Here is a 115,343-nt window from a genome sequence, read left to right on the forward strand (position 1 = left end):
GACCGGCAATCGAATCAGGAGTTTTTGACCGGGATTCAGGAAATTTTCGATTGGCAGCTTAAAATCAATCAAAATGAAGCGTTTAAGGCAGATTATTCTACCCACAAGAAGGTTTTTAGACGAACTGCCGTTGGCGGCAAGCTAAAAACAGATGACTGCAAAAGACAAACAGAAGGAATTTATTAAGACTTACCTCAAACCAAAATTAAAGGAATGGGCTATCAGACATCTGGACAAACTTGGTGGAAGGACAAAGGAGATTTTTTCAATGTGATTAATCTCCAGAACTACTCCTGGAACTCAAAAGACAGTGTGGACTTTCGATTCAACATCGGAATTGCAGTAAAAGCAACATTGAAGGACGAGAATAAGAAAAAAGCAACCTACAACGATTTGACGGTACCTCTTGATGAAGGAACATTTCTGCCAGACCGAAAGAAAAGAAAATTCGGTGACAATCGAGGTTACTCCATAACTAACAAAACGGACTTAGAAGAATTCAAAGACTCTTTAACTTTTGACTTTGAAGAGTTTATATTACCTGAGCTTGACAAGCCCAAAACAATTAACGACTGTCTTGAATTCTATGGAAACTTCACCTTTTGGGGTGACCACCTAAAAAGACAAATAAAGGAACTTGGATTAATTGAAAAAAAATAAAAAGAGCCTGCCTACAACATTTAGCCCACTAGCGAAAAGCCCCTCAAAAAAAGTCCTGATTGATGCATTAACCGGTCAGGGTTTTTTGCTGGTGGCCCGTTAGGGTCCAACAAGAGAACATGCTAGAATAAGGCCCATTCTCAAATTTTTAATAAATTTAGACGATGAAACATCCAACATTAAATATCCCGGACCATCTGGATGAGAGGGAGACAAAAAGGTTCTTCGCGGCAAAAAGGTATGAAACTGGAAAGTTGTCACTCGGACAGGCCTCTGAATTGGCCGGGTTATTAAAATTGACAATTGACCAAACCCAAACAGCATAATGAGAAAGCTAATTGCAGGAATCAATATGACCCTTGACGGATTTTGCGACCATACCGCAATCATCCCTGATGATGAAATACACGAGCATTACACTGACTTGTTACGCAACGCAGGCGCCATTCTATTTGGGAGGATAACCTACCAACTTATGGCGTATTGGCAGACTGTGGTCGATAATCCCACAGGTAATAAAGCGGAGGACGAATTTGCCGTGGTAATAGATAGCATTCCAAAAGTTGTTTTTTCCCACACGCTGAAAAATACAGCATGGGAAAGTGCAAAGTTGGCAAACCGGGCGATTGAAGAAGAAGTTTTGGATCTCAAACAACAACCGGGTAAAGACATTCTGGTTGGCAGCCGGAGTTTGATTATACAGTTGATGAAACGTAACTTTATAGATGAATACCAGATTTGTATTCACCCAGTTATAGCGGGAAAGGGTCTGCCGTTATTTGAAAACATACACGACAGAACCACCCTTAAATTGATAAAGACAAAAACCTTTGGAAGCGGTGCAGTGACGTTTTACTATGAACCCTAAAGTTTACAGGAAGCTATCTTTATTAGCATCCTCTTTTCATAATGAAATTATTAATTTAAATGATTTAATCATGGGAAACATAACCGGAATTGGTGGCATATTTTTTAGAGCCAGGAATCCAAAGGAATTAAGTAAATGGTATGAGGATAATTTGGGCGTGGCCATACCTCCCAAAACATATGATCATAAACCTTGGCACCAGGAAGCAGGCCCTACAATTTTTGCCCCAATGAATGCCGATTCCCCCCATTTTAAGGCTGATGCACAGTTGTCTATTAACTTTAGGGTTAATGATCTTCACTCTTTCTGCAAAAGCCTTGAGGATGCAGGTATAAAAGTAACGGTTGACCCTCAGGAATATCCAAATGGACGATTTGCTTCTCTGGAAGACCCTGAAGGCAATCAAATACAGTTATGGGAGCCTGTTTAGATCAAAAATTATACAAAATAGCCACGATTCTGAACGGATTCTTGTTTGGCGGAAAAATAAAATCATCATCAAACAGAAAAGCACATGACTAAAAAGCGGATTTTTTTTACGGGGGGATCGGGGAAGGCGGGAAAACACGTGATACCTTACCTTCTCAACCAGGGGCATAGGGTGGTGAACGCAGACCTGGTGCCTCTCGATTATCCAGGGGTGGATAATCTGGCAGCTGATATCACGGATTCCGGGCAAATGTTCAATGCCATGAGTTCGTATGCCGGGTTGGATGAGTTGGAACCAGGTGGTGGCGTGCCAAAATTTGATGCGGTGGTGCATTTTGCTGCCGTCCCCAGGATTCTGATCAAACCAGACAATGAGACTTTTCGGGTCAACACCATGGGTACATACCATGTCATTGAAGCGGCTGTTAAACTTGGAATCAAAAAGATCATCATTGCCTCTTCAGAGACCACCTATGGCATCTGTTTTTCAGACGGGAAAACCGACCCTAAAGTGCTGCCCTTGGAGGAGGACTATGAGGTGGATCCCATGGACAGCTATGGTTTATCCAAGGTGGTGAATGAGCACACGGCACGCAGCTTCCAACGGCGGTCGGGCTTTGACATTTATGCTCTCCGGATCGGGAACGTGGTCGAGCCCCACGAATATGCCGAACTGTTTCCGCATTATTTCAAAAACCCTGAAGTGCGCCGGAGGAACGCATTCTGTTACATTGATGCGCGCGACCTGGGCCAGATTGTGGATTTGTGTTTGGAAAAAGATGGCTTGGGCTATCAGGTTTTCAACGCCGGAAACGATCACAACGGTGCCGTTATCCCCAGCAAGGAACTGGCGGAACGGTTTTTTCCGGGTGTACCGGTGACCCGCGAACTGGGAGAACATGAAGCCTTGTTTTCAAACCGGAAAATCCGTGAGGTCCTGGGGTTCAAAGAACAACATAACTGGCGGAAATATGTGAAATGGGAACAATAAATCCAGAGAACCGAGTTTGCAATGAATAAGAGGAAGGGAAAGATTTGATGTTGTAAAAAGGAAGGTGGAAGAAAACTATGGTGAATTTCCACAACCCATTATTTTGGTACCTTTCCAGGCTTTCCGGTTATAGTCCATACCGGAAAACGGATCAATGATAAAATCCGTATCTTTGATCAAGATGGAAGAGCTAAAAAGACATATTGACCGGATAACGGAACTCTGTAGGTCCAACGAAGTGAAAAACCTTTTTGCGTTTGGTTCTGTAACGGGCGAAGATTTCAGGCCTGAAAGTGATATTGATCTGGTGGTGGATATCGAGGATAGTGATCCTTTATCCTATTCCGATAAGTATTTCAATCTAAAGTTTCAGTTGGAGCAATTGTTAAAAAGACAGGTTGATCTCCTGGAGCAAAAAGCGATAAAAAACCCATACCTAAAGCAACAGATTGAAAAAACAAAGGTCTTGGTGTATGGAAAATGAAATCAGGACATGGCTAGCCGATATCAAACAGGCTATCGAGGAGATAAATTTTTTCCTTTCTGACAAAAAAGATTTTTTTGAATTCCGGAATGACCTGAAAACCAAAAGAGCCATAGAACGGAATATTGAAATAATAGGTGAGGCAGTAAGTAGAATCCTGAAGTTGGATCCAAATATTAGGATCAAAAAATCCAGGAAGATCGTTGACACTAGGAACAGGATTATCCATGGTTACGACAGTGTATCCGAGGAAATAATCTGGTCCATAGTAGTCCGTGATATACCGAAACTGGAAAATGAAATTAATGGTTTATTGGAAGATGCTGGATAAAAGACGCTGGCTATAGCCAGCAGAAGTTTCTGAACTAAATGGGGTAGTTCGCATAAGGTCTTACCGCATCCGGAAGGTCGATGTAAATTCGAGCCAACCTGTCGATCTTAAAGAACTCCCGGAAATGAGGGAAAGAAACCAACTAACAGGAGCGATTTTCAAGAAAAAATTGACGATCTTTGATTAATGACCAAAACACATGATGATGAAACCGACATGACTAAAATAATCATTAGATATACAGGGTAATGCCCCGAAAGCTTTCGGGGTTAGTCATCATCCCGAAAGCTTTCGGGACCATGTGGCCATTGAAAACCAATAAAAATAAACACATGAAATCGAGCATGACGGAATCGTCACACGGAGGGATGATTATCTATCATGCGAGATTCTCCCGGATCAAGTCCGGGACAAGCTATATGACAATTAAGGAACAATTATAAACACATGAAAAAGCTTTTTATACCGGCGGTTTTTGCCTTGGCTTATTGTTTTCCGGCATTTTCGCAAACAGATGACGCTTTTCCCAAATCCCAATTCCAAATTAAACCTTGGAATGAATATTCCTTGAATGACAGCACCCTTACGTTCAGAATTGGGAAGCCTTACGGAGAGAAAAAATTGGTGCTGCCTGACAGGGCTGATATCCAATTTAAGTTTGGGCAAAAGTATGGCAGATCAAACATGGCTCCAGAGGTGATTGACAACATGCCCTGCGTGAAACCACAGGGCAATTACCCGGCCCTTCCTTACGAAGTGGATTCCACGGCCAACTATACGCTGCTGAAAAAGGATTTGGCAAAAGTGTGGTGATGAAATCGAGCATGACGGAATCGTCACAAACGGGGATGATTATCTATCATGCGAGATTCCATGCCTGCATGCTGAAGTGCATTACGGCACGCAAGCATGTGGCCTATTGAGAAAAAATTATAATCATATGAAAAGTTGTATGCAAGTAAATTTCAAATAGAAATAAAGCCTGCCTTTGCTTATAACCTCAGCACAAAGCCGGAAAAATGGAAAACGAGCTTTTTGAGTTCATTTCCCGATACATGCCGCTTTTGGACGAAGAAAAGCAGGCGCTGACTGACTTTGACATTTTCAGGACTTATAAAAAGGGTACCATCCTGCTCAAAGAGGGCCAGCTTTCCAAGGACGGGTATTTTGTGCTAAAAGGCTGCATAAGATGCTATGACGTGATAGACGGAGAAGAGAAAACCAGGTGGGAAGCACCTTTTTTATGCTGGGAAACTTTATACCCGACGATCCCAACCCTCCCGGTTTTGTACAGCTCAACTTTGGTTACCGGATCAGTCCCAAAGATGTCATTTCCCTGGAAGCCAAAACATGGAAATACGCATGGCCCTTGGGGATACCCTACGGGGCTTCATTCCAATCCCCGGAGGAAAAATATCCGGGATACATCAGGGAGCACGGCATCGCGTTCGTCTATCAGCGTTTTTTGTGGAAGGGGGTCTATGGAGCCGCCCACGCGATGAATGCCTTGCAAAAGTATGTGGATGAGGATGATGTCAGGATCCAGAATGGCTATCAGTTATTTATGACGTACCGTTTGGGATATCATTTTGAACTGTTTAAAAACCGGCTGTTTATAGAGCCATCCGTGGCCCTCACCCATTGGCCCATCAATACCCATGTTCCCGAATCCTTTGCCCAACTGGAAAGCAAATGGCCGAATTATTTTTTACTTGAGCCGGGCCTTCATTTTGGGGTTAAATTCTAAAAAAACCAGTCGATTAAAAGCTGTAAATATCCTTCTTCCCGCAGGAATCAGTCCCCTATACTAAATCTTACCAACCTGTACCTGAAATGATTTTCATCGAAATCGGGGTGGTTTTCATTGTTCATCGAAAGGTACAGGCCTTTTTCACCGACAAACATGGAGGCAGGAAGGATTTCAAACTTATCGAATAAATGCTCCCCGATGACATTTAGGCTGCTGTCCAATACCATTACACCCGAGTAGGGCCTTGACCAACCTAATGGCCTTAATTCTTCAAAACTCAATTCATCTTCCGGTTCATAGCCCGGGGTAAAGAACCTGTAAAACACATCCCTGTACCTGTCATAAATAATTGGACCGTACATGTCGTGGGAAAGCCTCATTTTTAAAGAAGTTTCCAAATCAACGATTTCATTTGCATACCGAAAGTTTTTTATATACTGCGACTCCACTTCTTTACGGTCTACAACTTCCATCGTATGGGTATCGAATATGATGACTTCATGGTCATAAACAGGCGCGATATAGATATTTTTCCCCCGTTGGTCCCAGGAATAGTCGGAAGGCTTCTTACCCCGGTCCCAATAATTCTTGTTATAAAACACATCATGCCAGGATATTTCCCCGCTATCAAAATTTAAGCTGAATACCAGACGCTGTTTCAATATATCACTTTTTGCCATCCCCAAATGGTCCATAAAAAAGGGCTGCGGGCCAAACAGGTTGTTTCCGATTTTCAGGACCGGTTTATAAGACGTGGTTATAAGTGTCGTCAGGTCAAAATATTCATCCGTGATTTCTTTCTTCCATATAATTTCCCCTTTAAAATTGATCAGCGCAATGGCAGGCGGAGCAAAGGTAATGCCAATGGAATCCCGTCCTATCAATGAAAACCCCATAGCTCCTCGGACACTATTTGGTCCATCGTAAGCCAAGGGAACCTTGGAAGCCACGCTTCCATCCGAAAAATCGATGAAATGAAGGTTTTTTTCCACGTGGTTGTAAGCAAAAAGATAATTGCCTGAATCGGATTCAATGAACCATGTATTGCTGGGGTTCACAATGGTGCAATCCCTCGCCTGTAGGACGATCTCGTCGATTCTTTCCATTTTGAGGGAATGACGCCCGTTTTTAGATCCGGATGTACAGGCAAAATGAAAACAAATGATAAAGTAAATTAGGTATTTCATGTCACTGGTGTCAGTTAAAAACAATTAACCGGGTTAGCCATTTTGTACACTAACCCGGTCTGGCTACTTTTGAGTTACCACACAAAAAGCAAGTATAGATAAAAGTAATAATTTTAGCGGACAGCCGCTATACAATCAGTTAATAAAGTTTTAGGCCAAGCTGGAGGTAGGGTGGCGCCCCAGCAGAAGAAACTTATTAAATAGGTGACAAGCGATTTTTTTTGCCTCATTATTCATTAACTTTACACTAAGTTGAGGTGCTTCTCCAATAAACAAAAAAGGCATTCAACTATACCACCGGAATAACCTTACCGTATAAATGAAACGAATGGATAAGAAGCATCTTCAACATATGACAGCATTGAAACTTTCTGAGAATTATGGCCTGCTGTTTTTGTATGTTGTTTTCAGGTTTCCGTTCCGGAGCTGAAACAGCATAAAAATACCAGCCGGCAGCCAAAATGACCATGGTTTTTTTTAAAAAAATATTTCTCAAGACCCGCCACATCATCCTCTATGGCTTGTTGCTGGCCATTTTGGTCTTTATTCTGAAATGGCTGCAATGGAAGTTTTTGATCGTTGATAATGCCCTGGACATTTATATTGGCCTTATCGCGGTGTTTTTTACTGTTTTGGGCGTTTGGGTAGCCACCCAGCTGGCCAGACCGAGGGTAGAGAAAGTGATTGTCGAAAAAGAAGTATTTATTCCTCAGCCTGAAGATTTCACCGTTAACGAAGCGGAACTGGAGAAATTAAACCTCACTCCCCGGGAATACGAAGTGTTACAGCTCATCACAAAGGGGTACAGTAATGCCGATATTGCAGACCGTTTGTTTCTTTCGGTTAGCACCGTCAAAACACATGTTTCCAATATTTTTGTAAAATTGGACGTAAAAAGCCGGACACAGACCATAGAAAAAGCGAAAAGACTGAAAATCATAGCGTAAGAAGTATCCTACTTTAGTAGGATATCCTTCCAAAAGCGGGGTTTTGGTACTAAAGTATGAGTTACGTTGCGGATAAGCACATTAGTTTTGTAGCCGGTAACTAAAACGGATAAAAATGAAAAAGAATGTACTGGTTTTTGGTTTGGTAATGGGAATGATACTGTGCATTCCCTGGCTGATCATGGTAAACATGCTGTACGCCAATCCTGAGTTCAAGAGCAATGACTTGCTCGGCTATGCCATACTGTTGGTGATATATTCGCTGATATTTGTTGGCATCAGGAATTACCGCAATAAAGAGCTTGGCGGCATCATATCCTTCGGTAAAGCCTTTAAAACCGGGGCTCTCATCACCCTCATAGCGGCAACCTTTTATGTAGTGGCCTGGCTTTTCTATTATTACCTGTTTATTCCGGATTTTATGGAAGTGTACACCGCGCACGTTTTGCACAATTGTACTACTGACACCGAATTGGCTGCCAAAACCAAAGAGATGGAGATTTTCAGCAGGATGTATGAAAACCCGGTTTTTGTAATACTCATTACTTACGCGGAGGTATTGCCCATAGGCTTGGTGGTGACATTGATAAGTGCCTTGATCCTAAAGAGCCCTAAAAAACAACCGCAATGACAACAAAACAAATCCTCGCCGAACTTAAAGCTTTGGGCAGCGAAAAAATGAAAGCCCATAATATCAGGCATGGAGCGTCTGAAAGCAACCAGTTTGGCGTCAAAATGGGTGATATTAGAAAGGTGGCCAAAAAAATTAAAACAGCCGACAAGGATCTTGCCTTGACGCTTTGGGATACCCAAATCATCGAAGCCCAATTGCTTGCTGTCCTGCTGATGAAACCCAGTGAATTATCAATTGAAGAATTGGAGAAGTTGGTGAAAACGACAAGTTTTGACTATGTAGCGGATTGGTTTAATACGTACATTTCCAATAAACACCCTGAAAAAGAACAGTTAAGACAAATGTGGATAACATCAGATAACAAATGGGCTTTGCGTTCAGCATGGAGTATATTGGCAAGCAAAATCACGAAAGACGCGGCGGATTTGGATTTGGGAAAACTGTTGGACCAAATAGAAAAAGAAATGCCCATGGCGCAGCCTGAAGTCCAATGGACAATGAATTTCGCATTGGCGCACATCGGGATTTATCACCCGGCACACAGACAAAGAGCCATAGACTTGGGAAACAAACTCGGTATCTACAAGGACTATCCGGTTTCCAAAGGCTGTACTTCGCCTTTCGCACCGATTTGGATCAATGAAATGGTAAAAAGGCAGACCGATTAAAAAAATCACATCCTCATCACTAGAAGCCACTTCGCAAGCATTGTGCGATCTCATTGATAGATCCTGACATATTCTATTTCATAAATATGCGGGAATAAACGATCATCCACACCCTTTTTGCCTCCCAATCCTCCTCCAATGGCCAAATTGAGAAGCAGGTGAAATTCAGTGTCGAAGGGCCAAACATCAGGCCCTTGGCCATTTTTTTCATATTTGAAATAGCGTACGCCGTTTACATAAGCTTTTATCTGTTCCTCATCCCAATACAATGCATAAACATTAAAGTCGGTAGTAGCTTCAGGCAATAGAAAATCTTCCCCAACCTGAGTACCTATGATATGGTTATGTGCTTTTGTATGTACGGTGGCAAATACAGTATCCGGTTTGAAACCCACATGTTCCATGATATCGATTTCCCCTCCTGAAGGCCAATCTTTACCAGGGGCACTGGGAAGCATCCATATGGCAGGCCAGGTACCGTTTCCTTTTGGTAGTTTAGCCTTAACCTCAAAGAAGCCGTATTTAAAATCCCCTTTTCCCAATGTCCTTAGCCTTGCAGAACTGTATTCTTTATTGCCTGTCTTTTCTTTCCTTGCGGTTATTTTCAGTGTGCCATCGGATACCACGGCGTTTTCCACCTTTGAATCTGTATACCATTGAAGTTCGTTATTACCCCAGTTCCATTCATTTCCTTGGATATCAAAGCTCCACTTTGTTGAATCCGGCAGGCCCTCATAATCAAATTCGTCAGACCAGACCAGTTCCATTTGCTTTTTGAATTCCAGTGTCTCATCGGACTGCGACAAAACTGCGATGGAAGCGATAAAGAAGTTGATCAACATTAAATGGATCCCCATGAATATGATATTTTTATGATGCGGAATTTTGTAGATTAAGAAGTAAACTTCCCAAAGTTATTAAAAAAATAGATCCCTGAAACCTAAGCCTTACGCCTTCGTTTTTGCCTGCCTTCCCGGGTCTCCTTCAACCCACTCTTATCAAATGGTCCAAAAAGCTTTCTGAAATAACATAAATTTCCTCCAATACCGCTATGGACAAAGGCTGGAACCGTTCGGTCAACAACATCACTTCCTGCAAGTCATAAACTGCCATAAATGCCGGAAATTCGTCCATTTTCATCAGCCGCGCCATCAGAGCAGCGGTGGTTGCCAAACCCCAGGCACCATACGTCTCTTCATCTTGCCGTTTTTGCTCAAATACCGTCCTGGCCAAGTGCATCAATTTTATCTTCTCGCAGGTGGTCAAGGCAGCCAGGTTGTTGTATTGGCTGAATACGATTTCCAGGTTGAATATCCGGAACTGGTATCTGCCTATCTCCAAAAGCTCCCATTCAGGGTTATAACCCAAAGGGTCCACCTGCTGGTAGGCCAGAAGCAAATCCGTGCCCCGGTCAGGTCTGTTCTCCAATTCCCGGGCTCCCCGGAATCGGGCCCGGATATAGGTGTCGTATCCATGCTGTGGACTGGAGGAACTGGCCATGATCAGGCCGATATGGGGATAATCAAGTATGGTATTTATCAAACCGCCTCCGGGAATACAGCCCGCCACTTCTTCTGGAAGGTCCCAATAGCTGGTGACCTCTTCCTGCGTCATCCCATGGTTTTCCGGAAGCTCGGGAAAAGCATAAACCCCATCCACCAAACCCTTACAGGCGGAAGGTGACGCATCGTCCCTGTCGCAAGCACAGAGGGCGGCCAATGAAAAAGCGATCAGTAGATTTTTTATCATAAGGGGAAATTTAGACTCTCCTTGAATATGTCTTCCTTTTTTAAGAACCTGACCCAAACAATTTCATATGAAATCGACATGACTAAAATAATCATTAGACACACAGGCCATCTGACCATTGAAAAACAATTATAAACAGATGAATATAATCATAACTATATCATAAGTCAATAATTTCAGTAAAAAATTGAAAGGGTTTTGTGAGGCGCGAGGTCAGGGAACGGTGTCGGTCTCAGTCGCATTTCCGATAAAATTCTTTCCGTGATATTATCCAACCGTTTTCGCCCTTGGCAAACTCACGCTGTTATCCTAGCTTTGTTCCATGCAAAACAGACCTTTTACTTATCTTTTTTGGATACAATACCTGGGACTTCGCTACCACGGTTGGCAGCGGCAGCCCGGCGTGAAGACCGTCCAGGGCATCTTGGAACGGAGCATCCGTTATGTACTGGGGCATGAGGATTTCACCGTGTTGGGAGCCAGCCGGACCGACAGTGGTGTTTCCTGTCTGAAAGGGGCCTTTGAACTGTTTCTGCCCTCTCCTTTGGATCCCGAGCAGTTTCTTAAAACACTCAATGAGAACCTGCCTTCCGATATCCGTATACTTCAGGGCCAAAAGGTGCCGTTGGATTTTAATGTGATCCATCATGTGGTCGAAAAGCAGTACGGTTATTATTTTGCGGTTGGAGAAAAACCCCACCCTTTTTGGGCGGGTAGCCTGGCATATGCGGGTAGAGCGCTGGATATCCCCTTGATGCAAAAAGGGGCTAGACTGTTCGTAGGAAAGCATGATTTCCGCCGGTTTTGCAGTCACGGCAAGCATACGGACGATTTTGTTAGGGAAGTCGTTCAAGCAGAAATTTCAAAGGCTGGAAGTGTTTGGGGGGGTGTCTTGGCAGACAATATGTATGTTTTCCGGGTAAGGGCCGGCGGGTTTTTGATGCACCAGGTGCGGCGCATGATGGCGGCCCTTATTCTTCTGGGAAAGCGGGAAATAAGCCTGGAAGACATTTCGCAGGCTTTAGTCAGCCTCGAAAAATCAGCTTTCCCGCCAAAAGCCCCTGCAAACGGATTGGTGTTGGAGGAGGTGGTTTTCAGCGAAGCCACCAAAACTCCGGGAAGCCCAACCTAAAAAAGCATCACACGTTTAAAAGTACATTGGCTTGCAGGGCTCATCTTAAAAAATGTTTTTGGCCCGGGTTTTGACAAGTCAGAAAAAACTTTAGGATAAATCAAAATGAAAAACAGCTTATTGATCGTAATGGTCCTGCTTTTTGGAGCATTTTCCGCAGCCGCGCAGGATAAATCCATGCCCACCATTGAAGTGGAGGGCCAGAGTGAACTCAAGGTGATGCCTGACGAAGCCCTCATACAGGTTAATCTTACGGAAAAAGCCATGAAAACGGCAGAAGTGACAGATGCCCTCAACAAAAAATCCAAAGCAGTCTCTGACGCCCTGAAAAAGTCCGGCGTGGATAACTACACCTTTACAGCGGATAATTATTATATAAACATCAACCGCATCTATACCAAAGGCAGCGCCAGGGACAGTGGCTACGTGGCCAGTCAAACCCTCAATATTGTGGTGCATGATACGGAAAAAGACCTGGTCAGGATAGTGGAAACGCTCCACCAAGCTACTGATATGGCTTTTCAATTGAATTTCAGGATATCGGAAGCCAAGCGGAAAAGCTATGAAAAAGAGTTGTTGGAACTTGCCCTTAAAGATGCGCGCAACAAAGCCGAAATCATAGCATCCACCATGGGAATCCAGGACATTAAGGTGCATAAAGTGGATTATACTTCAGGCCAATCCTTTCAGCCGGTAATGTACCGGGCGGAAGCCATGATGATGAAAACCGCTGATGACCGCACAGAGCCCACCTTTAACCCGGAGGAACAAACCATATCCGATAGGCTTAAGGTTGTTTTTAGCTTTGCAAAGTGATTTTCCATCCGCCGGACGATGGAAGTAAATAAGAAATAGTGTATGGGTGCAGGTGATCCGGAATAGGTTTTCTGCACCCATATTTTTTATATCTTTTGGCACATTTTTTTGAAACTCCCTGATATTCCATAACTTTGTTCTGTACTTTAGGGGTGTCCCGGATTGGGTATCGGGACTGAGATCATACCCTTGGAACCTGATGCAGTTCATACTGCCGAAGGAAAAAGTTATCGGTTTTCTATCCATTAAGGCCATTCCTAAAGTTTTTTGTCAATAATAACCCCAATAGGAATGGAAATCTTACTCAATGACAGACCTTTTACATTGCCGGAATGCGACCGCATTACCGCACAGCAGTTGGTGGAAATTCAATTTCCGGAAAACCAGCGGGGCATAGCCCTTGCCCTTGGCTCGGAGATTTTACCCAGGGAGGAATGGGGCTACCAGGTCATTCGGCCCAATGATAAAGTTTTCATCTTTAAAGCTACACAGGGAGGTTAATCATGAAAAAACAAGATATCAAACCCCAAGCAGCCGGCATTAGCTGTTCACCGTTCACCAGTTCCAGGAAAATTTATGTCCCCGGCAAACTACATGACATTCAAGTGGCGATGAGGGAAATTTCCCTGTCCCCCACAAAAATAAACAAGGACAATGAGGTCGAAAATATCCCCGTAACCGTCTATGATACCAGCGGACCCTATACCGATCCGGGATACCAAATAGATCTTCAAAAGGGGCTGCCCCGTTTGCGGGAACCCTGGATCAGGGATAGAAACGATGTGGAGCAATTGGCGGAAGTAAGTTCAACATATGGCGCCAGGAGACTATCCAATCCCGCATTGGACCACCTGCGGTTTGAGCATGCCAAAAAGCCTTTAAAGGCCAAAAACGGCCATAACGTCACGCAGCTTCACTATGCCCGGAAGGGTATCATCACCCCGGAAATGGAATACATCGCCATCAGGGAAAACCAAAGGATAGCTGAGTTGAAGCAAGCTGCGCAGGAAAACGATAAAGGCCTTTTTGAGCAGCATACCGGGTTCAGCCACGGGGCCCATATTCCTCCTTATATCACCCCTGAGTTTGTGCGGGACGAAGTGGCGGCGGGAAGGGCCATCATTCCCAGTAACATCAACCATCCGGAAAGCGAGCCTATGATCATCGGGCGGAATTTTCTGGTGAAGATCAATGCCAACATCGGCAACAGCGCAGTATCCTCCAGCATAGAGGAAGAGGTGGAAAAAGCCGTCTGGGCATGCCGCTGGGGAGCAGACACCATCATGGACCTGTCCACGGGCAGCAACATCCACGAGACCAGAGAATGGATCATCCGCAACTCCCCGGTGCCCATAGGCACCGTACCCATTTACCAAGCGCTCGAAAAAGTAAATGGAAAAGCGGAAGACCTTACCTGGGAGATCTTCAAAGACACCCTCATTGAACAGGCGGAGCAAGGTGTTTCTTACTTTACCATCCACGCAGGGGTCCGGCTGCGCTACGTGCCCCTGACGGCAAAAAGGGTAACAGGGATAGTATCCCGGGGTGGTTCCATCATGGCCAAATGGTGTTTGGCCCACCATAAGGAAAATTTCCTCTACACCCATTTCGAAGAAATTTGTGAGATCATGAAAGCCTATGATGTGGCTTTTTCCCTGGGTGATGGCTTGCGTCCGGGATCCATTGCCGATGCCAACGACGAGGCCCAGTTTGCCGAACTGGAGACCCTGGGTGAATTGACGAAAATTGCCTGGAGACATGATGTACAGGTGATGATAGAAGGGCCGGGCCATATCCCCATGCACATGATCAAGGAGAACATGGACAAGCAATTGAAGTCTTGTGGGGAAGCACCTTTCTATACCTTGGGCCCTCTCACCACAGACATAGCGCCCGGCTATGACCATATCACTTCGGGCATCGGGGCGGCCATGATAGGCTGGTATGGCTGTGCCATGTTGTGTTATGTCACGCCAAAAGAGCACCTTGGCCTTCCCAACAAAAAGGATGTGAAGGACGGGGTGATTACCTATAAGATCGCAGCCCATGCCGCGGACTTGGCCAAGGGCCATCCCGGAGCGCAGTTCAGGGACAATGCCCTGAGCAAGGCGCGTTTCGAGTTCCGGTGGGAGGATCAGTTCAACCTTTCTCTGGATCCGGATACGGCTAGGGAATTCCATGATGAAACCTTGCCCGCCGATGGTGCCAAAGTGGCCCACTTCTGTTCCATGTGCGGTCCCAAGTTCTGTTCCATGAAAATATCACAGGAAGTAAGGGAATACGCTGAAAAAGGGATGGAACAAAAGTCCGCTGAGTTTGCGGAAAAAGGGAAAGAAATATATCTCTGAGCCATGATCCAGATCGTTATTTCCAGTCCGGAGGCGGTGGATCGGGAGCTACAGCGCATTGTTGCCTTGTTTGAGGCAGGCATGGAGCTTTTCCATCTCAGAAAATCCAATGCCTCCGAGTTGGAATTAACGCAATTGCTAAAGGAAGTTCCCGAAGATTTCAGGGAAAAAATAGCCCTTCACCAACACCATCGGCTTGCCGCTCGTTTTGGTATAAAACGGCTGCATTTTCCTGAAAAGCTGCGGATGGCCACACCGGTGAGCCAACTGGAAAGCTTGAAAACGCAAGGTCATATCCTCAGTACGTCCATTCATAAACGGGAAAGGTTTCTGCAGCTCTCTTCCTGTTTCAGCTATGCGCTTTATGGCCCGGTTTTCCCAAGTATCAGCAAGCCGGGTTATCAACCTTCTACAGAAACCCCACTTCAAAAATTACCGGAGTCGGGTTGTAAAAAGGTGGCCATAGGGGGCATTGAAGAGAATAAAATCCCCTTGCTCCGGGAATGGGGATTTGACGGTTATGCCTTGCTTGGGGCAATATGGCAGGAGAATTCAAAAGACGGATTGAAGCATTTTCTGCAATGCAGGAAAACACACGAAATGATAGGTTAACGTCGAAGTATGAAGGTTTAAAAAAGCTGCCTATCGTCACTGCCTTTTAGGGGGATAGGTGGGCTGGAAAAAGGGTGCGGCAGTCTTCTTTCGTAAGGGGATTCCCAGTGAAAAGTTTCTGAACTCAGATTAATTTAAAACCGCTGAAATGTAATCATGGATAAACTTCAATATATATCGCAGGGGGCTGACCACCGCAGTCAGTTTGAAGCCATACAGAAAGCACTGGACGGGGGCTGTACCTGGATCCAGCTCAGATACAAAAACAGCACGCCGTTTGAATTTCACCATTTGGCCGGCCGGGTGAGGGTACTGACCTCCCATTATAAAGCTACCTTTATTGTCAATGACAATGTCTTGGTGGCCAAGGAAAATGGTGCCGATGGTGTACATCTGGGACTGGATGATATGTCAGTGCGTGATGCGCGAAGCATTTTAGGACCGGATAAAATCATAGGCGGTACAGCCAACACATGGGAAGATATCGCAAAAAGGATGGCGGAGAAATGTGATTATATCGGTTTAGGGCCCTACCGTTTTACCCAAACCAAGGAGAAACTAAGTCCCGTTCTTGGCCCGGAAGGTTATAGGAAGCTGCTGGGTAAACAGAAGGAAGCGGGTGACCGCACCCCCATTTATGCCATAGGCGGAATCAGGGAAGCCGACCTGGAAGGCCTGATGGCTACTGGCATATATGGGGTGGCTATTTCGGGAGAAATTACCCGAAGTGCTGACCCCAAAAACTTAATCCAACGAATATATGAAAAGCTTGAACCAACCATTGAAAATAGCCGATAGGGTTTTCCAGTCCCGCTTGTTGCTGGGAACCGGAAAATTCGGCAGTCCTGAGGATATGAAAGCTGCTATTATCCAATCCGGAACGGAAATGGTAACAGTGGCTTTGAAAAGGATCGATACGGAGACAGAGACGGATCTGATCTTAGGGCAAATAGACAGGGAAAAAGTACAGCTGCTTCCCAACACCTCGGGGGCAAGGAATGCCAAAGAGGCCGTCTTCGCCGCACAACTCGCCCGGGAGGCCCTGGAGACCAACTGGCTCAAGCTGGAAATCCACCCTGATCCTAAATATTTGATGCCTGATCCCATAGAGACGTTAAAGGCAGCGGAAGAGCTGGTTAAGATGGGTTTCGTGATCCTGCCTTATATCCATGCGGATCCTGTGCTGTGCAAACGGCTCGAAGAGGTGGGCACTGCGGCGGTGATGCCCCTTGGGTCCCCTATTGGTACCAACAAAGGCCTGAAAACAGACCTTTTTTTGGAAATCATTATTGAGCAGAGCAAGGTGCCGGTTATCGTTGATGCGGGGATCGGCAGCCCCTCGGATGCGGCCAAAGCCATGGAGATGGGTGCGGATGCGGTACTGGTGAATACGGCCATTGCCGTGGCGGGAAACCCCGAAAATATGGCCCGGGCATTCCAAATGGCGGTGGTTTCCGGAAGGATCGCCCATGAGTCGGGGTTGGGCAAACAACAGGATTACGCAGAGGCATCAAGCCCTTTGACCGGGTTCTTGAACGAGCGGGAAGATGAATAACAGTTTCAAAAACATATTTGAAAAACTGGATTGGAACGCCCTTAAAGAAGGGATTTACCGTAAAAAATCCACAGATGTCCTGAGGGCCTTAAACCGCAACAAAAGGAGCTTGGATGATTTCATGGCCCTGATTTCCCCAGCCGCGGAACCCTATCTGGAAAGGATGGCGCAGCTTAGCCATCAGGCCACACGGGAGCGTTTTGGGAAAACCATCCAGCTTTTTGCGCCCATGTACGTGAGCAACGAATGCCAGAATATCTGTACATATTGCGGTTTCAGTTTTCACAACAAAATTCCCCGGAAGACCCTGACGGAAGCGGAATTGCTGGAGGAGGTAAAAGCCATCAAAAAGATGGGTTTTCAGCACATTCTCCTTGTTTCCGGGGAGGCCAATTACACCGTCAACATCAGTTATTTTTCCAAGGCAGTGGCGCTTATCCGGGAGTGTTTCGCGAATATTTCCATAGAAGTCCAGCCTTTGGAGCAGGAAGAATATGAAGCCTTACGCCGGCTTGGGGTATATGCGGTGCTGGTATACCAGGAGACCTATCACCGGGAGGTTTATAGGGAATATCATCCCAAAGGCAAGAAATCGAATTTTGATTACAGGCTGGAGACGCCCGACAGGATCGGGCGGGCCGGCATTCATAAAATCGGCTTGGGGGTATTGTTGGGGCTGGAGGACTGGCGCACCGACAGCCTGATATGTGCTCATCACCTGGATTATCTGGAGAAGACCTATTGGCAGAGCAAGTACTCCATTTCCTTTCCCCGCATGCGTCCAGCGGAGGGCATCATCGAGCCCAATGTGGTGGTGAGTGACAAAAACCTGGTCCAACTGATCTGCGCTTACCGGCTTTGGAATCCCGATCTGGAAATTTCCCTGTCCACCAGGGAGTCTGAAAAATTCCGGGAAAATGTGCTTCCTTTGGGGGTGACCAGCATGAGTGCCGGATCCAGGACCAATCCCGGCGGCTATGCTGTGGCAGAGGAATCATTGGAGCAGTTTGAGATCTCCGATCACCGCAGCCCGGCGGAAGTACAGGAGATGATACGGAAGAAAGGGTATGATCCGGTGTGGAAGGATTGGCAGCCGATGGAAGTTTAGGGTGGAGAGGGGTTAAACCACAGATTTCACAGCCTATTAGCAGGAGGGTTGTTGGGGATTGATTTTTGGATAGACTTTTAACCAAATAATTCCAATCCTTCGTGCTAATTCGAGTAATCCCCCGAATCCCTTTGACCGGATCCGGGGCCAGACACTCCCGGAAACCAGCGCCCGCACAAACAAATAACCCGGAACAGTATTTTTTACATGGTCAAATATTTTTCCCCATGCCGATTAAAAAGTCTAGAACGACTTGCCTACTGAGAATCTGAACAACTGATTTTTTCCGGACTGGTCCGTATAGTTGGTGTCAATCACTCCAAACTCCGCGGTAGCCTGTAAATTGAGACCGAAAGGCAGTCCATGATAACCCAGCCCGAGAACGCCGGCCAGATCGTACCCCTTCACGGCTTCCTTGGACGTTTCTCTTTCACTGCCGTATCCTGAAGACCGGAATAAAAACAAAGAAGCCTGTGGCCCGGCGATCAGATCAAAATCTCCCGTTACATTGTATTTCAACAGGACTGGCACATCCAGGTATTTGAATCTGTCAGTGTGATAATGAGTAGTATAGTTAAGTTTATCTTTAATCCCTTTTTGGGAGTACATAATGGCAGGCTCAACCATCCACTTGTCCTTTATCTGATACTGATAATAGCCCCCAAAATGATACCCAACAAGGGTGTTCACGTCCAATTGGGGAATATTGGACAATTGGGTACCGGCCCTGACACCAAATCCAATGTGCTGAGCTTTCAGTTCCTGAGTCACTGTTCCCGCAAACAGGAACATCACAGCTATCCAAACTATCCTTATCATATTTCTTTTTTAAAATAAAAGCCTGTGGTCCAATAAAGACCGAAGATAATAAAATGGGTTTTTATATTCGGGTTTTTGGGCTGACTTTCTTTTGTTTTGATTGGCAAGTTCTCAATTTTCGCAGGAGCTGTTTTCCCGTGCCGGGTCAAAGACCTGGCTTGAGCCCTTCGCTTTCGCGACAAGTTTTTTTACACATATTCAATTTCAATAGCCATCTCCTCATCCACGAGGTCTATGGGAACGATAAAAAACAAATAGGTCCTGGCAATCGTTGGAAAATCCGTGACCCTTAATTCAATGCCCAGGATGTATTCATCTTCACAGGTATTGATCAGGCGTTGGCTTTCAATAACGTGATCATTGTTTGTCTCCACATCGCCCACGATCAGGAAATCGGTTTCAAAGTCAATGGAGGGAAAATTTTCCAGACAGTAATGAAAGGCTTCCATTTCTTCCGGTGAGGTTATTCTCAAATGGTCAGACTCTTCCAAAAGCGGACCAAGGGTTTCGTTGAGACAATCGGTTTCTCTGGCCCAATCGGCTTCAATAGGCACGTCAATGGGGGTACAGGCAGACTCTTCCTCGTCCCCGCAGGCCATAATAAAAAGGACCATAATAACTATCAGGAGGAATGAGTTGGTTTTCACGGCAGTTGGTTTAGAAATGTCATTTTTTAAAAAAGCATAGTCCCGATCAGAAGACCGGGACTTTGGGCTTGGTATCCCTTGCGCTTCATCAGTTGGGTATCATCCCATGGGGATCTATCACAAATTTTTTGGCCGCGCCACCATCAAAATCCTTATACCCCTGCACGGAATCCTGGAGTGAAATGATCTGTACATTGACGGCTTTGGCGATCTGTACCTTATCATATAAGATGGCATTCATCAATTGCCTGTGGTACTTCATTACGGGACATTGGCCGGTATGGAAACTATGGGACTTGGCCCAACCCAGGCCCAGCCGTATACTCAGACTTCCTTTTTTGGCAGCTTCGTCCACGGCACCGGGGTCTCCTGTCACATACAGGCCGGGAATGCCTATACCGCCTCCGGCCCTGGTGACATCCATAACCGAATTCAGGACGGTTGCCGGCATTTCCTTGTCTGCATTGGCTCCATGGCCCCTGGCTTCAAAGCCCACACAGTCTACCGCACAGTCTACCTCGGGTACCCCCACGATTTCCGCTATGGCATCGGGTAGCGGGGTATCATTTCTCAAATCTATGGTTTCACAGCCAAAACTCCTGGCTTGTTCCAGCCGCTCAGGAATCATGTCGCCCACGATGACCACGGCGGCGCCCAACAGGTGGCAGGATGCAGCACATGCCAATCCCACCGGGCCCGCACCTGCCACATACACGATGGCTCCGGGCCCTACCCCGGCGGTTACCGCACCGTGGTAGCCGGTAGGAAAAATATCGGATAACAGGGTGAGGTCCTTGATTTTCTCCATGGCCTGGTCCGGATCAGGAAATTTCAACAGGTTGAAATCCGCGTAAGGCACCATGACATACTCTGCCTGGCCGCCTACCCAGCCGCCCATGTCTACATAGCCGTAGGCAGCGCCAGGCCTTGCGGGGTTCACATTTAAACAGATGCCTGTTTTTCCTTCTTTACAGTTTCGGCACCTGCCGCAAGCGATATTAAAAGGCACAGATACGAGATCCCCCTCTTTGATGAATTCCACATCCCTTCCTGCTTCTATGACCACCCCTGTGATCTCATGCCCCAGAATAAGGCCCTCGGGTGCTGTGGTACGGCCCCGGACCATGTGTTGGTCACTGCCGCAGATATTGGTGGAGACAATTTTGATAATGACTCCGTGGTGGCATTGGCGGTCTCCAAGGGCAAGTTTGGGATAGTCGATTTCCCTTACTTCTACTTTTCCGGGTTTTACATAGGCTACGCCGTGGTTTTTACACATTTCTTTAAAATTTTGGTTGACAAATTGGGTTTATGGCTGGTCTAACCTGAGATGTAGGTCAAACCGGATATGATTTTTAAGTTAGGAAATTTTTCCTAATAATCCTGTAATCGGATTGAAATCAATTGGAAGTGAGGTGATGGAGGGGAGTGATCGGTGATTTAGTGATCGGGGGGATGGGTTTTTGGGAAATAAGATATCAGGAGAGAATGGGGGACCATTGCCGTGTCCCGATTGAGTAGCGAAAAAGGTTTTTTGAACTTGATTTTAACAAATTGGATAACAATGGTAGAGAAAGGCTTTGCAATTTCCGTTACTATTAGTTTAAATCCTTATATTTATTAAAGCACCTTTAAGAAAACGCGTATGACCCGTGATTTTTATTCTTCCGCTATCTTTTTTACGATAATGTACCTTTTGGTGGGGCTTTTCATGTCTATCATTTCTTTTGCGCTGGGAGAAAGGGTGTTGGGATTGCAATCACTTGCCAGTTCAGCCATTTTCCAGTTTCTGATGGTGTTGGTTTGGTTGTTGATTCTACTGAGATACTATCATTACAAACAATATTGGTTCCCTTTTTGGGCAGGGGTGGTTTTCCTGGCGCCACATGTTTTTCAATTTGTCCTGTTACTCGATTTCTTGGCTACCTATGAACTTTCAGTTTATTACTACCCGTCTGTTTACCTGGTTATAGGAATGAATACCCTTCACGGATTAAGTCTTATATTTTCGGCGGCGGGCAAAAGAAGGTGGTTAAAATTAGCCGGTATATTCATGGCCCTTTCCGGGCTCATCATGCTGTCTTTTTTTATCTGGGGGATGGGTTCCGTCGATATTCGGGCCAGTGGTTTCCTATCAGAAGTACAGTTGGGGGCATCTTTTATCAGCAGTATAGGCCTTGTTTTTTTTATTCTGAATTTCCGTAATGAAAGGCAAATGGCCGGGGAAGACAGTGCTTCCCGCCAACAGGCGCTGGTGGGCACCATGAATGCGGTAGGGTTTATTGCTATGGTGGCTGGGCTGTTCGTTGGCGTTAGAGTAGCCAATGAAAGCCATTGGATGTTAGGTCATCCGGAATATGTGCATGAAGCGCTGGCAGAAATCGTTGCGCCGTTTGAAGCCCGGACCTATGTGAACGGCCAGGGAGACGGCTTGCGGTACCGCTTGATGAAGCCTTTGGATTATGATTCCACCAAGCAATACCCCCTGGTGATATCCCTCCACGGAAGCGGAGGACGTGGAAGTGATAATGCAAGGCAAATTGTAACCACGATTTTACCCCAAATATTGGTCAAACCGGAGAATAGAATAAAATACCCTGCCTTTCTTTTTGTACCCCAATGTCCTCTTAACTCCTGGTGGGGTGGCCGTTCAAGTGACATGGAAGTCGACTTCCTGGTGTTGGAGTGTATTTTAGCCTTGGAGAAAGAGTTCCCGATTGATGGAAAAAGGCGCTATGTGACCGGTGTTTCTATGGGTGGATATGGCACCTGGCACCTGATCGGTACGCGGCCTGAGTTGTTTGCCGCGGCAGTTCCTATCGCCGGAGCGGGGAATCCCGCACTTGCTCCCAATATGGTGGATGTACCTGTGTGGGCGTTTCACGGAGCAAAAGATGGGTTCGTTGCGGTAAGTGGGTCCCGAAGTATGATTGAGGCGATCAAAAAAGCCGGAGGAAATCCCCATTATACAGAGTATCCCGATAAAGCGCACAATCTTACAGAGCCAATTACCAACACACCTGAATTGCTGGATTGGCTTTTTGCTCAGAAACGTGAATGAAAGTTTAACAGCGATTGCCGCAGAAACTTTCTATTCCCTATACCGCATTCACCATTGACAGGGCATTCAGGAAACGGGGAATCGGGAACAGGGAACAGTAAATCGTGCAGAAACCTTCCATTTACTTTACGGCATTCGCCACTCACAGACTATTCAGAAAACAGTAAAAAGGGAACCGGAAATCGAACGAAATCCCCCCATTAACTTTTCCCTATTCCCTTTTCATTGGGCATTCAGGAAACGGGGAATCGGGAAAAGGGAATAGTAAACACGGGCGAAACCTTTCCATTCACCTTTCCCCCTTCCTGCAATTTCATCACCAGATCCTCACCCTGTCCTCAGGTGCCACATACATATTGTTGCCTTCATTGACATCAAAGGCCTCATAAAAGGCATCAATGTTGACAAGGGGGCCGTTGGCGCGGTACTGGGCTGGGGAATGGGGATCGGTTTGGACCTGGGTTCTCAGGGCTTCGTCCCTGCTCTTGGTTCTCCATACGGTGGCCCAGGAGATAAAAAACCTTTGCTCAGGGGTGAACCCATCAATGTTTTCCGGACGTCCATGTTGATCCAGGTGTTTTTGCAGCCCGTCATAGGCTACCAGAACGCCTCCCAAATCACCGATATTTTCTCCCAAAGTCAGGTTTCCTTTTACAAAGACCCCTTCCAAGGGCTCATATTGGTCAAACTGGGCTACCAGCTGGTCGGTACGCTGCTTGAAGTTTTCCAGGTCTTCTTCCTGCCACCAGTTTTTGAGGTTGCCTTGGGCATCATAGCGGCTTCCCTGATCATCAAATCCATGGGAAATCTCATGGCCTATCACCGCTCCTATCCCGCCGTAATTGACGGCAGCGTCTGCCTTGTAGTTATAAAAAGGCGGCTGGAGAATGCCGGCGGGGAAAACGATCTCATTCCAGGTAGGATTGTAGTAGGCGTTTACCGTTTGGGGTGTCATGAACCACTCCGATCTGTCCACGGGTTTCCCCAGCTTGTCCAGGCTTTCCTGGAACCGGAAGTTGGCTGCATGCAGGACATTGCCAATATATGAGGCCGATTCCGGATCGCCATCCACTTCCAGATCACCGTAATCCTTCCATTCATCCGGAAAGCCTATCTTGACAGTGAAGGTGGAAAGTTTCTCCATGGCCTTTTCCTTGGTTTCATCGGTCATCCAGTCCAGCTTTTGGATCCTTTCACCCATGGCTTCCAGGATGTTGTCCACCATTTCCATGGCTTTGTCCTTGGCTTCCTGGGGGAAGTATTCTTCGGTGTAAAGTTTGCCTATGGCTTCTCCGGCGGCATATTCGGCGCTGGCAAGCACCCTTTTCCACCTTGCCCTCATTTCTTCGGTACCTTGGAGTTCCCGTCCATAAAAATCAAAATTGGCTTTTACAAAATCGTGACTCAGATAAGGGGCGGCCCTGTCGAGTACTTTCCAGGTAAGGTATTCTTTCCAGGTATTAACCGGCATGGTTCGAAGGATATTTTCCAGTTCCTCCATAAATTTCGGAGTAGAGATGATCAGTTCATCCGTATCGGCTTCTATGGCATCCAGATAAGCTTTCCAGTCGATGGAAGGCGTGAGCACATTCAGTTCGTCGGCCGTGAATTTATTATAACGGGCTTCTGCGTCACGCATCTCTATACGGGTCTTGCTGGCCTTCGCCAACCTGGTTTCCAACTCCAGAATATTCGAAGCCGCTTTTTTGGCATCCGCTTCTTCATATCCGATTTTCCGGAGCATTTCCGCAATATGCTGTTCGTACTTTGCCTTTATTTCTTTGAACTTTTCATTGGAGTCGTCCACATAATAATCACGGTCTGGCAAACCCAGGCCACCCTGGGATAAGTAAAGCGCGTTTTTTTCTGAATCTTTGGCGTCTGTGTTGACGCCCATGCTAAAAAATGCCCCCATGCCGTAGGGTTGCTGGCGGTGGAGGAACTCCTGCAGGTCTTTGTTGTCTTTGATCCTGTCAATATGATCAAACCATTGTAAAAGGGGGGCATACCCTTTCTTTTCAGCCAAGACCGAATCCATGCCAACGGTATAAAAGTCAATGGCTTTGCGTTGGTCACTGCCTTCCGGATAATCGGTGGGGTTATTTTTGGCCCTTTCCAAAACGGTCAATACCGCGTCATTGTTGAATTCGCGGAGTTCAAGGAAACTGCCCCATCTCCCTTGGTCTGCCGGGATTTCTGTTTGCGCTATCCATCTGCCATTGACGAACATAAAGAAATCGTCTTGGGGTCTCACAGTGGAATCCATATAGGCTAAATTGATGGCTTCTACCGCTTCCTCTTCTTCAAAATCCCGGGAACAGCCTGTGAACAAACCTGTTGTCCAAAGGATGACAATGATTATAAATGGCTTTTTCATAGTTGTCAGTAAATATAGTTGCTTATGGAAACCATGGGCCTAGATCCAGGTCCATGGTCCAAAGGAATTTGCTTTTTTTAATTTTATCCTTCGATCCACTTCTCCACTTCCTCTTTACTGGGATTGGGGGCATCGAGTTTTAGTTTTTTCCTTTTGCCACAGACATCATTGAAGAGTTTGTTGGGGTTTTGCGACTTGAGCTGTTCCAGGGTATGGATGTTCAGTTCCCTGATAGCAGGGATCAAGCCCGGATGGATACCCAATGCCTCAAAATCCCCGTCGCTGGCAATTTTAGCCTTTTTCTCCGGCTTCATCTGGGGGAAGAAAAGAACCTCCTGTATGGTACTTTTATTGGTGAGCAACATACATAGCCTGTCGATCCCGATACCCAGTCCTGCAGTGGGAGGCATGCCGTATTCCAAGGCACGGAGGAAATCCTCATCCATGGCCATGGCCTCGTCATCACCCCTTTCCGCCAATTTCAATTGGTCCTCAAAACGCTCGCGTTGGTCCAGTGGATCATTCAGCTCCGTATAAGCATTGGCGATTTCCTTGCCATTGACAAACAACTCAAAACGTTCCACAAGCCCTTCTTTTTCCCGGTGTTTCTTTGCCAGGGGGGTCATCTCTATAGGATAATCGGTGATAAAAGTAGGCTGGATCAGGTGATCCTCAACCTTTTCTCCGAAGATTTCGTCGATGAGTTTGCCCCTTCCCATGGAGTCGTCCACTTCGATGCCAAGGTCGTCGCATACTTTCCTGATCGCGCTTTCGCCCATTTGGCTCACATCCACGCCGGCATATTCTTGGATGGCTTCATACATGGACAACCTTCGGTAAGGTCCTGAAAATTCAATTTCATGTTCGCCTACCTTTGCGATAGTGGTGCCGAGTACCGCCCGGGCTGTTTTTTCCAAAAGGTCCTCTACCATTTCCATCATCCAGACATAGTCCTTATAAGCCACATAGATTTCCATGGCGGTAAATTCAGGATTATGGGTACGGTCCATACCTTCGTTTCTGAACATTTTACCGAACTCGTATACGCCTTCAAAACCGCCAACGATCAGCCTTTTAAGGTACAATTCGTTGGCAATCCTCAAATATAGGGGCATATCCAGCGCATTATGGTGGGTCTGGAAAGGTTTGGCGGCCGCGCCTCCGTGGATCTGCTGCAGGATAGGCGTTTCCACTTCCAGCCAGCCATGGTCATCGAAATATCTTCTCATGCTGGAGATGATCCTGGAGCGGGTGATAAAAGTCTCTTTCACTTCCGGATTGACCACCAAGTCCACATAACGCTGTCTGTAACGAAGTTCCGGATCCGTAAAACCGTCATAGACATTCCCGTCATCATCTCGTTTGACTATAGGCAGAGGTTTTACCGATTTGGAAAGTATGATCAATTCCTGCACGTGGAGAGATATCTCACCGGTCTGGGTAGTGAAGATATAGCCTTTCACACCGATAAAATCACCTATCCCTAAAAGTTTTTTGAAAACCGTGTTGTATAACGTCTTATCTTCCCCTGGACAGATATCATCCCTGCGTACATAGATCTGAAGACGGCCGGTACTGTCCTGGAGCTCTGCAAAGCTGGCGGACCCCATGATTCTCCTGCTCATGAGCCTTCCGGCTATGGAGATACCCTTGTAATCGTTTTTCCGGTTTTCGTAGTTTCTATGGATGTCCTCAGCCGAGGCATTTACCGGAAAGGAAATGGCCGGATAAGGGTTGATACCAAGGTTGATCAGGGCTTCCCTGTCTTTTCTTCTCTCTACTTCTTGTTCGTTGAGTAACTGCATGGATTGAATCGTTATGCTATTTTTGGAAGTTTCGGCAGGTGCTTTCGCCTGCGTATTTCTTGTTTTATCAGTTGGAGCTCACGGCTGCTTTGGCCTGATATGCCGGAATTTTCTTCAGCCCGGCGGGACAGATAGGGCAATACTTCTTCTACCGGCCCGTAAGGGAGGTACTTGACCACGTTATAGCCTGCTTTGGCAAGGTTAAAGGAAATATGATCGCTCATGCCATAAAGCTGGGCGAAGTACACCCTTTCATCGGAGCGCTTCATGCCATGGAGGTCTACGAGTTCTGAAAGTACCAGATTGCTGAGCTCATTGTGCGTGCCACTGATAAGGTGGACCCGCTGCTTGTTGTTGACACAAAACTGTAATGCCTTGTCATAATCCCGGTCCGTGTCGCGTTTCAGTTCATGGACAGGGCTTTTGTATCCCAGTTTTTCTGCACGCTCCCTTTCTTTTTCCAAATAAGCTCCCCTTACCAGTTTCACGCCCAGAAAATATCCTTTGGCTACGGCATCGTGGTGTGCGTCTTTTAACCTTCTGAGCATGTCGTGCCGGTACATCTGAAAGGTATTGAACACAATGGCTGTTTTTTGGTTAAACCTCTGCATGGCTTCGAATACCATCCCATCCACCACATCCTGAAACCAGCTCTCTTCCCCGTCCACCATGATCCGGACATCAGCATTGAAAGCTGTTTCACAAAGCCCCATTACTCGGGCCCTTGCCAGATCAAATCGCTTGCTTTCTGATTCGGACAAGGTTTTACCGGCTTGTTTTTTTGCCAGAATATCCGTGTCTGCTATGCCTGATATTTTAAAGACCGTGAACGGGAGGTTTTTTCTACCCTTAGAGGCCGCTATTGTTCTCAACAGTTCTTCTTTGGTGTTTTCAAAGCTGTCTTCATCTTTTTTCCCCTCCACGGAATAATCCAGGATGGCATCAACACCATACTTGGCGAGAAGTACGACAACCGGCTCACAGGCGTCAATGTTTTCCCCACCGCAAAACTGGCTGAACACCGTTTTTTTGATCGTATTTCTGATGGGCAATCCCAGCTTGAACCCAAGGCGGGCTATGCCTATGCCCAGTTTCACCAACAATGGATAATGCATCAATCCGAAGATATGGTACATTTTTTTCAGTTCCTTGTCGGTCTTGTGGGCAAAAGCCGCCTGCAGGTTTTCAAAAGAAACGTTGGGTTTGGTCTCCATGAGGTTGAAATCAAGGTGCAAATATATCAAAAAAACAGGTGTTTTCGTGGTTTTGTTCTTGGATTTAGATAGAGTTCATTTGATTTTGCAAGACGGGCGGAGGGGGATTTGAGTTATGATCCTTATTTTTACATGAAAATGGAATCATTATGGACAGTGTCTTCAAAAAATTAAACTACAAGGATCAGCCTGTCGTCCTGATTGTCAATTCTCCCGAGTCGTTCATTCCGAATATGAGAAGTATGGATGCCTTCACGGATATAAAAGGAAGTTGTCCCGCGCCCGGATGGCGCTCGGTTGTCGTGGTTGTCGGTCCCGCTGAGCGGGACTGTGGTCAAAGCGGTGTGCGTCTGCCCAACGGACCCTGACAACAATGACAACAGGGCCGGCTTGCCGGGCCCGTGACAACAGCTCTGCCCCGGCAGGGCGGACAACAATATGGAACGGAAACGTCACATAGGTCACACAGGCGCTCACCGGCACAATCAGTTTGGTTTACTCAAATCTTACAATCATGTACCTGAAGTGATCCTCATCAAAACAGATAATTACCCGAATCGGATTCTATCAAGCGGGTATAGGCAGGGTTTACCGAAATGAAATCATTGGCTTTGAAGCTGATTTCCTCGATGATTTTGGGCTTCAAATTATTGCTGTTTTTCATCTTGCCACAGCCTGTCAGAAGCAGTACCATGCATACGCAAAAATATTTTCCCATAACACAGGATCTTGGAAGTGTGATTAAAGATAAATAAAAAAACAATAAAACAAAAAAAGTTAGTTGATGGCTCAAATTCGTGCCCCCGGCTGTTCAAAGAAGGCGTTGCTGTATGTTTTTGTTTTGAAAAAGCAGCCGATCTCTCCCATTTCCAAATAAATTTAAAGAAAAACCAGTGAACTGTTTGATTTTTAAGATAGGTCATTTAAATTTGGGTCATGAAAAGAATCGCAGCTACATATTTTAGCTTTTTTTACTTTTATTTTCGTCCCCAAGGTCGAATCGGAGCTGCGTATTGTCTTGTGAAAAAATAAACTAAAAGATAAACATACCAAAGGGCCCGGTTCGACAAGAACCGGGCTTTTTTATTTAACTGTAAATTTAAAATGAAAGATCACTTACAAACGAAAGATTGGGGATTAGGCCTGGAAAAAGAGCACCTGATCATCGCGGGTCCCTGCAGTGCGGAGACTCCCGAACAAGTAGAGAAAGTGTGCCAGGACATGTTGGCCGCCAATGCCGTACCTGATATTTTCAGGGCAGGAATTTGGAAACCAAGGACCAGACCCGGCAGTTTCGAAGGTATTGGTGAAGATGGCCTCAAGTGGATGGAAATCGTGCGCCATCACCTGAATATCCCCATCACCACCGAAGTGGGGAACACTGCCCATGTGGAAATGGCGCTGAAACATGGCGTGGATGTGCTTTGGATCGGTGCCAGGACTACTGTAAACCCCTTCGCCGTGCAGGAGATTGCCGAGGCGCTGAGGGGAGTAGATATTCCTGTTATGGTGAAAAACCCGATGAACCCTGACCTGGAACTTTGGATAGGAGCGCTGGAAAGGATGCACGCCGTAGGTATCGAGAAGCTGGCAGCCATTCACAGAGGATTCAGCGATGCTTATGACAAGAAATTCAGAAACAAACCCAACTGGTCCATGCCCATCCACCTGAAGAGGATATGGAAAGGGATGCAGGTCATCAATGATCCCAGCCATATAGTCGGTAACAGGGCAGGTATTTTAGAAACTGCTCAGCGGGCCATCAATTTCGGTTTGGACGGACTGATGATCGAAACGCACCATGATCCTGACAACGCTTGGAGCGATGCCAAGCAGCAGGTGACACCCAAGCAGCTTAAGGACATCCTGGACAGTATCGATTTCAAGCACCCATTGCAGACCGAACACCCTTCAGAAAAACTGCAGGATCTCAGGAACGCGGTAGATCACCTGGATGATCAGCTTTTGGATCTTTTGTCCGAAAGGTTTTCCATTATCGACCAGATCGGTGCCCATAAGAGAGAGCACAACCTGACCGTTTTTCAAGCAGACCGATGGAAACAGGTGATGGATTCCAGAACACAAAAAGGCATAGCCAAAAACCTCAGCGAGAAATTCATGAAGGAGTTGCTTTATTGCATTCACGAAGAGTCGGTTAAAAGACAGGAGAAAAAGCTGAGGGAAGAAGTGCCCACGAAAAAGACGATTTAAAGCTTTAAATATTATCTTTACCAAAAAAACCAACTTTGGAGACGATTATATTTTCTGCCAACATCGGGCAAGACCTACAACGCTATCTGGCAACAAAGAAATACTCAAAGCTCGGGCTGATTATGGACAGCCATACCGCCAGGGATTGTTATCCTTTGGTCGCTGACCATCTTCCTGAGCACCTGGGTCATTCTTTTCCAGCGGGTGAAGTCCATAAAAACCTGAATACCTGTCAGGAGATCTGGCAGTGGATGACAGAAAGCGGATTTGACCGGAAAGCGTTGGTTATCAACTTAGGAGGGGGTGTGACCGGGGATATGGGTGGATTCTGCGCCAGCACTTATAAACGGGGCATCCGTTTCATCAATATCCCCACCACGCTTCTTTCCCAGGTGGATGCCAGTGTGGGCGGAAAACTTGGAGTTGACTTTAATGGCTTCAAAAACCACATTGGGGTATTCAATGAACCGGAAGGCGTGATCATCAGTGAAGCCTTTCTGAAAACACTTCCGGAGGCGGAACTGAGATCGGGGTATGCCGAGATCATTAAGCACGGCCTTATCCGTAACGAGAATTATTTCAACAGCCTGAAAACGGAAAACTGGCAGCAGCAACCCTGGAAAGACATTATAGAAGTCTCTGTGGGGATAAAAAGAGACGTGGTAGACAAGGATCCCAAGGAAGATGGCTTGCGGAAAATCCTGAATTTTGGCCACACGATAGGGCATGCCATCGAGTCTTATTTTCTGGATACCCCGTACCATCTATTGCATGGAGAGGCGATTGCCATCGGTATGGTGGCTGAAGCCTACTTATCACACCGCTTTCTGAGGATGCCCAAAACGGATTTGGACACCATCCAGCAAAAATTACTGGCTGTGTTTGGCAAGGTTTCTATTCCCGAAAAAGACTTTGGCCCCATTATCGAGCTTTGCTTTCAGGACAAGAAAAATGAAGGCAACGTGCTGAATTTTTCCCTGCTGAGAAGAATCGGGGAATGCGATTACAATATTGCTGTAGGAAGGGAGGAGATCATTCAGTCACTGAACTTTTATAATGGGATTGAAGTATAATAAACCCGCGGGATATTTGATCAGGCCTTTCTTTCCCGTCCGGTCTGAATCCAACCACGGTGGAGAGAACCCCCACAAATAATCCAGTAATCCAGAAGAAACCTTAATTTCGATGAAAACAATAGAATTGCCCCTAAAAGGTGGTTTTGGAAAGGTAACCATACCCCTGCCATCTTCAAAGAGCGAAAGCAACAGGGTTTTGATCATAGATGCCCTCACCAAGGGAGAAAACAAGCTTTCCAATTTGGCGGAGGCCAGGGACACGCAGACCATGATCAGGTTGTTGCGGGAAGACCCTGACACTTACGATGTGTTGGACGCGGGTACCACGATGAGGTTTTTGACGGCTTATGCGGCATTGACAGGGAAAACCAAAATACTTACGGGAACACCGCGCATGTGCGAACGCCCCATCGGGATCCTGGTAGATGCCCTGCGTGCAATAGGGGCAGAGGTAGCCTATTTGAAAAATGAAGGTTTTCCTCCTTTGCAAACCAGGGGTTTTGACAGACAGCTCACCCATAAGGTGAAAATCAGGGGTGATGTCAGCAGCCAATATATCTCCGCATTGCTGATGAATGCGCCTTTGCTGCCCCAGGGACTTAATCTGGAACTTACCGGAAAAGTGGGATCCAGAACCTATATAGAGATGACCCTGGAGCTGATGAAAACATTCGGGATTCATTATGAATTTGAGGAGAATGTCATCAAAATCGCCCCTCAGGAGTATATCCCGACGGAATTTGCCGTGGAGAGTGATTGGTCAGGGGCCAGTTATTGGTTCAGTCTGTTGGCCTGTGCCGGGACGGGTGAATTGTTCCTTAAGGGCTTAAAAGCAAACAGTTTGCAGGGGGACTCCAAGATCGTCGAGATCATGGACAAGTTGGGCGTGGATTCCAGTTTTGAAAATGACGGTATACGTCTGAGGAAAAAAGCTGTTTCCGGGCTGGAAGGCTTTGATTTTACCCATTGTCCGGACCTGGCACAGACGGTGGCTGTTACTTGCGCCCTATTGGGCCAATCCAGTGAATTTACCGGACTGGAAAGCCTGAGGATCAAGGAAACTGACAGAATATATGCCCTGCAGCAGGAATTGGCTAAGATAGGGGCGAAACTGGAAGAAGGCGAAAATGGGGTTTTCAGGCTGATCCCGGCCGCGGCTATTCCGGAAAAAGTACGGATCCACACTTATGATGACCATAGGATGGCCATGGCGTTTATGCCACTTATGACCAGGACAACCGTGGTGATCGAGGAACCTGAGGTGGTGAACAAATCTTACCCGAGTTTCTGGAAACATTGCGGGCTGCTGTCCACCTGAAACCTTGCCTGTATAGATATTATTGATTTAGCTTGTTATATAAGGGTTTATGAAAGGGCTGTATACCATTGTCCTGTTGATGTTTTCAAATGCCTTTATGACCATGGCTTGGTACGGACATTTGAAGTTCAAGGAATTGAAATGGTTTGAAAACCTGGGATTATTGGCCATTGTACTGATCAGTTGGGGGATCGCCTTGTTTGAATATTTTTTTCAGGTTCCTGCAAACCGGATCGGGTTTAAGGAAAACGGCGGGCCGTTTTCTCTGGTGGAACTGAAGGTGTTACAGGAAGTGATCACGTTGGTGGTTTTTATGCTGTTTACCTTTCTTTTCTTTAAAAATGAGTCGTTCAGATGGAACCACATGGTCGGCTTCATGTTTCTTGTGGGGGCGGTATATTTCATCTTTAAGAAGTAATTTTGTCATAAAACGAATTATTGACCATCCGAAATCATATACAACTTGGACAAGAATAACTTAAAAATAGCGATTCAGGGAGTGTTAGGGTCTTTTCATCACCAGGTGGCCCAACAGTATTTTGGCGAAGACATAGAAGTGGCAGGTTTCAACACCTTCGAGGAGGTGGCCAAAAGCGTGGAGTCGGGGAATGCGGATTTTGCGGTGATGGCGATCGAAAATTCCATTGCGGGGGCCATTTTGCCTAACTATGATATCATAGACCGGCACGATCTTTTTGTGAGGGATGAATGTTATTTACCCATTTCCCATAACCTGATGGCTTTGCCCGGCCAGAAACTGGAGGACATCAAAGAAGCCCGGTCACATCCTATGGCGCTTTTACAGTGCAAGGTGTTTTTTGCTGCCCTGCCAGCTATAAAGCTTGTGGATGATGTGGATACCGCTTATGTGGCAAAAGTTATTGCCGATAGCCAAAAAAAAGGAGTGGCAGCAGTGGCCAGCAAGAAGGCAGCCGAATTTTATGGTTTGGAAATATTGGCTTCGGATATACAGACTGTAAAAAACAATTTCACCAGATTCATCGTGCTGCAGCGTGAGAAGCCCAAACAGGACGTTATCCCTACCAAAGCAAGTATGAAGATTACCATACACAACCAAAAAGGAGCCTTGGCCAAACTCCTTACCATTATGAGCGAGCATGACCTGGACCTGACCAAAATCCAGTCCATACCTGTGATCAGCAAACCCTGGGAATATGCTTTTTTTATTGATACCTTAATAGGGGATTTTTCTGAGTTCAAAGAAGCCATAGGAAAAATCCGGCAATCTTATGGTGAGGTGAAAATATTCGGCGAATACCAAAACAGAAAAGAATGAAAGGTTTTTCACAAAGACTTGGCGAGGTTCAGGAATATTATTTTTCCAAAAAACTGAAAGAGGTCCAGCAGCTTCGGGAAGCCGGTAAGCCCATTATCAATATGGGAATAGGCAGTCCCGACTTGCCACCCCATTCTCTCGTGGTCACTGCTTTAAAAAATGCTTCCGATGATCCGGGAGCCCACGGATACCAGCCTTATCAGGGTAGCCAGCGGCTGAGGGAGGCCATGGCGGGATTTTACCGACGTCATTATGGCGTTTCCCTAGATCCCAATAAAGAAATCCTTCCACTAATGGGGTCCAAAGAGGGCATCATGCACATTTCTATGGCCTTTTTGGATGAGGGGGACGAGGTATTGATTCCCAATCCGGGCTACCCTACTTATACCTCGGTTACAAAATTACTCAACGCGAAGCCGGTATATTATGATCTGCTGGAAAATGACCAGTGGGAACCCGACTGGGAGGCGCTGGAAAACATGGACCTGGAGAAGGTAAAACTGATGTGGGTGAATTATCCCCATATGCCTACAGGCAGCAGGGGCAGTAGGGACCTCTTTATTAAATTAATCAGTTTTGCCAAAAGAAATGGCATTTTGCTGGTAAATGATAATCCTTATAGCTTCATTCTAAATCCGGAACCTATAAGCGTATTGTCTACAGACGGTGCTAAAGATCATGCATTGGAACTCAACTCATTAAGCAAGACATTTAACATTCCTGGCTGGAGAGTGGGGATGCTTATGGGACGGGAGGATTACCTGCAAGCGGTACTCAGGGTAAAAAGCAATATGGACTCGGGGATGTTTTTAGGCATTCAGGAAGGTGCGACGGCAGCGCTTGGTTTGGATGAAAGCTGGATAAAGGAGATAAATACCGTTTATGCCAGTAGGAGGGAGTTGGTGTTGGAACTGGCCGATGAACTGGGGTTAACCTATCAGAAGGATACCAGCGGGATGTTTGTCTGGACAAAGATCCCGGAGAAGGGAAACGCTTTGGAGATGGTAGATAAATTGCTTTATGAAAAGCATTTGTTTGTGACGCCGGGGGTGATTTTTGGTAGCAGGGGAGAGAATTATATCAGGTTTTCCCTTTGTGTAAAAGAAGCCCTTATATTGGAAGCCATACATCGAATAAAAGAAAAATAACTGGTATATGACAAAGATACATATTATCGGATTAGGATTGCTGGGCGGCTCATTTGCCCTGGCCATCCAACGGGCTAAGCCGGACTGGATTATTACTGGACACGATAACAATCCCGGCCATTTGCAGGAGGCCCTAGTGGCAGGAATGATTTCCGAGCACAAGGTCATCCCGGATAAGGATACAGATGTGGTGATTCTCTCTACTCCGGTGGATTCCCTGTATCCTTTGTTGACCCAAACGTTGGATCATGTGGGGACAAATACCTTGATTATGGATTTTGGTTCGACCAAGGCAAAGATCTGTCAGCAGATGGCTGATCATCCAAAGAGAGCGCAGTACCTGGCGGTACATCCCATAGCAGGCACTGAAAACTCAGGCCCCAAAGCTGCTGTGGAGGACCTTTTTGACGGCAAAGTATTGATCATTTGCGAAATGGAAAAAACCAATTTGCACCTGAAAGGACTGGCCTATGATATTTTTGAGGTTCTGAACATGAAATTAAGGTTTATGGAACCCCATGACCATGACCTGCATTTGGCTTTCGTTTCCCACCTTTCCCATATATCTTCTTTTGTATTGGGTAAAACGGTATTGGATAAAATGCAGGATGAGAAAAATATTTTCGATATGGCGGGGAGCGGCTTTGCTTCCACGGTAAGGCTGGCCAAAAGCTCACCGGAAATGTGGGCCCCGATTTTTCTCGAAAACAAAATCAATATGCTGGAGGCCTTGGATAGCTATATCCGGCACCTGACCGCTTTTAGGGATAAAATTGCCCAGGATGATGTCCAGGGGTTGTTTGGGGAAATGAGAGAGGCCAATAAGATCAGGGATATTTTGGATCTGGAAAAATAAGCAGGTAGGCTAAATAAAAGGGGAATAGAACGTGATGCAACCGGTCCAGCGGTATCTTACTGTCCCCTATGCTTTCAAACAAGGTAGCGGGCAAAGCAACGGCCATGACAGCAGGGAGAACCATCATTGTCCTATCTATTTACATTTTTTAGCTGCTTTATGATTTCACACCCACTTGGGCTTCATCAAAGACCATAATCTTTTAGCTAGTTTATTAGATTATTTTTATATTAATAAAAAATAGAGGATATGGATTTAAGGATAAATTCAGAGTATGGGACACTCAAATCTGTGATGGTGCACAGGCCCGGGAAAGAGATAGACCGGCTTACGCCCTACAATAAAAAACTGCTTTTATTTGAAGACGTCCCTTACCTGGAGGAGATGCAGCGCGAACACGATTTTTTTACCACGCTCATCAGACAGAGCACCGGTGCTGAGGTGTATTTGTTTCACGAATTGCTTATGGAAGTGTTGTCGGACAAAGCGCTTTTGTGCCAATTGATGTCTGAGGCACTGTCTGTCTCAAGGCTTGAAAACCTTACGGAAATCTTAATGGAGATGCTTTCCACCTCAGAATGCGCGACCGCTCTGGTAGCCGGAATCAAGGTCCACGAAGTAAAGCGGAAAGTCAAGGATATCCGGCTGGACAATCTGATGGATTTGGCATTTCTGATTCCTCCCAGCCCCAACCTGTATTTTCAGCGTGACACGGCGGCCATTACTCCTGGAGGCATATTTTTTTCCAGCATGAGGATGGAGGAACGGCAGCGGGAAGCCAACATGGTGAGGAAAATTTTTGAACACCATCCCAAATTTAAAGATAAGATAGTACAAAGGTATCCCATTGACGGGCATGGTAGCCCGGCATCTATAGAAGGAGGGGACATCATCATACTGTCCGAAAAAGCTGTCGCCATAGGTAACTCGGAGAGGACGGACGAAAAAGCGATCTACCATGCAGCAAAGAGCCTGATCGCTGAAGGAACGGTGGAAAGGGTTTATGAGGTACATCTCCCCAAAAAACGGAATTTTATGCACCTGGATACGGTCTTTACCATATTGGATGAAAACCTTATCCTGACTTATCCCGATGCATTCCAGGCTGTGCTAAAAACTTCATTGTATACCCTGAAGGAAGACAATGGAGACCAGGTGCATATCAAGAGGACGGTGCTGAAAGAATCCCTATTAGGGATCCTGCAAAAGGAAATCCCTCATTTAGAGATCATCCATACAGGTCACGGGAATCCTGACTATGCCTTGAGAGAACAATGGTATGATGGAGCGAATGTGTTTGGAATCGGGCCGAGAAGGGTCATTTCCTATAACAGAAACAAGTACACCAACAGGGCTTTAAGGGATGTAGGAGTGGAGGTGCTGGAAATACCGTCTTCTGAGTTGTCGAGGGGCTTGGGAGGGCCAAGGTGCATGACCATGCCCATCAGCCGGGCAAAGGTCTGAATCAGAAAGAATCAAAGAAAGATCTTCTTCTGGATACTTTCAAATCCCTTAATATGTTGGATTTTACCCTGATGTCCACATTGTAAGAAGTGAATCTTCCGAAGGGCACCCAGTTTACGTTCATCTGCCAGCAGTGGAGGTCCCGTGCTATCCCAACCATGGTCTGGGTAATCCTTGCAGCAGCCACATCATAGCCGGAATTGAAGTTGATCTTCCATTTGTCCGACAGACTGATGTCGCCTGAGACATTGATGGCCTGCGTGATGTTGGTGTTTCCTGAAGCCGCCTTGTTATAGCTCAGGTTGTAGCCAAAAGTCATGTTCCAGGGAATGGACCAATCAATGTATTGACTCGGATCGTTGGCTATCCGGTCTATCTCATTCTGCACAAACTCATTCATCTGACCTCCCTGGTTAAGGAAATCATTGGTCAGCTCGTCCCTCACTTCACCGGGAGATCTCTCAGACCGGCCGGGGTTCAGGCTCCCGTTAAGGTTCAAAGTGGCACTTCTAATGGCTCCAATTCCCTGCCCTCTTCTGAAAGCAAATTCGTTTATCCTTCTGGTGACTTCACGCTCCCCTTGTTGGAAAGTGGCCGTAGCATAGGGGTCCAGATTGGCGCTGAGGAATACAGAGATTTTGTTTTCCAACAAAGAGGTACGGGTGTTGAGATTCAAGGGGGCGAGGTTAAAGGAATCCACCGCAAAATTATAGTTGGTAGATACGTTCAGTGTCTGGAGCAAGGGTATTTTTTTGGTTTGGACCTCTGCTGTGTCGCTCTCGGTCCGGATTTTAGCTTCCACCACATTCCTGATGTTGATGCTTAAAGATTTTGCTTCCCCCATGGGCGCTCCTCCATAGATAAAACCCTGGTACCGGGACATTCTCTGCGTTCTCCCGTCGGCATGGGTCTGCACCTCCTGATAAAAACCGAAACGGGGATTTGAAAAGTCGGGTGTAGAGGTAAAGCCAAAAGTCGGTTGCATATGGTGTCGGATGGCTTCTATTTTTGACCCTTTTTTGAAAGTGTAGAAGCCATAAATATTGGTGGAGAGGTTAAAGGAAGCGTTGTAATAATTGATGCGGTTAAAACCGCTTTCAAGAATCCTATCCACCCGCTGTTCATCCGGATTGTAATAGTAATTGATTCTGTCCAGGTACCAGAGTTCTGTGAAATTCATGGCGGCAGTGCCTGTGAAAAAGCGGAATAAGGTGAAGTTCGACGAAACCGGCACCGTGTGTCTGAATCCGTTTTCCGCTTCCCGCAACAACTGGGGCAAATTGGCGAAGGTAAATGGCAGAATATCGGGAGCCCCGGGTCGGCCAAGCTCTTCAATTTGTGTTTGCTGGAGATTGGGGTCCACCCCAAATTCCGGCGTGATGCGGTTATTGATGGAGTTTTGGGCATTAAAATTCCAGGCGATGTTCAACGTTTTCAGAGGCTCGAAGCCGATGTTGCGAAAAGGGTTTTGCCGGTTCATGTTGATGGCGATATCAGGAAGGAGCAGGTTTACTTCATCCGTCACCTGGTTTTGAGAATGCCTAAGATTGGCAGACATGCTGAAGGGGGTTCCCACGAAAGTCTTGCTATAGGCAATGTTGGAAGAGAAGTCCGACTGCATGTTTTGCTGGAAATTTGCCTGGTTCAGGATGTTGTCGTTGTAGGACTTTGTGCCGAAGTTGGCGGAAGCCGAAAACCGGGAGTTGCCCCTGGACTCCGGTGTGTGGTTCCATCTGAACCAAAAGGCATCATATTCCAAAGGTACCTCAGCAGTCTCCGGACTTTGGAACCGCTGGTAATCCACATTAAAACCACCCTTGAACCGGTATCGTTTATTGTAAACCGAACCTGTTTTAAGTCCATATCCCCCTTTGGAATAGAGTTCGCCGGTGATTTTGGTATGTATATAATCGTTGAAGGCAAAATAGTATCCAAATTCGCGAAGGAAAAACCCCCTTATCTGCTCTTCACCATAAGAAGGGAAGATGATCCCGGACTCTTTTTCCTCCGGGGTATCCGGAATAATGCCAAAAGGTAACCCCAGCGGTGTGGGGATGTTATTGAAATAGAGGTTAAAAGGTCCTGAAATGACTTGTTTCCCGCGGATGGATTTGATTTTGGCAGAGGAAATGTGCCAGTGCGGTTCCACAAGGTCGCAGGTGGTATAAAAGCCTTTGTGAAGATATATGCTGCCATCTTGTCCCTTTTTCACTTTTTCACCCCTGAGCAAGCCCTCATCCTGTTGGGTTACCACATCGGAGATGATGGCTTTTTGGCTTTTAAAATTATAGCGCATCTCCTTTCTGATCTCGTAGACGCTGGCTCCCTCTTTAAACACAGGCGTACCCTGGACCACCCCAAGACTGTCCTTCAACCCCGATGCATACAGCTCACTCTTTTCCCAATCTATCACAATATAATCCGCATCCAGTCGTATATTACCATACTCGAACCATGCATCATTGTAAAGGAATACCTTATTGGCGGTAAAGTCAGAAACAATGCTGTCTTCGGCGAAATAATTGATCACCGTTTCGATGTCCCCCACTTGCTCGCTGGATTTTTCCAGGTCTTCTTGGGTGACTATCAGGATGCTGTCAGGAAGGACGGGCAAAAGCGTATCGCGCAGCACTTCAGGGTTTATCAGGGTGTCAGGAGCAATAAGTTCCCGTTCCGAGGGCCTGTTGCCTGTTTCCTGTCCAAATAGGCCTGTGAGTGCGAGGGCCGATAAGATTATGGATAGAAAAACGAGCTTAATATTCTGCACCGATTATTTCTGTTTACTTCAAAAATTTATAAATTTTGCGTAAAGTTAATGTTATTAACGTTTATGGAACGAACCAGAGCTAAAAATATTCTTCTAATTTCCCTGCTTACCAGCCTCCTTTTTTTCAGTGGGTTTATACCTACCGGAAAGCATACCGCTGAATTTAAACTAAGGCGTATTGTGATAGATGCGGGGCATGGCGGCAAGGATCCCGGTACCATCGGGAAGGTCTCCCGGGAAAAGGATGTGGCCTTGGCCTTGGCCCTTAAAGTAGGGCAATATGTCGAAGAGCTGTTGCCGGATGTGGAAGTGATTTATACCCGCAAAACGGATAATTTTCTGGAGTTGAAAGAAAGGGCGAACATTGCTAACCGCAACCGGGCTGACCTGTTTATTTCCATCCACTGTAATGCCACCGCCGCTACCACTGTCTACGGGACGGAGACTTTTGTGATGGGGAATAAGAACTTTAATGCCAACTTCGAAATTGTCAAGCGGGAGAATGCGGTGATCCTGCTGGAGGAGGATTATCAGGAAAATTACGAAGGTTTCGATCCCCAGTCACCGGAGTCTTACATGATGTTCAACCTGATGCAAAAAGCTTATTTTGCCAATAGCCTGTCCTTGGCAGAGAAGATAGAAAAGGATTTTTCCGGCCGTGTCAACCGGTATTCCAGAGGGGTCAAACAGGCGCCTTTCTATGTATTATGGACCACCAGTATGCCCAGTGTGCTTATTGAGACCGGATTTTTATCCAATGTCAATGAGGAGCGTTATCTCAACAGCAAGGATGGTCAGACTTACATTGCTTCCGGTATTTATAGAGCCATTAAGGCCTATAAAGAAGAAATAGAATCCCTTTAGTGAATTGATACCGGGGGATTCAACGAAAAAGCGGTAGCTGCACCTACCTGGGGCGGAAATTTCGTATATTCATTTTTATATAATCTTTCATGTATGGATGTGGCTTTTAACAAACTCGAAGACCAACACAGGCAGCTTATATACCGGCTCAAAAAAAAACTGGAGCTTGCAAAGAAGGGCGGAGGAGATAAGCGCATCCAAAAAGAACATGAGAAAGGCAAACTCACTGCCAGGGAAAGAATAAGCTATTTATTGGATGGGGAGAGTGAATACCTGGAAGTCGGGGCACTTGCCGCTGATGGCATGTACGAAGCAGAAGGGGGCTGTCCTTCTGCGGGGGTGGTTACTGTCATCGGGCGGATACGGGGAAGATTATGTGTGGTAGTGGCCAATGACGCCACTGTAAAAGCCGGTGCATGGTTTCCCATGACTGCGAAAAAAAACCTCAGAGCCCAGGAAATTGCCATGGAAAACCGCCTTCCGATCGTCTATTTGGTCGACAGTGCAGGAGTTTATTTGCCTATGCAGGATGAAATTTTTCCGGACAAGGAACATTTTGGCAGGCAGTTTCGGAACAATGCGAAAATGTCTGCCATGGGCATTGTCCAGATCGCTGCCATCATGGGAAGTTGCGTGGCCGGGGGAGCCTACCTGCCCATTATGTCGGATGAAGCGCTGATCGTGGATAAGACCGGGACGATCTTTTTGGCAGGATCTTACTTGGTGAAGGCCGCTATAGGAGAAGTGGTGGATAATGAAACCCTTGGCGGGGCCGCCACCCACTGTCAGATCTCAGGGGTGACGGACAATAAGTACGATTCCGACCGGGATTGTTTGGACGCCATCCGGCAGATCATGGATACGATAGGGGATCCGCAGAAGGCAGGTTTTAACAGAAACACCCCTACGCCTCCAGCAAAGAAAATGGAGGAAATATTAGGGCTTTTTCCTCTGGACAGATCCAAGCCCTATGACATGCTGCCCATTATTGAACGCTTGGTGGATGGATCTGAATTTCGGCAGTATAAAAAGGAATATGGGAAGACGCTGATATGCGGGACAGGACGGATAGAAGGCTGGGCAGTAGGCATCATCGCCAATCAGCGCCAGGTCGTGAAAAACGGAAAGGGAGAAATGCAGATGGGGGGTGTCATTTATTCCGATTCAGCCGATAAGGCCGCGCGTTTTATCATGAACTGCAACCAAAGAAAGATTCCTTTACTGTTTTTGCATGACGTCAGCGGATTTATGGTGGGAAGTAAGGCTGAGCATGGAGGCATCATTAAAGATGGCGCCAAAATGGTCAATGCGGTGGCCAATTCGGTGGTGCCCAAGTTTTCGGTAATAATCGGGAATTCTTATGGAGCGGGGAACTATGCCATGTGTGGCAAAGCTTATGATCCCAGATTGATTTGTTCCTGGCCGACAGGCCGGATGGCTGTGATGAGTGGGGAATCAGCGGCCAAGACCTTGCTGCAAATCAAGGTAGCAGGACTGAAAAAGTCAGGCAAGGTTATAAGCGAAGAGGATGAAAAAGAGCTGTTGGAAGAGATTACCCGAAAATACGAAAACACATTGAGTCCATACTATGCCGCCTCAAGGCTGTGGATAGACGCAGTGATTTCCCCATTGGAAACCAGACAATGGATCAGCATGGGCATAGCTGCTGCTGACCATGCCCCTATCGCGGAGAAGTTTAATCCAGGGGTTATTCAAACCTAATGGAGACTACAGCCGTAAATCATTACAGACACCCAAAGAAAAACCAATTACTTTTCCTTTGATAATGGGCCACAAACTGACGGAAAATGAACTGAATGCTTTGGTTTCCTTATTGGATGATTCGGATCAGGAGGTAAAAGAACATGTACGGGACAAAATCATTTCCTTGGGAAACGAAGTGATCCCATTTTTGGAAAGGAAATGGGAGAGCAGCTTCAACCCCGAATTGCAGAAAGAAATTGAGGAATTGGTGCACGAGCTCCAAATTAACCTCATGAAACAAAGGCTTCACCAGTGGCATGCCTCCAAAGACAGGGATTTGCTTACCGGGTTATGGATTATCAATACCTATTTGTATCCGGAATTGGAATTTGAGGATTTGAATGCCGCTATGCAGCAGATCTATTTCGAAGTATGGACTTCTTTTAACAGCGATTTGCCCGCATATGATAAGATAAGGATCATCAACAATGTGCTCTTCAATGACCTGAAATTTTCCGCCAATACGAAGAACTTCCATTCTCCGGGTAACAACATGATAAAAAACGTGTTGGAAACCAAAAGGGGCAATCCTATCAGCTTATGTGCGGTATATCTTCTTGTGGCCAACAAGCTGGGCTTGCCCATTTATGGGGTAAACTTGCCCAATCTCTTTGTGCTGACCTATAAATCCGAAAAACTTGGTTTTTATATCAATGCTTTTAACAAAGGTTTGATTTTTACGCGCCAGGACATCCACAATTATCTGGAGCATTTGAGGATAGCGCCCAAACCGGAGTACTTTGAGCCCTGCGAAACCATTCATATCATCAGAAGGACGTTGAGAAACCTGGCTTTTTCTTTTGAAAAGATCGGGGAAATGGACAAGGCCAAAGAAGTCCAGCTTTTATTGGAAATCGTGGAAGCTTAATGAAACCTGATATTGCAGCCTACTGCACGGGTGGTGGTGGGGCTTGGTCGTCTCCTGTTGAGAATATTTTGGATAGCAGCATCCAAATAGTGCACGGACGCGCTTTCGGCAGACTGGGCATTGTTGTCTATGGCTCCTTTATAGGCGACAGCGTAGCCGGTGGGCCCGGATGTGAGCACCACAGCTTCGGGGATTTTGGAAACGCCCATCATTTTTGTAACCGACTGGTCCGGGTCTGCAAGGAAGGGAAGGGTATAGCCTTTTTCTCTGGCCCTTTGCCCCATTTTTGTAGTGCTCTCATCTTCCCCCTGTCCGGTGTGGGGGTTAATGAAGGCGAAGGCAACGGATTCAGCCGAGAATTTTTTTTGCAGCTCCAATACCCTGTCTTCGTAAAGTTTGGAGAAGGGACAGCCCACGCTGGAAAAAACGATGACAATGGCCTTCGAATCCCTATGTTGTTCAAGGGAAAACCCCTTACCTGAAACCACATCCATCAGCTCAAAATCAGCTATTCGCTGGCCTAAAAGAGGGGCAGCCATCAGACACAGGGCAGTCATTAACACTAACTTGTTCATTGCAAACAGCGGTTTAGCAACAAAGATAATCAAAACCTTCACCAAATGGTGTACGTGAGAATCGTATCATTTTCCACCTCCACTTTCACCAGATAATGGTGATCGGCAAATCCCGAATCATAGACCTTGCCTTTGATGGTAGTGCTGTCCTTACGGAAAGGCTGAAGCAGGATGTTTTTCCTGAGGCTGATCCCCTTTCTTCCCTGACACTTGAAGATGGTTTCCTTAGCGGACCAAGCCATGGTATAAAGAAAAGGGTCATTTTCCAGAAATTCCATTTCTTCCATATCCAGGTATTTGGGGCCGAGCTTGACCGTTTTTTCCCTGATCTTTTCCAGGTCAATCCCCACAGGCATCTCTTTATGAAAAATGGCCGCAGCCATATTTCCCGTATGGGTAAGGGACACATGGCCATACCCGTCCATCGGATGGGATTTTCCATGATGGTCTTTATAAAACCCCGGATAAGGCAGCTGGATGGTTTCCAGAGCGGATTTAATGGCCATTCTCGCTCCTTTCCATTCCATTCTTTTTTGGGGATGACTGATATTAGCGAAAGACAATTTTTCCCGAAAACTTAAAAATTCCAACGATGCGCCGTTCTGCTCTTGAATATTGTTTACAGCAAACGCAGACAAAGGACTGATTTTTTCTATTTTTGTTCGCATATTTACCCAAAATAGTGAGCTTGGTGATAAAATACATATGCAATATATGTCAAAAATTCAAGTAAATAAACTTCATACCCTTACAGGCCACAATCATTCAATTTTCGCACTGACGGATGGGATTGCCCCTCACATGTTTTATACAGGATCCGGAGATGGTATGGTGGTGGAGTGGGATCTTTCTCAACCCGGGGATGGCAGGCTGCTTGCAAAACTACCGGCTTCTGTATATGCACTTTGTGTGGACAGAAAGCAGGGTATATTGTATATAGGCCAAAATTTCGAAGGGATCCATGCGATCGACTTGGAGAGCAAACAGGAAATCTGGTCTTTGAAAATCACTTCAAATGCCATTTTTGATCTAAAAATCGTCGGAAATCTGTTGTTGGCTGCCACCGGTGACGGTGTCTTGGTGGTTTTGGACCTAAAGGAACGCTCCCCTCTGAAACACATCAAAGTAAGCACAGAAAGTCTGAGGGTCTTGGCGATGGATCCTTCCCATTCGCAATTGGCAATAGGCTCCAGTGACCACACCGTAAAAGTTTTTTCGCTTAAAGACTGGGAGCCGGTGGCCCTTTTGGCCGGACACACCAATTCGGTTTTTGCCCTGGACTTTTCCCCTGACGGAAAGGTGCTTATAAGCGGAGGGAGAGATGCCCATTTGAAGATTTGGGATACAAACGGTTTTGGCGAGATCCAAGATATCGTGGCACATATGTATGCAATCAATTACCTGTCTTTTCGTGATGATGGCAGATATTTTGTAACTTGTAGCATGGACAAATCCATTAAGTTATGGGATGCCCGCGAGTTTAAACTATTAAAAGTCATTGATAAAGCCAGACATGCAGGTCATGGGACCTCAATTAACAAAGTGAAATGGACGGCTTACCATCAGCAAATCGTAGCGGTGAGCGATGACCATACCATTTCCGTCTGGGAAATAGAACTTTAACCCTATGAAGATAACACCTTTGGACATTCGTCAGAAGTCCTTTGAAAAAAAAATCAGAGGATATGATAAAGATGAAGTAAATGCCTTTTTGACTTTTCTGTCCCAAGAATGGGAGAAAATGATGGAAGAGCGAAACATGCTTCAGATGAAATTCGAGCAAGTGGAGCGGGAGGCTGCCAAATTGCGGGAAGTGGAGGAGTCGCTTTTCAAAACCCTTAAGACAGCGGAAGACACCGGCGCCAGTATTATTGAACAAGCCAACAAAACCGCCGAGTTGATCCTGAAGGAAGCGCAGATGAACGCGGATGCGCTGAGCGCGGAATCCAAAAACAAGGCCAAAAACACGGTGGAAGAGGCAGAATCACAGGCCAAAAACATCATAGAGGATCTTAAAGAGGATATTTCCGTGCTGGTGGAGAACTATGAAAGACTGATGACCCAGCGGGAAAATCTTCTGAAGAACCTGAAAACGCTGGCCACCGGTACCCTGGACAATGTCAAAAGTTCCCAGGAGATTTTTAATGACGTGGATATTTCCGTCCATTCCAAAGCTGTTAAGGAGCTGCAGCGCAAAGAAAAGGCTTATTCAAGTATGGGAAGAAAGCAACAGGCGGTCCAATTCGAGGAAAAGGATGAGATAACCGAGGAAGATAGGCGTGAAGACGACAGGAAGGCTGAATATGTAGAAGAGCAGCCTGAGAAAGAGGCGCCCGCGGAGGAAAAACCTTTTGATGCAGAGAACCGCCGGGACTCCCCCGAGATCCCGGAAGAAGAGCCGGAGGGAAAATATGCCGAAAATGAAGACAAAGAGGAACCTTTGGACAGTTCCACCGGCGAAGATAAGGACAAGAAAAGGAAGTCGGGATCTTTTTTTGACGAATTTGACTGATGGGTAGGGTTGCACTTGAAGGAATAGAGTTTCATGCCTATCATGGCGTTTTTTCCGAAGAAAAAAAACTGGGAAACCGGTTTACGGTAGATATCCAGGTGGATACGGATTTTCACCGGGCCATGATCGATGACGACTTGAAATATACGGTGGATTATTACAGACTTTACCAGATAGCCAAGTCCCACATGCAGGAACCGGTGAAATTACTGGAACACCTGGCGCATCTGATGGTCCAGGATATTTTGAAGATTTACCCGAATCTGATAAAGGTCCGGGTAGTGATCAAAAAACATAATCCTTCCCTGGGAGGCGTGGTGAATTATTCCGTGGTGGAAGTGAAGTATCCGGACGATTACCAATAGTTACTGTTTCCGGTAATGTATACAAAAAACCAGGTTAGCAAAACAAAACAGGCATTCTGGACGATTTTCGGCCAATATCTCAAGCCGGTGCCTTCAGCAGAGGGAGCCAAAGTCCAATGGCAGAACTATAAGACCGGAATCAAAAAGATATTTTTCAGAATGCGTGCCGAGAAAGATTTTGCTTCTATAAGCATAGAGATCACCCATCCCGATCCTGATGTCAGGGAGCTTTTTTTTGACCAGTTCGAGCAGTTCGGAAAATTGCTGGAGATGGAAACCGGGGAAAGCTGGGAATGGGAAAAGGAGGCGGTGGATGAATACGGCGGTGCCCTGAAGCGGATAGGAAAAAGGCTGGAAGGGGTAAATGTCATGAACGAAGAGGACTGGCCAGCCATTATTTCTTTTCTTAAACCAAGAATTATAGCACTGGACAGATTTTGGGCCAACGTCAAATACGGATTTGAAGGATTGGTTTAAAGATCATGCCTTTTGGGAATGCCGGCGTTGGTGAAGGTAAAGCCCCGTGCATCATTTCCTTCGTAAAAATCCACCTGCATACCCATCAGAAACATCACATGTTTTTTTTCTACGAGCACGGAAATGCCCTCGAAATCGAATATTTGGTCTCCTTCTTTGGCTTTGTCAAATCCCAATATATAAGACATGCCGCCACAACCACCCCCTTTAATTCCCAACCGCAGTGAATAGTCTTCCGGGATGTTTTTATGCGCCATGATGTTTTTGATCTCCTCAAGTGCCTTTTCAGTGATTTTTACAGGAATTAACATGTTGGATAAATGCTTTTTGCCGTTGAATGGTTCAAAAATAAAACATAAAATAGGTGGGCACATAGCATAACTCTACATAATTTTGGATATTGAACCCGAAATCTGAAAAGCATGGAATACATTATGGATCTTTTAAAAGTTATACTTCCTGCAGGATTGGCCATCTATGGCATGTATATCGTGGCAGTGTCATTTTTGAAAAAGGACAGGGAAATGAAGTGGATGGAACTGAAGACCAAAAATACGGAACTGGTGTTGCCCATTAGGTTGCAGGCCTGTGAAAGACTCTGCCTCCTTTTGGAAAGGATCATGCCCAATAATCTGGTAAGACGCGTGAATGACCCTACCTATACAGCCGGGGAACTCCATAGCAGGCTGGTTTCAGAAGTGAGGAATGAGTTTAACCATAACTTATCCCAACAGGTTTATTTTTCAGACGAAGCTTGGGAGGGGGTGCGGAATGCCGTGGAACAGGTGATCTCTATCATCAACCGGGCTTATCAGGAAGTGGATGCCAATGCGAAGAGCATAGAATTGGCCAAACATATCTTCCAAATTTCCCTGCAGCAGAAAAATGATTTTGTAGCGTTGGCCTTAAAGACAGTCAAGTCGGAAATAAGAGTTTATTTCTGATAAATTGCCGAGAAAACCGGGATCACTATGGAAATAATCCAGATAATTGGGAAGAGGAACGAAGAAAAAAAGTCGAACGTGGTGGAATTTGCTGCATGACGCATATTGAAAAGATTAAAATATGCCGTAACATTAGGTATAAGGAAGCGGGTGATTAGTTGTATTAGAACCAGTATAACTATCAAGTATACTTTAACCGCGGTAGATAGGAACTTGGATGCAAATGCTCACCTGCTTATACCCTGAAGTCATACCTCATCGTGAAATGTCAACCTCACAAACGAATGTTTGCGGACACCTATAAAAAATAGAGAAACTGAGAGTAAATGGCACGTTTAGTTTTTTTCTAATGCTACACCCTAATATAAAAAAGCAAAAAACCTATCCGGTTTTTCGGGGAGCCATTTCTTGTCAACGCTTGACAAAAAATGTATCTTGGTCGCTTTATTCAGCGAATATGCCCGAAACACAAAACATAGAATACAAAAGTGCTTGGCGGGACGAATACCTAAAATGGATATGCGGTTTTGCCAAAGCGAATGGGGGTACTATTTTTATCGGAAAAGACGACAAAGGCAAAGTGGTTGGCGTGGCCAATGCCAAAAAGTTGTTGGAAGAAATTCCAAATAAAGTGCGTGATGTTTTAGGAATTTTGGTTGAAGTAAATATACACGAAAGCAAACAGGGCGAATATCTTGAAATTGCTGTAGAACCTTATCCCAATGCAGTCAATTACAAGGGGCAATATCATTACCGAAGCGGAAGCACAAAACAAGAGCTAAAAGGTGCTGCATTGGACAAGTTCCTGTTACTGAAAAAAGGCAACCTTTGGGACGGTGTTCCCATCCCAAAGGTTTCTGTAAAAGACTTGAAACAGGAAGCGTTTGAGTTTTTTCGCAAACGGGGTTTTAAAAACAAACGCCTTTCGGAAGACAGTTTAACCGATAGCAATGATCATTTGCTTGAAAATCTGAAACTCATTGAAAACGGATATTTGAAACGAGCCGCCATTTTGCTTTTTCATCCCGATCCCGAAAAATTTGTGACAGGTGCGTACATCAAAATCGGGTATTTTGAAACGGACGCTGATTTACTTTTTCAAGATGAAGTTCACGGAAACTTGTTTGAACAGGTTGAAAAAACAATGGAAATTTTGTTTGCTAAGTATTTCAAAGCGTATATCAGCTATGAAGGAATACATCGTGTTGAAACATTTGAATATCCTGAAGATGCCGTCCGGGAAGCAATATTGAACGCTGTTGCCCACAAAGATTATTCGGGCTACACGCCTATTCAAATCAGCGTTTACAAAGACAAAATTATGATTTGGAACGAAGGACAGTTGCCGGAAAATTGGACAATGGAAAAATTGACGACAGGCAAGCACCCGTCAATTCCTTACAATCCTGACATTGCCAATGCTTTTTTCAGAAGTGGTTATATTGAAGCGTGGGGACGTGGATTTTTAAAAATGACCGCTCAATGCCTTACAGCAGGACTTCCCAAACCGCTTTATTATTACGAAATGTCGGGGTTTTGGGTAGTTTTCAGAAAAGATATTTACAATGCAGAATATTTAGAATCGCTTGGACTGAACGACAGACAAGTGAAAGCGGTTTTGTACACAAAAGAAAAAGGTAAAATCACAAACAGCGACTATCAAACATTGAACGACATTTCAAAAAGAACGGCCACAACAGAACTTACCGAATTGTCAGACAAGTTTAAGGTCCTTGTTAAAACAGGAACTTCGGGAGCGGGAATTTCCTACAAAGTAGTCGGGCAATAATGGGGCAAAAAGGGCAATAATGGGGCAAAAGTTGGGCAATAAAGGCAAGAAAGTTTTCGCATTTATCAATGCCTTATATCATTATTTGTGAATAATTCGTATTAAATAAACACATGAAATCGAGCATGAAGGAATCGTCACACGGAGGGAGATTATCTATCATGCGAGATTCTCCCGAATCAGTTCGGGACAAGCTATCCCGACCTGAGGTGCGGGACAAGTTATGACCATTGAAAAACAAAATATAGACAAATGAAATCAAGCATGACGGAACCGTCACAAACTGGGATGCCCCGATAGCCCCGATAGCTATCGGGGGGGGGAAACATGCGAGATTCCATGCCTGCATGCTGAAGTGCATTACGGCACGCAAGCATGTGGCCTATTAAGAACAAATTATAATCATATGAAAAGAAGAGAGGAATATCAACGCATCCTGGAGAAAGCCAAACTGCTCTATTTAGAGAAAGCGGCGAGGATTGCATCCTGTGATAAAAAAATCAGGAAACTGATTGAACGGGTTATGCTCAAGTGGCAGGAGCTGGCTGCGAGCCCATTGTTTATGGAAACCAGATTTCAAATCGAGGTTTTTATCAGAATGCTGCGGGCCCATCTGAATAAAAGTTATTCAGGCCTATCCAACAGATCGCTGGCCTTGCTGGTTTTGGGCCTTTTCTATTTCGCCCTTCCGCTGGACATGGTACCGGATTTTATCCCGTTTGTAGGTTATGTGGATGACCTGTCGGTATTGCTTGCCATCTATAAAAGCCTCCAGGCCGATATACTCTTGTTTTTGGAATGGGAAAAAGCCAAATCAACCGCTGAGCCACGATGAGCCAAATCGCTATCGTTACCGGAGCTTCCGGCCTGGTGGGCATGCAGTTGCTTCATCGCTTGTTTCGCGATGAAAAATACGATTGGGTCGTTGTGCTGGGGAGAAGGGAACTCACGCTAAAGCACCCGAAGTTGGTACAGCTAAAAATTGACTTCGAAAAATTGGACGGACTGGATCTTGTGGCGGCTATAAGGGAGAACGACAGGGGCGGGGATTACCAAAACCTGGTTCAGCATCTGGAAAAGGGAAATGGCACCATCCACGCCTATTCTTCTTTGGGGACGACCATAAAGGATGCAGGCTCCAAAGAGAATTTTTACCGCATAGACCATGATTATGTAGTGGGTTTTGCCCGCTGGGCTCACCGTTTGGGGGCAAAAAGGTTTCTGTATGTGAGCGCCATAGGCGCAAATCCCCGTGCAAAGGTTTTTTACAACAAGGTGAAAGGAGAGGTAGAACACGACCTCAAGTCTATTCCCTTTGAATACCTGGGATTGTTTCAGCCGTCATTATTATTAGGCAACAGAAGAGAATCGCGGTTGGGCGAAATTGTGGGAGGGGTTTTGCTAAAAGGTTTGAACCTGATCGGATTGTTTAGAAAATATAAACCCATTTATGGTCACCAAGTGGCCAGGGTCATGGTAGAGCGGGCCGGAGATGCGGATCGGCAGGGCGTGGAAACCATCTCTTCTACAGAAATGCATAAGTTAACTTAAATCATGATTGCAGTTTTACAGCGGGTAAGTGAATCTTCAGTAAGTATAGACGGAAACATTAAAAGCGCGATCAAAACCGGACTCATGGTGCTGTTGGGAATAGAAGAGGCGGACGAAATGGAGGATGTGGAATGGATATGCAAGAAGACGGCCCATATGCGAATTTTTCCGGACGAAAAGGGCGTGATGAACAAAAGTATATTGGAGGTCGGGGGGGATATGCTTGTGATCAGCCAGTTTACCCTGCATGCAAGCACCAAAAAAGGGAACAGGCCCTCCTACATCAAAGCCGCCAAACCGGAAAAAGCCATTCCGCTGTACGAATCCTGCCTCAGAAATATGGAAAAAGTATTGGGTAAGCCTGTGGCAAGCGGCGAATTCGGAGCCAATATGCAGGTTTCATTGATAAATGATGGACCGGTTACTATTATTTTGGATTCCAAAAACAAAGTATAGAAAAACCCCGAACCAAGACGGGTGGATTAAAGAAAGCAAAAAGAAACGTAACTGATGGGTGATACCGGTATTTTTTTGGCCATACACAACGGCACCGTTAAACATTTCGGAAAAACCATTTTTCAGCAACTGGATTTTCGGATGAAAAACGGCGAAAGTTGGGCCATATTGGCTGCTTCAGGAGCTGAAAAAACGGCTTTTTTAGAAACCCTCATGGGAAGGACCTCCCTGGTGGAGGGGCACCTCGAAATGCCTTTTGCCCGTAGCTATCAGGAAAAACGTGCAAAGGAAGGAAAGATCAACAGTTTCCGGGATTTGGTGGCTATGGTGTCACAGAAATATGCATTCAGGGATAAAACCAACCTTCAGAATTTTTATTATCAACAAAGATTCAACAGCAGTGAATCCGAAGAGGCCGACACCGTGGAGCGCTACCTCGGGAAGGTGGAGGCTGCAGAGACAGAGCCCTGGGACCTGCGGTCAGTAATGAGACTTTTCCGTCTGGAACTTTTGAAAGACAAGTCATTGATCAAACTCTCCAACGGTGAAACAAGAAGGCTGGCTTTGGCCGCGGGGCTGCTGAAAAATCCCAAGCTTTTTTTGATGGACATGCCCATGACGGGTTTGGATGTGGATACCCGGAGGGATTTTGGAAGAATCCTGGAGTGCATTATCCGGTCGGGAATTCAGGTGGTGATGACCACCACCGCCACCGAAATACCAATGGCCATCAATAAGCTAGGGCTGCTGAGGAATGGCCGGATCGAGGTGATCCAGGACAAAATATACCTTCTGCAATGGGAGCAGCAAAACAAAAGTAATAATCTGCAGAGCAATGGAAAGCTGAAGGAATTGCTTTCAGGTTATCCTCATTCCTCCTTCAGCAAGCTGGTAAAACTGAACAAGGTAACCATCAAATATGGAGATAAGATCCTATTGGATCGGGTATGCTGGGAAGTCCATCCGGCTGAGCGATGGCTCATTAAGGGGCATAATGGGGCAGGGAAATCCACCTTGATCAGTCTGATCCTGGGGGAAAATCCACAGGCCTATGCCAATGACATGGTGCTTTTTGATAGAAAGAGGGGAACGGGGGAAAGCATCTGGGATGTAAAAAGACCTACCGGCTTTGTCTCCCCGGAACTGTCCCGCTATTTTCCAGCCAACCAAACCTGTCTTAAGGTGGTTCTTTCAGGATTGTTTGACACGGTCGGCCTTTTCAAAAAGGTTTCTGCCGCGGAAGAGCAGCTGGCGGGGTCATGGCTGGAAGCTTTTGACCTTACCCATGTGGCCAGGTTAGGCCTTCATCAGGTAAGTCTGGAAGATCAACGCTTCTGTCTTTTGGCGAGGGCAATGATCAAAAAGCCACAACTGTTGGTGCTGGATGAGGCAGCTCAGGGTATGGATGAAGAACAGCGGGTGCGTTTCAGGAATACGGTGGATCTTTTTTGCAAAGAAACGGGACTGGCACTGATCTATGTGAGTCACTATGACGAAGACGTTCCCCAGACGGTGGATAAGAGGTTGGTATTGGAGGAGGGCAGGGTGGTATCATGACCGCACTCTGCCAAAATAGAATGTAATCATAAACGCAATAAATATGAGCATAGAAGAAGCCCAACAAAAAGTGGATGCATGGATCAAAACCACCGGGGTAAGGTATTTTAATGAGCTTACCAACATGGCGATTCTGACCGAGGAAGTAGGGGAGGTGGCGCGCATCATATCCAGAAAATACGGCGAGCAGTCATTTAAGGAGAGCGACAAGGAAAAAGACCTGGCGGATGAAATGGCTGATGTACTGTGGGTCCTGATCTGTCTGGCCAATCAGACGGGAGTGGATCTTACCAAGGCATTGGAGAAGAACTTCGAGAAAAAATCCGTTCGGGATGCGGATAGGCATAAGAAAAACAAAAAACTGAAGTAACCGAAAAAATGACGGTCAATGATTTCATCTGAGCCGCAAATGACGGAGGGTTTACTTGTTTTTAAATTTTTTAAGAAATAATTTTTCATAAAAAAAGCCCATTCAGTTGCGTTACATTTAATTTTTTAGTTACTTAAGAACCTGATGACAATCATACGCCTATGAACGTCCATTAGGCGCGTGTATTAAATACATAGTATAAACCATAGAGATAATTTAACTTTCGAGCCCATGAAGCTAACCGGTTATTTTTATTTTCTTCTTTCGCTGTCGATGATTTTTATGGCTTGTGAAGATGAAGAGCAGAAAAGCGAAGAAATTCCAATGGAATCCTTTAGGGAGGAAGTGCAGGCCACTACAGTGAAGGTGGGGCATTCCGAACAGAAATCTTTTGATTACCTGATCAATGCCACCGGAAAAATAGAGGCGGCCAGCCAGGTAATGACGGTCGTGGAGCGGTCAGGATATCTTGTAGAACTGCTCGTAACTGAAGGACAACGGGTCCAAGCTGGAGAGGTCATTGCGAGGTTGGACAATTCGGAGAGCAAATTCGAATGGGAAAAGGCGCAGGTCGAACTCCGGTCCCGGCTGGCCGAATATGAAAACCAGCGGATTGGTTACCCCTCTATATACAACCAGCAGGACACTTCTGTGATAAAAGCGTGGGATGATCGGTTAAAGGCTTCCAGTGGGGTTCTCACTGCAGAAATAGCCTTGCGGGAGGCCGAACTTAATTTGGAAAAGTCAGTCATCAAAGCCCCCATCTCCGGAACAGTGGCGGATGTCAAAATTAAGAAGGGGAGTTTGGTAAACAACGGGGATGAAATCTGTGAAATCCTGACTACGGGCGAATTGCAAATGCGGGTGAAGGTCCTGGAGTCTGATATCGGTTATATCAGGAAGGGGCAGCTGGCCGAAGTATACCCGGTTTCAGGCGGGGTGGAAGGACTGATGGGAACCGTTTCGAGCATCAATCCCAAAGTGGATGAAAACGGGCTGGTGCAGGTTACCCTTGCCTTAAAACACCAAGGCCCCTTACTGCCCGGTATGAATGCCAGGGCCGTGATCCGGGCACCCCAGAATAACAGTTTGGTGGTGCCGAAAGAGGCTGTGGTTTACCGATCCGGCAGACCCGTTGTTTTCACCATTGAAAACAACGAAGCTATCTGGAACTATGTGGAAGTGGGTAAAGACAATGGCAGGGAGATGGAAATTTTGGATGGGCTTACTTTCAATAAAGAAGTTATCGTCAGCAACAACGTGCAGTTGGCCCATCAGGCACCTGTACAGATCGTAAAAGATTAAATGTAATGGTCAGATTTTTACTAGCCAGACCCATAGCGGTAGGCATGACTTTTTTGGCGCTGATTGTATTCAGTGTCATTGTGTTCCGGACTTTGCCTATCTCGCTGCTCCCGCCAATCGACGTGCCGCAGATCGTCATCAAGGTCAGTTATCCCAATGCTTCTCCTGAATCCATAGAGCAGAACGTGTTGCGCCCTATACGGGAAAGCATGGTCACTTTAAACGGTCTGGAAAACATGGAAAGCAAGTCGGGCAGTGAGGTGGGAAATGTTCGGCTGAGCTTTGATTATCAGACCAAAATGGAACTGGCGTACATAGAGGTAAATGAAAAAATCGATCGTCTCACCAATGGCCTTCCCGTTGATCTGCCCCGTCCCCAGGTCGTCCGTATCAATACCAATGACATTCCTGTGGCAAGGCTGCAGATCATCCCCAAGGAAGGGACCGACTACGTACAGGTGTCCCTTCTTACAGAAAATGTGATCAAAAAAAGACTGGAACAACTGGATGGCGTGGCTTTGGTGGACATCAATGGCAGACAGGACCGTGTGATTACCGTCGAACCTTATAAATCTGTACTTGCGGGTCTTGGGGTGACAGAAGACGAGGTGATTGCAGCCATTGAAGCCGGTAACAGCGATTTGCCCGCCATCAGTGTGGAAGACGGACAGTTCAGGTACTATCTGAGGTTAGCCACAAGATTGGAAACACCGGAGGATGTTATGGCCCTGCCAGTAAGGACAGGTGACGGCCCAGCGGTACCCCTTTCCAAAGTAGCCCGTGTCCGCTATGAACTGGATAGACCCACCGGCTATCACCTGTTTCGTGACAGAGAAGGCCTGGTAGTGACCATACATAAGCAGTCAGCTGCCAAAATGAACGAATTGATGCCCCTGGTGTATGAAGCAGTGGAAAAATTCGAGACGGACTTCCCTCAAGTGGATTTTGAACTGACCCAGGATCAGTCTATGCTGCTGAATGCGGGAATAAGTAACCTGCAGACCAGTTTGCTATTCGGCGGCATTTTTGCATTTGGCGTGTTGTTTATCTTTATGGGAAATTACCGCACACCGATCATCATCGGTATAAGTCTGCCTTCTTCCCTGATTATCAGTTTTTTGGTTTTCTATTTTTTCGGACTTTCCGTCAATGTCATTTCTCTCAGCGGCTTGGCTTTGGGGCTGGGCATGTTGATCGATAACTCCATCATCGTATTGGACAATATAAGCAGGAAAAGAAGAGAGGGGCTTCCTTTGCTGGAGGCCTGTGTCACGGGGGTGAATGAGGTCATGTCGGCTTTGATAAGTTCCGTACTGACCACCCTGGCGGTATTTGTGCCTTTGGTGTTTTTGAGCGGTATTTCCGGAGCTTTGTTTTATGACCAGGCAGTATCGGTAGCAGCGATCCTGTCCGTCTCCTTGCTTGTGGCGTTTATCCTCCTGCCGCTGCTGTACAGGTTATTTTTTCAGTTCCGTGAACATGTAGTGGAAAAGGAGGACAGCAGGTTTTTCATGGTTTTACTAAAAGGCTATGAAAACGTGTACCAAAGCATATTCAGAAGGAGAAAACTTTCCCTCTTCCTGTTGTTTCTGCTTATTCCCTGCATGCTTTTGCTGAGCTTGTTGCTTCCCGTGGAAGGTCTGCCTCCTATTGAGAAACATGACCTGTTGATCACGCTTGATTGGAATGAGCCGGTAAATGCCTCCCAAAGTAAAGAAAGAATAATAGCCTTGTTGGAAAGTTTACAGGATGGCTATGTACAGGCTGAAAGTGATATCGGGCTGCGTCAGTTTTTGCTGTTTGAGGGTGAAAACTCCATACAGCAGGCCAGCCTTTATCTGCTGTTTGAGAACCAGGGACAAAAAGAAGCCCAAAGCAAATTTATTTCCTCGCATATCCGCAGCCGTTTCCCACAGGCCAGTCTCACGATCAAGGATGCGCCGAATGCTTTTGACCAGCTCTTCAGTTCCAACCTCCCCTACTATGAAGTGAGGTGGAAAGACCTTGCCACAAAAAGGCCTGTAGATGCGGCGAAGATGGATCCGTGGCTGGATGAATTGCCCATTACACATTGGGCAAGAGGCCCGGGTTTGCAGAAAGAGTCGGCGGTGATTTTCCGCGTGGACAGGGAAAAGCTTGCGTTGTATGGATTGGAAGTGGATAAGCTATTAAAGGAAATCCAGAAGCTTTTTGGGAATTATTTGATTACGGACATCAAACGTTTTGGGGAGATCACGCCGATTGTGCTGAGACCCAGTTCTGTGGATTTTCAGGGACTTCTTCGTGAAAGTTACCTCTACGGAGAGGAAAACACCCCCTATGCGCTAAGCAATTTTGTGAGGTTTTCCTACGATGACCATTATAAGTTTGTGACGGCTGACAGGGCGGGGATTTATCAGTCGGTAGTGGTGGAAACAGACCAGCCTTACGTCCATGACAGCCATTTCCGGCAATGGGGAAATGCCCGGGATTTGAGCATTGACTTTGCGGGCCAATATTTTCAGGATCGGGAAACTATACGACAGCTGATCGGCATATTGATGGTGGCGGTGCTGCTGTTATATTTTATTCTGGCCGCACAATTTGAGAGTTTTGTTCAGCCCCTAATTGTGATTTTCACCCTTCCTTTGGGTATAGGAGGTGCATTTTTGGTATTGTGGCTTACCGGTACTTCTCTAAACGTGATGTCAGCCATCGGTTTGGTGGTCATGTTGGGAATTATGGTAAATGACGCCATCCTTAAAATTGACACCATCAACCGGCTACGTGTACAATATAGTGCCGAAGGGGGGGGCAATAGGGTAAAAATTTTGGACAGGGCGTTGTTCCATGCCGGCGAGATCCGTTTAAAACCCATCGTGATGACTTCTGTCACCACCATCCTGGCTTTGCTGCCCGTTGTATTCAGTGCCGGTTTAGGAGCAGACCTTCAGCGTCCGTTGGTTTTTAGTGTGATTGGAGGGCTGACTATCGGTACATTTACTGCATTGTACTTTGTTCCGTTGGCATATTGGTTTCTGGCTCGAAAATGAATAACCCGGAAGAAGGGATAGGGTTAGGCCGTCAGAAAGTATTTTTGTTAACGTGAGTTTTTGTAAAAAAGCCGTCATCGGCAGGTGCGAGGGATGCAGTACCCGGTCGTCCGATTTACCTTGACGGTGTCAGCGCTGAAGCGATCTCTTTACAGCTGCATAGAGGACGAGACTGTTTTTCTCCGGCTTGGAAAAACGTCATTTCCGCCTTGCAGATTTCCGGCGTTAAGAAATTTAAGAAGCGGGGGCAAGGGGACAGGCATGTCTGAGGAGGTTTTTTGGCAGCAGGCACGGCAAATATGGTTGTGATGTTTTCCAAAAACCGACGAGTTTGCCTGTGTGCGGGCTGCCTTAAATTTTAGCCGGAAAGATGCACAGCGGCGGGGTTTTTTGGGTTACTTTTTTGACCTGCAGCAAAAAAAGTAACAAAATGAAATAAGCAAGAATTAAACACTTAATCTGACGACCGCATCAAGGAAGGGACTGCTTCCTCGTGCCTTCCTACCAATGACGGACTTCAGAAAGCCTTTCAGAATCGGTTTCTAGACCATTTTTAATTCATGGCTACAATTACCCGATACGCATGGCGGCCACGCTGTTCAGGATAAAGGTAACTTAACGCCGTCATTTCTCTGTTACAAATTCTAAATTTTTAAAACTCGCAGTGACGATAGACGGCTTTTTTAAATGTTCATACTCCAAACTCGCGTTTTGTGAGACAAAGGCGAGGGTACAACCGGTGATTTTATCCGAAAACACAGCGCAATTTAATTTTTGACCTGATAGTTAAATTTTTTCCTTATTTTTTTCTTTATTTAATCCATGGGATCATTTGTTTATTCTGATTACTGGCCTTTTGCGGTGCTTTTGTTGAGTGTAATCCTGGTGGTGACCTTGATTACCCGATGGCGTTTTCATCCTTTTATCGCATTAATGCTGTCCGCGATGTTTGTGGCATTGCTATCCCCGGCTTTACCAGAAGTGCCGGGACAAAACCCGGTCATCACGATAATAGAACTGCCTATGATGGAGTTTGGGATAATGGCGGGGAAGATAGCCTGGGTCATTGCCTTAGCCGCTGTAATAGGAACGGCTATGATGGAAAGCGGCGCCGCCGAACAGATCGTAAACTGGCTGTTGAAAACACTTGGTGAGAAACGGGCGGCGACTGCGCTGATGATAAGTGGTTTTATATTGTCCATACCGGTTTTTGTGGATACTGTCTTTTTCTTGTTGATTCCTTTGGGCATCACCCTGGCCCTTAAGACAGGCAGGGATTTTGTCCTGTATGTGGTCGCCATTGGCGGTGGCGGCGTCATCACCCACAGTATTGTTCCGCCAACGCCGGGGCCGTTGATTATGGCCGAAACGCTCAGTCTTGATTTGGGAATCGTCATATTCGCGGGTCTCGCGACTGGTCTTGTACCGGCCATTGCCGTAATTGTTGTAGGAAAATGGCTGAACAAGAGGCTAAATATTCCGGTGAGGGTAACCAATTCGCATGTCACATCCATTCCAAACCCGCCGTCTCTCATGTTATCGGTTTTGCCGATTGTTCTTCCAATTTTGATGATCAGCTTCGCCTCCACTGTAGAGGCCGTTACCGGGGAACTGCCGGACTGGATTGCATTCCAGGGGAACAAGAACATTGCCATGGGGGTGGGAACCTTTGTGGCACTTTTTCTTTGGGCCAGAGGGCAAAAGCTGGGATCAAATGCGCTCTGGCAGGGTATTGCAAAACCATTGGAGGTAGGAGGGGTCATCATATTGATCACCAGCGCGGGCGGGGCTTATGGTGCTATGATAGCCCACAGTGGTGTGGGCAAGGCCATCAGCCTTGCCACCGAAGGATTTCAAGTACATTATATCCTGCTGGCTTGGATCATTGCCGCCGTCTTGAAAATTGCCCAAGGTTCCGGAACCGTTGCCATGATTTCAGCTGCCGGTATTATGGCGGCGTTGGTGGGCCCCGAATACCACCTGCCCTACCATCCTATTTACATCCTGCTCGCTATGGGATTTGGATCCCTTTTTGTATCTTGGATGAACGATAGTGGTTTTTGGGTCGTGGTCCGTCTGAGTGGTTTCACCGAAAAGGAAGGACTGCAGACCTGGACATTCATCCTTGCCATCATTGCGGTGGTTGGACTTGTTCAGATTTTGTTTTTGTCCTGGATGTTTCCGTTAATCTGAAAGAAACGAATAATCAATAATTTTAAAACCTATTTAATATGAATGTACTTATTCTAGGTGGCGGGGGATTTTTAGGCAGACGGCTGGCCAAAGAATTGATAGAAAAAGGAGGGCTTGCCCTAGGTGATATTACCCATCTCAAAGCAGTGGACATCGCTTTTCCTACGGACATGTTTCAGCATGTAAAACTAGAGTGTATAGAAGCGGATTTCAGTGATGAGACAACCATTCGCAGCATCCTGCAGGACCGGCCGGACGTGATCTTTCACCTTGCGGCCGTTGTGAGCGGCGAGGCGGAAAAGAATTTTGACCTGGGCATGAGGGTGAACTTCCACGCATCCCTGCAATTGTTGGAACTATGCCGTAAACTGGACTACTCACCCAGAATCGTATTTTCCAGTTCCTGCGGTGTTTTTGGGGGAGATGTTGACAAAGTGATAACGGACGAAACAGGACCCAAGCCGCGGAGCTCTTATGGCACGCAAAAAGCCATGGTGGAGCTATTGATGAATGACTATAGCCGGCGGGGATTTGTGGATGCCCGCAGCGTAAGGCTTCCTACGATTTCTGTAAGACCCGGAAAGCCCAATGCGGCCACTTCTTCTTTTTTGAGCGGCATTATCCGGGAACCCCTAAACGGTCAAAAAGCTACCTATCCAGTACCTCCACAATCGGAATTTTGGCTCCTGTCGCCAAAAAGAGTGGTGCAGAATTTCATCCATGCGGCCAATATAGATGCGGATTCACTGGGTGATGACAGGGTAATCAATCTTCCGGGGTTGACCGCTTCGGTGCAGGAAATGATAGAAAGCCTTGAACGTGTCACCGGTCCCGGGATCACCAAACTGATATCCCATGAACCGGATGCGTTTTTGCAGAGCATCGTACTTACCTGGCCCCCTCATTTTGATACCACACGGGCCGAACAACTGGGCTTTGTCGGAGATGCATCGGTGGAAGAGATCATACGGTCGTATATGGAGGAGGAAGATATACAAATCTTTAAATGACAACAGCGAATGAGTCAACATCATAAAGTGGCCATCATCACCGGTGCCGGATCCGGTATAGGCAGGGCAGTGGCGGTAGCATTGTATCAGGATGGATGGACAGTGGTTTTGGCGGGAAGACGGGAACAGCCGTTAAAAGAAACAGCAAAGCTATGCGGAGGGGGAGAGACCCTGGTCATGCCAACCGATATCAGCCATGCGGACAGTGTCAAAAACCTTTTCCGGCAAACTATGGCAGCTTTTGGCCGTCTGGATTTGCTTTTTAACAATGCGGGGACAAATGTGCCCCCCAAACCGTTGGAAGAGCTGAGTATGGAGGAATGGCACCAAGTCATGAACATCAATGTTACCGGGGCTTTTTTATGCACCCAGGAGGCCTTCAGGATCATGAAGGGCCAAACGCCGCGCGGTGGCCGCATCATCAACAATGGCTCCATTTCTGCTCATGTGCCGCGTCCGCATGCCGCTCCTTACACGGCCAGCAAACACGCCATCACGGGTCTGACCAAAGCCAGCGCGCTGGAGGGTAGGGATTTTGATATCTCCTGTGGTCAAATAGACATTGGTAATGCCAGCAGTGCGATGACCCAAAAAATTGAAGAAGGGACGTTACAGGCAGATGGATCGCTGAAGGTCGAAGCCACCATGGATGTGCAGAATGTGGGCCGGGCAGTGGCCTATATGGCCAGTTTACCACCCGGTACCAATATTCCCTTTATGACCATCATGGCGGATAAAATGCCTTATATGGGCAGAGGTTGATACATGCGACGGGCTACACCTATATTGCCTAGCATTCTGAAGGCTTAACGCATTGTCTGTACAGAACTGGAAAAGGACTGCTTAAAGTTTATTGTTAGCAACACCACGCTATCCCTGGCTTGGCCGTCGATGTGGAGAGGTATCCATTCATCGGGAAGCAGGCTGATCACACGTAAGGCCTCCTCGTCCAGGGCTTTGTCCACAGGATCTGTAATCAGCGGTCTGGTCATCCTGCCATCCCGGGTAACGGTCACCCACACCCCCACAGTTCCCTGGGCTTTTCTTACCTTCGCGCCATAAGGATATTCCAGGTTGTGAACCAAATTGTAAAGTACCTTGGCATCCCCTCCCAACAGCACAGGCTTTTCTCCAGATGTTACCTCCACCAAATCCTCTCCCTCCAGTATAAACACCGCCTTTACGGCCCTAAAATCCTCCATCATCTCAAATTCATAAGTCGAAAAATTAAATTTTTGGATCAGCTTACCCTGGGCATTAAAGTACTCCCAAACACCAGCAGGTTGGTCGTGGTCATATTGCCCCATTTCTTTAAAAGACATGGTGCCCTTGAAAACCCTTTCATAAGGACCATGCTTGATGCCGGTACCTTTGATGATGTGGTAGACAGCTTTTGTTTTCGGGTCTTTGGTTTTGTGCGTGACTTTTTCCGTCTCCTGAGCCGGTAAGGAAAAAGGAAGGAACAAACAAAACAGCAACATGCCGGAGTAAAAAAGATTTTTCATGGGATATACCAGGGTAAATGTTCATCAACTAAAACTAATGCTTTCAAAAAACATATCCAATTTTAGTAGAGAAAAAATCTGTTATGGAAATGTATTCATCCCAAGCCGTAGTGTGAAATCAAGCATGAAATGTCGGATTTCAGTAACTCCCATTGGTTCTGGAGATGTCCACGCCTGACGGCAGTCAGGGATTGCACAGCCTGCCCCGGACCCGGTGAACGGGATTCGGGGAATCAGCACGAAGGAGGTTTTTGATTTAAAAGCCGTTCAATTAGATGGTTATTTCCATAACATTGGTGTCAAGCGTAGACCTGCCCCACTCTGCCCCGCATTGGTTTCAGGGAACTTGCTTAGGGATTAGTGGATAAAAAAACGTTTGGGATTTCCGTCAATTTACACTTGACACGACATTAGGATATGGTTTTTTATCCGGTAATGCTTACCTTCATGATATGTATTTTATCCTTACCTATGTCACCGTTGAAGATTATGTGACCAAAAGGGCGCCGTTTAGGTCAGCGCACTTGGCCCTGGCCATGGAATACCATGATAAGGGTTTCTTGAAGATGGGCGGGGCATTGGCGGACCCGGCTGACAAAGCGGTACTGGTTTTCCGATGTCAGGATAAATCCGTAATCGAAGATTTTGTCCGGCAGGACCCTTACGTACAAAACGGGCTTATCGTCTCATGGGAAGTGCGGGAGTGGACAGTGGTGATAGGTGGGGAATAAAGAGAAAAAGTATTTGTCATTAAATTATCGGGCTGATGAGCCCCATAAACCACACTATGTCCATAGTATCGGAAGAATCCATAAAAAAAGCCACGGGAAAAACCTGGTCCTACTGGTTTGATTATTTGGACAGGATAAATGCCGGGCAATTTTCGCATAAAGAGATAGCGGATAAACTCCATGAACTTGATGGTGTCACAGGATGGTGGGCGCAAACCATCACGGTGGAATATGAACGGAAAATCGGGAGGAGGGAAGTAGGTCAAACCTGCGAAGGAGATTTCCAGGCTTCCGCCAGCAAAACCCTTCCGGGAACCATGGATCATGTGTTTTTTCTTTGGCAGGAATTTGTCAGAGATATGGACCGGTTTAACCATGTGGCCTATGACAGTGTCCCTCAGCTGAGTGAGACACAAAAATGGCGTTACTGGCGTGTCAATCTGAAGGATGGCAGCCGGGTATCGATCATCATCAACCAGAAAAGTGAGGGAAAAGTGCTCCTGGCGGTCAATCAGGAAAAGCTGACCGATGCCAAAGCCGTAGAAGATTGGAAAGCCTATTGGAAGACGCAGTTACAGGAATTCCACAGGTGGATATGATGACACGGTGACCAGATCCTGACAGGGTTCAACATTCCTATGCAGGTTTTTAAGGGCGCGAGGGGATATAGGTTGGATGCATGCCGGGAAGCCGGGTAAGAGGGGAATGACTTGAAAAAGGAGCAGTCCGATGTGACAGCTCCTTTCCTTTTCGTTAACCAGGGTTTACATAAAATTACCTTTTTCGTCAATTCTCACTTTCATCCGCTTGTCGTCATTTTCCAGCAGCAGTTTGTACCTTTTATTTGTGCCCTTTGCGTCATTGTAAGTTACAAGGTAAACATCTTTTGAGATGGTCCAATTAGGAAATCTTTTCGCAACAGCTCGTTCTACTGCTTTTGGCAACTGGACATTACTGAATTTTTCAGCTGTCCGGAGAAGGTTTCCCTCTTTGTCGTAGGAAGCGAGGATTTTTCCTTCCGGGATAAAAAAGGAAATGTGGTAATAATCGTATTCATCTTCATAAAACGGTGACTCTTTCACATCATAGGCCGCCGCTTCGTACCTGATTGTGCGGACGGGTTCCGATACTTCCTCTTTTGTCGTAGAACTCAGGTATTTATAGTTAACGGCGGTAACTTCGATTTCAGGTAATTTCACCTGACCATTGGCGTTGAGGACGGATCCGAAAACGAATCCACCAATCAGAATGGTTAACATGGATTTTTTCATGGCGATAATCATTTAGTGACAAATGCAGGGATTTCACTTTAAATAATACCAAATTTAAATATTGTTGGGCGCCCTAATAGTGATGGAAATTTAAATAATGGGTGATTTTCATCACCCGGATATTGGCTTTGACAAAAAAATTACATAAGGCGGCGTCGCCGTTTTTAAGGTATTTCCCACGGACAGCAAAGCCTTTAGCCAAAAAATGCAGATGTATTGTAAGCAGGGTTAAATGACAAACGGATCAAGTATTCTCATATTTATCATGCCGGCGCCACCACTGGTAGGGCGGGGTTTGCGGCCAGCCTTGGGGGGAATCCTCCCATGATTCCTGCCGGCCATAAGGCGTGATGTCCAGATAGCTCCATGTATTGCCCAGGTATTCATCCCCGCGGCTGGTGGAGAAATACGTCCGGTAAACATCATTTCCATCCCGGAGGAAGACGCTGTGGCCGGGCAGTTCATCTTCTCCCTCTGTCACACCCATATCATAATTAAAGTCACTCCCGAAAGAAGAGTACCAAGGGACAGTCCATCCCATTCTTTTTTTGTAAGCCTCTATTTTGTGCAGCGGAGCGCGGGAGACAAGGACGAGGGAAGTATTCCGGGCATGTAAATGAGTGGGATTGCCCATGCCGTCCACCAGCATGGAGCAGCCCACACAGCCTTCATCCCATGTGGGTCCGAACATAAAATGATAAAGAATAAGCTGTTGACGACCATTAAAAAGATCCATCAGACTGGCTTGTCCGTCGGGACCTTCAAAGGTGTAGCTTTTTTCAATTTTGATCATCGGTAACCGGCGGCGCCGGGCATTGATTTTATCCCTTAAGCGGGTCAACTCCTTTTCCTGTTGAAGGAACTCCTCTCTGGCGGCTTTCCATTTTTCGGGAGAAACCACTTCAGGAAGTCTTTGAATATTTTCAGCCATGATAATTGAGGTTTTGGGTTATAAAGGACATGAAATGCCGGATATTGATTGTTTATTCAAAACTTACAGAACGTTTTTCTTGCTGACGGGAGCGTATTTCGTACAACTTTCCGCCATTTAACTTATTTCTACCCATTGGATTTTCGGTTAAAGATGAAAGGATTAATCATCCTATGTATGCGGCATGAAACCGTATCCTGAATGCTGTGGGTTTTGGCTTCCCTATGCGCGCTATAGACAATTACCGGCGAGGATTACGGTTTCGAAATTTCAATCTACCGATATATCAAAGTTAATCAGATGGAGATTCTCCTTTGCTATGTAAAAACGACATTTTAGAAGGTTGATTACGACATGCCTTGTTCTTTAATAAGCTTCATAGAATTTATTACATAAGAATTCGGGTGATATTTTTTGAACAGATAATCCTGACCGGACACAATTGCATGTACCCGATAATCTTGCTAAATTAAGACCATGAACCATAGCCCACTGTTGCTCTTGTTGTTTCTCTCTGTTTTCTGTTGCAAAGAACGGGAATCATCGACCGATGTGTATAGCGCCTTTACTGGAGGTACCATTGTTGATGGAAGCGGAGGAGTCCCTATCGAAAACGGTGTATTATTGATCAAGGAGGGTCGGGTGGTGGCTATTGGTGAAATGGGGGAAGTAGACGTGCCGGAGAATGCCTTTGTCAAAGATGTTACCGGGAAGACCATTATCCCCGGGTTGATCAATGCCCATGGGCATGTGGGTGATGTAAAAGGGATCGAAGGAGGACATTACTCCCGGGATAATGTTATTGAGAATTTATCTATATACGCACGGTATGGGGTTACTACTGTCGTAAGTCTCGGCGGGGATAAAGAAGAGGCCGTGTCACTCCGCCATGTAAATGACAATTTTCCCCAGCAAAGAGCCCGTCTTTACATCGCCGGGGAGGTGGTGACGGGGCAGACGCCGGAAGAGGCCGTGTCAATGGTGGATCAAAACCACAAAATGGGGGTTGACTTTATGAAGATCAGGGTGGATGACAATTTGGGCACAAGCACCAAGATGACCGAAGAAGTGTACAGGGCAGTGATCAACCGGTCCCACGGACTTGGCTATAAAATCCCCACCCATATGTATTATCTGGAGGATGCGAAAAAATTACTTGACGCTGGTTCTGACCTCTTGGCGCATAGTGTAAGGAACCAAGAGGTTGATGATTCCTTTATCGAGTTGATCAAAGAAAAGCAGATAGGCTATTGCCCCACCTTGACCCGCGAACTTTCTACTTATGTATACGGAGACACTGCCTCCTTTTTTTCTGACCCCTTCTTTCTGAGAGAATACGATCAGGAGACCATTGCGCCTTTGTTAGATCCATCCCGGCAGGAGAAGACAAGGAACAGCCAAAGTGCCCAGACTTATCAGGCGCAGCTTCCGGTAGCTTATGCTAACCTGAAGATCTTAAATGATGCTGGCGTGCCAATAGTTTTCGGAACAGACAGTGGGGTGCCTACCAGGTTTATGGGTTATTTTGAGCATTTGGAAATGGAAATGATGGCCGAAGCGGGGCTGACGCCCATGGAGATTATCGTATCAGCCACCAAAAATGCCGCGGAATACCTGGAGTTGGAAAAGCTGGGTGTCTTGGCGCCGGGTTTTTGGGCTGATTTTATTGTTTTGAACGCAGATCCGTTGATGGATATCCGGAATCTCAGAGAATTGGACGGCATTTATATCGGAGGGGTGGAAGTGGAGCAGCGCGTTTCTTCACCGGCAAAATAGCAGGAGAATGAAGGTTTTATGAATATTAAACTTCATTTATTCCGCCATAGAATAGGTGATTTCATATTTTTCAACTAACTTCACTTGGATTTAACTTAAACCTTATAGAAAATGAGCAGATTTAATGAAGTAAAAGACCTGATATCCGGTCTTGAAGGCGATTTCGAAAAATTTTATGACAAAGGAAACAAAGCGGCAGGTACGCGTGTCAGAAATGGCATGAATGAAATCAAAAAGCTTGCCCAGGACATCCGTAAAGAAGTCACTGACATGAAAAACTCAAAAAAATAATATTTACCTATCAGGAAAATATCAAATGCATTCCAAAATCCCCTTCTGGTATCTTGAAGGGGATTTTTTAGGTGGAATCCGCTAATCCACCAATTAAATCCATCCGGTCCCAAACATCCGGTTAAAAACCTATTATTTCCGAGCGTCTTTCTCCTGTTGTATTCGGGCGAGCATTTTTGTGGCATTGTGGTTGTCAGGATCCATCGCAAGTGATTTTTGGTAGTTTGCCACTGCCATATCCCACTCGCCAAGCTCCATACAAGCTTCCGCATAACTGTCGTAAACGTTAGAGCTGTTTGGATACAGGAGCATATTGATTTCAAAAAGCTGCTGAGCCAACCTGGGCTTTTTCGCAGCCAACAGGCGGTATCCCATTTGGTTCAGCCTGTCCTCATCAATGGCCGGGTCCCCCGGATCTGTTTCCGCTAAATTACGGTAAGCATCCAAGGCACCATCGAAGTCTCCCTCAAACAGCCTTTCAATGGGAAGTTTTTCCTCAGCTTTCATGTGTGAATAAACAGACTCGGCTTTTTCCGTATAAGGATTTAGCAGCATCAGCTCCAGTTTGCCGGTCTGCTTATTCATTCTGAAGCGCAGCGGTTGGAGTTGTTCGCGGGCAATAAATGTACTGTCGGCTATCCTGACCAGCTCCACATTTCCGCCGCTTAAACTTTTTTTCAATAAGGCATCATCCTTGCGATATACCGCTATCAATTCATCATGGCCTTTTCGATAACGTCCGTCAATTTCCAGGGCGGTCCGGTCCGGGAGACTCCTGTATACCGGAACAAAGTTATCCCATTTGTAGGTAAGGGCTACAGACCTTATCAGCTCCGCTATGAATTCGGGTTGGTTGGCATTGGTGAGCACGACTACCCCATAGCCTTTTTCTGTATGGGCCGCAAGCTGGCTGGAAAAACCTTCATCCCAGCCCCCATGGCCGAAATAGAGGTCGTCCTTCCTTTTATCCAGAAATATTCCCAAGCCTATAAAATCGGACACATTGGATGTCAACATGGCTTTAGCCATTTCCTGGGATAATATCCTGTTGTCTTTCCCTGCGTAGGCCTGTTGTACGTTGATGGCAAATTTGGCGAGGTCCTCAGCAGTGGTCCATAATCCAGCTGCGGCCATTTCAGGGTAGGTGTGCCTTTTTCCCTTTGTCATGGATCCGTCCGGCAGGTAGCCTGTGGCCGCCATATCCAGTTGTCCATCCTGCAGCGGTTGCTCATACGTGCTGTTTTCCATTCCAAGCGGCTGCAGTATCAACTCTTCCATTAAATCGGGGAAAGATTTTCCCTGTATGTCCATCATCATCTGTTGCGCGATGCAGTATCCGCCGCCAGAATAGCGGAAACTTTCACCAGGGAGCTTGTCTACCCGGATGGCGGCCGAATTGGCCGGTTCGAGGCCATCCAATACCTGGGAGAGGGTAGGTACCGGCAAGTCAGGGCTGTAACCCAAGAACCCGTGTACAGTGGTGCCTGCGGTATGACTCAACAGCTGCCTGAGGGTGACTTTCTTTCGCGCTGTCCATTCGTTATCAGGCAAATGCCATGTTTTCAAGTAACTGTTAATATCTTCATCAAGCGCTATCTTATTTTCGAGGACAAGCCGCAATGCGCCATATGCCGCCACCGGCTTACTGATGGATCCTGCCTGGAAAAGGGTTCGGTTGGTAACCCGTTTTTTGCTTTCCTTATCCATTACCCCATAGCTCTTTGACCATTCGATCTTATTATCGGCAATTACGGCTATGCTGACACCCGGCACCCCATAATGCGCCATGCGCGCTTCAATGGTCCAGGTAGGATCACCTTCGATGTATACCGGCCCGATCAGGTTTGTTTCCACCTGTCTAACGGTATCCTTCGTCCCGGAACATGTGCATGCGGTAAATCCACCGATCCACATGATGATCAAAACCAAGCTATTTTTCATTGTTGTTAAGTTTAATGAATACTTATCGGACAGCTCAATTTTATAAAAGATGTTGGCAAGGGATAAAATTGCTTGATGGCTATTAAAGCCCACTTCCCGATTAATTTACTAAATTATGCTGGGATTGTCTCTGCTTAAATTATTATTTTTCGGCCTGTGCCTGCGTCAACTCCCTTTATTTGGTAAAGAATCGCGGGGTGTCCAATATTGGTTGATGAGAAGCGGTCCGGTTTGAAAGAAAATTTAGGTAACTACAGATATGCACTCTGTACCTTTTGTCGTTGGTTTGGGACAATATGGCTTATTTTTACGTCTATATTTAGTACAAATAACCATCTCTCCGATCATGAAACCGTCTCTTTTGCCTTGTTTTTTCGTTTTCATTCTCCTCGCTACTTCCTGCAATGATGACGACATGGTTCTTAATTCCGCTATGCTGTACGGTACTTGGGAACATAGCTGGCACAATCCGAACATGGGGCTGAATACTGTGGATGTTTATGTATTTGGTGAAAACCGGAGTTTTGAAAGGTATCTTGTTTACAGGGATCCGGAATCAAATGAAATATCGGGGTATGGGTACTATCAATCCGGAACTTACGCCCTAAGCGGAGACAATGCCACTTTTTTTATTGAGACCGTTTTGCTGCCACAAGAGGAGGATTTCGCCGACCTGGAGGACCTTGCGGAAAGCGAAGGGGGTTTTGAACGTTCTGTGCGATTGGAATTCCTTGAAGCTGGATCGAAACTGCTCATCGATCTTGGCCCATGCAATGACGTGATTGTGGCCGCCATGTGTATAGAAAATTCTATTTATACGAGGGTGGAATGATCATTACCTGTCGAACGAAATTGTCCGTCAGCGGGCAATTTTGTTCGGCCCGCGGGTTTTTGAGGCAGACTTAACGGCATCTGAAAGGTTTTGGGGCTAATTAAAGGTGGTATGAAATTAGATAAATAGTTTCTGCGATGTAAATCAGGGAGGGTGTATTGTTTTCAAACCGTCACCGTAGCCGGGATATTTACCTATTCGCATTCATCTAAATTAACAAGCTATGTTAACCCACTACCTCAAAATCGCCAGCCGCAACCTGTTTCGAAGCAGGATTTTTTCGTCGATAAATATCATTGGACTTGCGGTGGGTATGGGGGGGTGTTTGGTGATCCTCCAGTTTGCCCATTTCGAAATGAGCTATGACCGGTTCCATAAAAATGCGGACCGCATTTACCGGGTACGGCATGACCGGTATCTTGATGGTGAGCTCCAATATCAAAAAGCACAGGCATTTATTCCCACGGGGCAGGCCATGATGGATGAATTCCCCGAAGTAACAAGCTACACGACTTTATTCAGAATAAGCTCGGAATACGATATTGTGGTCAGCCATACTGCCAAAGACGGAGAAAGCATCCGCTTTTCTGAAAAGGACGTATATCATGTCAAAGGCAAATTTTTTGAACTTTTTTCATTTCAAATCATTGAAGGCAACCGAGATATAGAAGCTTTGGAACCCAATACCGTAATGGTTTCAGCATCCACAGCAAGACGTTATTTCGGGGAAGAATCTCCCATAGGAAAAACGTTAAGTCACAGCTTAGCCGAAAACTACAGAATAGTGGGGGTATTTGAGGACATTCCCGAGAATGCCCATATGAAATTTGATTTCCTTTTTGCCTGGCAGGAAGTGACATCTCCTGACAGCGGCGGCGATGATGCGAATTGGAGATGGGATGGGTTTTATACGTACCTGTTATTGGCACCTGAAGCAGACGCGGCATTGTTGGAAGGAAAATTCCCTGCGTTTATACAAAAATACAACATAGGACAGGTCAACAAAAAAGCAAGTTCAGTATTTGTACTCCAGCCCCTGACCTCCATTCATTTGCACTCGGATCTATTGGGGGAAGCCGGTCAAAACGGGGATGCAAAAACCGTCTATACGCTGCTTGGCGTAGCGGTTTTTGTTTTGATCATTGCATGGATCAATGCCATCAATTTGTCCACTGCCCGTTCTTTGGATAGGACAAAGGAGATTGGCGTGAGAAAAGTAATAGGTTCGGGAAAAAATGAAATAATAAAACAATTCCTCACCGAATCACTGGTTTCGAATTTCTTGGCTCTGGTGTTGGCCTGCATCTTGGTTCAGTTATTTTATACCTATTATGCCCCATATATAGGAATGTCGTCTTCTTCTTACCTCATGGAAGCGCCTTTCTTTTGGCTAGCTGCTTTATTGATGCTACTTATGGGAAGTTTCGTGTCGGGATTATACCCCGCCTTTGTGATTTCTTCCTTTAAGCCCGTTAACGCCATTAAAGGAAATTTCTCAAATGCCCCAACAGCACCGGTTTTTAATATAAGAAACGGGTTGGTGGTATTTCAATTCGTCATATCCATTTTCTTAATCGCTGCGGCATTGCTAGTAAGTAAGCAATTGAATTTCATGAAGTCGGGCAATCTTGGACTGAATTTGGAAAGTGCATTGGTAGTCAATACCCAGGTCACCTCCGGGGATTCTCTGGTTTCTAAGAACCTATCAATTTTTAAAGAAAAGATGAAGGGATATGCAAAGGTCAAGGGAGTAACTACCTCTTATGATATCCCAGGTAAGGAGTATTTAACTTTAATGCCCAATTTCAGGCATTCCAAAAACCAGGAAGAGTTTGTATCCCTACATTTTACCAGGATTGATCCCGAATTCATTCCGGCTTTTGAGATACCCCTGGTGGCGGGGAGGAATTTTCAGGAAGGATTAGACGGTAAGTTTACCATGATCATGAACGTGGAGGGGATAAAGGCGCTTGGAATTGATGATCCGGAAGAAGCAATTGGGTATGAAGTTGTTTGGGGCAACGTCAACATCGGGAAGGCGGAAATAGTAGGGGTTGTGGATTTTCGCTCAACATCTTTCAAACAACATAACTATCCCGTGGCATTCACGTCTACTGTTTTGCCTCATAAATATGTGTCCATCAGTTTTAATGGCAACGACATTGACGAGCACATCGAATTGGTAAGGAGCAATTGGGAAACCGTATTTCCCGAAGTTCCATTTGATTACTTTTTTCTGGACGATCTTTTCAATAGCCATTATCAATCAGAAAGGCATTTTGGACGTTTATTGATCATTTTTACCCTGCTGGCCATAATGGTAGCTTGTTCAGGACTTTATGCGATTGCTGCCTTGACCATGCTGCAAAAAACCAAGGAAGTGGGTGTGAGGAAAATCTTAGGGGCTTCTCTCGGAAGTCTCATGTTGCTGTTGTCAAAAAAATTCTTTCTCTTCATCATCCTGGCAGGAGGCCTCTCGCTCCCCATCATACATATGCTGCTGCGGGAGTGGTTAAAAAATTATCCTTATCAAACCGCGCTGTCCTGGTGGATTTATCTGGCCCCCATACTGGCTATTTTTATGATTAGCCTGCTGACCATCGGTCATCAGGTAATCAGAACTTCTTTCATCAATCCCTCAAAACTTTTGAGATATGAATAAGGCATAAAAAACCAATTTGCCATCAAAATAAGCTTTTGCCGTGGAGACGGTTGGCAGAAATCCCCGAGGGGCGGTGTCCGATGATCCTGGCCCGGAACCAATGGCTTTTAGGTTTTATGAAGCGAAGTATATCAGCATATGTTGGTTTTTCCGGTGGTTTACAGGTATTTTAGCACTAAATCAAAGGATGTTTTTTTCAGAATCCGGTTGCGCTGCATCCGACACGATTCTGCTATAATAAAAGAAGGAATTTATGAGAATCAGTTGGCACACAATGGGAGTTTTGTTGGGGGCACTTTTTGCGCTCATAACAGGATCGGGATCCAAAACGGGAAATGAAACCCCGAAACTAAAAACTTTGTTTGAAGGAAAATTTTTGATGGCACCGCTCTGAATGCACAGCAGATCTTGGGGAAAGACACGGCTGCCCTGGAGGTGATTAAGACACATTTTAATTCGATAGTAGCGGAGAACGTTATGAAAAGCGGACCGCTGCAGCGCCGGGAAGGAGAGTTTGATTTTTCATTGGCGGACCGGTTTGTGGAGTTTGGCGAGGACAACGAAATGCATATTACGGGCCACACCTTGATCTGGCATTCCCAGGCACCGAATTGGTTCTTTACAGACAGTCAGGGAAATGATGTTTCAAGGGAAGTGCTGATACAGCGCATGGAAAATCACATCAAAACGGTGGTGGGCAGGTACAAGGGCCGGGTGAAAGGATGGGATGTGGTCAATGAGGCCATCTTGGATGACGGATCATACAGGAAAAGCAAGTTTTTTGAGATTATCGGTGAGGAGTTCATCCCGTTGGCTTTTCAGTTTGCCCATGAGGCCGACACAGAGGCAGCGCTTTATTATAACGATTACTCCATGTCCAATCCGGGCAAACGGCAAGGGGTAATTTCCATGGTTAAAAAACTGCAGGAGGAAGGGCTCAAAATTGACGGTATAGGCATGCAGGGACATGTGGGCTTGGATTACCCTTCCCTTCAGGAATTTGAAAGAAGCATTGTGGCCTTTTCCGATTTGGGGGTGGAAGTGATGGTCACGGAGCTGGATATCACGGTGCTGCCCTCGCCCCGTGCGAACCAAGGGGCAGAGGTATCCACCAACTTTACCTATCAGGAAAAAATAAATCCCTATAAGGAGGGGCTGCCCGATTCGGTATCAGAGGCGCTGACGGAACGTTATCTTGACTTTTTTAAACTGTTTATAAAGCATCAGGATAAAATTTCAAGAGTAACTACATGGGGAGTTGCGGACCACCACTCCTGGAAAAACAACTGGCCTGTCCGTGGGAGAACGGACTATCCCTTGTTGTTTGACAGGAACTACCAGCCCAAGCCTATGGTGTCCCGCTTGGTTGAAGCGGTAACTTTGGATTAAGTTGAATGAACTTGTGGTGAGATTTTCTATATTAGCCCATGGTTCCAGGAAAACGATTCAGACCGGAGAATGCAATTCTTGTGTTTTAACCGTTGGCCGTGGCTATCCTTAGGGTAAGTGCGGGCCCCAGTAGGTAAAGACTGGAAAAAAGACAGCTGATATACCGACCGGTCGGGATGATTCAATTTTCCAACCCATGATGTTGACCATTTTCAATCAGGCAATGAGTAAACGGTACCATCTTAATCCAAAATAAACTATTCATGAAAAAGCAGCAGGCGATCATTTTAGCAGTCTTTTGTACTTGGTTTTCCATGACGGAAATATATAGCCAGAGCACGCAGAAGCATGCCCCTTTATTTTCCAAGGTGGTATATCAGGGGGATGATCAGGTCTACAAGGACTATCCGTTGAAGGAAGGTGAGTTTTATAATCCGATTTTACAAGGATGTTACCCTGACCCATCCATCACCCGAAAAGGAGATGACTATTATTTGGTCAGCTCCTCATTTGCCATGTTCCCTGGAGTGCCGATATTTCATTCCAATGATCTGGTGAACTGGAAACAAATTGGTCATGTGCTTGACCGGCCGTCTCAACTGAAAGTCCATGATGCAGGCATAAGCGCCGGCATATTCGCGCCTGACATTATTTATAACCCGCACAATGACACTTTTTATATGATCACCACGCAGTTTGCCGGCGGGTTTGGGAACATCGTGGTAAAAACAAAAGACCCTCACCAAGGCTGGAGCGACCCTATAAAATTGGATTTCGGGGGGATTGATCCCGCATTGTTCTTCGATGATGACGGAAAAGCGTATGTCGTGCATAATGACGCCCCGGATGAAGGGAAGGCGCTTTATGAGGGACATCGGGTCATCAAGCTCTGGGAATATGATTTGGATAAGGACCAAGTGATCGCAGGAACTGACCAGACCATCGTTGACGGGGGTGTGGATATTTCCCAAAAACCGATTTGGATAGAAGCTCCCCATATCTACAAAAAAGACGGCAAATATTATTTGATGTGTGCTGAGGGCGGCACTGGCGGATGGCACAGCGAAGTCATTTTCATCAGTGATCATCCCAAAGGCCCCTACAAGCCCGCGCCGGGCAATCCGATCCTTACCCAGAGGTATTTTTCCAAAGACAGGAAAAACAAAGTGGATTGGGCGGGGCATGCGGATTTGGTATTGGGGCCTGATAATCAGTATTACGGGGTCTTTCTGGGCATCCGTCCCAACGAAAAAGACAGGGTGAATACAGGCCGGGAAACCTTTATTTTGCCGGTGGATTGGTCAGGGGAGTTTCCCGTCTTTGTAAATGGACTTGTCCCCTTAGTACCCAAACTCAAAATGCCTCAAGGGGTTGAAAACATGACAGCGGGGGCTGGCTTTTTTCCCAACGGGAATTTTACTTATGAAGAAGATTTCTCATCCGAGAAGCTGGATTATAGATGGATAGGCCTTAGAGGACCCCGGGAAGAATTTATATCCATGACAAACAACGGCCTGCAAATCACCCCCTTTGAAACGAACATCAAAGAAGTAAAACCCACTTCAACATTATTTTACAGACAGCAGCATAATCATTTTTCATTTACCGCCACCGTAGACTACAAGCCGGCTTCAGAGAAGGATTTGGCGGGCATTGTGTGTCTGCAAAGCGAGCAGTTCCATTATGTATTTGGTCTCACCAAAAAAGGAAATGATGATTACCTGATACTGGAAAAGACGGAAAAAGGAGAATCACAGGTGTTGGCCAGTACGAAAATTGAGATCAAAGGCCCTGTGCACCTGCAGGTCAAAGCCAGGGGGGATGAATATGAATTCGGTTATTCCACCACAGGAGGTGATTTCGTTAACCTGGGAGGAACCGTTTCGGGAGATATTCTTTCCACCAACGTGGCCGGAGGGTTTACCGGCTGTTTGTTGGGTTTGTATGCCACCTCAGCCAACAATGCACGCTAAGCGGCAAAAGATACGCGCAATTCAGGTAATCTGATTTTGTGGAGGGAAGTCCCCGAAACGTAACAAGTCAAAAAAGATTCCCCCGAATATGGATTTGAAGTGATTAAATGCCTCTTCGGTATCGCCGGGGAAGTGGAGGTAAGGGTTTGCCGATGTCATTGCGCTGAAATTCTGATTATAGAATTTCAGGTTCATTTTCGGATGGGGACATTTTCAGAAAACTGTCAATACGGTCCTTTTGTCGGATATGGTGCCGTAAATGCATTTCCGCATACTGATACCATTCCCTGGCATCAAGGTATCCATGCCCCGGGTGTTTTGTCTTTCCGCTGTTGTCGTTGTTTGATATCTCTTTACCCAAATCATTTGCCTGATCATACAAATCCATCAACCCTACCTGCAGTTGAATTTTATTTCCTGGTTGTCCGACAACGATTTCTGGAGGGCCTACCAGTTTCTTATTGGGAAAGGCATTTGTAAGGAATAATTCCTTGGCCCCTTCCGACATGGATTTCGCTGAGTTTTCATTGTCGGAAAGGCATATCCTGACCTGCTGGAAGAAAAATCCTGTCTCTTCAATGATATGGGCATAAACTTGCCCCATTGACCAGCTGTTTTGATCGGGTTGGAGTAGGAGCTGATCAAAACTGTAGCCTTTAAGTTCCGTCAGCCAGTAATCAATGATTACATTGAATTTTTTTGTCAATTGGTGCACGTTGATCATGATGTTGTTGGCTTTATATTAAGGGTAAAAGTAAGTACTTTGGAAGTCATCTTTTCAGTGTGAAGCCGGCAATTTAGAAGGGTGATTACGACACCTGCTGTGCCCTTAATGTGCTTACTCGGATTTATAACAGAAGATTGATTGGGTCAATCTGGATGGCATGTACCTGATAATCCTCCTAAGACCATTATCACAAGCTTGACCAATGCCCATGGGCATATTGGTGAGATAAAGGGAATAGAGGGGCTCTAAAGAGAGGCGTATTGAAAATTTGTCGATATGCCGATGTCTCCTGACTTAAAACGGAAGTAACTTTCTTGCTTATCTCAGGTAAATAATGTTGGCCACCGACCGTTCACCCTCGTGGTCAAACGTTTTGTTATCCGACGGGTGGTTGACAATGTTGTTTTCAGTTGCGCCTTTAACAAACAGGGTGCTGCTTCCCCCGCCGTCAAGGTTCATGGCGTCCTGTGCACCCAGCCAGCGCAGGGTTTTTGCCAGTTCATCCAACCGCATCCCCTGTGCCAAACGGTTTCTGCCATCCACAACGATAAGAATAAGCTTCTTGTCAGCAGTCAGGGCCACCGCACTGCGCGGATGGCGGTTGTCGTTAAAAGGATTGTTGGTCAATGCCATGTCCCGGCCATCTTGCACCAAAAGCGGGCCTGAAAGTAAAATATCCGGAAAATCACTGCTTTGGTAGTTGATCGCGGAGCCGGGCTGGATGGCACTGGCTTTCTTGGAAAGCATCAGCACGGCATCGGCCCTGTCGGTTTCTTTTTGGGTAGTGTTGATGGTTTTACCGCCCACTTTCACGTAATCCACCGCTCCTCCGTTTTTCATGTCGAAAAAGCCTCCGTTGATCGCGACGATGGCTTGATTTTCCGCGGCGAACCGGGACGTCTTTTTCAATTGCGCCGGATCTGCTGCGATGCGGATTCTTTTACGGTACTTCCTGATATCGATTTCGACAAAATTAATCTCCTGCTGGCTTTGGAAAAGATCGTCAAAATGCCCTTGCTTCCACACCACCCCTTTTTTGATGGGCGTGGCTTTCCAGTTTTGGGTGACCACGGCCACAGAATCCGCCTGCTGCGCGAACAGTATGGTCTGAATGAAAAATAAAAAACCGGGTAAAAGGATGGATTTCAAATTGTTCATTTCTTTTTTGAGTGACGAATATAGCTATTTAAGACCTGTCATCATTCCCTCTTGAAAAAAGCATTATGGGATTTTCATTCGGCTCTCATACATTTTCCTTTCTCCTCAAAATTTTTGAGATAGGAATAGCAAGAAACCGTATTCATATCGCCAGCAATTTGTACAGGTCCTTTTTGTAAGACCTGCCGATAGGAATGGTGTGCCCGTCCAGAATGATGTGATTGTCATTGATGGTTTTGATCAGGTCGAGGGCCACCATATAGGATTTATGCACCCGGACCAGTTTTTTATCCGCCAAAAGCTTTTCGGTGGTTTTTAAGGAACCTTTGACGATGATCTGTTCCTGCTTGGTAAAAACAATCGAATAATCTTTTAATCCCTTTACATGCGTGACATGGTCCAGATTGGTTTTGATCTGCCTTGTGCCTGTTTTTAAGAAGACAATCTTTTCCTGGCCATTTGGGTGCTGCAAGTGGGATAGATCTGTTCCTGAGGTTTTCTTTTTTCTTTCCTCGTACCAATCAAGGCTGACCTTCAGCGCGGCGGTAAGCAATAAATACCAGGAAATGGTGACGAAATTATAAGGGAACGCATGCCAGAAATCCCTGCTGGCCAAGTCCCCTATGACATATCCATAAAGATAGATGTCATACAGGTTTTGCAAGCTGACATAGACAATAAGCGCCGAGAATAACAATAACGCATAAACCGTATATCTCCTGGCCCGGAAATACCGGGGGACCAGATAATAAAGATGAAAATATACCAATGATATGACCAGCAGAAGACGGACGGTTACGCATTCAATAAAATGGTCCGGCAGATTGAACTTTTGGATCAGGTATCTTCTGTCGTACAGAAAAATGACCGTCACCACCAGCCAAAACAACAAATGGTAGATCTTTCTGGGCACTGTCATATTCCTGATGGAGACATTCATGTTTACCTTTCTAAATCCCGCCTCTGTAAGTAAATATAAAATTAATAGTGGACAAAACCATCGTATACCAATAACTGATTTAATAGACGAACCGGTGCGGTTGTATAATAAACCCGTTGGTGGTCTACTTTATTTTCGCTTCATTTTTCTTAGGATTAATATTGTTTCAGGATATTTTATTTCACATTTAAAAATTCAGCTATGTTACACACCACATTCATACATGCGTTGGCCAAGGCGCTCGCGCTTGTTACCCTTTGTCTGTTGGGACTTGCTTTTACGACAAAGGCAGGATTAGACGGTTATGAGATTTATCTCAACGATCAACTCATTCTAAAACAGTACGTGAACCAGCCTTTGGATCTGAGAAAGCTCCAGTTGGAGAAAGCGGACCCCAATGACCAGTTGCGCATTTACTATACCCATTGCCACATTGACGGCGCAGGGACGGGCAGAAGCATTGCCGTCAAAGATCAAAAAGGACGTATTCTGAAGCAATGGGAATTTATGGATGTGGCCGACTCCCGTACAAGTGCGGTTATGGTTATACCTGTGAAAGAACTGTTGCAGCTGGAAAAGAGCCATGTCCATCATGACCTTACGCTCCATTATACCGCCAAGGAACTTTTTGAAGGAGAGACTTTTCTTGCTTCTTTCCGGCTGGACTAGCATGGGAACCGGGGGATGGGTGAACAGCCCCGGACACTTCCGGGAACGGCTTTTTTACAAAAACGTCCCTAACTCACGTTAAATAAAGCAAATTGCCTTTGATTGTTTATACAATCAGGGCAATTTTCCTGATCGACAGCCGCTGGCGTAGTTCAAGTTGGTGGGGCTGGCGGGAATCGAACCCGAACCAATGAGGAAAATAAGGCGTATTTCTAATTTTAGTATATTTGGATGGTAAATATAAGGCTTATGGTAGATTTGATTAAAGATAATCAGGAAGCATTAATAAAGCTTTGCCAACAATATCACGCTCAAACCATGCACGTTTTTGGATCAGCCTCCACCAACCATTTTCATGAATTCGGTGATGTGGATATTTTAATTTCCTTTAAGGAAATTCCCATTGAAAAATATACGGATAATTATTTTTGTCTTCATGAAGAATTGGAGCAATTATTCGGTCGGAAGGTAGATCTGATCGCTGAAAGGTCATTGAGTAATCCCTGTTTTATTAAAAGGGTAGAGGACACCAAGCAGTTACTTTATGCAGCATGATGTCAGAAAATATCTTTTGGACATTTCCACTTCAATCGATTCAATCAACGATTTTATTGAAAGCAGGAAAAACTTTAGTGAATAGGAATGAAATAAGTTATATACGTTGATTGATCGTATCATGTAGGATACATTTTTTTAATTAAAACGTATCGTATGTGATACGTTTATGAAGATTTTTCGTATCTCGATGACCTGGAATACGGTACCGCAGGGAAGATTCCACGCTGGCTCTTCGGATTTCTGTATTGATATTGATTTGTTTTCTCAGACAAGCCGTTCATATTATAAAGGCAGCGCAAGTCCCAGTGGTTATTTAATTGAGGGTTTAGGAAGTAGGTGGAGGAAAAAAGATGCTTTTGAATGAAATTTTTACGGAAGAAAAAGCTTTGGTTAGGGATGGTAAATATCATTTAGTTTTTGAAATACCCCTAATTTCCATTTAATTGCAGGATAGCACTTTTAAAAGCAATTGTTTATTCTTTAATATGACACAAGAACTCGTAAAAACCCTCTGGGTTACAGCTGATAAGCTCGGTAACAATATGGATGCTGTGGAGTACAAGCATGTGGTTTTAGGATTGATATTTCTCAAAATTGAAATAAAACATATTCTCAGAAAACATGGCTATCCACCAGACATGCAGGAAAAAGCTACTGAGACAGTATTAGAGCAGGCCAAGATGATGGCGAATATGATAGATAAGGAAATAAAGCTGTACCCAGACGGCAATTCAGATCGTGATTGGGGTATGGCTGCGGAGGATTAGTATGAAAGACTTAAATAAGAGCTTCATTAAGAAAAGTGCAATCGTTTTAGCCTGTTGTGTTCCTTGTTTAATTCTTCTCCCATTGGCACATAATTTAGCCCATTACTTTTTTGAAGGTGAGGCAAAATACAGTTTGGTTGAATACGGAGCTTTTGTAGGAGGTGTTGCTGGGCCAATAGCAGCATTGGCAGGATTCCTGTTTGTTTACCTGTCTTTTGAGGGACAGCAACAGCAATTCCACCAAACAAAGACAGATGAAATGTTTTTTAAGCTTTTTGATTCATATCTAAAGGCTCGAAATGACACAAAGTTCAAGAATAAAATAGCTGGTAAAGATATTTTTGGGGACTATGCTTTTAAATATATACTGGAAAGCATGAGGAAATGGGTAAAAGAAAGATGGATAAAGGATTATAAAACAGAAGAGTTGCAGCAGAAATTTAAAAATGATTCAGGTTATGATTGGATTGAAAAACCGCCTGATTTTAAGGAATCAGAAATGACAAGGTTTGATCTGGAAAAATTTCTGAAGATCAATGACAATGAAGAGTATTACGGAATCTATAATAGAAGTTTCGAATTACTGATCAACTATTGTTTTGAAAATAAATTAGAAAGTTATTTGACTCTAATTGAGTCTTCCATGGGGAAATACGAAAGAATTTATCAATATTATAATTGCAGCTCAAGAATTGATCCCCCTATAGAGACTTTTTTAGAGAGTAATAGATTTTTGAGAAGTGTCAGCAAAAAACATCTGGAACAATATGCTTTTGGAGTTCTGTTTTGGTATAAAGAAGAGCTGGGAGAAGAATAAATAAAGGAATCCAGCATTTTCATTTTAATTATCCCCCTAAGTGAAATCTTAAAAAAACTGTAACCATCAATAGGCCTATTTTAATGGCCTGAAATAATTTCCTAATAAATTCGATATAGCAATCCACATTTCCGGAGACCCTGATTTGATTCCCCCATTTGTGCAATCCGTAAAAACCCCGATTAACCACCCCATACAAAAAACTTCCCCTCCCCTGGGACTCCGGGGGAGGGGAAGTTTTTTAAGTGGAGCTGGCGGGAATCGAACCCGCGTCCAGATAGGGAAATCCCGTACCGTCTACATGCTTAGTCACCTGTTGGGTTTTCGACCAAACAACGCTGGGTGACACACCTGTGTTTGGCTTAGCCACTGGTCTTAGCCCTGCTTAGTAGCCTCACAGGGAGCAGCGTCATCATTTCGACACCCCAGAATCAACCCGGAAAACGCGGCGGGTTGCGGGATGTGGCCGGGGAATCCCAGGTGTGGGACTCGACCCTTTAAGCGTTATCTAAATCCCCGTAGGGTTAGATTAGGCAGCCATGGCGTAATTAGATTCGCCAATTATGGTTCGTATGAATCTTTCAAGGCCGTACATACTCCAGCCTGCATGCGAGCCCAGTATTCACACCTACTGTCAAAACCGGACAGCCCCATTAGCATAATAAAAGACAAAAATAGATCAAATTTGGTTCCCCTTCCCCAATAAATCACAAAATAAAAAAAATCCAAAACCGGACCTCAAGGGCAAATAGGGTTAAACACCGGACGGATAATTGAATCCGGTGCGGTGAGGTGCCCGATGAAGGTTAAAATTCACGAGGAAGAACTTTGATTTTTTATTATATTGCTCAAGGTTTTTAGTTCAGCGATTGGGCAGGGACCCCGGTTCCGGGTTGCCTTTTCAGCGTGGCTACACCGTCTTTAACCCCATTTCACCTATTGGACTATGAAAAAAGCTTACTCCATTTTATTGCTGATTCTTGTTTTTGGCTTCGGCAATTCCTGCCTTTTTGCCCAAAAACTCCCTTCCGGACCCCAGGTGCTGACTTTTCACTCGGAGGCGGACGACACCGAGCAGCCGTATGCCCTGTACCTGCCCCCGGATTTTGATGAAAACAGGTCCTATCCCTTCGTCATGATGCTTCACGGTGCCGGATCCAACCACCGCCTTGCGCTCAAAAGGGTGTTTGGCAAATCCAACAAACCCGGGGAAACGGATGTGGAAGCCAGCCGCTACTTTCAGCCTTGGGACGATGTGGAATATATTGTGGCGGCCCCCTATGCCAGGGGCACCGCGGGATACCGGGGGATACCCGAAATGGATGTATATGCCGTGCTGGATGATGTAAAGAGCAGGTTCAAAATAGACGAAAACCGCACCTACCTTACAGGCCTTTCCATGGGAGGGGGCGGTACGCTTTGGATCGGATTGACCCGCCCTGATCTATGGGCTGCCATAGCTCCTGTATGTCCTGCACCCCCTCAGGGCGCCAGAGAAATGATAGGCAATGCCCTGAATTTGCCGGTTCGCTTTTTCCACGGAGATGCGGACCCGGCGGTGCCTGTGCAGGGAAGCCGGGACTGGGTGGCAGAAATGCAGGCTTTGGGCATCAACGTGGAAATGGAAGAATACGAAGGGGTGAAGCATGACAGCTGGGTCAATGCCTATGAGGGAGGCCGGATATTCGAATGGTTTGACCAGTGGACCAGAAATCCTTATCCAGAGAAGGTTTATTTATCTACCAGGCAGTTGAAATACGGAAAAGCCTATTGGGTGGAAGCGAAACAGATTGTACCGGGAAGGCTTGCCACCGTGGAAGCCGAAGTGGCTGGAGAAAATAAAATAAAAGTGACCACGGAGAATTTGCTGGCATTTTCCCTGGATGCCGGAAACCATCCCCATATAGGCGGTGGTGAGGTGGAGGTGGATATAGACGGCCAAACCGTTCAAGCTGGTGGAAAGGGAAAATGGTCTTTTATAAAATCCGGTAACCAATGGCAAAAAGGGGAACCCGCTGTTGGAGGGCTGGCCAAAATAAAGGGACAGGAAGGGCCCATTTTTGAGGCGTTTTCAGGAAGGCATGTGTATGTATACGGTACGGAAGACGATCCGGGTGAAGAAGAAGTGGCCAAAAGAAGAGCGGTCGCCCTGGAAGCGGCCAACTGGTCAGTGTATAGAGGCGAATTCTTAGGGAGAATAATGTTTTTCCCCCGCGTAATTTCGGACAAAGAAGTAAGACCAAGTGATTTGGAAACAGCGAACCTGATACTGTTCGGAACGAAAGAGACCAACAAATGGATCAGAGAATGGGCTGATCAACTTCCCTTACATTTGTCTTCCGGCTCCGATGGCCTTGGTCTTTTTTATATTTATCCCATAAATAACCGGTATGTGGTGGTTTCTTCCGGTCTGCCCTGGTGGGGCGGTAGACAAAGCCAGGGGTTTTCGTTTGTCTCCCAGGCCCACGGGGTTTTGCCCAATTTCAAAGACTTTGTTTTGTTCAATGGCTCCACGGACACGGTGATGGCTGATGGCCATTTTGACTTGGATTGGAATTTGATCCCCGGAGATAGGGACAAGCTTGAAAAGAGTGGGAGGGTGACATTGAAATAATAGCGTTTTACAGGAAAACAATAAGCTTTAGGAGCAAAAGCACGTTGCCATGTTTGACAGTGATTCCCGCTATGCGGCTCTAAAATGGTACCGGAAGTTGAAATTGGGGTGGATATTCAATACCTCCACTTTTTTTGGAAACCTTCTGATCGCCATGATCATCACCTATTTCTTCAGAAAGCTGGGGTATGGCATTGCTGTGGACTTTGTGTTTTTAGTGGGCATACTGTCTATAGGTTTGTGGATCACGGAGGCCATTCCCCCATTTGCAGTGGGTATATTTATCATCGCCATACTGTTGGTAGGCTTTAGCACGGATTTTTTGTTTGAAAAAACCGCTCCGCCGGAGCTTTTCGTAGGCACCTGGACCAGCAATGTGATATGGCTGTTGCTGGGTGGGTTTTTCCTGGCAAAGGGCATGAGCATGGTGGAATTGGACCGGCAGCTTTTCAGGTTTACGGTGAAAAGGTTCGGCCAAAAACCTGAAAGACTGCTGCTGGGCTTGATGATGACCACCGCCTTGGCCAGTATGGTCATGTCCAACACAGCCACCACGGCGATGATGGTTTCATCCATCGTGCCCTTGGTACACCTTCTGGGGAAAGAATCGGGATATTCCAAAGCCCTGATGACAGCCATCCCTGCCTCTGCTTCGGTGGGCGGCATCGGCACGATCATCGGCAGTACGCCGAATGCCATTGCCGTAGGGGCTTTGCAGGAAAAAGGGATCAGCCTCACCTTTGTGGATTGGATGCTGGTGGGGTTTCCCTCAGGCCTGTTTTTGGTTTGGGTGTTTTGGAAATTTTTGTGCAAAATATATGATTTTTCTGACGTGCAACTTGACTTGGAGAAATTGCCCAAAAGGAAGGGTGAAGTTGACCCTTTAAAGAAAAGGGCCGTTATTTTTACCTTGGTATTGACCATCATGATGTGGCTTACAGAGCCTTTGCACGGTATCCCGGTGGCGGCTACTTCAGCCATTCCCATTGTTTTGCTCACCATGACCCAGGTCATCCATTCCGAACAGGTAAGGACTTTGCCCTGGGATACCCTGATGCTGGTGGCGGGGGGCCTGGCTTTGGGGATAGCCCTGGTGGATGTGGGCTTGGCTGACATCGTGATGGGTAAAATCAATGAACTGCCGATTCACATTGTTTTTGTGGCCCTGCTGTTTTGTGGCATTGGGGTGCTGCTTTCCAACGTGATGAGCAATACAGCCGCGGCTTCCATTTTGGTGCCTCTCGGTGTCGCACTTCCCGGCTTCTATGGAATCGCCGTGCCTGTGATGGTGGCAATCAGTTGTTCCTGCTCTTTGTTGCTTCCCGTTTCGACTCCCTCTAATGCCATTTCCTATGCAACAGGTCTGATAGAGCAGAAAGATTTTAGAACCGGGGGGCTGTTTTTTATCGTGATGGGGCCATTGGTGGCTTTTATCGGTGTGATGGCTTGGGTGTGGATGTATTCATGAGAATTTTCAATACCTGATCGCTCGGCATCATTTCCATTTCACCCAATGTATAGTCGGGTTGGGTTCTTCATTTGCAGATGCGCTGCCTACATTGACAAAATAGGATTTTCCATTGGATTTTGATATTGGCATTTGGTTATCCTGAAAAGAAGCATGTTTGAATCCCTCTCTCAGGGTGGAACCCTCTTCGGTATCCTTGTTGTATAAGAACAAATAGGTGTTTTTTTTATAGGTATAATGGATCATGAAAAAGGTTGGTGTAACCTGAATGTCACGAATGCCAAAATCCACCCAGTCGCTTGTGTCATCCGTTTGCTCCTGAAACGGGAATTTGGCAACTGGTTTAAGGTCGTGGTCTTCGGTGATCTGGTAAAGGGTATCTCGTCTGAAGACTTCGGGGAGCAATGTGGGGATAAAAAAATAGACTACTGTGTCCTGTTGGAATATGAAATTTGGATTTCTATAAACTAATTGAAGGCCGTTTTTAAGGTGTATGGTATGCTTTTTTCTTGCTAGGGGTTCGTGGTCCTCTCCAATTAACGTTATAAAATGATCGGCGATGAAGCCATCATCCGTCCGATCTACGAAATTGCCTTCCAGGATCCAACTTTTGCTACCGGTCCTAAAAATGCTCGCTGGCATTGATTCAAAACCGGTGATCTCTTCCAGATAATCTCCTTCTTCTGAATATACCAATACCTTTTTGCGAAACGGGTCACAAAAGTAAAGTTGCTGAAGGGCGGCATCATGGGCCATAGAAGTGATGGTCCCAAATTCCCCAGGCCCCTCCCCGGTGATTCCAATATGCCTAATGAAATTTCCCTTGCGGTCAAATTGCAATACGGGGTGGTGTTGGTTTAAATCCAGGATATATAAATATTGGTCAGTTAGGATAGCATCTGCTACATGCCGGATCATACTGTTTGCTGTCATTTCGGGCTGTATACTGACCACCTCCTCAGCGATCTCCTCAAAAGATAATTGGCTGACATCATGGTGGTTTATGAAGAATATCGGAACCCCGTTGTTTTCCACATGGCTAGGTGCTTTCTGCTCGCATCCTATACCAAAAAAAACTGAGTAAATCACTAGAAAAACAGAGGGCTTCAATGGTAAATACATAAGATAAGGTTTTGACACTAATTTACTAATTTTTTAGAAATTCAAAGCCTGTTTTGATATTGCCGGGGTTTTCGGGTTTTTATCCCGCAAGTATAATATCATGTAAAATAATTTGCTGAAAACCCAACCCTGCATAACAGTGTTCGTATATTGATATAATATCATTTTAATATCATTTCAATATGGAAAAAATAATCAAACCCATTTCCGGCTACATCATGGCCTTGGTGTCAGCTGCTTTGTTGGCAGCGTCCATCATTTCATTTGTCAATGAAATGATCCCGTTAGGAGCTGTGCTTATCTTTGGTTTTATACTGACCATACCCGGGTATTTCACGCTCCAGCCCAACAAAGCCATGGTTTTGCTGCTTTTTGGGGCTTACAAGGGCTCCGTCAAAGCGAATGGATTCTTTTGGGTCAATCCGTTTATGCACAAGCAGAAGATTTCCCTTCGGGTACGGAACTTTGAAAACAAGCCGCTTAAAGTAAATGATAAGATAGGCAACCCGGTGATGGTAGGGACCATCGTGGTTTGGCAGGTTGAAGATACCTTTAAGGCATTCTTTGACGTCAATGATTATGAGAATTTTGTCCACTTGCAGGCGGATGCCGCGGTGAGGAAGATGGCGGGAACTTATCCCTATGACAATTTCGAAGCGGAAGACGCTGAAGTGACACTGCGCTCCGGGGTTGAGGATGTCAACAAATCCTTGGAAGATGAAATCAGTGACAGGTTACAGCATGCGGGCATCAAAGTGATTGAAGCCAGGATTTCCCATCTTGCCTATGCTTCGGAGATTGCCTCAGCCATGTTGCAGCGTCAGCAGGCCACGGCCATCGTGGCGGCAAGGAGGAAAATTGTGGACGGAGCCGTGGGCATGGTGGAGATGGCCTTAGAGGACCTGAAGCTGAAAGGTATCCTGGACTTTGAGGAAGACAAAAAAGCAGCCATGGTCACCAACCTGATGGTGGTGCTTTGTTCCGATAAAAATGCCAGTCCCGTAGTGAACGTGGGCACGTTAAACCAGTAAACCATGGTTTTTAAAGAAGAACAAAGCTTTGTGGGTACCTGGATCATGTACCTGATGTTGATGATAGAACTCCCTGTGATGGTGCTTCTTGCGGTGCTTTGGCTGAAAGGTGAGCTGGGGGACCACGGCTATATTCCGCTGGTCATTGTTCTTGCTGTGATGGGTTTGGTATTCTGGCTGCTTATGAGCATGAAGCTGGAAACCCGCATTGACCGGTACGGGTTCCAATTTCGAAGCCCCCCTTTTGTGAATAAATGGAGAAAATACCCCTGGGATGAAATCAAACAAGTGGAGGTCAAAAGCTCGGGAGCGATGTGGAAGTTCGGCGGTCTGGGCATCAGGTATAATTTGAAAGAATGGGGGTATATCTTTAATAATGCGCATGCAGTCCGTATTTATTTGAAAAATAAATCCATTGTATTCAGCACCCGAAAACCCAAGGAAATATTGGCTGCATGGGAAGAGTGGAGAGAAGACCGTTAACTGTTATGCCTCAGAAAAAACCTTTTGCGTTGAGAATAGATGAAAATATGATGAAAGCTGTGGAAAAATGGGCCGCAGACGAATTCAGGAGTACCAATGGCCAATTGGAATGGCTGATCCATGATGCCCTGAAGCGGGCAGGAAGATTGCCCGGAAAAAATGAAAAAGGAAAGGAATAAACCCTGTCCTTTCTTTCCGCTACTGAATCAATGGCATTTCTTATTATCTTCACGGCGGAAATAAAAAACTTGTCATTGACACTATGAATATTAAAGCCATCTGTACGGACATTGACGGGACATTGCTGAACCGGGACCGGCAGATTTCAGACAGGACGATCCAAGCCTTTAAAAGCCTGCCTGCGGGATTTCCGGTCATCCTTGCCTCCTCACGTATGCCCTCGGCCATGTGGCATTTGTTGGAAGACCTGGGCAGGAACGGCAACTCGCTGGTTTGTTATAACGGCGGATATGTGATCGGGCCGGTAAATGGCTCAGGACAGGAGGACATCCTGGATTCCACCACCATATCACCGGATATCTGCGGCAGTATCGTTTCGCTTGCCGCAGGAAGTAATGTACACATCAGCCTTTATACTGCCGATGAATGGTATGCGCCCAGAATGGATTCCTGGACAGAGAGGGAAGAAAGGATCACCAAAGTGGCTGCCTTCATTCAACCCAATACGAAGGTGCTGACCTCTTGGAAGGAAAAAAAGAAGGGCGCCCATAAAGTCATGTGTATGGGAGATACGGATGAAATAGATAACCTCTATAATGCGTTGCAAGGGGAACTGTCTGACCGGCTTCATTTATACAGGTCCAGGGATACCTATATAGAAATAGCTCCGCGGCAGATTTCCAAAGCGTCAGGCCTTGCCCTCATTTTGGAAAGAAAATATGGCATAGGGATGGATGAGGTGATCGCTTTTGGGGACAATTACAATGACGTGGAACTGCTTCGGCAAGTGGGCATGGGCGTGGCTGTGGCCAATGCCAGGGAGGAAGTAAAAGCGGTTGCCAAAGAAATTACGGGCAAAAGTACTGAAGACGGGGTGGCCATCACAATAGAGAAATACCTGCTTTAGAGCAGGCCGCTGCCATCTTCCACTTCTTCCACCGCCCTGTATAAGAAATCCTGGAAAGGTTTCATCATGCCAAAGCTTTGTAGTGCCAGGTTTACGTAGTTTTCAGAAATCACGTCCTGGTCAGGGATCCTCTTGGTCACGATAAAGCTCTTGTAACGCAGGTAGTGGATATAGGGATGGTCCCCGTCAAAACCCTTTGGGGATGTCTTGAGTTTTTCCCCTTCTATTTCTCCAAAATAAGATTTGAATGCCGGGTCACTCAATATGCTTTCCAATTCCTTGCCGGAATAGTTGATTTCCTGCCTTATTTTTTTCAGAACATCCGAAGACGGCATCCATATCCCTCCGGCAATGAAGCTTTCGCCGGGCTGGAGGTGGAGATAATATCCCGGGCCGACTGACTTTTTGCCTCCTGCCGCGAAATAGGCCGCCAGGTTAATCTTATAAGGCATTTTGTTGGCACTGAACCTGATGTCCCTGTTCTGCCGGAAAATGCAATCTTTCGGTTTTAAATCCGACAAGGCAGGATCCAGCTCAACCAGTTTATTCAGAATGACTTCGACATTTTTTAAAAACCCGCCCCGGATAGTGGTAAACCGTTGTTTATGGCTATCCATCCATTCCTTGTTGTTATTGAGAGAAAGCTCGTTCAGGAATTTAAGTAATTGCTGGCTCATGAAGTTGATGGTTATAGGATGTCAAATGTAACAAATTTACCATTGGACATGACCTGCTTTCCCCTCAATTTTCAGGATTGAAAAGGGTATTTTTTTTGATAAGGATAATTACGTAAAAATAATTACGTAAATTTTTAAGTAAAAATACGTAATTTAAATATTTTTAATTACCTTAGTGCCATCATGCGGACCAAGCCCAGAATAACCTAAAAAAGAGCGAGAAGGAAGGCGGGAAGATGAAAAGGAACAAAATTCAACCTGCTTTTCTTCAGCTTTTTCAAGAAATCCCAAATAACCTCTAATCAGTATTCAGTTTTAACCACAAACATTATGTCAGGGATTTTACGTAGAAAAGCTTATCTTATCGGCCTCTTATTGGGATTGGGTGCTGCATCCGCTTCTGCGCAGTCAGTAACCTTGTCTGCTGAGATCCGTCCCAGAACGGAATTCAGAAACGGTTTTAAATCGCCGATCCAAAGGGGCGAACAACCCGCGGTATTTACGGAACAGCGTTCCCGTATTTATTTGGGTTTTAGCCAGGACCGACTCACAGTCCAGTTATCCGCTCAGGATGTGCGGATATGGGGGAATACCAACCAGATTTACAAAACAGACCCTTCTTTGTTCAACATGTTTGAGGCCTGGGCAAGCTATTCCCTATCTCCTAATATGAACATTAAAATCGGACGCCAGGCATTGGATTATGACAATGCCCGGTTTTTGGGCGATCTTGACTGGGCCCAACAGGGAAGAAGCCATGATGCCTTGCTGCTGACTTATGAAGACACCTTGGGGTACAAGGTTCATCTTGGCACCGGATTTAACCAACAGGTGGCATTTGAACCGGGTAAGTTGAGCGGTAATTACTATGAACTGGAAGGTAATTATAAAGCCATGCAATTTGTCTGGCTGCATAAGTCCTATGCCTCAAGCCGTATATCCTTTCTGTTTCTCAATGATGGCAGGCAGGATCTGACACTGTCCCAGCCACAGTCCCGGGTTAATTTCCGGCAGACTTACGGATTTTATGGAGAAAAGAATACCGGGTCTCTGAATTTTACGGGCGAATTATACCATCAGGGAGGAAAAGACCCCTCGGGCAGAACCAACTCCGCCTGGTTACTTGCTGGAGCCCTTACCTTAAAGACCAAAAGTATTCCATTGACCCTGGGGGCTGATTACCTTACCGGGACCGCGCCGGGAGCAGCCACTAACCGGTCATTTGATCCGCTATATGGCACCAATCACAAGTTTTATGGTCTGATGGACCTCTTTTATGTAGGCAGTCCTCATGGGCAATCGGGCCTGTCTGCCGGTCTGCAGAATTACTATCTCAAATCCAACATTTCCCTGTTCCCCGGTTCCAGCCTGTTGGTCCACCTTCACCATTTCAGCTCTGCGGTAAGCGTCTATGAGCCTGAAAACACACAAACCAGGATGGGAAGTGACCTGGGACAGGAAATCGATCTGGTATTTGTCTCCAGAATAAGTCCGGAGATTACTTTCAATTTGGGGTACTCCCATTTGTTTGCTTCCAGGTCGCTTGCTGCATTAAAAGGTAAAGACAACCTGAGCCCGGTCCAAAACTGGGCCTGGGCCATGATCAGTTTCCGCCCTTCAATAAACCTGGCCAACCTAAGATAAACCACTATCCTTTAACCTAATCCACAGAAATCATGAACATTCTCAGCAAAAAAGCAACTTCTATTAACCTGCTGGATTTCAAATCCAGACCGATGCGGGCATTCCACCTTTCCTGGTTGGCTTTCTTTCTTTGTTTCTTCGGTTGGTTTGGCATAGCGCCCTTGATGGCGGTGGTCAGGGAAGAACTGGCCCTGACGAAATCCCAGGTCGGGAATATCATCATCGCTTCTGTAGCCATCACGGTGATTGCGCGGCTATTCATCGGCTGGTTGGTGGACCGGATCGGTCCCAGGATTACCTATACTTATTTGCTCATCCTGGGAGCCATTCCCGTGATGCTCATCGGACTGAGCAACAGCTATGAGTCCTTTCTGATCTTCAGGCTGGCCATCGGTGCCATCGGTGCCTCTTTTGTGGTCACCCAATACCATACTTCGGTGATGTTTGCGCCAAACGTAGTGGGAACTGCCAATGCCACCTCAGCAGGCTGGGGGAACCTCGGGGGAGGGGTTACCCAAATGGTGATGCCTTTGTTTTTTGCCATGTTCGTCAGTATCGGATTTATAGAAACCGCGGCCTGGAGGTATGCCATGGTTATCCCTGGCGTCCTGATGGTTCTTTGTGGGATCGCCTATTATAAATGGACCACCGATTTCCCTGAAGGAAACAAGGCGGACCTGGATGCCAAATCCTTAAAAAGCAAGCAGAAGAAAAACGGCAGCGGGGCTTTTAAAGAAGCCCTAAAAGACCGCAGGGTGTGGGCTTTGTTCCTCGTATATGGGGCGTGTTTCGGTGTGGAACTGACCATCAACAACATAGCGGCCATCTATTATCATGATTACTTCAAACTGGATTTAAAAACTGCCGGTCTTATCGCCGGGCTGTTTGGACTCATGAACATCTTCGCCCGTTCGTTGGGTGGGCTTTTTGGGGACAAAGCCGGCATCAAATGGGGACTAAAAGGCCGGGTGGGGCTGCTTGGGGGCTTGTTGCTTCTGGAAGGGATAGCCCTCGTGCTCTTTTCCCAGATGGCATTTCTTCCTTTGGCCATCGCCACAATGATCCTTTTCAGTCTATTTGTTCAGATGTCGGAAGGAGCCACTTACTCTGTGGTGCCTTTTATCAATAAAAAAGCCATAGGGACGATATCCGGAATAGTAGGAGCGGGCGGGAATGTTGGGGCAGTCATGGCAGGGTTCCTTTTTAAAATGGAATCATTCAGTTACCCTGAAGCGCTGGCGATTTTGGGCATTGCGGTAGCGGTGACCAGTACCACCACCTTGCTCATCAGGTTTTCTGCAGAAGATGAAAAAATTGCAAAAGTGGAGCTGGAAGCTTCGCTGGAAGAGAAAAAGGCCGGGCTGCAGCTTCAGCCCGAGTATATAGAAAAATAAGCATTACCGGCTTGTTTGTAAGGGTAAAGACCCGCCTGTATTTAAAATCTTTAACCTGTTTAAGCACATGGCAAAAGCTGAAAGTTACAAAAGCACTTGTTCGTACTGTGGCGTGGGCTGCGGCATTATCGTGAAAAAGGACAAGAAGGGCAAAATAAAAGTGGAGGGGGATCCCGATTATCCGGTAAACAGGGGAATGCTTTGTTCCAAAGGGATGAACCTTCACTATGTGGTAGCAGACAAGTCCGACAGGCTGCTTTATCCCAAGATGAGATGGGGGAAAAACCACCCGTTGGAAAGGGTGGGCTGGGACATGGCCATGGAGCGTGCCAGTGCCGTTTTCAAAAGTATCATCCATAAATACGGGCCGGATTCCGTGGCTTTTTATGTATCGGGACAATGTCTGACGGAAGAATATTATCTCGTTAACAAGCTCTGCAAAGGGTACCTAAAAACAAACAACATTGACACCAATTCCCGGCTTTGCATGAGTTCGGCTGTAATGGGCTATATCCAGACACTCGGAGAAGATTGTGTGCCGGTGAGTTACGAAGACATAGACCACGCTGACTGTTTTCTCGTGGCGGGAGCCAACCCAGCCTGGTGTCATCCTATCTTGTGGAGAAGGATAGAAAAGCAGAAGGAGCGCTATCCCGATACCAAGATCATCGTGGTGGACCCCAGGGAAACCGATAGCTGCGCCGTAGCAGACCTGCATTTACAGGTGCTGCCCGGTACCGACGAAATGCTGTATCATGCGATTGGCAGGTGTTTGATCGAACAGGGGGATATCGATTCTGAATTTGTCAGGAACCATACAGATGGCTTCGAAGCATACAGCGAGAAGGTCATGCAGGTTTCGCTGGAGGAAATGTCGGAGCAATGCGGGGTTCCGGTGGAAGACATTAAAAAAGCTGCGGGATGGATAGGGGAGTCAGGGGGCTTTTTGACCCTATGGGCCATGGGGCTTAATCAAAGTGCTTCCGGCGTGAACCAGAACCTGGCCCTGATCGCCCTTAATCTGATTACCGGCCAGATCGGCAAACCGGGAGCCGGTCCTTTTTCTTTAACGGGCCAGCCCAATGCCATGGGCGGGAGAGAAGTGGGGGGGATGGCAACCCTTCTGGCCGCCCACCGGAAATTGAACAGCGAGGAAGACAGGAAGGAAATAGCCGCATATTGGGGAGTGGACGAAATTGCCTCCCGTCCCGGGAAGACGGCCACCCAGCTGTTTGAAGGGATAGAGGCAGGGGAGATCAAGGCGGTATGGATCATCTGCACCAATCCTTTGGTAAGCATGCCTGAGGCCACAAAAGTAGAGGAGGCTTTGAAGAAGGCCAGATTCGTTGTGGTACAGGACATTTCCAGCGCCAACGCCGCGATACCCTATGCCGACTTGGTCCTGCCAGCTGCAGGCTGGGGAGAAAAGGAAGGCACAATGACGAATTCCGAAAGAAGGATCAGTTACCTCAACCAGTTTATACAAGCGCCTGGAGAAGCGTTGCCCGACGGGGAAATTCTGATGAAATTTGCCAATAAGATGGGCTTTCCGGGTTTTGATTACCGGGAATCGGCAGAAATATTTCAGGAACATGCGCAGCTGACGAAGGGAAGTCATATAGATATTTCCCGATTGGATTACGGATATCTGAAGGAAAAAGGAAGCGTTCAGTGGCCTTTTCTCTCCAAAGAAGAAGGGGGTACGGTGCGGCTATTTACAGACAATACTTTTTATACGCCCAACGGTAGGGCGCAGATCCTAGCAGGCGGGCCCACCCATGAAAAAGAAAAAACGGGTGAAGACTATCCCCTGATACTCACTACCGGGAGGATCAGGGACCAGTGGCACACCATGACCAGGACAGGCAAAGTCAACAAGCTCAACAAGCACATTCCTGATCCGTTTCTGGAAATCCATCCCCTGGATGCCCGGAGCCGGGGCATTGAAGATGGCGATACGGTGGTGGTAAAGGGAAAAAGGGGAGAGGTGAGGGTCCACGCCAAGGTTACCGACAAGATCAGGTCCGGAGTGGTCTTCCTGCCCATGCACTGGGGTAAAATCCTCAATAATGATTTTGCCAGAACCAATAACCTTACCGGAAACGCCATCGATCCGGTTTCAAAGCAACCTGATTTCAAATATTCGGCTGTCCAAGCGGCCCTCTATCGAAAACCCAAGCAAAAAATCGTGGTGGTGGGAGCCGGGGCTGCGGCGTATCGTTTTATCCAGACTTACCGCGAACTGAACAGGGAGGATGAAATACATGTGTTTTCTAAGGAACAGCATCCGTTTTACAACAGGGTCTTGCTTCCTGACTATGTAAACCGCCACAAGAGCTGGGAAGATTTGAAGAAATTCAAGGATGGGGAAATGGATAAGCTTGATATTCATCTGTTCACTTCTAACGGGATTTCATCCATTGACCGTCACGCCAAATCCGTCATGGATGAACGTGGGAAAATGCATCATTATGACCGGTTGATCCTGGCTACCGGGAGCAGTGCGTTCATCCCGCCTGAGACCCCTATGCACTTGCCGGGGGTGTTTACCATGAGAAACCGTCAAAATGCCGATGACCTCAAAGCCTATTTGGATTATAAAGGCCATGTGGTGATTGTCGGGGGAGGCTTATTGGGTCTCGAATTGGCCGCTGCTCTCCGGGAGATCAGTGTGGAGGTGACCATCGTACAGCTGGGCTCCAGGTTGATGGAACGGCAGTTGGACCATATGGGGAGTTCGTTGTTGCGGGAAAAGATTGAAGAGATGGGCGTGCGCTTGTTGATGAACAACCAAGTGGACAGGATTTCCCTGACAGAGCGGGATAAGGAGCTGTATGTACAGCTCAAAAGCGGTCAGGCACTTACCTGCAATGCCATAGTATATGCCATTGGGACCCGGCCCAATGTTGAACTGGGTAAGTCTGCCGGTTTGCAGTGCGGTATAGGCATCAAAGTGAATGACTATCTGCAAAGCAGTGATCCTGATATATTTGCCATGGGGGAGATTGCGGAGCACCGGGGGAAATTGAACGGGATCACCGCGGCTGCGGAAGCCCAGGCAGATGTGGCAGCCCGTTATATGGCGGGAGACCTGCTCAGTAGGTACGGTGGATCCATCCCTATGAATATCCTGAAATTTGCAGACCTAGATCTTTGTTCGCTAGGTATGCCGGAAGTGCCGCCCAATGCATCCGGTTATGAGGAAATCCTCATGATTGATACTGCGCAGACTTATTATAAAAAATGCATTGTGCATGAGGATAAGTTGGTGGGTGCCATACTTATGGGCGATAAATCAGAGTTTGCGGAATTCAAAAGCCTCATAGAAGATAAAACGGAGTTGTCGGATAAAAGGCCCGAACTGCTTAGGGGAAAGAGCCAGAAAGAACCCATAATGGGTGAACTGGTTTGTTCCTGTGCCCAGGTGGGAAAAGGAAACATCGACAAAGCCATAGCGTCGGGATGCAGGGAGTTTCGGGCTTTATGCCAGCAAACAGGTGCAGGTTTGGGCTGTGGAAGCTGCAAACCTGAAGTAAGGAAGATACTGGATGCACGATCCTTGGCCGAAGTTCCCGTCTGATTTTTTGGAATAGATGCTGAAATTATGGCCAATTTCGTCAATAATCATTTAATTTTAAGGCGATGAATACGGAGGATATAGCTGTAAAAGAGAACCGAAACGACAACGACATGATCAAAAAAGCGGACCTGGTGAGGGTGTTTGTCAAAGGAGGGATTATTTCTCCCGGGGATTTTATGAAGACCATTGACACAGCACTTCGCTTGGGAACGGATTATATCCACCTTGGTTCACGCCAGGATATCCTTTTTCCGGTAAGGAACAAAAACCTTGAAACGCTGGATGAGACTTTCAGTGAAATCAGCACACCTTATGATACGGACGGGGAGGCCTATCACAACATTGTCACTTCCTACACCGCTTTGGACGTCATGCCTACGACTCATTGGCTGGCTTCCCATACTTACCATTATATCCTTGATACATTTGATTACAGACCTAAACTAAAAATCAATATCACAGACCCGGTACAGAGCCTGGTCCCTTTGTTTACGGGCAACATCAACTTTGTAGCTTCTTCAACAGAAAATTTTTGGTATTTATATATCCGTTTTTCAGAATGGGGAAATAAACCCTGGTGTGCCCCTGACCTGATTTATGGCTTTGATCTGGCCAAAGTGGCCCGTAAAATTGAGGAGCTGGAGCCCTTAAAGGCGAATAGAGGGTACGAGGACATCTACAAGGACGTAATGGAGGCTTTGCAGCTCAATACACAGCCGGCCGCACATCAGCTGGATTATCCTGAACCCAACACCCTTTATTACGAAGGCATGAACCGTATCGTGGGGGGTAAATATTGGCTGGGGCTATATTGGAGAAATAACCGCTTCAGCATTGGTTTCCTCAAGGCCCTCTGTCAGTTATGTCTGGATACAGACCTTGGAAAGATAAGCCTGACGCCGTGGAAATCCATTATTGTAAAAGGGATTGCTGAAAAAGACCGCCTCAGGTGGGAGAAACTTTTGGGAAAATATGGCATCAATATCCGCCACAGTTCCCTGGAGTTAAATTGGCATTTACCCGTATTGGATGAAGAGGCATTGGAGCTGAAAAATTACCTCGTGAGGGCTTTGGATAAGGTGGATATTAGTACTTATGGGCTTTCTTTCTCCATCAAGACCCGGCACATGGTGCTTTTTACCTCTGTGGCCATAGAAAAAAACGCAAGTGGCGGGAAAGACGGGGACAGTTATAACATAATGTATGCAAGGGATTTTAATCCCAATGGTTTGGATTATATTTACTACGTAAAAGGGGTTTCCAGGGAAGCAGTTCCCCCCTTGCTCATCGAATTGAGTTATAAATACTATGATCAACTGGATATAAAAAAGGAGGAGAAGGTCCAGAAGGGCAAGGAAGCTGAAGAAAGGAAAATCCACAAATACCAGTGTACGATGTGCCTCACCGTGTACGATGAAAAGCTGGGGGATCCAGCCTCAGGGGTTTCTCCGGGAACTTCCTTTCTGTCACTGCCTTCAAATTACTGTTGTCCCATTTGCGAAAGCCCCAAGTCGGCTTTCAAAAGAATATGATTGGAGGATATGGGAAGGGGGATTTTGTTGTTTTCGGGTGGTTGTCATTGTTGTCGTGGTTGTCATGGTCGGGGAGTGGAATTGGATTGCGTCTTAGGTTTTTGCGGAAGTCAAAAGTTTTAGAACCGAACATTTGTCCACTGGTTCCGAATAAAAAAAACTATAATCATATGAAGTTACGCATTCATAAAAACAGTGTCCGCCTTAGGCTGTCGCAAACGGAAGTAGACCGAATAGGTAAGGGGCTTCCTGTTAAAGAGTCACTGGTTTTACCTGGAGGAGATACAAATGTGCTTTCCTACTGGCTTCAAACGGATGATAAAGCACAGGAAATCGGTGTCCAATTTGCGGAAAATACGATTCTTGTAACCGTGCCGCCTGCGCTGGCGTCTTCTTGGGCTTTTTCCGATCAGGTGGGTATGGAAAGTAACTTTCGAATCGCAGATGATCATGAGCTTTATCTTCTTATAGAAAAGGATTTTCAATGCCTTCACAAAAGACCCGGTGAAGATGAAAGTGATAATTTCCCACATCCTGAGAAATAAAAAGGGTGTGTAGAAGGTGTTTTCAGGTAGCCTTAATCCCCGATTTTTACTATATATTCGATTTTTTTAACACTATAGCTCTCGTTTGCGCTAAAAATTGTCCGGGAACTTCTTCTTTTTGACTGAAAGATAATAACTTTGGAGCGGTATCCACTGAGTGCCACCCTAAATAGGGTGGAGTAGCATCCGGTATCCGATGAATAGGGGAAATTCACTATTTTCCCTGAATTGCTTTCTGTTTTCTAAGCAGAAATTTTTTGTTTATGGTTATGTGTTTTGAAAAAACTTAAAGACGACGAACCTATCCAAAGCTGGATCAATGAACTGTTTCAATTATAATATATTGACATGTATTCTGGAAATTCATTAATAAGTATAGGTTTAGTATTTTTTCCGGCCTTACTTAATATTTCACTTTTAATTTATCTGTTTGCAAAATTTCCCAGAAATGCCACCATAAATATTTTCGCCTTGTTTTTGATAGCGATGATTTTTTGGCAGGTGGAAGAAGTTATTCTCCGGTTCGAATTGAATATAGAGGAGGTCAGAAGAGTAGATCAAATACTGTCAATAGGCTGGATGGCTGTGGGACCCCTGTTTTTCCATTTTACGGTACTGTATACCAGGGTCGAGTTTGTCCGGAGCCGTTATTTTTATTTTTTGACTTACGGCGCCTATTTGTTTTTCTACATAAGTTACCATTCCAATCCGGTTCCTACAGAGTTTATATACCAAGAATTTTGGGGTTATTTTCCTTCAGTGAGGGAAGCCTCCTTAGACCTGGGACACAGGGTATGGATTGCAGCAATGGTTTTTTTGGGCATTATATTCATGTACCGTTATGCCAGTAGAAAAGATCTGGAGCAGATCTATCGGAACCAGGCCAAAATGATTCTGATAGGCATTTCTTTGCCGGCGGTTTTCGGAGTCTATTCCCACATTCTACTGCCCATGCTTTCGATGCCTGATATTCCTTTGACAGCTACTTTGATGACGGCCATACCGATAGTAACCATCATCAGTTTGTCCAGATATAACTTGTTCAATTACTTTGAAAACTTGATAGTGGAGGACCTGCTCGTCAAATTGGATGTTATCATCATTTTGATCAACAGTTCTTATCAGATCATATATATGAATCCCCTGGCCAAGCGGCTATTTGGCAGAGAAGGAGACCATCTGAATTTTTTTTCTATAAACACCATATTACATCGGAAACCCGGAGAATCTGAAGAGAAGGGGCCATCGTTGGCCGAACTGTTGCCTTTCCAACAGAATATTAAAGGACTGAGGTTGGATTTTTTATCAAATAAAGAAGAAATAGTTCCCGTCCTGCTTTCAACCCAGGTCATCAAAAATAATTTTTATTCCAACCATACGATGCTTTTGGGGTATGACCTGTCGGAAATCAACAGGTACGAGGAAGAACTGAGGGTTTTTAACGAAAAATACAACTTGCTGCTGAAAGCAACAAATGAAGCCGTTTTTGATGTGGATGCCAAAACCGGGCTTTTGAACTGGGGAGGGGGGTATCAAGCTTTTTTTGGCCATTTTCCAGCTAACTTGCCCCGCACCGTTGAGGAATTTTGTCATAAGATTCATAAAGATGACCTTGAGAGATTCCAATCAATTGTTTCCAGAATGGAAAAAAGGGAAAAGAATGTACTGAACCTTGAATACCGTTTACAATCACACGGCGGTGGTTATCTGTATGTCTTACAACGGTCTTATGTAGTGTTTGATCCAACGGGTAACCCTATCAGGATAGTGGGCGCATTAAAAGATGTGACTCAGGAAAAGGAACACTTGAGGGAATTGACCAGGAAAAATGAAAAGCTTAAAGAAATTGCCTGGATTCAGTCCCATGAGGTAAGGAGGCCCCTGAGCAATATTTTGGGATTGATAGACATGTTGTGTATGGATTCCCGCATTTCGGAAAAAGAAAAGAAAGTATTGTTCGATGCGCTTAAAAAATCCGGTGTTGAACTGGACCGGATTATTCACCGGATTGTGGAAAAATCCACCAATTTAAAGGGGGAATAAAATGCTTTCCGGAACCCGGTTTTTCGTTTAATTGGAAATCATTAATGACCGACCCAGGTAAATCAAGGGGGTAGTGCTTTCCACCCAGCAAATAAAATAGTAATCCCGCTATTCGTTCAGGAGGAAGGGTTTCTGGGGATTGTAGAGATCATGGTCCACATCTCCAACCGCTCCTTCCACCTTGCCCCGATCGCTGCGTTGCCAGATCAACCAACCTTTTTCCTGCCAGATGGGTGGGATTTTGGGTTTTTCCACTCCATATTCAGCAATCCACAATTCATAATTCGTGAATTCTGAATGGTTTAGATATTGTTCCCCAAAGGGGTGGTTTGTATAGATAATGGGCTTGACATCCAGCTTGTTTTCCACTTCCTTGAGCCAGGTCAACACCTCTTTCTGAAAGCTGGGTACATCCACAGCTCCCTTCAGGCCCCCTTGCTCCAAGTCAAGCACAGGAGGCAGGTTTCCGGAATGATAATCCACCACAGAGACAAAATGAGCAGCCTGCTCTTTGGCATCCTCATTAGAGGTGAAAAAATGGTAGGAACCGTGTAGCAGATTTACTGCTTGCGCGCCTGCTTTGTTTTTTAAATATTTTGGGTCTTTATAAGTGCTTCCCTGAGTGGCTTTGTCATAAACAAAACTTACCTGCGCATCTTTGATCTTTTGCCAATCAATATCTCCTTGAAAATGCGACACATCTATTCCAAGAATAACTGAGTCGGCGGTGACGTTTCCGATATGAGAAGGGTTTTCTGTACTTTTTACTTCTGTAACAGAGGATTTTTGTGGAGTGGATGAACGCCCTTTGGAGTTGCAGGAGATAATTGTAACCCAAAAAAGCAAAAGCAATATTCTGTGTGCATTCATGTCAGGTTCTTTTTTGAGGAGGTATTTGTGATACTTTTGAGTTCTTCAAGTTTTGAGTTGATCTCGCTGCTGGCCTTTCCGTATCCAAATAGCCGCTTCAACCAAAGGGAAAACAGGTACCAAAATAAAACGGGAAGTCCCACGAAAACAATCAAGATATTTGCCAGCATCGCAACGGTCAATCCCAGCGCATGATCGCCGGCAAAGCGAAGTAAGTCAAGGAGTTCTCTGCCGAGTTTTTCCACTTCTTCTTCTACGTGGTAGGTTGTCTTGACGATCTCGTCTTCCGCCTTATCCAGGAAGTTGAGTTTACCCCCATGTCTGCTTTTTTGTCTGCTTTCCAAAGTATCCAATTTGGCTTGATGGGTGTTTTTTTTGGTATTTATCGAATCCTTTGTCACGGAGAGATACGTCTTAAGGTCACTGCCCAAATCGAGGTTCATCTGATGGGCAGCTCCAGACATAAACTGCGTGTAGACGCTTAACCCCGGCGAAATGATCAATCCCAAAACCAATAACTTGAAGCTTAAACTGCGCAGCGGAGGAATCAACATACCTACAAAAAGCACGGCTAAAATGGCTTTAAAAACCCACCATTGGCTAAATTTCAGCAAGGTATATTGGAGAAGTAAGAGGAGATAGGAAAAATTGAGATAGGATAAAAGTTTGTCAAAATCCCTCTGGTAAGTACTGGCCCAGGATTTTAGGAAAGGGATACTTTCCGCCAGAGGAATGCTCAATGTTTCAATCTCCTGAAGGATCAATATGCTTTCCGCAATTTCTTTTGCAGCTTTTTCCTCGAAATCAATTGCACTTGGATAAAACAGGTTACTGAATGAAACCAGGATAAGCAATCCTAGAATGACCAAGGTAGCTATCTGCTTTTTGTTTAATCTCACTGTAAAAATTTTAGGGTCAAAACATCTTCTGATAACGGATGTGTTTTCCGGCAAACATTCTTATATGCTGAGTGTAAGCCGGGATTGTTCCATTTTCTTACAGCCAAACAACAACAGATTCGGCCGTTTGTAAACCTGGTGTAATTAAGCTGTTGATTGCCATACCCGCAACGCGGTCTTCAGGGTCTTCCCGATTTAACCAAAATGCGGATTCCAAAGGACGGATTGACTTGAATTCATATTTTTGCATTTCAGATTAAAATAAATGTTTATTGTGTAAAAATTGATATGAATGAAATTTTATTTTATAATATCCATATAAATATAGTTATTATTATTTGATTCATAGCACTCCTGATAAGTATTTTTTCATTTAAACAACAGATAAGTATCGCATATGCCAAAAAGGACAGAAGGGTTTTCACTAACTTGGTATAAGCTGAAATACGGATAAAACACGGATAAAACACCGATTCAATATGGATTTCTATAAACTCAGAGTTTACACGTTCCTGACCCGCCTCAGGGACATTATACCCTCACACCGCTAGTGTCCTGGGAATATCTAAGGGACAGGGAAGGATCAAGAAACTGGACCCTATTCACTTCTCTGCTTACAGGTACACAGGCAGGTAGAAACTGATTAGCAGGCACAATTCGCTTATCTGCTCAATCGTAAAAGGATGAAGGGTTTACTGTTATCTTAACTAAAATTTTTATAAATAAAAATAATCTTTAAAAAATTTTTTTATTATTATTTTTTTATTAAATTTCAAGTTACAAAGTCTGACGAAAAGCATGATCTCTCCCCAAACAAGTTCCGTTACGGAATTGACCGCCGCGTGGTGGCAAGGTCTCAGAAAGGGCGACAAAGCCTCATTGGAGGCCATCTACCGCCGGTTTTCTGACGACATGTACCGGTATGGCATGGCCTTGAAGTACGAACACAATGTTATCCTGGATTGCATTCAGGAGGTTTTCATTGACTTGTGGAGATACCGCGAAAACCTCAGTTCCAACGTGAACGTCCGGCTTTATCTTTTCAAATCGCTTACCAACAAGATCTATCATTTTCACCAAAAGGAAAAACAAAGCAGGCTGGCCCCCCTGGATGAGAGCCATATTACCCTGTTTCTGGTGGCGTCGCATGAAAGCGAACTGATAGAGAAACAGCGGAATGAGGATTTTGTAGGTCAACTGCAAAAGGCGCTTTCCGGACTTCCCATAAGACAGAAAGAGGTCATCCAGCATATTTTTTTTGAAAATCATTCGTACGAAGAAACCTCCTTTCTGATGTCCGTAACGGTGCGGACCGTCTATAACCTGGCCTGGAAGGCCATTTCCAACATCAAAAAAAGCATTCTTCTGTAGTTATATAGCCTGCATCTAGCGGGGCATGAGTCGCCGGCACAATTTTTTTTTTATTCAGGCAGGTAAAACCAGCACTTTCCGTACTTATATAATTGTAAGAAAATAAGTATGGATATTTCCGAATATAAAGTAGAGGATTTTGTCTTGGATCCTGATTTTAAAAAATGGGTACTGAATCCAGATAGAGAAACCAATATTATATGGGAGAAGTGCCTTGAGGATTACCCGGAAAAAGTGGACCAAGTAAAAGTGGCCAGAGAAATTCTGATCAACCTCAATGTGAAAACCAGAAAGCTGCAGACGGCTGATAAGGAAGGGTTATGGCGCGCGATCAGCGGTAAACTGGAAGAAGAAGCACCCGGGGTAGGGCCCGCCGCCAAGACCGTTCCTATCGGTATCCAAGGAACCATCCGGAGAATCGAAAAACGGGTGTATATCAGCCGGCAAAATCATTGGGCAGCTAAGGTAGCTTCTGTGGCGCTTTTGGTTTTTGCTTTAGGGGCGGCATTTTCGCTGTACTTTGATAAACCCCTTGGTGAAGAAAAACAACTTAAGCCGGAAGTCATGGTACATGCCACCAGTCCCGGCGTAAAATCAAGCCTCACTTTGTCGGACGGTACCAAGGTGATCCTTAATTCCGGCAGTAAACTTTCCTATGTGAAAAACTTCTCCTCCGGCGAAAGGGAGGTTTTTCTTGAGGGAGAAGCTTTTTTTGATGTATACCGGGACGAGGCGAGGCCCTTCAGGGTGTACACAGGTGAGGTGGTGACGACCGTCCTGGGTACCAGTTTCAACGTGAGCACACGCGATGGAGAAATGATAAGCGTGGCGCTGGTGAGTGGTAAAGTATCCGTAAAAAGCAGCCGGTCTGATACGGGTGAAATGTTACTGGAAAAAGGAGAAATGGCCCTGGTTTCTACGAATGATTTCTCTATGAAAAAGAAGGTTTTCAGCGAGGAGCAGGTCATCGGTTGGACCAAAGGAATGATTGTGTTTGACAGGACTCCCATGCAGGAGGCCTTTGCTATACTGGAAAACTGGTATGGGGTGGAAATTGTGCTGGCCGGCAATATCCCATCCAGTTTGGTGTTTTCCGGAAAATTCAAGGAAGAAACCCTGGCCAATATTTTAAGGGGACTATCCTATTCCTGGGAATTTGATTATACCATCCGGGATGATCAAGTAAAGATCCATTTCAAATAGACTTAAACCCATTGATGCCTATGAAGAAAAAAAACTCCTGAAAACAAAAGGCAGGTGACTGTGACATCACCCGCCTGAATCATCTTTCATCTGGAAAGCAAACGACCAAATCCACTGTTCCAGATAAACATTTTATAACACTGTCCTTTGGACAGCATACAAAACCTATGTAAAGATATGAAAAATGAAACAGTATTACTTCTAATACGCATGACCAAAACATTTATCCATGCGCTGATCCTTCAATGCATGACCATGACGCTCCTCTTTGCTTGGAACGGCACGGCCCAGGTGAAGAGTATTGATAAAATCATGATCCAATTGGAGATCGATAACTTATCCGTGGAAAACGCCTTTAGCCGGATTGAGAAAGAGACAGGGTTCAATTTCGTCTTTGCCCAAAAGGACGTCAGTGGATTGGAAACGGTAAGCACGAACGGAAAAAACAAGTCGCTTTATGATTTGCTCGTGGATATCGCCATGCAAACGCCTTTGGAGTTCAAGCAGGTGAATAACAATATCCATGTAAAAAGGACAAAGAGCGGGAGAAGGGCCGCTCCTCAGAACGCGGTGATCATCAATGTAGATGTCCGGGGAACCGTCGCCGATGCTTCAGGAGAGCCTATGCCCGGTGTGACGGTGTCCGTACCGGGTACATCCATAGGCACGGTCACGGACTTAGACGGCCGGTTTACACTATCGGTGCCTGAAGGATCTTCTTTGGCCTTCTCCTATATCGGATTCAGGACGGAAATAGTACCCGTGGATGGCAGGACGGAATTCAACATCGTCCTGGAAGAAGATGTATCCGCTTTAGGTGAGGTGGTGGTGACTGCCTTTGGCGTTCCCAGGGACGAAAGGGCCTTGGGTTATGCCACGGCTACCATCAAATCCGATGAACTGATAAAGGTAGGAACGCCTAACTTTGCGACTGCTCTATATGGAAAGGCTCCCGGTGTCCGCATCCAGGCCGGCGCCGGTGGTGCCACTTCTGCGGTAAACATTCAGATCCGGGGAATCAACTCTATCTTAGGTCGAAACCAACCTCTGATTATTCTGGACGGTGTACCTATCCGGAATGAGGAGGTCAGGAACAACGACTACTGGTCAGACCAGAGATTAAGGGGTAACGGTCTGTTGGACATCAACCCTGAGGATATCGAGAACATATCCATCCTGAAAGGTGCCTCTGCGGCCGCTTTATATGGATCTGAAGCGGTTAACGGGGTGGTCATGATCACGACGAAGAAAGGCGCCGCCGGTGTGAAGGGGTTTGCTGTAGATTTCAATGCCAGTTATGCCGTGGATAAAATCGCTTATCTCCCGAGGTACCAAAACGTGAGGGGACCGGGCGGACCAAGTCATGTATTTAGTCTGGGACAGGATGACGATGGCTTTATTCGTTACGATGGCAATATCAGGGGGTTGGCCAATACAACCCTCAATTTTGGGCCGGAGTTTGACGGCCAGCCTGTTATGAGCTGGGATGGGCAGATGAGGCCTTATGTGGCGCAGGAAAACAATTACGCCGCGTTGTTTAACAATCCGGCCAGTTCTCAGGTCAATGTGGCAATTTCCAATTCAACGGAAAATGCGGATATACGCTTGTCTCTTACCAGGCAGGATAACGAGGCACTGAGCCTCAATTCGAAAAACAGCAAGAACATCGCCAACTTCAACTCCACTTTCCGGGTTTCCAAAAGGGTGACGACGGACCTGATGGTCAACTATATCAACCAAAACACCGCGAATCGCCCCTATTCGGTGGACAGGATGATCAACAACTTTACGGGTATGATGACCCGGTTTGACAACGGCGCCTGGTATTTGGACAGGTACCAGACGAGCAGGGGCTACAGGTTCGTAACCGGTACCGGCCAGAGCATCACACCAGAGGAAAACATCATACGCAACGGGTTTCTTGGTGATATCGCCGATTATGTATGGAGGGTTAATAGACACCGTTCTTCTGAATTGAGCAACAGGGTAATCGGAAGCTTGACCAACAGTGTGCGGATTACGGATGAGTTGAGCTTGCGTGCCAGGATTTCCACAGATTATACTTACAGGTATTCAGAAGACAGGTTTGCTACTGAACGTCCTTTGGCCTTTGGGCCGTCCGGTGCCTTTGGCATGGGTACGGAGGTATTTAGCATCCTGTATGGAGACGTGTTGCTTTCCTACCGGAAAGAACTGACCGATGAAGTGACATTAACGGCAACAGCCGGTTATACTGCCAGAAAAGAAACCTTTTCAAGGGTCACCAGAAGTACCAATGGCGGGCTGAGTACCGAGAATTTATTTGATGTCGTCGCTTCAGCAAACCTGCCCAATAACAGCTCAACCAGGACATTTAATGTGTTGGACGCAACCTTGGGCACACTGAATTTGGATTACAAGGGGATTTGGTATGTGGAAGGAACGATCAGAAGGGATAGGATCTCCGTCATGCATCCCGACAACAACACGCTTTATTACCCCTCCGCCAACACGAGCTTTATTTTGTCAGACGCGGTCGAAATGCCCCATTTTATCAGCGCAGCCAAACTGAGAGGTTCATGGGGTATCGTGGGCAATTATCCCGATATATATCGGGCAAATATTGCCTATACGCAAAATACACTCGGAACACAACAGCCCGGAGGAGCCAATGTATTGTACACCCTGATTCCAGGTAACTTTGGCAATGATGGCATCAGACCCGAAGAAAAACACGAATTTGAGGTGGGCTTGAACATGAAGTTTGCCCAGGACAGGTTTGGTTTTGATGTGTCCTATTACAATGCGCAGATCAGAGATCAAATATTAGACCTTACCTTACCCTGGTCTGCCGGTGCAGGAAGTGTGTTGACCAATATTGGTACACTTAGGAACAAAGGGATAGAGGCCAGCTTGTACGGTAACGTTCTTAGGCGCACTGGCGGATTAAACTGGGATGTCACCGTCAACCTGGCCAGGAACCGCAACATCGTGGAGAAACTTACCGATAATGCCACGGAGATTTTGCACGCCGACTATGATGGCAATGCCGCGCAATTGCGCTCCACGGTGGGACAACCCATGGGAGACTTCTATGCCAGACCCGTTGAGACCAATGCCAGCGGACAGAAGATCGTACAGCCAAATGGGCTGTATAAAATCGATGACCAGAACTGGATCAAAGTGGGTAATGCCATGCCCAAAGTTGTGGGTGGGATCATGAACGAGCTTAGCTACAAAAACTTCACGCTAAGCGTACTGGCCGATTTTCAGATCGGAGGCCATGTAATGCCCACGGGAATCAACTGGATGATCAGCCGGGGATTGACTGAGGAAAGCCTGAATTACATGAACAAAGAAAGAGGTGGGCTTTCCTACTATGTCAATGATGAAGGTAAAGGCGTACAGACCGATGCCGCCCAGGGCCCCAATGGAGAAAGGGTTCATCATGATGGGATGCTGATGGAAGGGGTGACAGCCGATGGCCAACCGAATACCAACGTGATTTCCCAGGCGCTGTATTATCAACGAACCTACAATTGGGGAGGTCCGCAGTACAGCCAGTCCAGGTATGAACTGTATATCCAGGAGAACACCTATTTCAAATTGAGGGAATTGTCCTTTGGATATGCTTTCCCTTCCCACATTGCGCGAAAAGTCGGGGCATCCAACCTGAACCTGTCGGTATTTGGAAGAAACCTTTTCTTCTTCTACAGAAACATCAAAGACCTGGATCCGGAAGTGCTCACAGGGGGATCCAGGTGGTTCCAGACGCTCACCAGTGCAGGTACCAACCCGGCCACCAGGACGGGAGGTGTTATGTTAAGGGCCAGATTCTAATTTGATTGATTTCATTAAACAAGACATACCATGAAAATAAAAATAATATTGATGACCGGTTTGTTGGCAGGCAGTCTCGCTGGTTGTAAAATGTCCGATTTCGAGGAAAACTATACGGACCCCTCTAAACTACCTGAAACGACGGTGGGGAAGCAGTTTACAGGAATGATCTTTCAAAACAGGGGGGACGTATTGCCCAGCTACTGGAATTACTTTGTCATACACCGGCTCACCTCTAACAGGTACAACCAGGCTGTGGGATGGGTCAATGTGGAAAACCAATATGTGCCCGGTTCTGCGGCTGTAAATGATCGCTGGAACAGATACTACCAATTTGTGGCGCAATACCGGGAAGTAGAGAAGGTATATGCCGGCTTATCTGATGCGGAAAAGAACGAAAGGAGAATCTATATGATTGCGGCGGCCACCTATTTCTATGATTTTACGCAACAAATGATCGATCTTTACGGAGATTTGCCCTGGAGTCAAGCAGGTATGCTCAGTACCAATGGGGGCGATTATACCAAATCCTACCCGGCTTATGACCAGGCGGAAAGTATCTATACAAAAATGCTGGATGATCTTGCCGGGTTTGCGGATGAATTGAGGACGATTTCACTGAATCAGGCTGTAGAAGCGGAGTTTAAAACCCAGGATTTGATCAATTGGGGTGACATCGACATGTGGAGGAAGTATGTCAATTCCTTAAGATTAAGGATGCTTACCAGGGTAAGTGGTACCGGCGGGTTCGGTTCCAGAGCGAAATCCGAAATCAATGCAATCTTATCCAATCCGGGTAACTATCCGATTGTCACCAGTAATGCCGACAACATCACCTTTAGGATTCATGAACTGGGGACCTTGATGTCTGCTACTGATTTTCAAAGCGGACTGGAAGACTGGGATGGAAACATTGCCGGAAAAGCCATTATAGATCATATGTTGGACAATAATGATCCAAGGTTATCCTATATCTTTGAGCCGGGAGAAAATGCGGAGGGGGCATATATGGGGCTGGATCCTTTGATGAATCCATCGGCACAAAATGAGCTTGTCGGAACCCTGACATTGTCGAGATACAACAGATCCACCATAAGCAGAAACCAGTACTTCCCGGGTTTGCTGGTCACCGCTGCCGAAGTACATTTGTTGGCTGCCGAATACTATCTGCGAGAAAATCTGAATGCCCAGGCCAGGGATCATTATGAAGAGGCTATTCGTCAGTCAATGGGCTTTTATCAGTTTCTCAGAAGTCTAAGTAACAACAGTGAGTCACCTGCTCCGGTTGTCCCTACGGCAGCTGACATGGCCGCCTATTTGGCCCAGCCTGCTATCTCATGGGATGCGGCCGCTTCATTGGATGACAGGATTGGCCTGATTGCCAGGCAAAAATGGCTTCATTTAAACGTGGTTCAGCCTAATGAAAACTGGGCGGAACTCAGAAGACTGGATGCACTGGGCCTTGTTTTCCGGAACGATGATTCCAATCAGCAAAGTCAGCCTCCTTCCAGGTGGATGTATCCAGGAGTGGAGCAGTCGTTCAATGCTGCAAACTATTCCGCTGTTCAGAGCAAGGACAAACTCACCACCAAGATTTTCTGGGACGTGGATTAAGGATTTGTAGAAAGATGAACCTATTAACGAGCCGGGCAAGATACCCGGCTTTTTTCATATGTCCCGGTATGGGCGATGATGATGGGCTGTGTGTCCACACCGGAGTCCAGTAGTGTGGTTGTCTTTTATGGTATGATTTTACAGATGGCGTCATGTTAATTCATAATGACACCTTTTTGGAAACATGGAAGCCCCCGGAATGTTTTTTTTAATAAGAGATTTGAAGGCTAAATGTTCTCCTGAAAACTTTTCCCTTTAAATGAGAAACCGAAAAAAGCTATTGAATCTCTTGGCACTGCTGATCTTTGCAGCATGTGCTGAACCTCCATATCAACAAACGGAAGATGGTGTTGTGATTACCTTGTACCAACGACATAAAACGGACGCCCAAAGGATTCGCTTACGGGTTTTGGGAGATGAGCTCATTCATGTTTCGGCCACTCCTGAAGATGAATTTTCCGGTGATTCCAGTTTGATTGTCATTCCGGGACTTCGAACAGTTCCCTATACGATAGCGGATACCGGTGATTCCATAGCATTAAGCACGGCCCGGCTGGATGTATCGGTCTCCAAATCGGATGGTGGGATAACTTTTAAGGATAAAGCCGGTCGGGTAATTCTGGCCGAGAAGCAGGGGGGAGGCAAGTCGTTTACGCCTATTGAGGTAGAGGGAACAATGGGCTATTCGATCAGGCAGCTGTTTGATTCCCCGGATGATGAAGCATTTTACGGATTGGGGCAGCACCAGGCTGATGAGTTTAATTATAAAGGAAAAAGCGAAGAGTTGTTTCAATACAATACCAAAGTATCTGTACCTTTTGTGGTTTCCAATAAAAACTATGGTCTCCTGTGGGACAGCTATTCTTTAAGCCGTTTTGGCGACAGCCGCGAATATAAACAACTCAACCAGGTATTTACGCTGTATGATAAAGGAGGGCAACCAGGTGGCCTGACAGGGACCTATGAGTCCCAGGCCTTGGATTGGCCCAGAATGGTGCGCAGGGAAGATTCACTCCATTTTGAAAATATCAAAACAGTAAGGAATTTACCTGAAAATTTTCCTTTGAAAGGAGCTGATGTGACTTATGAGGGTACTATCGAAGCACCCCACGACGGGACTTACCAGTTTAACCTGTATTACGCAGGGTATGTCAAAGTGTACCTGAATGATGAATTGGTGGTACCGCAGCGCTGGAGAACATCCTGGAATCCGAACAGCTATAAATTTACCTCTGAGTTGGGGGCTGGTAAGAAGGTTCCGTTGCGCATAGAATGGAAGCCCGATGGGGGAAGATCGTATTTTGGATTGAGGGTACAGACGCCACAGGAAGCGGATGAATTGGACAAACAGGTGTGGTGGAGCGAGATGAACAAGAAGATGGATTATTATTTCATCTACGGCGACTCTATGGACGAAATCATCAAGGGATACCGTACACTGACCGGCAAGTCTCCGATCATGCCAAAATGGGCGATGGGCTTCTGGCAGAGCCGCGAGAGGTATAAAACCCAGGATGAAATACTCAGTACGCTGCAGGAATTCCGGGACCGTAAGATTCCGATCGACAACATTGTCCTGGATTGGAACCACTGGCCCGAGGACGCCTGGGGAAGCCATGAGTTTGATGAGAGCCGTTTTCCGGACCCGAAAGCCATGGTGGATTCCATCCATGCGATGCACGGTAAGATGATGATTTCGGTATGGCCCAAGTTTTATGCCAGCACCGAACATTACCGGGAGTTTGACAGGGAAGGCTGGATGTACCGGCAGGCCGTGAAGGACAGCATTAGGGATTGGGTAGGTCCGGGATATGTTGGATCATTCTATGACGCCTATTCCCCGGGAGCCAGGAAGCTGTTTTGGAACCAGATACATGAACATTATTACCCATTGGGGATAGATGCGTGGTGGATGGATGCCAGTGAGCCCAACATCCTGGACTGTACGGATATGGATTACCGCAAAGCGCTTTCTGGCCCTACCGCCCTAGGATCTTCTACAGAATATTTTAATACCTATGCGCTGATGAACGCTGAGGCAATTTACAACGGACAGCGCAGCGTGGCCCCTGATAAGCGCGTTTTCTTATTGACCCGTTCAGGTTTTGCCGGTTTGCAGCGTTATTCCACGGCCACTTGGAGCGGTGACATTGCGACACGTTGGGAAGATATGAAAGCCCAGATTTCGGCTGGTCTTAATTTTGCCATGAGCGGCATCCCTTATTGGACCATGGACATTGGGGGATTTTGTGTGGAAGACCGGTATGTCAACGCGCAACTGGAGTACGATAAAAACGGAAAGGAAAATGCCGATTTGAGGGAATGGCGGGAATTGAATACCCGATGGTATCAGTTTGGTGCCTTTACGCCGTTGTTCAGGGCCCACGGTCAATTCCCTTATCGTGAGCCATGGCACATCGCCCCTGAAGGCCATCCTGCCTACCAGTCTATATTGTATTACACCCATTTGCGTTATCGATTGATGCCGTACCTGTACACGCTGGCAGGCCAAACCTATTTTGATGACTACACCATCATGCGGCCGTTAGTGATGGATTTTCAGCATGACAGAGAGGTCGAAAATTTAAGTGATCAGTTTATGTTTGGGCCGGCTTTGATGGTATGTCCGGTTTATGAATACCAGGCACAGAACCGCGAGGTTTACTTTCCCAAAGGGACAAACTGGTACGACTTCTATACGGGAAGATACATCCAAGGAGGACAGCAGTTGAGGGTGGACGCTCCTTATGACCGGATCCCGTTGTATATCCGTGAAGGCGCCATCATTCCGGTCGGTCCTGACATACAGTACAGTGATGAAAAACCGGCAGAGACCATTGTCCTGTATGTCTACCGGGGACAAGACGGCAGTTTCACATTGTATGAGGATGAGGGAGCAAATTACAACTACGAAAAGGGTGGTTATTCAACCATCTCTTTCAGCTATGATGATACGAGGGGAATCCTGACTATCGGAGAGAGAGCAGGAGGGTTTGACGGGATGCTTGAGGACCGTAAATTTGTCATTGTGCCTGTAAGTAAAGAGAGACCACAGGCATTTGAAGACGAACCTCAGGGCAAAAAGGTGGGTTACAACGGGACAGCTCAGACGATACCGCTATAAATGGATATCAGGTTCCGGTCGCCGGAAGTAGACTGGGGCCATTTGCAGGATGAGCCAAAACCCATTGGTTCATCCTGTAAAATTTCCCGAAATTTGAGGATAAATAATAATTGTATTTTTCTATCTTAAATACCACAAATAGCTAACGATTGGTAATAAGTATATGGCTGGTGATGTAGTCCGGGTTTTCTGTACACTGATTTTAGTGTTTACACATGCCGCTAGGCTGATGGCGCAGCAGCCTTTTCAATTTCAATACCTTACGACGAAAGACGGGCTTTCCAATAGCAGCGTCAGTGCTGTATTAAAGGACAGCTATGGTTT

The 115,343-nt window shown here is 46.0% G+C and carries 105 protein-coding genes, 1 other RNA gene and 1 riboswitch (1 of these 107 running past the window's edge); of the genes, 80 read left to right on the forward strand and 26 right to left on the reverse strand.

Going from position 1 to position 115,343, the window contains the following annotated elements:
- The 10 genes from ACFPFU_RS21495 to ACFPFU_RS21540 form a co-directional block, all read left to right on the forward strand.
- The coding region (locus tag ACFPFU_RS21495) for a hypothetical protein (RefSeq protein ID WP_377068002.1) at positions 1-186 on the forward strand (186 nt) is incomplete at its 5' end.
- Positions 187-213: 27 nt separating this feature from the next.
- Positions 214-660, forward strand: a complete 447-nt coding sequence (locus ACFPFU_RS21500; protein ID WP_377068004.1) for a DUF4304 domain-containing protein — start codon at positions 214-216, stop codon at positions 658-660.
- Positions 661-824: 164 nt separating this feature from the next.
- A complete protein-coding gene (locus ACFPFU_RS21505; protein WP_377068006.1) occupies positions 825-986 on the forward strand; it encodes a UPF0175 family protein in 162 nt (53 codons plus the stop codon).
- Positions 986-1,528, forward strand: a complete 543-nt coding sequence (locus ACFPFU_RS21510; protein WP_377068008.1) for a dihydrofolate reductase family protein — start codon at positions 986-988, stop codon at positions 1,526-1,528. Before ACFPFU_RS21505 ends, ACFPFU_RS21510 begins: the two co-directional genes overlap by 1 nt.
- Complete coding sequence (locus ACFPFU_RS21515; RefSeq protein ID WP_377068010.1) at positions 1,518-1,958, forward strand: VOC family protein; 441 nt, start codon at positions 1,518-1,520, stop codon at positions 1,956-1,958. The genes ACFPFU_RS21510 and ACFPFU_RS21515 overlap by 11 nt, the downstream gene beginning before the upstream one ends.
- Before the next feature lie 84 nt (positions 1,959-2,042).
- Positions 2,043-2,948 carry an NAD-dependent epimerase/dehydratase family protein gene (locus tag ACFPFU_RS21520; protein WP_377068012.1) on the forward strand — a complete coding sequence of 302 codons (906 nt, stop codon included), beginning with the start codon at positions 2,043-2,045 and terminating at the stop codon, positions 2,946-2,948.
- Positions 2,949-3,102: 154 nt separating this feature from the next.
- On the forward strand, positions 3,103-3,432 hold the full coding sequence (locus ACFPFU_RS21525; protein ID WP_377068014.1) for a nucleotidyltransferase family protein: 330 nt from the start codon (positions 3,103-3,105) through the stop codon (positions 3,430-3,432).
- Positions 3,422-3,763, forward strand: coding sequence for a HepT-like ribonuclease domain-containing protein (locus ACFPFU_RS21530; protein ID WP_377068016.1), 342 nt, complete (start codon positions 3,422-3,424; stop codon positions 3,761-3,763). Before ACFPFU_RS21525 ends, ACFPFU_RS21530 begins: the two co-directional genes overlap by 11 nt.
- Positions 3,764-4,210: 447 nt before the next feature.
- Positions 4,211-4,576: a hypothetical protein gene (locus ACFPFU_RS21535; protein WP_377068018.1), complete on the forward strand. Its 366-nt coding sequence runs from the start codon at positions 4,211-4,213 to the stop codon at positions 4,574-4,576.
- Positions 4,577-4,988: 412 nt separating this feature from the next.
- Positions 4,989-5,510 (forward strand): hypothetical protein, encoded by a 522-nt coding sequence (locus ACFPFU_RS21540; protein WP_377068020.1) that lies wholly within the window; start codon positions 4,989-4,991, stop codon positions 5,508-5,510.
- A gap of 47 nt (positions 5,511-5,557) precedes the next feature.
- On the opposite strand, the gene ACFPFU_RS21545 is transcribed toward ACFPFU_RS21540, so the two are convergent.
- Positions 5,558-6,700: a DUF4221 family protein gene (locus tag ACFPFU_RS21545; protein WP_377068022.1), complete on the reverse strand. Its 1,143-nt coding sequence runs from the start codon at positions 6,698-6,700 to the stop codon at positions 5,558-5,560.
- Between the two features lie 467 nt (positions 6,701-7,167).
- Between ACFPFU_RS21545 and ACFPFU_RS21550 the strand changes: the two genes are divergently transcribed.
- The 3 genes from ACFPFU_RS21550 to ACFPFU_RS21560 all read left to right on the forward strand — a co-directional run bounded on the left by ACFPFU_RS21550 (position 7,168) and on the right by ACFPFU_RS21560 (position 8,949).
- On the forward strand, positions 7,168-7,647 hold the full coding sequence (locus ACFPFU_RS21550) for a helix-turn-helix transcriptional regulator (RefSeq protein WP_377068024.1): 480 nt from the start codon (positions 7,168-7,170) through the stop codon (positions 7,645-7,647).
- 115 nt (positions 7,648-7,762) lie between these two features.
- The gene (locus tag ACFPFU_RS21555; protein WP_377068026.1) at positions 7,763-8,278 is read left to right on the forward strand and encodes a DUF4199 domain-containing protein; all 516 of its coding nucleotides are present in this window, start codon (positions 7,763-7,765) and stop codon (positions 8,276-8,278) included.
- A complete protein-coding gene (locus ACFPFU_RS21560) occupies positions 8,275-8,949 on the forward strand; it encodes a DNA alkylation repair protein (protein WP_377068028.1) in 675 nt (224 codons plus the stop codon). Before ACFPFU_RS21555 ends, ACFPFU_RS21560 begins: the two co-directional genes overlap by 4 nt.
- 50 nt (positions 8,950-8,999) lie before the next feature.
- On the opposite strand, the gene ACFPFU_RS21565 is transcribed toward ACFPFU_RS21560, so the two are convergent.
- Together ACFPFU_RS21565 and ACFPFU_RS21570 are read right to left on the reverse strand one after the other, a co-directional pair.
- Positions 9,000-9,806 (reverse strand): glycoside hydrolase family 16 protein, encoded by an 807-nt coding sequence (locus ACFPFU_RS21565; RefSeq protein WP_377068029.1) that lies wholly within the window; start codon positions 9,804-9,806, stop codon positions 9,000-9,002.
- Positions 9,807-9,933: 127 nt separating this feature from the next.
- A complete protein-coding gene (locus ACFPFU_RS21570) occupies positions 9,934-10,698 on the reverse strand; it encodes a hypothetical protein (RefSeq protein WP_377068031.1) in 765 nt (254 codons plus the stop codon).
- Positions 10,699-11,020: 322 nt separating this feature from the next.
- On the opposite strand from ACFPFU_RS21570, the gene truA reads away from it, so the two are divergent.
- The 8 genes from truA to thiH all read left to right on the forward strand — a co-directional run bounded on the left by truA (position 11,021) and on the right by thiH (position 18,269).
- On the forward strand, positions 11,021-11,830 hold the full coding sequence (gene truA, locus ACFPFU_RS21575; RefSeq protein ID WP_377068033.1) for a tRNA pseudouridine(38-40) synthase TruA: 810 nt from the start codon (positions 11,021-11,023) through the stop codon (positions 11,828-11,830).
- A 105-nt stretch (positions 11,831-11,935) separates the two neighbouring features.
- Entirely contained in the window at positions 11,936-12,646 is a 711-nt protein-coding gene (locus ACFPFU_RS21580) for an SIMPL domain-containing protein (RefSeq protein ID WP_377068035.1), read from the forward strand.
- Between the two features lie 138 nt (positions 12,647-12,784).
- A riboswitch (TPP riboswitch) is annotated at positions 12,785-12,886 on the forward strand.
- A gap of 51 nt (positions 12,887-12,937) precedes the next feature.
- Positions 12,938-13,147, forward strand: coding sequence for a sulfur carrier protein ThiS (thiS, locus tag ACFPFU_RS21585; RefSeq protein WP_377068037.1), 210 nt, complete (start codon positions 12,938-12,940; stop codon positions 13,145-13,147).
- Between the two features lie 2 nt (positions 13,148-13,149).
- Positions 13,150-14,994 carry a phosphomethylpyrimidine synthase ThiC gene (gene thiC / locus ACFPFU_RS21590; RefSeq protein WP_377068039.1) on the forward strand — a complete coding sequence of 615 codons (1,845 nt, stop codon included), beginning with the start codon at positions 13,150-13,152 and terminating at the stop codon, positions 14,992-14,994.
- 3 nt (positions 14,995-14,997) lie between these two features.
- Entirely contained in the window at positions 14,998-15,606 is a 609-nt protein-coding gene (locus ACFPFU_RS21595) for a thiamine phosphate synthase (RefSeq protein WP_377068041.1), read from the forward strand.
- 156 nt (positions 15,607-15,762) lie between these two features.
- Positions 15,763-16,404 carry a thiamine phosphate synthase gene (locus ACFPFU_RS21600; RefSeq protein WP_377068043.1) on the forward strand — a complete coding sequence of 214 codons (642 nt, stop codon included), beginning with the start codon at positions 15,763-15,765 and terminating at the stop codon, positions 16,402-16,404.
- On the forward strand, positions 16,367-17,161 hold the full coding sequence (locus ACFPFU_RS21605) for a thiazole synthase (RefSeq protein ID WP_377068045.1): 795 nt from the start codon (positions 16,367-16,369) through the stop codon (positions 17,159-17,161). Before ACFPFU_RS21600 ends, ACFPFU_RS21605 begins: the two co-directional genes overlap by 38 nt.
- Positions 17,154-18,269: a 2-iminoacetate synthase ThiH gene (gene thiH, locus ACFPFU_RS21610; RefSeq protein WP_377068047.1), complete on the forward strand. Its 1,116-nt coding sequence runs from the start codon at positions 17,154-17,156 to the stop codon at positions 18,267-18,269. The genes ACFPFU_RS21605 and thiH overlap by 8 nt, the downstream gene beginning before the upstream one ends.
- A 243-nt stretch (positions 18,270-18,512) precedes the next feature.
- Here thiH and ACFPFU_RS21615 read toward each other — a convergent pair whose 3' ends face one another.
- The 3 genes from ACFPFU_RS21615 to fdhA all read right to left on the reverse strand — a co-directional run bounded on the left by ACFPFU_RS21615 (position 18,513) and on the right by fdhA (position 21,014).
- On the reverse strand, positions 18,513-19,088 hold the full coding sequence (locus ACFPFU_RS21615) for an outer membrane beta-barrel protein (RefSeq protein ID WP_377068049.1): 576 nt from the start codon (positions 19,086-19,088) through the stop codon (positions 18,513-18,515).
- 188 nt (positions 19,089-19,276) lie between these two features.
- The gene (locus ACFPFU_RS21620; protein WP_377068050.1) at positions 19,277-19,735 is read right to left on the reverse strand and encodes a hypothetical protein; all 459 of its coding nucleotides are present in this window, start codon (positions 19,733-19,735) and stop codon (positions 19,277-19,279) included.
- A gap of 88 nt (positions 19,736-19,823) precedes the next feature.
- A complete protein-coding gene (gene fdhA, locus ACFPFU_RS21625; protein ID WP_377068052.1) occupies positions 19,824-21,014 on the reverse strand; it encodes a formaldehyde dehydrogenase, glutathione-independent in 1,191 nt (396 codons plus the stop codon).
- A 366-nt stretch (positions 21,015-21,380) separates the two neighbouring features.
- Between fdhA and ACFPFU_RS21630 the strand changes: the two genes are divergently transcribed.
- The gene (locus ACFPFU_RS21630) at positions 21,381-22,796 is read left to right on the forward strand and encodes a carboxylesterase family protein (protein ID WP_377068054.1); all 1,416 of its coding nucleotides are present in this window, start codon (positions 21,381-21,383) and stop codon (positions 22,794-22,796) included.
- Positions 22,797-23,112: 316 nt separating this feature from the next.
- On the opposite strand, the gene ACFPFU_RS21635 is transcribed toward ACFPFU_RS21630, so the two are convergent.
- The 3 genes from ACFPFU_RS21635 to ACFPFU_RS21645 form a co-directional block, all read right to left on the reverse strand.
- Positions 23,113-25,173: a M13 family metallopeptidase gene (locus ACFPFU_RS21635; RefSeq protein ID WP_377068056.1), complete on the reverse strand. Its 2,061-nt coding sequence runs from the start codon at positions 25,171-25,173 to the stop codon at positions 23,113-23,115.
- 83 nt (positions 25,174-25,256) lie between these two features.
- A complete protein-coding gene (lysS, locus tag ACFPFU_RS21640; RefSeq protein WP_377068058.1) occupies positions 25,257-26,978 on the reverse strand; it encodes a lysine--tRNA ligase in 1,722 nt (573 codons plus the stop codon).
- Between the two features lie 11 nt (positions 26,979-26,989).
- Complete coding sequence (locus ACFPFU_RS21645) at positions 26,990-28,222, reverse strand: proline dehydrogenase family protein (RefSeq protein WP_377068060.1); 1,233 nt, start codon at positions 28,220-28,222, stop codon at positions 26,990-26,992.
- Positions 28,223-28,341: 119 nt separating this feature from the next.
- Here ACFPFU_RS21645 and ACFPFU_RS21650 point away from each other — a divergent pair, with 119 nt between their 5' ends.
- The gene (locus ACFPFU_RS21650; protein ID WP_377068062.1) at positions 28,342-28,560 is read left to right on the forward strand and encodes a hypothetical protein; all 219 of its coding nucleotides are present in this window, start codon (positions 28,342-28,344) and stop codon (positions 28,558-28,560) included.
- A gap of 167 nt (positions 28,561-28,727) precedes the next feature.
- Here ACFPFU_RS21650 and ACFPFU_RS21655 read toward each other — a convergent pair whose 3' ends face one another.
- Positions 28,728-28,910: a hypothetical protein gene (locus ACFPFU_RS21655; RefSeq protein WP_377068064.1), complete on the reverse strand. Its 183-nt coding sequence runs from the start codon at positions 28,908-28,910 to the stop codon at positions 28,728-28,730.
- A 386-nt stretch (positions 28,911-29,296) separates the two neighbouring features.
- On the opposite strand from ACFPFU_RS21655, the gene ACFPFU_RS21660 reads away from it, so the two are divergent.
- The 8 genes from ACFPFU_RS21660 (at position 29,297) to ACFPFU_RS21695 (ending at position 37,562) form a co-directional block, all read left to right on the forward strand.
- The gene (locus ACFPFU_RS21660) at positions 29,297-30,403 is read left to right on the forward strand and encodes a chorismate mutase (protein WP_377068066.1); all 1,107 of its coding nucleotides are present in this window, start codon (positions 29,297-29,299) and stop codon (positions 30,401-30,403) included.
- A gap of 35 nt (positions 30,404-30,438) precedes the next feature.
- A complete protein-coding gene (gene aroB, locus ACFPFU_RS21665; protein WP_377068068.1) occupies positions 30,439-31,476 on the forward strand; it encodes a 3-dehydroquinate synthase in 1,038 nt (345 codons plus the stop codon).
- Between the two features lie 112 nt (positions 31,477-31,588).
- Positions 31,589-32,797 (forward strand): 3-phosphoshikimate 1-carboxyvinyltransferase, encoded by a 1,209-nt coding sequence (locus tag ACFPFU_RS21670; protein WP_377068070.1) that lies wholly within the window; start codon positions 31,589-31,591, stop codon positions 32,795-32,797.
- Between the two features lie 49 nt (positions 32,798-32,846).
- Entirely contained in the window at positions 32,847-33,215 is a 369-nt protein-coding gene (locus tag ACFPFU_RS21675) for a DMT family protein (RefSeq protein ID WP_377068072.1), read from the forward strand.
- Positions 33,216-33,260: 45 nt separating this feature from the next.
- Positions 33,261-34,094 carry a prephenate dehydratase gene (locus ACFPFU_RS21680; RefSeq protein ID WP_377068074.1) on the forward strand — a complete coding sequence of 278 codons (834 nt, stop codon included), beginning with the start codon at positions 33,261-33,263 and terminating at the stop codon, positions 34,092-34,094.
- The gene (locus tag ACFPFU_RS21685) at positions 34,091-35,242 is read left to right on the forward strand and encodes a pyridoxal phosphate-dependent aminotransferase (RefSeq protein WP_377068076.1); all 1,152 of its coding nucleotides are present in this window, start codon (positions 34,091-34,093) and stop codon (positions 35,240-35,242) included. Before ACFPFU_RS21680 ends, ACFPFU_RS21685 begins: the two co-directional genes overlap by 4 nt.
- Before the next feature lie 7 nt (positions 35,243-35,249).
- Entirely contained in the window at positions 35,250-36,098 is an 849-nt protein-coding gene (locus tag ACFPFU_RS21690) for a prephenate dehydrogenase (protein ID WP_377068078.1), read from the forward strand.
- Between the two features lie 249 nt (positions 36,099-36,347).
- Positions 36,348-37,562 (forward strand): arginine deiminase, encoded by a 1,215-nt coding sequence (locus ACFPFU_RS21695; protein WP_377068080.1) that lies wholly within the window; start codon positions 36,348-36,350, stop codon positions 37,560-37,562.
- A gap of 1 nt (position 37,563) precedes the next feature.
- On the opposite strand, the gene ACFPFU_RS21700 is transcribed toward ACFPFU_RS21695, so the two are convergent.
- Complete coding sequence (locus ACFPFU_RS21700) at positions 37,564-40,329, reverse strand: putative LPS assembly protein LptD (RefSeq protein ID WP_377068082.1); 2,766 nt, start codon at positions 40,327-40,329, stop codon at positions 37,564-37,566.
- 63 nt (positions 40,330-40,392) lie between these two features.
- Between ACFPFU_RS21700 and ACFPFU_RS21705 the strand changes: the two genes are divergently transcribed.
- The 3 genes from ACFPFU_RS21705 to ACFPFU_RS21715 all read left to right on the forward strand — a co-directional run bounded on the left by ACFPFU_RS21705 (position 40,393) and on the right by ACFPFU_RS21715 (position 43,825).
- Positions 40,393-41,193, forward strand: coding sequence for an N-acetylmuramoyl-L-alanine amidase family protein (locus ACFPFU_RS21705; protein WP_377068084.1), 801 nt, complete (start codon positions 40,393-40,395; stop codon positions 41,191-41,193).
- Between the two features lie 93 nt (positions 41,194-41,286).
- The gene (locus ACFPFU_RS21710; protein WP_377068086.1) at positions 41,287-42,915 is read left to right on the forward strand and encodes an acyl-CoA carboxylase subunit beta; all 1,629 of its coding nucleotides are present in this window, start codon (positions 41,287-41,289) and stop codon (positions 42,913-42,915) included.
- Positions 42,916-42,979: 64 nt separating this feature from the next.
- Positions 42,980-43,825 carry a transglutaminase-like domain-containing protein gene (locus tag ACFPFU_RS21715; RefSeq protein ID WP_377068088.1) on the forward strand — a complete coding sequence of 282 codons (846 nt, stop codon included), beginning with the start codon at positions 42,980-42,982 and terminating at the stop codon, positions 43,823-43,825.
- Here the strand turns inward: ACFPFU_RS21715 and ACFPFU_RS21720 are convergent.
- Complete coding sequence (locus tag ACFPFU_RS21720) at positions 43,822-44,400, reverse strand: redoxin domain-containing protein (protein WP_377068090.1); 579 nt, start codon at positions 44,398-44,400, stop codon at positions 43,822-43,824. The two genes, ACFPFU_RS21715 and ACFPFU_RS21720, sit on opposite strands and share 4 nt — an antisense overlap.
- Before the next feature lie 38 nt (positions 44,401-44,438).
- Entirely contained in the window at positions 44,439-45,068 is a 630-nt protein-coding gene (locus ACFPFU_RS21725; RefSeq protein ID WP_377068092.1) for a 4'-phosphopantetheinyl transferase family protein, read from the reverse strand.
- Between the two features lie 46 nt (positions 45,069-45,114).
- Here ACFPFU_RS21725 and ACFPFU_RS21730 point away from each other — a divergent pair, with 46 nt between their 5' ends.
- Genes ACFPFU_RS21730 through ACFPFU_RS21745 form a run of 4 tightly spaced genes read left to right on the forward strand, consistent with a single transcriptional unit; the run spans position 45,115 to position 47,754 of the window.
- Positions 45,115-46,023: a WD40 repeat domain-containing protein gene (locus ACFPFU_RS21730; RefSeq protein WP_377068094.1), complete on the forward strand. Its 909-nt coding sequence runs from the start codon at positions 45,115-45,117 to the stop codon at positions 46,021-46,023.
- Positions 46,024-46,027: 4 nt separating this feature from the next.
- On the forward strand, positions 46,028-46,912 hold the full coding sequence (locus tag ACFPFU_RS21735) for a DivIVA domain-containing protein (RefSeq protein WP_377068096.1): 885 nt from the start codon (positions 46,028-46,030) through the stop codon (positions 46,910-46,912).
- Positions 46,912-47,277: a dihydroneopterin aldolase gene (gene folB, locus ACFPFU_RS21740; protein ID WP_377068098.1), complete on the forward strand. Its 366-nt coding sequence runs from the start codon at positions 46,912-46,914 to the stop codon at positions 47,275-47,277. The genes ACFPFU_RS21735 and folB overlap by 1 nt, the downstream gene beginning before the upstream one ends.
- 15 nt (positions 47,278-47,292) lie before the next feature.
- On the forward strand, positions 47,293-47,754 hold the full coding sequence (locus ACFPFU_RS21745; protein ID WP_377068100.1) for a DUF4268 domain-containing protein: 462 nt from the start codon (positions 47,293-47,295) through the stop codon (positions 47,752-47,754).
- On the opposite strand, the gene ACFPFU_RS21750 is transcribed toward ACFPFU_RS21745, so the two are convergent.
- A complete protein-coding gene (locus tag ACFPFU_RS21750) occupies positions 47,751-48,065 on the reverse strand; it encodes a HesB/IscA family protein (RefSeq protein ID WP_377068102.1) in 315 nt (104 codons plus the stop codon). The genes ACFPFU_RS21745 and ACFPFU_RS21750 overlap by 4 nt on opposite strands.
- Before the next feature lie 111 nt (positions 48,066-48,176).
- On the opposite strand from ACFPFU_RS21750, the gene ACFPFU_RS21755 reads away from it, so the two are divergent.
- The 12 genes from ACFPFU_RS21755 to ACFPFU_RS21810 all read left to right on the forward strand — a co-directional run bounded on the left by ACFPFU_RS21755 (position 48,177) and on the right by ACFPFU_RS21810 (position 62,723).
- The gene (locus tag ACFPFU_RS21755; protein WP_377068104.1) at positions 48,177-48,698 is read left to right on the forward strand and encodes a DUF7935 family protein; all 522 of its coding nucleotides are present in this window, start codon (positions 48,177-48,179) and stop codon (positions 48,696-48,698) included.
- 457 nt (positions 48,699-49,155) lie between these two features.
- Positions 49,156-50,487: an ATP-binding protein gene (locus tag ACFPFU_RS21760; RefSeq protein WP_377068106.1), complete on the forward strand. Its 1,332-nt coding sequence runs from the start codon at positions 49,156-49,158 to the stop codon at positions 50,485-50,487.
- A 406-nt stretch (positions 50,488-50,893) separates the two neighbouring features.
- Positions 50,894-51,322 (forward strand): YkvA family protein, encoded by a 429-nt coding sequence (locus ACFPFU_RS21765; RefSeq protein ID WP_377068108.1) that lies wholly within the window; start codon positions 50,894-50,896, stop codon positions 51,320-51,322.
- On the forward strand, positions 51,319-52,038 hold the full coding sequence (locus tag ACFPFU_RS21770; RefSeq protein ID WP_377068110.1) for an NAD-dependent epimerase/dehydratase family protein: 720 nt from the start codon (positions 51,319-51,321) through the stop codon (positions 52,036-52,038). The genes ACFPFU_RS21765 and ACFPFU_RS21770 overlap by 4 nt, the downstream gene beginning before the upstream one ends.
- A 3-nt stretch (positions 52,039-52,041) precedes the next feature.
- The gene (gene dtd, locus ACFPFU_RS21775; protein WP_377068112.1) at positions 52,042-52,494 is read left to right on the forward strand and encodes a D-aminoacyl-tRNA deacylase; all 453 of its coding nucleotides are present in this window, start codon (positions 52,042-52,044) and stop codon (positions 52,492-52,494) included.
- A gap of 54 nt (positions 52,495-52,548) precedes the next feature.
- Positions 52,549-54,051, forward strand: a complete 1,503-nt coding sequence (locus ACFPFU_RS21780) for an ATP-binding cassette domain-containing protein (RefSeq protein ID WP_377068114.1) — start codon at positions 52,549-52,551, stop codon at positions 54,049-54,051.
- A 43-nt stretch (positions 54,052-54,094) separates the two neighbouring features.
- Complete coding sequence (locus tag ACFPFU_RS21785; protein ID WP_377068116.1) at positions 54,095-54,421, forward strand: nucleotide pyrophosphohydrolase; 327 nt, start codon at positions 54,095-54,097, stop codon at positions 54,419-54,421.
- A 231-nt stretch (positions 54,422-54,652) separates the two neighbouring features.
- Positions 54,653-55,726 carry an efflux RND transporter periplasmic adaptor subunit gene (locus ACFPFU_RS21790; protein WP_377068118.1) on the forward strand — a complete coding sequence of 358 codons (1,074 nt, stop codon included), beginning with the start codon at positions 54,653-54,655 and terminating at the stop codon, positions 55,724-55,726.
- Positions 55,727-55,731: 5 nt separating this feature from the next.
- Complete coding sequence (locus tag ACFPFU_RS21795; RefSeq protein ID WP_377068120.1) at positions 55,732-58,758, forward strand: efflux RND transporter permease subunit; 3,027 nt, start codon at positions 55,732-55,734, stop codon at positions 58,756-58,758.
- An 822-nt stretch (positions 58,759-59,580) separates the two neighbouring features.
- Positions 59,581-60,951 (forward strand): GntP family permease, encoded by a 1,371-nt coding sequence (locus ACFPFU_RS21800; protein ID WP_377068122.1) that lies wholly within the window; start codon positions 59,581-59,583, stop codon positions 60,949-60,951.
- Between the two features lie 38 nt (positions 60,952-60,989).
- Positions 60,990-61,961, forward strand: coding sequence for a D-erythronate dehydrogenase (denD, locus tag ACFPFU_RS21805; protein WP_377068124.1), 972 nt, complete (start codon positions 60,990-60,992; stop codon positions 61,959-61,961).
- A gap of 9 nt (positions 61,962-61,970) precedes the next feature.
- Entirely contained in the window at positions 61,971-62,723 is a 753-nt protein-coding gene (locus ACFPFU_RS21810) for an SDR family oxidoreductase (RefSeq protein ID WP_377068126.1), read from the forward strand.
- 44 nt (positions 62,724-62,767) lie between these two features.
- Here ACFPFU_RS21810 and ACFPFU_RS21815 read toward each other — a convergent pair whose 3' ends face one another.
- Complete coding sequence (locus tag ACFPFU_RS21815) at positions 62,768-63,466, reverse strand: energy transducer TonB (RefSeq protein WP_377068128.1); 699 nt, start codon at positions 63,464-63,466, stop codon at positions 62,768-62,770.
- Positions 63,467-63,918: 452 nt separating this feature from the next.
- Between ACFPFU_RS21815 and ACFPFU_RS21820 the strand changes: the two genes are divergently transcribed.
- Both ACFPFU_RS21820 and ACFPFU_RS21825 read left to right on the forward strand, forming a co-directional pair.
- On the forward strand, positions 63,919-64,197 hold the full coding sequence (locus ACFPFU_RS21820) for a YciI-like protein (RefSeq protein ID WP_377068130.1): 279 nt from the start codon (positions 63,919-63,921) through the stop codon (positions 64,195-64,197).
- Positions 64,198-64,253: 56 nt separating this feature from the next.
- Positions 64,254-64,796 (forward strand): hypothetical protein, encoded by a 543-nt coding sequence (locus ACFPFU_RS21825; RefSeq protein ID WP_377068132.1) that lies wholly within the window; start codon positions 64,254-64,256, stop codon positions 64,794-64,796.
- A gap of 165 nt (positions 64,797-64,961) precedes the next feature.
- On the opposite strand, the gene ACFPFU_RS21830 is transcribed toward ACFPFU_RS21825, so the two are convergent.
- Both ACFPFU_RS21830 and ACFPFU_RS21835 read right to left on the reverse strand, forming a co-directional pair.
- On the reverse strand, positions 64,962-65,468 hold the full coding sequence (locus tag ACFPFU_RS21830; RefSeq protein WP_377068134.1) for a nicotinate-nucleotide adenylyltransferase: 507 nt from the start codon (positions 65,466-65,468) through the stop codon (positions 64,962-64,964).
- Positions 65,469-65,712: 244 nt separating this feature from the next.
- The gene (locus tag ACFPFU_RS21835; protein WP_377068136.1) at positions 65,713-66,399 is read right to left on the reverse strand and encodes a DUF899 domain-containing protein; all 687 of its coding nucleotides are present in this window, start codon (positions 66,397-66,399) and stop codon (positions 65,713-65,715) included.
- Between the two features lie 477 nt (positions 66,400-66,876).
- Here ACFPFU_RS21835 and ACFPFU_RS21840 point away from each other — a divergent pair, with 477 nt between their 5' ends.
- Together ACFPFU_RS21840 and ACFPFU_RS21845 are read left to right on the forward strand one after the other, a co-directional pair.
- Positions 66,877-68,175, forward strand: a complete 1,299-nt coding sequence (locus ACFPFU_RS21840) for an amidohydrolase family protein (RefSeq protein WP_377068138.1) — start codon at positions 66,877-66,879, stop codon at positions 68,173-68,175.
- 111 nt (positions 68,176-68,286) lie between these two features.
- A complete protein-coding gene (locus ACFPFU_RS21845; protein WP_377068140.1) occupies positions 68,287-68,466 on the forward strand; it encodes a histone H1 in 180 nt (59 codons plus the stop codon).
- A 132-nt stretch (positions 68,467-68,598) separates the two neighbouring features.
- Here ACFPFU_RS21845 and ACFPFU_RS21850 read toward each other — a convergent pair whose 3' ends face one another.
- Positions 68,599-70,407, reverse strand: a complete 1,809-nt coding sequence (locus ACFPFU_RS21850; RefSeq protein ID WP_377068142.1) for a serine hydrolase — start codon at positions 70,405-70,407, stop codon at positions 68,599-68,601.
- 346 nt (positions 70,408-70,753) lie between these two features.
- Between ACFPFU_RS21850 and ACFPFU_RS21855 the strand changes: the two genes are divergently transcribed.
- From ACFPFU_RS21855 to ACFPFU_RS21870, 4 genes are all read left to right on the forward strand, one after another.
- Positions 70,754-71,239, forward strand: coding sequence for a hypothetical protein (locus ACFPFU_RS21855; protein WP_377068144.1), 486 nt, complete (start codon positions 70,754-70,756; stop codon positions 71,237-71,239).
- A gap of 223 nt (positions 71,240-71,462) precedes the next feature.
- Positions 71,463-73,901, forward strand: a complete 2,439-nt coding sequence (locus tag ACFPFU_RS21860) for an ABC transporter permease (protein WP_377068146.1) — start codon at positions 71,463-71,465, stop codon at positions 73,899-73,901.
- Positions 73,902-74,336: 435 nt separating this feature from the next.
- A complete protein-coding gene (locus ACFPFU_RS21865; RefSeq protein ID WP_377068235.1) occupies positions 74,337-75,290 on the forward strand; it encodes an endo-1,4-beta-xylanase in 954 nt (317 codons plus the stop codon).
- 263 nt (positions 75,291-75,553) lie between these two features.
- Positions 75,554-77,263, forward strand: coding sequence for a glycoside hydrolase family 43 protein (locus ACFPFU_RS21870; RefSeq protein WP_377068148.1), 1,710 nt, complete (start codon positions 75,554-75,556; stop codon positions 77,261-77,263).
- Positions 77,264-77,438: 175 nt separating this feature from the next.
- Here ACFPFU_RS21870 and ACFPFU_RS21875 read toward each other — a convergent pair whose 3' ends face one another.
- The 3 genes from ACFPFU_RS21875 to ACFPFU_RS21885 form a co-directional block, all read right to left on the reverse strand.
- Positions 77,439-77,987: a DinB family protein gene (locus ACFPFU_RS21875; protein ID WP_377068150.1), complete on the reverse strand. Its 549-nt coding sequence runs from the start codon at positions 77,985-77,987 to the stop codon at positions 77,439-77,441.
- Positions 77,988-78,308: 321 nt separating this feature from the next.
- Positions 78,309-79,148: a phosphodiester glycosidase family protein gene (locus tag ACFPFU_RS21880; RefSeq protein WP_377068152.1), complete on the reverse strand. Its 840-nt coding sequence runs from the start codon at positions 79,146-79,148 to the stop codon at positions 78,309-78,311.
- 142 nt (positions 79,149-79,290) lie between these two features.
- Entirely contained in the window at positions 79,291-80,088 is a 798-nt protein-coding gene (locus tag ACFPFU_RS21885; RefSeq protein WP_377068154.1) for a LytR/AlgR family response regulator transcription factor, read from the reverse strand.
- Positions 80,089-80,289: 201 nt separating this feature from the next.
- On the opposite strand from ACFPFU_RS21885, the gene ACFPFU_RS21890 reads away from it, so the two are divergent.
- From ACFPFU_RS21890 to ACFPFU_RS21905, 4 genes are all read left to right on the forward strand, one after another.
- Complete coding sequence (locus ACFPFU_RS21890) at positions 80,290-80,757, forward strand: hypothetical protein (protein WP_377068156.1); 468 nt, start codon at positions 80,290-80,292, stop codon at positions 80,755-80,757.
- Between the two features lie 249 nt (positions 80,758-81,006).
- Positions 81,007-81,312, forward strand: coding sequence for a nucleotidyltransferase family protein (locus ACFPFU_RS21895; RefSeq protein ID WP_377068158.1), 306 nt, complete (start codon positions 81,007-81,009; stop codon positions 81,310-81,312).
- Between the two features lie 488 nt (positions 81,313-81,800).
- A complete protein-coding gene (locus ACFPFU_RS21900; RefSeq protein ID WP_377068160.1) occupies positions 81,801-82,082 on the forward strand; it encodes a type I restriction enzyme endonuclease domain-containing protein in 282 nt (93 codons plus the stop codon).
- A gap of 1 nt (position 82,083) precedes the next feature.
- On the forward strand, positions 82,084-82,899 hold the full coding sequence (locus ACFPFU_RS21905) for a hypothetical protein (RefSeq protein ID WP_377068162.1): 816 nt from the start codon (positions 82,084-82,086) through the stop codon (positions 82,897-82,899).
- A 243-nt stretch (positions 82,900-83,142) separates the two neighbouring features.
- Here ACFPFU_RS21905 and ssrA read toward each other — a convergent pair.
- Positions 83,143-83,551: a transfer-messenger RNA gene (gene ssrA, locus ACFPFU_RS21910) on the reverse strand.
- A gap of 294 nt (positions 83,552-83,845) precedes the next feature.
- On the opposite strand from ssrA, the gene ACFPFU_RS21915 reads away from it, so the two are divergent.
- Both ACFPFU_RS21915 and ACFPFU_RS21920 read left to right on the forward strand, forming a co-directional pair.
- Positions 83,846-85,513, forward strand: coding sequence for a carboxylesterase family protein (locus tag ACFPFU_RS21915; protein ID WP_377068164.1), 1,668 nt, complete (start codon positions 83,846-83,848; stop codon positions 85,511-85,513).
- Between the two features lie 49 nt (positions 85,514-85,562).
- Positions 85,563-86,981 (forward strand): SLC13 family permease, encoded by a 1,419-nt coding sequence (locus ACFPFU_RS21920; RefSeq protein WP_377068166.1) that lies wholly within the window; start codon positions 85,563-85,565, stop codon positions 86,979-86,981.
- Positions 86,982-87,008: 27 nt separating this feature from the next.
- Here the strand turns inward: ACFPFU_RS21920 and ACFPFU_RS21925 are convergent, their stop codons facing one another.
- Positions 87,009-88,103 carry a 6-bladed beta-propeller gene (locus tag ACFPFU_RS21925; protein ID WP_377068168.1) on the reverse strand — a complete coding sequence of 365 codons (1,095 nt, stop codon included), beginning with the start codon at positions 88,101-88,103 and terminating at the stop codon, positions 87,009-87,011.
- A gap of 182 nt (positions 88,104-88,285) precedes the next feature.
- On the opposite strand from ACFPFU_RS21925, the gene ACFPFU_RS21930 reads away from it, so the two are divergent.
- The 4 genes from ACFPFU_RS21930 (at position 88,286) to ACFPFU_RS21945 (ending at position 90,704) form a co-directional block, all read left to right on the forward strand.
- Entirely contained in the window at positions 88,286-89,134 is an 849-nt protein-coding gene (locus ACFPFU_RS21930) for an SPFH domain-containing protein (RefSeq protein WP_377068170.1), read from the forward strand.
- Between the two features lie 3 nt (positions 89,135-89,137).
- Positions 89,138-89,617 carry a hypothetical protein gene (locus tag ACFPFU_RS21935; RefSeq protein WP_377068172.1) on the forward strand — a complete coding sequence of 160 codons (480 nt, stop codon included), beginning with the start codon at positions 89,138-89,140 and terminating at the stop codon, positions 89,615-89,617.
- A 5-nt stretch (positions 89,618-89,622) separates the two neighbouring features.
- The gene (locus ACFPFU_RS21940) at positions 89,623-89,796 is read left to right on the forward strand and encodes a type II toxin-antitoxin system antitoxin (RefSeq protein ID WP_377068174.1); all 174 of its coding nucleotides are present in this window, start codon (positions 89,623-89,625) and stop codon (positions 89,794-89,796) included.
- 83 nt (positions 89,797-89,879) lie between these two features.
- Positions 89,880-90,704 (forward strand): Cof-type HAD-IIB family hydrolase, encoded by an 825-nt coding sequence (locus tag ACFPFU_RS21945; RefSeq protein ID WP_377068176.1) that lies wholly within the window; start codon positions 89,880-89,882, stop codon positions 90,702-90,704.
- Here the strand turns inward: ACFPFU_RS21945 and ACFPFU_RS21950 are convergent.
- Positions 90,701-91,381 carry a DUF2461 domain-containing protein gene (locus tag ACFPFU_RS21950; RefSeq protein ID WP_377068178.1) on the reverse strand — a complete coding sequence of 227 codons (681 nt, stop codon included), beginning with the start codon at positions 91,379-91,381 and terminating at the stop codon, positions 90,701-90,703. The genes ACFPFU_RS21945 and ACFPFU_RS21950 overlap by 4 nt on opposite strands.
- Before the next feature lie 330 nt (positions 91,382-91,711).
- Here ACFPFU_RS21950 and ACFPFU_RS21955 point away from each other — a divergent pair, with 330 nt between their 5' ends.
- The 6 genes from ACFPFU_RS21955 to ACFPFU_RS21980 all read left to right on the forward strand — a co-directional run bounded on the left by ACFPFU_RS21955 (position 91,712) and on the right by ACFPFU_RS21980 (position 102,119).
- Complete coding sequence (locus ACFPFU_RS21955) at positions 91,712-93,025, forward strand: alginate export family protein (protein WP_377068180.1); 1,314 nt, start codon at positions 91,712-91,714, stop codon at positions 93,023-93,025.
- Positions 93,026-93,057: 32 nt separating this feature from the next.
- Positions 93,058-94,419 carry an MFS transporter gene (locus ACFPFU_RS21960; RefSeq protein ID WP_377068182.1) on the forward strand — a complete coding sequence of 454 codons (1,362 nt, stop codon included), beginning with the start codon at positions 93,058-93,060 and terminating at the stop codon, positions 94,417-94,419.
- 67 nt (positions 94,420-94,486) lie between these two features.
- Positions 94,487-97,999: a molybdopterin-dependent oxidoreductase gene (locus ACFPFU_RS21965; protein ID WP_377068184.1), complete on the forward strand. Its 3,513-nt coding sequence runs from the start codon at positions 94,487-94,489 to the stop codon at positions 97,997-97,999.
- Between the two features lie 62 nt (positions 98,000-98,061).
- Entirely contained in the window at positions 98,062-99,531 is a 1,470-nt protein-coding gene (locus tag ACFPFU_RS21970) for a rubredoxin (RefSeq protein WP_377068186.1), read from the forward strand.
- Between the two features lie 170 nt (positions 99,532-99,701).
- On the forward strand, positions 99,702-100,076 hold the full coding sequence (locus ACFPFU_RS21975; protein ID WP_377068188.1) for a DUF7009 family protein: 375 nt from the start codon (positions 99,702-99,704) through the stop codon (positions 100,074-100,076).
- 348 nt (positions 100,077-100,424) lie between these two features.
- A complete protein-coding gene (locus tag ACFPFU_RS21980; protein ID WP_377068190.1) occupies positions 100,425-102,119 on the forward strand; it encodes a histidine kinase N-terminal 7TM domain-containing protein in 1,695 nt (564 codons plus the stop codon).
- Positions 102,120-102,227: 108 nt separating this feature from the next.
- Here the strand turns inward: ACFPFU_RS21980 and ACFPFU_RS21985 are convergent, their stop codons facing one another.
- Together ACFPFU_RS21985 and ACFPFU_RS21990 are read right to left on the reverse strand one after the other, a co-directional pair.
- Positions 102,228-102,989: a glycoside hydrolase family 25 protein gene (locus ACFPFU_RS21985; protein ID WP_377068192.1), complete on the reverse strand. Its 762-nt coding sequence runs from the start codon at positions 102,987-102,989 to the stop codon at positions 102,228-102,230.
- Positions 102,986-103,888 (reverse strand): hypothetical protein, encoded by a 903-nt coding sequence (locus tag ACFPFU_RS21990; RefSeq protein ID WP_377068194.1) that lies wholly within the window; start codon positions 103,886-103,888, stop codon positions 102,986-102,988. Before ACFPFU_RS21990 ends, ACFPFU_RS21985 begins: the two co-directional genes overlap by 4 nt.
- Positions 103,889-104,686: 798 nt before the next feature.
- On the opposite strand from ACFPFU_RS21990, the gene ACFPFU_RS21995 reads away from it, so the two are divergent.
- The 6 genes from ACFPFU_RS21995 to ACFPFU_RS22020 all read left to right on the forward strand — a co-directional run.
- Complete coding sequence (locus ACFPFU_RS21995; RefSeq protein ID WP_377068196.1) at positions 104,687-105,259, forward strand: RNA polymerase sigma factor; 573 nt, start codon at positions 104,687-104,689, stop codon at positions 105,257-105,259.
- Between the two features lie 108 nt (positions 105,260-105,367).
- Positions 105,368-106,462: a FecR family protein gene (locus ACFPFU_RS22000; RefSeq protein WP_377068198.1), complete on the forward strand. Its 1,095-nt coding sequence runs from the start codon at positions 105,368-105,370 to the stop codon at positions 106,460-106,462.
- 177 nt (positions 106,463-106,639) lie between these two features.
- Entirely contained in the window at positions 106,640-110,281 is a 3,642-nt protein-coding gene (locus ACFPFU_RS22005) for a SusC/RagA family TonB-linked outer membrane protein (RefSeq protein ID WP_377068200.1), read from the forward strand.
- A gap of 30 nt (positions 110,282-110,311) precedes the next feature.
- On the forward strand, positions 110,312-111,895 hold the full coding sequence (locus ACFPFU_RS22010; RefSeq protein WP_377068202.1) for a SusD/RagB family nutrient-binding outer membrane lipoprotein: 1,584 nt from the start codon (positions 110,312-110,314) through the stop codon (positions 111,893-111,895).
- A 259-nt stretch (positions 111,896-112,154) separates the two neighbouring features.
- Entirely contained in the window at positions 112,155-115,019 is a 2,865-nt protein-coding gene (locus ACFPFU_RS22015) for a TIM-barrel domain-containing protein (RefSeq protein ID WP_377068204.1), read from the forward strand.
- A 163-nt stretch (positions 115,020-115,182) separates the two neighbouring features.
- Positions 115,183-115,343 carry the 5' end (the start) of a hybrid sensor histidine kinase/response regulator gene (locus tag ACFPFU_RS22020; RefSeq protein ID WP_377068206.1) on the forward strand. The gene runs 3,841 nt beyond the window's last position, so only the first 161 of its 4,002 coding nucleotides appear in the window; its start codon is at positions 115,183-115,185; its stop codon lies off the right edge, out of view.

Origin of the sequence: Negadavirga shengliensis (assembly GCF_042652345.1) — a bacterium.
Lineage (GTDB): Bacteria > Bacteroidota > Bacteroidia > Cytophagales > Cyclobacteriaceae > Negadavirga > Negadavirga shengliensis.

Bases quoted from the DNA above. Each gene is read 5' to 3' on its own strand.
- ACFPFU_RS21595 (WP_377068041.1), top strand. From the start codon at position 14,998: ATGATCCAGATCGTTATTTCCAGTCCGGAGGCGGTGGATCGGGAGCTA.
- ACFPFU_RS21795 (WP_377068120.1), top strand. From the start codon at position 55,732: ATGGTCAGATTTTTACTAGCCAGACCCATAGCGGTAGGCATGACTTTT.
- ACFPFU_RS21780 (WP_377068114.1), top strand. From the start codon at position 52,549: ATGGGTGATACCGGTATTTTTTTGGCCATACACAACGGCACCGTTAAA.
- ACFPFU_RS21530 (WP_377068016.1), top strand. From the start codon at position 3,422: ATGGAAAATGAAATCAGGACATGGCTAGCCGATATCAAACAGGCTATC.
- ACFPFU_RS21550 (WP_377068024.1), top strand. From the start codon at position 7,168: ATGGTTTTTTTTAAAAAAATATTTCTCAAGACCCGCCACATCATCCTC.
- ACFPFU_RS21715 (WP_377068088.1), top strand. From the start codon at position 42,980: ATGGGCCACAAACTGACGGAAAATGAACTGAATGCTTTGGTTTCCTTA.
- lysS (WP_377068058.1), bottom strand. From the start codon at position 26,978: ATGCAGTTACTCAACGAACAAGAAGTAGAGAGAAGAAAAGACAGGGAA.
- ACFPFU_RS21690 (WP_377068078.1), top strand. From the start codon at position 35,250: ATGACAAAGATACATATTATCGGATTAGGATTGCTGGGCGGCTCATTT.
- ACFPFU_RS21630 (WP_377068054.1), top strand. From the start codon at position 21,381: ATGACCCGTGATTTTTATTCTTCCGCTATCTTTTTTACGATAATGTAC.
- ACFPFU_RS21940 (WP_377068174.1), top strand. From the start codon at position 89,623: ATGCCTCAGAAAAAACCTTTTGCGTTGAGAATAGATGAAAATATGATG.
- ACFPFU_RS21810 (WP_377068126.1), top strand. From the start codon at position 61,971: ATGAGTCAACATCATAAAGTGGCCATCATCACCGGTGCCGGATCCGGT.
- ACFPFU_RS21660 (WP_377068066.1), top strand. From the start codon at position 29,297: ATGAAAGATCACTTACAAACGAAAGATTGGGGATTAGGCCTGGAAAAA.
- ACFPFU_RS21885 (WP_377068154.1), bottom strand. From the start codon at position 80,088: ATGAATGTCTCCATCAGGAATATGACAGTGCCCAGAAAGATCTACCAT.
- ACFPFU_RS21815 (WP_377068128.1), bottom strand. From the start codon at position 63,466: ATGAAAAATCTTTTTTACTCCGGCATGTTGCTGTTTTGTTTGTTCCTT.
- ACFPFU_RS21655 (WP_377068064.1), bottom strand. From the start codon at position 28,910: ATGGGAAAATATTTTTGCGTATGCATGGTACTGCTTCTGACAGGCTGT.
- ACFPFU_RS21525 (WP_377068014.1), top strand. From the start codon at position 3,103: ATGATAAAATCCGTATCTTTGATCAAGATGGAAGAGCTAAAAAGACAT.
- truA (WP_377068033.1), top strand. From the start codon at position 11,021: ATGCAAAACAGACCTTTTACTTATCTTTTTTGGATACAATACCTGGGA.
- ACFPFU_RS21515 (WP_377068010.1), top strand. From the start codon at position 1,518: ATGAACCCTAAAGTTTACAGGAAGCTATCTTTATTAGCATCCTCTTTT.
- ACFPFU_RS21880 (WP_377068152.1), bottom strand. From the start codon at position 79,148: ATGAACAATTTGAAATCCATCCTTTTACCCGGTTTTTTATTTTTCATT.
- ACFPFU_RS21705 (WP_377068084.1), top strand. From the start codon at position 40,393: ATGGAACGAACCAGAGCTAAAAATATTCTTCTAATTTCCCTGCTTACC.
- ACFPFU_RS21730 (WP_377068094.1), top strand. From the start codon at position 45,115: ATGTCAAAAATTCAAGTAAATAAACTTCATACCCTTACAGGCCACAAT.
- ACFPFU_RS22000 (WP_377068198.1), top strand. From the start codon at position 105,368: ATGGATATTTCCGAATATAAAGTAGAGGATTTTGTCTTGGATCCTGAT.
- ACFPFU_RS21830 (WP_377068134.1), bottom strand. From the start codon at position 65,468: ATGAAAAAATCCATGTTAACCATTCTGATTGGTGGATTCGTTTTCGGA.
- ACFPFU_RS21945 (WP_377068176.1), top strand. From the start codon at position 89,880: ATGAATATTAAAGCCATCTGTACGGACATTGACGGGACATTGCTGAAC.
- ACFPFU_RS21675 (WP_377068072.1), top strand. From the start codon at position 32,847: ATGAAAGGGCTGTATACCATTGTCCTGTTGATGTTTTCAAATGCCTTT.
- ACFPFU_RS21905 (WP_377068162.1), top strand. From the start codon at position 82,084: ATGAAAGACTTAAATAAGAGCTTCATTAAGAAAAGTGCAATCGTTTTA.
- ACFPFU_RS21745 (WP_377068100.1), top strand. From the start codon at position 47,293: ATGTATACAAAAAACCAGGTTAGCAAAACAAAACAGGCATTCTGGACG.
- ACFPFU_RS21915 (WP_377068164.1), top strand. From the start codon at position 83,846: ATGAAAAAAGCTTACTCCATTTTATTGCTGATTCTTGTTTTTGGCTTC.
- ACFPFU_RS21765 (WP_377068108.1), top strand. From the start codon at position 50,894: ATGAAAAGAAGAGAGGAATATCAACGCATCCTGGAGAAAGCCAAACTG.
- thiH (WP_377068047.1), top strand. From the start codon at position 17,154: ATGAATAACAGTTTCAAAAACATATTTGAAAAACTGGATTGGAACGCC.
- ACFPFU_RS22005 (WP_377068200.1), top strand. From the start codon at position 106,640: ATGAAAAATGAAACAGTATTACTTCTAATACGCATGACCAAAACATTT.
- ACFPFU_RS21995 (WP_377068196.1), top strand. From the start codon at position 104,687: ATGATCTCTCCCCAAACAAGTTCCGTTACGGAATTGACCGCCGCGTGG.
- ACFPFU_RS21605 (WP_377068045.1), top strand. From the start codon at position 16,367: ATGAAAAGCTTGAACCAACCATTGAAAATAGCCGATAGGGTTTTCCAG.
- ACFPFU_RS21510 (WP_377068008.1), top strand. From the start codon at position 986: ATGAGAAAGCTAATTGCAGGAATCAATATGACCCTTGACGGATTTTGC.
- ACFPFU_RS21735 (WP_377068096.1), top strand. From the start codon at position 46,028: ATGAAGATAACACCTTTGGACATTCGTCAGAAGTCCTTTGAAAAAAAA.
- ACFPFU_RS21975 (WP_377068188.1), top strand. From the start codon at position 99,702: ATGAAGTTACGCATTCATAAAAACAGTGTCCGCCTTAGGCTGTCGCAA.
- ACFPFU_RS21985 (WP_377068192.1), bottom strand. From the start codon at position 102,989: ATGAATGCACACAGAATATTGCTTTTGCTTTTTTGGGTTACAATTATC.
- ACFPFU_RS21500 (WP_377068004.1), top strand. From the start codon at position 214: ATGGGCTATCAGACATCTGGACAAACTTGGTGGAAGGACAAAGGAGAT.
- ACFPFU_RS21895 (WP_377068158.1), top strand. From the start codon at position 81,007: ATGGTAGATTTGATTAAAGATAATCAGGAAGCATTAATAAAGCTTTGC.
- ACFPFU_RS21755 (WP_377068104.1), top strand. From the start codon at position 48,177: ATGGAATACATTATGGATCTTTTAAAAGTTATACTTCCTGCAGGATTG.
- ACFPFU_RS21670 (WP_377068070.1), top strand. From the start codon at position 31,589: ATGAAAACAATAGAATTGCCCCTAAAAGGTGGTTTTGGAAAGGTAACC.
- ACFPFU_RS21750 (WP_377068102.1), bottom strand. From the start codon at position 48,065: ATGTTAATTCCTGTAAAAATCACTGAAAAGGCACTTGAGGAGATCAAA.
- ACFPFU_RS21860 (WP_377068146.1), top strand. From the start codon at position 71,463: ATGTTAACCCACTACCTCAAAATCGCCAGCCGCAACCTGTTTCGAAGC.
- ACFPFU_RS21920 (WP_377068166.1), top strand. From the start codon at position 85,563: ATGTTTGACAGTGATTCCCGCTATGCGGCTCTAAAATGGTACCGGAAG.
- ACFPFU_RS21935 (WP_377068172.1), top strand. From the start codon at position 89,138: ATGGTTTTTAAAGAAGAACAAAGCTTTGTGGGTACCTGGATCATGTAC.
- ACFPFU_RS21785 (WP_377068116.1), top strand. From the start codon at position 54,095: ATGAGCATAGAAGAAGCCCAACAAAAAGTGGATGCATGGATCAAAACC.
- ACFPFU_RS21570 (WP_377068031.1), bottom strand. From the start codon at position 10,698: ATGATAAAAAATCTACTGATCGCTTTTTCATTGGCCGCCCTCTGTGCT.
- ACFPFU_RS21825 (WP_377068132.1), top strand. From the start codon at position 64,254: ATGTCCATAGTATCGGAAGAATCCATAAAAAAAGCCACGGGAAAAACC.
- ACFPFU_RS21635 (WP_377068056.1), bottom strand. From the start codon at position 25,173: ATGAAAAAGCCATTTATAATCATTGTCATCCTTTGGACAACAGGTTTG.
- ACFPFU_RS21845 (WP_377068140.1), top strand. From the start codon at position 68,287: ATGAGCAGATTTAATGAAGTAAAAGACCTGATATCCGGTCTTGAAGGC.
- ACFPFU_RS21960 (WP_377068182.1), top strand. From the start codon at position 93,058: ATGAACATTCTCAGCAAAAAAGCAACTTCTATTAACCTGCTGGATTTC.
- ACFPFU_RS21820 (WP_377068130.1), top strand. From the start codon at position 63,919: ATGTATTTTATCCTTACCTATGTCACCGTTGAAGATTATGTGACCAAA.
- dtd (WP_377068112.1), top strand. From the start codon at position 52,042: ATGATTGCAGTTTTACAGCGGGTAAGTGAATCTTCAGTAAGTATAGAC.
- ACFPFU_RS21870 (WP_377068148.1), top strand. From the start codon at position 75,554: ATGAAAAAGCAGCAGGCGATCATTTTAGCAGTCTTTTGTACTTGGTTT.
- ACFPFU_RS21855 (WP_377068144.1), top strand. From the start codon at position 70,754: ATGAAACCGTCTCTTTTGCCTTGTTTTTTCGTTTTCATTCTCCTCGCT.
- ACFPFU_RS21685 (WP_377068076.1), top strand. From the start codon at position 34,091: ATGAAAGGTTTTTCACAAAGACTTGGCGAGGTTCAGGAATATTATTTT.
- ACFPFU_RS21615 (WP_377068049.1), bottom strand. From the start codon at position 19,088: ATGATAAGGATAGTTTGGATAGCTGTGATGTTCCTGTTTGCGGGAACA.
- ACFPFU_RS21580 (WP_377068035.1), top strand. From the start codon at position 11,936: ATGAAAAACAGCTTATTGATCGTAATGGTCCTGCTTTTTGGAGCATTT.
- ACFPFU_RS21850 (WP_377068142.1), bottom strand. From the start codon at position 70,407: ATGAAAAATAGCTTGGTTTTGATCATCATGTGGATCGGTGGATTTACC.
- ACFPFU_RS21875 (WP_377068150.1), bottom strand. From the start codon at position 77,987: ATGATCAACGTGCACCAATTGACAAAAAAATTCAATGTAATCATTGAT.
- ACFPFU_RS21565 (WP_377068029.1), bottom strand. From the start codon at position 9,806: ATGGGGATCCATTTAATGTTGATCAACTTCTTTATCGCTTCCATCGCA.
- ACFPFU_RS21520 (WP_377068012.1), top strand. From the start codon at position 2,043: ATGACTAAAAAGCGGATTTTTTTTACGGGGGGATCGGGGAAGGCGGGA.
- ACFPFU_RS21600 (WP_377068043.1), top strand. From the start codon at position 15,763: ATGGATAAACTTCAATATATATCGCAGGGGGCTGACCACCGCAGTCAG.
- ACFPFU_RS21925 (WP_377068168.1), bottom strand. From the start codon at position 88,103: ATGTATTTACCATTGAAGCCCTCTGTTTTTCTAGTGATTTACTCAGTT.
- ACFPFU_RS21965 (WP_377068184.1), top strand. From the start codon at position 94,487: ATGGCAAAAGCTGAAAGTTACAAAAGCACTTGTTCGTACTGTGGCGTG.
- ACFPFU_RS21930 (WP_377068170.1), top strand. From the start codon at position 88,286: ATGGAAAAAATAATCAAACCCATTTCCGGCTACATCATGGCCTTGGTG.
- thiC (WP_377068039.1), top strand. From the start codon at position 13,150: ATGAAAAAACAAGATATCAAACCCCAAGCAGCCGGCATTAGCTGTTCA.
- ACFPFU_RS21710 (WP_377068086.1), top strand. From the start codon at position 41,287: ATGGATGTGGCTTTTAACAAACTCGAAGACCAACACAGGCAGCTTATA.
- ACFPFU_RS21535 (WP_377068018.1), top strand. From the start codon at position 4,211: ATGAAAAAGCTTTTTATACCGGCGGTTTTTGCCTTGGCTTATTGTTTT.
- ACFPFU_RS21720 (WP_377068090.1), bottom strand. From the start codon at position 44,400: ATGAACAAGTTAGTGTTAATGACTGCCCTGTGTCTGATGGCTGCCCCT.
- ACFPFU_RS21890 (WP_377068156.1), top strand. From the start codon at position 80,290: ATGTTACACACCACATTCATACATGCGTTGGCCAAGGCGCTCGCGCTT.
- ACFPFU_RS21545 (WP_377068022.1), bottom strand. From the start codon at position 6,700: ATGAAATACCTAATTTACTTTATCATTTGTTTTCATTTTGCCTGTACA.
- ACFPFU_RS21560 (WP_377068028.1), top strand. From the start codon at position 8,275: ATGACAACAAAACAAATCCTCGCCGAACTTAAAGCTTTGGGCAGCGAA.
- ACFPFU_RS21900 (WP_377068160.1), top strand. From the start codon at position 81,801: ATGACACAAGAACTCGTAAAAACCCTCTGGGTTACAGCTGATAAGCTC.
- ACFPFU_RS21955 (WP_377068180.1), top strand. From the start codon at position 91,712: ATGTCAGGGATTTTACGTAGAAAAGCTTATCTTATCGGCCTCTTATTG.
- ACFPFU_RS22010 (WP_377068202.1), top strand. From the start codon at position 110,312: ATGAAAATAAAAATAATATTGATGACCGGTTTGTTGGCAGGCAGTCTC.
- ACFPFU_RS21800 (WP_377068122.1), top strand. From the start codon at position 59,581: ATGGGATCATTTGTTTATTCTGATTACTGGCCTTTTGCGGTGCTTTTG.
- ACFPFU_RS21840 (WP_377068138.1), top strand. From the start codon at position 66,877: ATGAACCATAGCCCACTGTTGCTCTTGTTGTTTCTCTCTGTTTTCTGT.
- folB (WP_377068098.1), top strand. From the start codon at position 46,912: ATGGGTAGGGTTGCACTTGAAGGAATAGAGTTTCATGCCTATCATGGC.
- ACFPFU_RS21970 (WP_377068186.1), top strand. From the start codon at position 98,062: ATGAATACGGAGGATATAGCTGTAAAAGAGAACCGAAACGACAACGAC.
- denD (WP_377068124.1), top strand. From the start codon at position 60,990: ATGAATGTACTTATTCTAGGTGGCGGGGGATTTTTAGGCAGACGGCTG.
- ACFPFU_RS21695 (WP_377068080.1), top strand. From the start codon at position 36,348: ATGGATTTAAGGATAAATTCAGAGTATGGGACACTCAAATCTGTGATG.
- ACFPFU_RS21835 (WP_377068136.1), bottom strand. From the start codon at position 66,399: ATGGCTGAAAATATTCAAAGACTTCCTGAAGTGGTTTCTCCCGAAAAA.
- ACFPFU_RS21725 (WP_377068092.1), bottom strand. From the start codon at position 45,068: ATGCGAACAAAAATAGAAAAAATCAGTCCTTTGTCTGCGTTTGCTGTA.
- ACFPFU_RS21760 (WP_377068106.1), top strand. From the start codon at position 49,156: ATGCCCGAAACACAAAACATAGAATACAAAAGTGCTTGGCGGGACGAA.
- ACFPFU_RS21950 (WP_377068178.1), bottom strand. From the start codon at position 91,381: ATGAGCCAGCAATTACTTAAATTCCTGAACGAGCTTTCTCTCAATAAC.
- ACFPFU_RS21505 (WP_377068006.1), top strand. From the start codon at position 825: ATGAAACATCCAACATTAAATATCCCGGACCATCTGGATGAGAGGGAG.
- fdhA (WP_377068052.1), bottom strand. From the start codon at position 21,014: ATGTGTAAAAACCACGGCGTAGCCTATGTAAAACCCGGAAAAGTAGAA.
- ACFPFU_RS21980 (WP_377068190.1), top strand. From the start codon at position 100,425: ATGTATTCTGGAAATTCATTAATAAGTATAGGTTTAGTATTTTTTCCG.
- ACFPFU_RS21790 (WP_377068118.1), top strand. From the start codon at position 54,653: ATGAAGCTAACCGGTTATTTTTATTTTCTTCTTTCGCTGTCGATGATT.
- thiS (WP_377068037.1), top strand. From the start codon at position 12,938: ATGGAAATCTTACTCAATGACAGACCTTTTACATTGCCGGAATGCGAC.
- ACFPFU_RS22015 (WP_377068204.1), top strand. From the start codon at position 112,155: ATGAGAAACCGAAAAAAGCTATTGAATCTCTTGGCACTGCTGATCTTT.
- ACFPFU_RS21555 (WP_377068026.1), top strand. From the start codon at position 7,763: ATGAAAAAGAATGTACTGGTTTTTGGTTTGGTAATGGGAATGATACTG.
- ACFPFU_RS21770 (WP_377068110.1), top strand. From the start codon at position 51,319: ATGAGCCAAATCGCTATCGTTACCGGAGCTTCCGGCCTGGTGGGCATG.
- ACFPFU_RS21650 (WP_377068062.1), top strand. From the start codon at position 28,342: ATGGACAGTGTCTTCAAAAAATTAAACTACAAGGATCAGCCTGTCGTC.